This is a genomic window from Streptomyces sp. NPDC054794, assembly GCF_053611585.1.
Window position 1 is genome coordinate 663 of the sequence record NZ_JBSHAQ010000016.1, and the last position, 98,609, is coordinate 99,271.

91 protein-coding genes are annotated in these 98,609 nt (G+C 71.8%); 69 read left to right on the top strand and 22 right to left on the bottom strand.

The features are described from left to right. Positions 1-994: 994 nt before the first annotated feature. The gene (locus ACWGKT_RS18485) at positions 995-1,852 is read left to right on the top strand and encodes a hypothetical protein (protein ID WP_453274612.1); all 858 of its coding nucleotides are present in this window, start codon (positions 995-997) and stop codon (positions 1,850-1,852) included. Between the two features lie 55 nt (positions 1,853-1,907). Here ACWGKT_RS18485 and ACWGKT_RS18490 read toward each other — a convergent pair whose 3' ends face one another. Then, complete coding sequence (locus tag ACWGKT_RS18490; protein WP_453274496.1) at positions 1,908-3,191, bottom strand: DUF1015 domain-containing protein; 1,284 nt, start codon at positions 3,189-3,191, stop codon at positions 1,908-1,910. 72 nt (positions 3,192-3,263) lie between these two features. Between ACWGKT_RS18490 and ACWGKT_RS18495 the strand changes: the two genes are divergently transcribed. The 4 genes from ACWGKT_RS18495 to ACWGKT_RS18510 are packed head-to-tail and all read left to right on the top strand — an operon-like array spanning position 3,264 to position 7,393. Continuing rightward, the gene (locus tag ACWGKT_RS18495; protein ID WP_356157076.1) at positions 3,264-4,328 is read left to right on the top strand and encodes an HAD hydrolase-like protein; all 1,065 of its coding nucleotides are present in this window, start codon (positions 3,264-3,266) and stop codon (positions 4,326-4,328) included. 58 nt (positions 4,329-4,386) lie between these two features. Next, positions 4,387-5,430, top strand: a complete 1,044-nt coding sequence (locus ACWGKT_RS18500; protein WP_453274497.1) for a FecCD family ABC transporter permease — start codon at positions 4,387-4,389, stop codon at positions 5,428-5,430. Further along, complete coding sequence (locus ACWGKT_RS18505) at positions 5,427-6,518, top strand: FecCD family ABC transporter permease (protein WP_453274498.1); 1,092 nt, start codon at positions 5,427-5,429, stop codon at positions 6,516-6,518. Before ACWGKT_RS18500 ends, ACWGKT_RS18505 begins: the two co-directional genes overlap by 4 nt. A gap of 59 nt (positions 6,519-6,577) precedes the next feature. Further along, positions 6,578-7,393, top strand: coding sequence for an ABC transporter ATP-binding protein (locus ACWGKT_RS18510; protein ID WP_235459837.1), 816 nt, complete (start codon positions 6,578-6,580; stop codon positions 7,391-7,393). On the opposite strand, the gene ACWGKT_RS18515 is transcribed toward ACWGKT_RS18510, so the two are convergent. Further along, the gene (locus ACWGKT_RS18515; RefSeq protein ID WP_235459836.1) at positions 7,377-7,724 is read right to left on the bottom strand and encodes a sterol-binding protein; all 348 of its coding nucleotides are present in this window, start codon (positions 7,722-7,724) and stop codon (positions 7,377-7,379) included. The genes ACWGKT_RS18510 and ACWGKT_RS18515 overlap by 17 nt on opposite strands. A 42-nt stretch (positions 7,725-7,766) precedes the next feature. Between ACWGKT_RS18515 and ACWGKT_RS18520 the strand changes: the two genes are divergently transcribed. The 4 genes from ACWGKT_RS18520 to recN all read left to right on the top strand — a co-directional run bounded on the left by ACWGKT_RS18520 (position 7,767) and on the right by recN (position 11,669). Continuing rightward, on the top strand, positions 7,767-8,090 hold the full coding sequence (locus tag ACWGKT_RS18520; RefSeq protein ID WP_356157069.1) for a hypothetical protein: 324 nt from the start codon (positions 7,767-7,769) through the stop codon (positions 8,088-8,090). A gap of 7 nt (positions 8,091-8,097) precedes the next feature. Next, positions 8,098-8,913 carry a TlyA family RNA methyltransferase gene (locus tag ACWGKT_RS18525; protein ID WP_235459834.1) on the top strand — a complete coding sequence of 272 codons (816 nt, stop codon included), beginning with the start codon at positions 8,098-8,100 and terminating at the stop codon, positions 8,911-8,913. Beyond that, positions 8,910-9,815, top strand: coding sequence for an NAD kinase (locus ACWGKT_RS18530; RefSeq protein ID WP_235459833.1), 906 nt, complete (start codon positions 8,910-8,912; stop codon positions 9,813-9,815). Before ACWGKT_RS18525 ends, ACWGKT_RS18530 begins: the two co-directional genes overlap by 4 nt. Before the next feature lie 111 nt (positions 9,816-9,926). Next, positions 9,927-11,669, top strand: a complete 1,743-nt coding sequence (recN, locus tag ACWGKT_RS18535; RefSeq protein WP_453274499.1) for a DNA repair protein RecN — start codon at positions 9,927-9,929, stop codon at positions 11,667-11,669. A gap of 26 nt (positions 11,670-11,695) precedes the next feature. Here recN and ACWGKT_RS18540 read toward each other — a convergent pair whose 3' ends face one another. Next, the gene (locus ACWGKT_RS18540) at positions 11,696-13,285 is read right to left on the bottom strand and encodes an FUSC family protein (protein ID WP_453274500.1); all 1,590 of its coding nucleotides are present in this window, start codon (positions 13,283-13,285) and stop codon (positions 11,696-11,698) included. Positions 13,286-13,387: 102 nt separating this feature from the next. Between ACWGKT_RS18540 and ACWGKT_RS18545 the strand changes: the two genes are divergently transcribed. Together ACWGKT_RS18545 and ACWGKT_RS18550 are read left to right on the top strand one after the other, a co-directional pair. Next, complete coding sequence (locus ACWGKT_RS18545) at positions 13,388-13,906, top strand: MarR family winged helix-turn-helix transcriptional regulator (RefSeq protein WP_453274501.1); 519 nt, start codon at positions 13,388-13,390, stop codon at positions 13,904-13,906. An 11-nt stretch (positions 13,907-13,917) separates the two neighbouring features. Continuing rightward, on the top strand, positions 13,918-15,231 hold the full coding sequence (locus ACWGKT_RS18550; protein ID WP_453274502.1) for an alpha-amylase family protein: 1,314 nt from the start codon (positions 13,918-13,920) through the stop codon (positions 15,229-15,231). Between the two features lie 132 nt (positions 15,232-15,363). On the opposite strand, the gene ACWGKT_RS18555 is transcribed toward ACWGKT_RS18550, so the two are convergent. Next, complete coding sequence (locus ACWGKT_RS18555) at positions 15,364-15,978, bottom strand: helix-turn-helix domain-containing protein (protein ID WP_453274503.1); 615 nt, start codon at positions 15,976-15,978, stop codon at positions 15,364-15,366. Between the two features lie 379 nt (positions 15,979-16,357). Here ACWGKT_RS18555 and ACWGKT_RS18560 point away from each other — a divergent pair, with 379 nt between their 5' ends. The 11 genes from ACWGKT_RS18560 to ACWGKT_RS18610 all read left to right on the top strand — a co-directional run bounded on the left by ACWGKT_RS18560 (position 16,358) and on the right by ACWGKT_RS18610 (position 26,277). Then, positions 16,358-16,627 carry a phosphopantetheine-binding protein gene (locus tag ACWGKT_RS18560; RefSeq protein ID WP_235459827.1) on the top strand — a complete coding sequence of 90 codons (270 nt, stop codon included), beginning with the start codon at positions 16,358-16,360 and terminating at the stop codon, positions 16,625-16,627. Beyond that, entirely contained in the window at positions 16,620-17,441 is an 822-nt protein-coding gene (locus ACWGKT_RS18565; protein ID WP_453274504.1) for an SDR family NAD(P)-dependent oxidoreductase, read from the top strand. The genes ACWGKT_RS18560 and ACWGKT_RS18565 overlap by 8 nt, the downstream gene beginning before the upstream one ends. Before the next feature lie 37 nt (positions 17,442-17,478). Next, a complete protein-coding gene (locus ACWGKT_RS18570) occupies positions 17,479-17,949 on the top strand; it encodes a hypothetical protein (protein WP_356157046.1) in 471 nt (156 codons plus the stop codon). Next, positions 17,949-18,761 carry an SDR family NAD(P)-dependent oxidoreductase gene (locus ACWGKT_RS18575; protein WP_356157043.1) on the top strand — a complete coding sequence of 271 codons (813 nt, stop codon included), beginning with the start codon at positions 17,949-17,951 and terminating at the stop codon, positions 18,759-18,761. The genes ACWGKT_RS18570 and ACWGKT_RS18575 overlap by 1 nt, the downstream gene beginning before the upstream one ends. Continuing rightward, the gene (locus ACWGKT_RS18580; RefSeq protein WP_453274505.1) at positions 18,751-20,055 is read left to right on the top strand and encodes a beta-ketoacyl synthase N-terminal-like domain-containing protein; all 1,305 of its coding nucleotides are present in this window, start codon (positions 18,751-18,753) and stop codon (positions 20,053-20,055) included. The genes ACWGKT_RS18575 and ACWGKT_RS18580 overlap by 11 nt, the downstream gene beginning before the upstream one ends. Then, positions 20,052-21,365 carry a beta-ketoacyl-[acyl-carrier-protein] synthase family protein gene (locus tag ACWGKT_RS18585; protein WP_453274506.1) on the top strand — a complete coding sequence of 438 codons (1,314 nt, stop codon included), beginning with the start codon at positions 20,052-20,054 and terminating at the stop codon, positions 21,363-21,365. The genes ACWGKT_RS18580 and ACWGKT_RS18585 overlap by 4 nt, the downstream gene beginning before the upstream one ends. A 5-nt stretch (positions 21,366-21,370) precedes the next feature. After that, positions 21,371-22,084 carry an alpha/beta hydrolase gene (locus ACWGKT_RS18590; protein WP_453274507.1) on the top strand — a complete coding sequence of 238 codons (714 nt, stop codon included), beginning with the start codon at positions 21,371-21,373 and terminating at the stop codon, positions 22,082-22,084. A gap of 13 nt (positions 22,085-22,097) precedes the next feature. Further along, on the top strand, positions 22,098-23,045 hold the full coding sequence (locus tag ACWGKT_RS18595; RefSeq protein WP_453274508.1) for a 4'-phosphopantetheinyl transferase family protein: 948 nt from the start codon (positions 22,098-22,100) through the stop codon (positions 23,043-23,045). Between the two features lie 46 nt (positions 23,046-23,091). Beyond that, positions 23,092-24,048: an ACP S-malonyltransferase gene (locus tag ACWGKT_RS18600; RefSeq protein ID WP_453274613.1), complete on the top strand. Its 957-nt coding sequence runs from the start codon at positions 23,092-23,094 to the stop codon at positions 24,046-24,048. 65 nt (positions 24,049-24,113) lie between these two features. Next, a complete protein-coding gene (locus ACWGKT_RS18605; RefSeq protein WP_453274509.1) occupies positions 24,114-24,887 on the top strand; it encodes a hypothetical protein in 774 nt (257 codons plus the stop codon). Between the two features lie 253 nt (positions 24,888-25,140). Next, positions 25,141-26,277, top strand: coding sequence for a glycosyltransferase family 4 protein (locus ACWGKT_RS18610; protein WP_453274510.1), 1,137 nt, complete (start codon positions 25,141-25,143; stop codon positions 26,275-26,277). Positions 26,278-26,284: 7 nt separating this feature from the next. Here ACWGKT_RS18610 and ACWGKT_RS18615 read toward each other — a convergent pair whose 3' ends face one another. From ACWGKT_RS18615 to ACWGKT_RS18625, 3 genes are all read right to left on the bottom strand, one after another. Next, positions 26,285-27,931, bottom strand: a complete 1,647-nt coding sequence (locus tag ACWGKT_RS18615) for a PucR family transcriptional regulator (RefSeq protein ID WP_453274511.1) — start codon at positions 27,929-27,931, stop codon at positions 26,285-26,287. Positions 27,932-28,009: 78 nt separating this feature from the next. Then, on the bottom strand, positions 28,010-29,347 hold the full coding sequence (locus ACWGKT_RS18620) for an FAD-binding oxidoreductase (RefSeq protein ID WP_453274512.1): 1,338 nt from the start codon (positions 29,345-29,347) through the stop codon (positions 28,010-28,012). Positions 29,348-29,414: 67 nt separating this feature from the next. Beyond that, positions 29,415-31,217: a glycoside hydrolase family 15 protein gene (locus ACWGKT_RS18625; protein ID WP_453274614.1), complete on the bottom strand. Its 1,803-nt coding sequence runs from the start codon at positions 31,215-31,217 to the stop codon at positions 29,415-29,417. 523 nt (positions 31,218-31,740) lie between these two features. Between ACWGKT_RS18625 and ACWGKT_RS18630 the strand changes: the two genes are divergently transcribed. From ACWGKT_RS18630 to ACWGKT_RS18685, 12 genes are all read left to right on the top strand, one after another. Beyond that, a complete protein-coding gene (locus ACWGKT_RS18630) occupies positions 31,741-33,411 on the top strand; it encodes a CTP synthase (RefSeq protein ID WP_356157096.1) in 1,671 nt (556 codons plus the stop codon). 83 nt (positions 33,412-33,494) lie between these two features. Then, positions 33,495-34,121: an NUDIX domain-containing protein gene (locus ACWGKT_RS18635; RefSeq protein WP_453274513.1), complete on the top strand. Its 627-nt coding sequence runs from the start codon at positions 33,495-33,497 to the stop codon at positions 34,119-34,121. A gap of 212 nt (positions 34,122-34,333) precedes the next feature. After that, positions 34,334-36,400 (top strand): tetratricopeptide repeat protein, encoded by a 2,067-nt coding sequence (locus ACWGKT_RS18640; protein ID WP_453274514.1) that lies wholly within the window; start codon positions 34,334-34,336, stop codon positions 36,398-36,400. Positions 36,401-36,536: 136 nt separating this feature from the next. Then, entirely contained in the window at positions 36,537-37,661 is a 1,125-nt protein-coding gene (gene ald, locus ACWGKT_RS18645) for an alanine dehydrogenase (RefSeq protein ID WP_453274515.1), read from the top strand. A 400-nt stretch (positions 37,662-38,061) separates the two neighbouring features. Further along, a complete protein-coding gene (locus ACWGKT_RS18650) occupies positions 38,062-39,195 on the top strand; it encodes a ParA family protein (RefSeq protein WP_235458788.1) in 1,134 nt (377 codons plus the stop codon). Then, positions 39,180-39,761 carry a hypothetical protein gene (locus ACWGKT_RS18655; protein ID WP_453274516.1) on the top strand — a complete coding sequence of 194 codons (582 nt, stop codon included), beginning with the start codon at positions 39,180-39,182 and terminating at the stop codon, positions 39,759-39,761. The genes ACWGKT_RS18650 and ACWGKT_RS18655 overlap by 16 nt, the downstream gene beginning before the upstream one ends. A gap of 38 nt (positions 39,762-39,799) precedes the next feature. After that, entirely contained in the window at positions 39,800-41,068 is a 1,269-nt protein-coding gene (locus ACWGKT_RS18660; RefSeq protein WP_453274517.1) for a segregation/condensation protein A, read from the top strand. Next, a complete protein-coding gene (scpB, locus tag ACWGKT_RS18665) occupies positions 41,065-41,715 on the top strand; it encodes an SMC-Scp complex subunit ScpB (RefSeq protein WP_235458791.1) in 651 nt (216 codons plus the stop codon). Before ACWGKT_RS18660 ends, scpB begins: the two co-directional genes overlap by 4 nt. Positions 41,716-41,727: 12 nt before the next feature. Then, positions 41,728-42,801 carry a pseudouridine synthase gene (locus ACWGKT_RS18670; protein ID WP_356153982.1) on the top strand — a complete coding sequence of 358 codons (1,074 nt, stop codon included), beginning with the start codon at positions 41,728-41,730 and terminating at the stop codon, positions 42,799-42,801. Positions 42,802-42,891: 90 nt separating this feature from the next. After that, a complete protein-coding gene (locus tag ACWGKT_RS18675; protein ID WP_453274518.1) occupies positions 42,892-43,638 on the top strand; it encodes an NUDIX hydrolase in 747 nt (248 codons plus the stop codon). After that, positions 43,635-44,654 carry an ADP-ribosylglycohydrolase family protein gene (locus ACWGKT_RS18680; protein WP_453274519.1) on the top strand — a complete coding sequence of 340 codons (1,020 nt, stop codon included), beginning with the start codon at positions 43,635-43,637 and terminating at the stop codon, positions 44,652-44,654. The genes ACWGKT_RS18675 and ACWGKT_RS18680 overlap by 4 nt, the downstream gene beginning before the upstream one ends. A 3-nt stretch (positions 44,655-44,657) precedes the next feature. Further along, positions 44,658-45,407, top strand: a complete 750-nt coding sequence (locus tag ACWGKT_RS18685) for a nucleotidyltransferase domain-containing protein (RefSeq protein WP_453274520.1) — start codon at positions 44,658-44,660, stop codon at positions 45,405-45,407. On the opposite strand, the gene ACWGKT_RS18690 is transcribed toward ACWGKT_RS18685, so the two are convergent. From ACWGKT_RS18690 to ACWGKT_RS18705, 4 genes are read right to left on the bottom strand one after another with little or no spacing between them, the layout of a single operon-like run. Next, positions 45,333-46,076 carry a nucleotidyltransferase domain-containing protein gene (locus ACWGKT_RS18690; protein WP_453274521.1) on the bottom strand — a complete coding sequence of 248 codons (744 nt, stop codon included), beginning with the start codon at positions 46,074-46,076 and terminating at the stop codon, positions 45,333-45,335. The two genes, ACWGKT_RS18685 and ACWGKT_RS18690, sit on opposite strands and share 75 nt — an antisense overlap. Positions 46,077-46,098: 22 nt before the next feature. Continuing rightward, the gene (locus tag ACWGKT_RS18695; protein WP_453274522.1) at positions 46,099-46,566 is read right to left on the bottom strand and encodes a Rieske (2Fe-2S) protein; all 468 of its coding nucleotides are present in this window, start codon (positions 46,564-46,566) and stop codon (positions 46,099-46,101) included. A gap of 16 nt (positions 46,567-46,582) precedes the next feature. Continuing rightward, the gene (locus tag ACWGKT_RS18700; protein WP_356153966.1) at positions 46,583-47,158 is read right to left on the bottom strand and encodes a DUF6529 family protein; all 576 of its coding nucleotides are present in this window, start codon (positions 47,156-47,158) and stop codon (positions 46,583-46,585) included. Between the two features lie 22 nt (positions 47,159-47,180). After that, on the bottom strand, positions 47,181-47,840 hold the full coding sequence (locus tag ACWGKT_RS18705; protein WP_453274523.1) for a hypothetical protein: 660 nt from the start codon (positions 47,838-47,840) through the stop codon (positions 47,181-47,183). Positions 47,841-48,082: 242 nt separating this feature from the next. Here ACWGKT_RS18705 and aroH point away from each other — a divergent pair, with 242 nt between their 5' ends. The 5 genes from aroH (at position 48,083) to der (ending at position 52,576) form a co-directional block, all read left to right on the top strand. Then, positions 48,083-48,445 (top strand): chorismate mutase, encoded by a 363-nt coding sequence (aroH, locus tag ACWGKT_RS18710; RefSeq protein WP_356153960.1) that lies wholly within the window; start codon positions 48,083-48,085, stop codon positions 48,443-48,445. Further along, positions 48,442-49,527 (top strand): prephenate dehydrogenase, encoded by a 1,086-nt coding sequence (locus ACWGKT_RS18715; protein ID WP_453274524.1) that lies wholly within the window; start codon positions 48,442-48,444, stop codon positions 49,525-49,527. Before aroH ends, ACWGKT_RS18715 begins: the two co-directional genes overlap by 4 nt. Before the next feature lie 133 nt (positions 49,528-49,660). Beyond that, positions 49,661-50,356 (top strand): (d)CMP kinase, encoded by a 696-nt coding sequence (gene cmk / locus ACWGKT_RS18720; RefSeq protein WP_356153954.1) that lies wholly within the window; start codon positions 49,661-49,663, stop codon positions 50,354-50,356. A gap of 14 nt (positions 50,357-50,370) precedes the next feature. Beyond that, a complete protein-coding gene (locus tag ACWGKT_RS18725) occupies positions 50,371-51,024 on the top strand; it encodes a lysophospholipid acyltransferase family protein (protein ID WP_453274525.1) in 654 nt (217 codons plus the stop codon). Between the two features lie 73 nt (positions 51,025-51,097). Next, positions 51,098-52,576: a ribosome biogenesis GTPase Der gene (gene der / locus ACWGKT_RS18730; RefSeq protein WP_356153949.1), complete on the top strand. Its 1,479-nt coding sequence runs from the start codon at positions 51,098-51,100 to the stop codon at positions 52,574-52,576. A 90-nt stretch (positions 52,577-52,666) separates the two neighbouring features. Here the strand turns inward: der and ACWGKT_RS18735 are convergent, their stop codons facing one another. Continuing rightward, positions 52,667-53,059, bottom strand: a complete 393-nt coding sequence (locus ACWGKT_RS18735) for a hypothetical protein (protein WP_453274526.1) — start codon at positions 53,057-53,059, stop codon at positions 52,667-52,669. An 82-nt stretch (positions 53,060-53,141) separates the two neighbouring features. Next, entirely contained in the window at positions 53,142-53,927 is a 786-nt protein-coding gene (locus tag ACWGKT_RS18740; protein WP_453274527.1) for a hypothetical protein, read from the bottom strand. Positions 53,928-54,465: 538 nt separating this feature from the next. On the opposite strand from ACWGKT_RS18740, the gene ACWGKT_RS18745 reads away from it, so the two are divergent. After that, entirely contained in the window at positions 54,466-55,152 is a 687-nt protein-coding gene (locus ACWGKT_RS18745; RefSeq protein ID WP_453274528.1) for a transglycosylase family protein, read from the top strand. A gap of 61 nt (positions 55,153-55,213) precedes the next feature. Here the strand turns inward: ACWGKT_RS18745 and ACWGKT_RS18750 are convergent, their stop codons facing one another. The 3 genes from ACWGKT_RS18750 to ACWGKT_RS18760 are packed head-to-tail and all read right to left on the bottom strand — an operon-like array spanning position 55,214 to position 59,030. After that, complete coding sequence (locus ACWGKT_RS18750) at positions 55,214-55,891, bottom strand: ATP-binding cassette domain-containing protein (RefSeq protein ID WP_453274529.1); 678 nt, start codon at positions 55,889-55,891, stop codon at positions 55,214-55,216. Beyond that, positions 55,888-58,554, bottom strand: coding sequence for an ABC transporter permease subunit (locus ACWGKT_RS18755; RefSeq protein WP_453274530.1), 2,667 nt, complete (start codon positions 58,552-58,554; stop codon positions 55,888-55,890). The genes ACWGKT_RS18750 and ACWGKT_RS18755 overlap by 4 nt, the downstream gene beginning before the upstream one ends. Then, positions 58,554-59,030 carry a hypothetical protein gene (locus ACWGKT_RS18760; protein ID WP_453274531.1) on the bottom strand — a complete coding sequence of 159 codons (477 nt, stop codon included), beginning with the start codon at positions 59,028-59,030 and terminating at the stop codon, positions 58,554-58,556. The genes ACWGKT_RS18755 and ACWGKT_RS18760 overlap by 1 nt, the downstream gene beginning before the upstream one ends. 123 nt (positions 59,031-59,153) lie before the next feature. On the opposite strand from ACWGKT_RS18760, the gene ACWGKT_RS18765 reads away from it, so the two are divergent. The 4 genes from ACWGKT_RS18765 to ACWGKT_RS18780 all read left to right on the top strand — a co-directional run bounded on the left by ACWGKT_RS18765 (position 59,154) and on the right by ACWGKT_RS18780 (position 62,642). Continuing rightward, on the top strand, positions 59,154-59,762 hold the full coding sequence (locus ACWGKT_RS18765; protein WP_453274532.1) for a hypothetical protein: 609 nt from the start codon (positions 59,154-59,156) through the stop codon (positions 59,760-59,762). Continuing rightward, the gene (locus tag ACWGKT_RS18770; RefSeq protein ID WP_356153927.1) at positions 59,731-61,023 is read left to right on the top strand and encodes an ABC transporter substrate-binding protein; all 1,293 of its coding nucleotides are present in this window, start codon (positions 59,731-59,733) and stop codon (positions 61,021-61,023) included. Before ACWGKT_RS18765 ends, ACWGKT_RS18770 begins: the two co-directional genes overlap by 32 nt. A 46-nt stretch (positions 61,024-61,069) precedes the next feature. After that, on the top strand, positions 61,070-62,089 hold the full coding sequence (locus ACWGKT_RS18775) for a helix-turn-helix transcriptional regulator (RefSeq protein WP_453274533.1): 1,020 nt from the start codon (positions 61,070-61,072) through the stop codon (positions 62,087-62,089). A 337-nt stretch (positions 62,090-62,426) separates the two neighbouring features. After that, positions 62,427-62,642: an I78 family peptidase inhibitor gene (locus tag ACWGKT_RS18780; protein WP_453274534.1), complete on the top strand. Its 216-nt coding sequence runs from the start codon at positions 62,427-62,429 to the stop codon at positions 62,640-62,642. A 98-nt stretch (positions 62,643-62,740) separates the two neighbouring features. Here the strand turns inward: ACWGKT_RS18780 and ACWGKT_RS18785 are convergent, their stop codons facing one another. Together ACWGKT_RS18785 and ACWGKT_RS18790 are read right to left on the bottom strand one after the other, a co-directional pair. Then, complete coding sequence (locus tag ACWGKT_RS18785) at positions 62,741-63,778, bottom strand: phosphatase PAP2 family protein (RefSeq protein ID WP_453274535.1); 1,038 nt, start codon at positions 63,776-63,778, stop codon at positions 62,741-62,743. A 238-nt stretch (positions 63,779-64,016) separates the two neighbouring features. Next, entirely contained in the window at positions 64,017-65,294 is a 1,278-nt protein-coding gene (locus ACWGKT_RS18790) for a mannosyltransferase family protein (RefSeq protein WP_453274536.1), read from the bottom strand. Between the two features lie 261 nt (positions 65,295-65,555). On the opposite strand from ACWGKT_RS18790, the gene ACWGKT_RS18795 reads away from it, so the two are divergent. Together ACWGKT_RS18795 and ACWGKT_RS18800 are read left to right on the top strand one after the other, a co-directional pair. Next, positions 65,556-67,157 carry an MFS transporter gene (locus ACWGKT_RS18795; protein WP_356153916.1) on the top strand — a complete coding sequence of 534 codons (1,602 nt, stop codon included), beginning with the start codon at positions 65,556-65,558 and terminating at the stop codon, positions 67,155-67,157. 148 nt (positions 67,158-67,305) lie between these two features. Further along, positions 67,306-68,496, top strand: coding sequence for an acyl-CoA dehydrogenase family protein (locus tag ACWGKT_RS18800; RefSeq protein ID WP_356153913.1), 1,191 nt, complete (start codon positions 67,306-67,308; stop codon positions 68,494-68,496). Between the two features lie 43 nt (positions 68,497-68,539). Here the strand turns inward: ACWGKT_RS18800 and ACWGKT_RS18805 are convergent, their stop codons facing one another. Beyond that, entirely contained in the window at positions 68,540-68,977 is a 438-nt protein-coding gene (locus ACWGKT_RS18805) for a cell division protein SepF (protein ID WP_235452987.1), read from the bottom strand. A gap of 311 nt (positions 68,978-69,288) precedes the next feature. Here ACWGKT_RS18805 and ACWGKT_RS18810 point away from each other — a divergent pair, with 311 nt between their 5' ends. The 6 genes from ACWGKT_RS18810 (at position 69,289) to ACWGKT_RS18835 (ending at position 78,750) form a co-directional block, all read left to right on the top strand. Further along, the gene (locus ACWGKT_RS18810) at positions 69,289-70,467 is read left to right on the top strand and encodes a DUF5685 family protein (protein ID WP_356153910.1); all 1,179 of its coding nucleotides are present in this window, start codon (positions 69,289-69,291) and stop codon (positions 70,465-70,467) included. A gap of 432 nt (positions 70,468-70,899) precedes the next feature. Then, positions 70,900-71,799, top strand: a complete 900-nt coding sequence (locus ACWGKT_RS18815) for a S1 family peptidase (RefSeq protein WP_235452985.1) — start codon at positions 70,900-70,902, stop codon at positions 71,797-71,799. 142 nt (positions 71,800-71,941) lie between these two features. Beyond that, positions 71,942-72,745 (top strand): slipin family protein, encoded by an 804-nt coding sequence (locus tag ACWGKT_RS18820; RefSeq protein WP_356153907.1) that lies wholly within the window; start codon positions 71,942-71,944, stop codon positions 72,743-72,745. A 231-nt stretch (positions 72,746-72,976) separates the two neighbouring features. Next, the gene (locus tag ACWGKT_RS18825) at positions 72,977-74,056 is read left to right on the top strand and encodes a S1 family peptidase (protein ID WP_356153904.1); all 1,080 of its coding nucleotides are present in this window, start codon (positions 72,977-72,979) and stop codon (positions 74,054-74,056) included. Between the two features lie 234 nt (positions 74,057-74,290). Then, positions 74,291-77,779 (top strand): DNA polymerase III subunit alpha, encoded by a 3,489-nt coding sequence (locus ACWGKT_RS18830; RefSeq protein WP_453274537.1) that lies wholly within the window; start codon positions 74,291-74,293, stop codon positions 77,777-77,779. Then, a complete protein-coding gene (locus ACWGKT_RS18835) occupies positions 77,776-78,750 on the top strand; it encodes a DNA polymerase Y family protein (protein WP_453274538.1) in 975 nt (324 codons plus the stop codon). Before ACWGKT_RS18830 ends, ACWGKT_RS18835 begins: the two co-directional genes overlap by 4 nt. A gap of 25 nt (positions 78,751-78,775) precedes the next feature. On the opposite strand, the gene ACWGKT_RS18840 is transcribed toward ACWGKT_RS18835, so the two are convergent. Then, complete coding sequence (locus tag ACWGKT_RS18840) at positions 78,776-79,150, bottom strand: cupin domain-containing protein (protein ID WP_235452980.1); 375 nt, start codon at positions 79,148-79,150, stop codon at positions 78,776-78,778. A gap of 85 nt (positions 79,151-79,235) precedes the next feature. On the opposite strand from ACWGKT_RS18840, the gene ACWGKT_RS18845 reads away from it, so the two are divergent. Together ACWGKT_RS18845 and ACWGKT_RS18850 are read left to right on the top strand one after the other, a co-directional pair. Next, complete coding sequence (locus tag ACWGKT_RS18845; RefSeq protein ID WP_356153895.1) at positions 79,236-79,682, top strand: MarR family winged helix-turn-helix transcriptional regulator; 447 nt, start codon at positions 79,236-79,238, stop codon at positions 79,680-79,682. A gap of 172 nt (positions 79,683-79,854) precedes the next feature. Beyond that, positions 79,855-80,715 (top strand): esterase/lipase family protein, encoded by an 861-nt coding sequence (locus ACWGKT_RS18850; protein WP_453274539.1) that lies wholly within the window; start codon positions 79,855-79,857, stop codon positions 80,713-80,715. 54 nt (positions 80,716-80,769) lie between these two features. Here ACWGKT_RS18850 and ACWGKT_RS18855 read toward each other — a convergent pair whose 3' ends face one another. Next, positions 80,770-81,774: a lytic polysaccharide monooxygenase auxiliary activity family 9 protein gene (locus tag ACWGKT_RS18855; RefSeq protein WP_453274540.1), complete on the bottom strand. Its 1,005-nt coding sequence runs from the start codon at positions 81,772-81,774 to the stop codon at positions 80,770-80,772. 720 nt (positions 81,775-82,494) lie between these two features. Between ACWGKT_RS18855 and ACWGKT_RS18860 the strand changes: the two genes are divergently transcribed. From ACWGKT_RS18860 to ACWGKT_RS18870, 3 genes are all read left to right on the top strand, one after another. Next, entirely contained in the window at positions 82,495-84,918 is a 2,424-nt protein-coding gene (locus ACWGKT_RS18860) for a hypothetical protein (protein ID WP_453274541.1), read from the top strand. Positions 84,919-85,170: 252 nt separating this feature from the next. Further along, positions 85,171-86,406: a helix-turn-helix domain-containing protein gene (locus tag ACWGKT_RS18865; protein ID WP_453274542.1), complete on the top strand. Its 1,236-nt coding sequence runs from the start codon at positions 85,171-85,173 to the stop codon at positions 86,404-86,406. A gap of 56 nt (positions 86,407-86,462) precedes the next feature. After that, positions 86,463-86,966, top strand: coding sequence for a flavoprotein (locus ACWGKT_RS18870; protein ID WP_453274543.1), 504 nt, complete (start codon positions 86,463-86,465; stop codon positions 86,964-86,966). 216 nt (positions 86,967-87,182) lie between these two features. On the opposite strand, the gene ACWGKT_RS18875 is transcribed toward ACWGKT_RS18870, so the two are convergent. After that, the gene (locus ACWGKT_RS18875) at positions 87,183-87,578 is read right to left on the bottom strand and encodes a GntR family transcriptional regulator (protein ID WP_453274544.1); all 396 of its coding nucleotides are present in this window, start codon (positions 87,576-87,578) and stop codon (positions 87,183-87,185) included. Between the two features lie 863 nt (positions 87,579-88,441). On the opposite strand from ACWGKT_RS18875, the gene ACWGKT_RS18880 reads away from it, so the two are divergent. From ACWGKT_RS18880 to ACWGKT_RS18935, 12 genes are all read left to right on the top strand, one after another. Next, positions 88,442-88,747, top strand: coding sequence for a hypothetical protein (locus tag ACWGKT_RS18880; RefSeq protein ID WP_453274545.1), 306 nt, complete (start codon positions 88,442-88,444; stop codon positions 88,745-88,747). Beyond that, on the top strand, positions 88,744-89,073 hold the full coding sequence (locus tag ACWGKT_RS18885) for a hypothetical protein (RefSeq protein ID WP_453274546.1): 330 nt from the start codon (positions 88,744-88,746) through the stop codon (positions 89,071-89,073). Before ACWGKT_RS18880 ends, ACWGKT_RS18885 begins: the two co-directional genes overlap by 4 nt. Then, positions 89,073-89,456 (top strand): RRQRL motif-containing zinc-binding protein, encoded by a 384-nt coding sequence (locus ACWGKT_RS18890; RefSeq protein WP_453274547.1) that lies wholly within the window; start codon positions 89,073-89,075, stop codon positions 89,454-89,456. Before ACWGKT_RS18885 ends, ACWGKT_RS18890 begins: the two co-directional genes overlap by 1 nt. 4 nt (positions 89,457-89,460) lie before the next feature. Beyond that, positions 89,461-90,456, top strand: a complete 996-nt coding sequence (locus ACWGKT_RS18895) for a hypothetical protein (RefSeq protein WP_453274548.1) — start codon at positions 89,461-89,463, stop codon at positions 90,454-90,456. Between the two features lie 235 nt (positions 90,457-90,691). Beyond that, a complete protein-coding gene (locus tag ACWGKT_RS18900) occupies positions 90,692-90,919 on the top strand; it encodes a hypothetical protein (RefSeq protein ID WP_453274549.1) in 228 nt (75 codons plus the stop codon). 95 nt (positions 90,920-91,014) lie between these two features. Beyond that, positions 91,015-92,529 carry a hypothetical protein gene (locus tag ACWGKT_RS18905; RefSeq protein WP_453274550.1) on the top strand — a complete coding sequence of 505 codons (1,515 nt, stop codon included), beginning with the start codon at positions 91,015-91,017 and terminating at the stop codon, positions 92,527-92,529. Position 92,530: 1 nt separating this feature from the next. Then, the gene (locus ACWGKT_RS18910) at positions 92,531-94,633 is read left to right on the top strand and encodes a hypothetical protein (protein ID WP_453274551.1); all 2,103 of its coding nucleotides are present in this window, start codon (positions 92,531-92,533) and stop codon (positions 94,631-94,633) included. A 233-nt stretch (positions 94,634-94,866) separates the two neighbouring features. Continuing rightward, the gene (locus tag ACWGKT_RS18915; protein WP_453274552.1) at positions 94,867-95,169 is read left to right on the top strand and encodes a hypothetical protein; all 303 of its coding nucleotides are present in this window, start codon (positions 94,867-94,869) and stop codon (positions 95,167-95,169) included. 20 nt (positions 95,170-95,189) lie between these two features. Beyond that, entirely contained in the window at positions 95,190-95,645 is a 456-nt protein-coding gene (gene ssb / locus ACWGKT_RS18920) for a single-stranded DNA-binding protein (protein ID WP_453274553.1), read from the top strand. A gap of 143 nt (positions 95,646-95,788) precedes the next feature. After that, complete coding sequence (locus tag ACWGKT_RS18925; protein WP_453274554.1) at positions 95,789-96,706, top strand: bifunctional DNA primase/polymerase; 918 nt, start codon at positions 95,789-95,791, stop codon at positions 96,704-96,706. Positions 96,707-96,899: 193 nt separating this feature from the next. Beyond that, positions 96,900-98,138, top strand: a complete 1,239-nt coding sequence (locus tag ACWGKT_RS18930; RefSeq protein ID WP_453274555.1) for a DUF3631 domain-containing protein — start codon at positions 96,900-96,902, stop codon at positions 98,136-98,138. A 168-nt stretch (positions 98,139-98,306) separates the two neighbouring features. Next, positions 98,307-98,522, top strand: a complete 216-nt coding sequence (locus tag ACWGKT_RS18935; RefSeq protein ID WP_453274556.1) for an excisionase family DNA-binding protein — start codon at positions 98,307-98,309, stop codon at positions 98,520-98,522. Positions 98,523-98,609: the final 87 nt, after the last annotated feature.

The following is a 98,609-nucleotide window of genomic DNA, read 5'->3' on the forward strand; positions in this document are numbered from 1 at the left end:
TGGCTGTGTCCGTGGTGTCTGCCGCCGGGATGACCGTCGTGACGACAGCCGTGGTGGCGACCGCGGTGGCTACGGCCGTCGCGACGACCGCGGTGGTTACGAGCGTCGCGATGACCGCCGCGATGACCGCCGTGACGACCGCCGTGAAGGCGACCGCGGCTCCCGCCCCTCCTTCCAGCGCGACGACCGCGACCGTGGCTTCCGGCGCGACGACCGCGGAGACCGCGGAGACCGTCCGTCCTTCCGCCGCGACGACCGCGGCGACCGTCCCTCCTTCCGGCGCGACGACGACCGTGCCGGCTACGGCCGTCGGGACGACCGTGGCGGCGATCGCGGTGGCGACCGCGGTGGTTACGGCCGTCGCGACGACCGCGGTGACCGTGGCGGAGACCGTGGTGGCTTCCGCCGGGATGACCGTCGTGACGACAGCCGTGGTGGCGACCGCGGTGGCCACGGCCGTCGCGACGACCGCGGCGGTTACGAGCGTCGCGATGACCGCCGTGACGACCGCCGTGACGACCGCCGTGAAGGCGACCGCGGCTCCCGCCCCTCCTTCCAGCGCGACGACCGCGATCGTGGTCCGCGTCGCGACGACCGCGACCGTGGCTTCCGGCGCGACGACCGCGGAGACCGCGGAGACCGTCCGTCCTTCCGCCGCGACGACCGCGGCGACCGTGGCGATCGTGGCGATCGCGGAGACCGTGGCGGCTTCCGCCGGGATGACCGCCGCGACGACAGCCGTGGTGGCGACCGCGGTGGCTACGGCCGTCGCGACGACCGCGGCGGTTACGAGCGCCGCGACGACCGTGGTGGCTTCCGCCGCGACGACCGCGGTGACCGTGGTGACCGTGGTGGCCCCCGCCGCGACGACCGTGGAGGCCGTCCCGGCGGTGGCTACCGTGGGCGCGACGACCGTGGACGGGACGACCGGCGTGGTGGTGGCCGCTTCCGTGAGGAGCGGGAGCGGGAGCGCGACCGGGAGCCGATCAAGCGGCTGCCGATCCCCCCGGACGTCACGGGCGACGAGGTCGACAAGGACGTACGGCAGGAGCTCCAGAGCCTGCCGAAGACGCTCGCGGAGGACGTCGCCAAGAACCTGGTGATGGTCGCCCGGCTCATCGACGAGGACCCCGAGGGCGCGTACGGCTACTCCAGGGTGGCCCTGCGTCTGGCGTCGCGCGTCGCCGCCGTACGCGAGGCGGCCGGGTTCGCGGCGTACGCGAACCAGAAGTACAGCGAGGCGCTCGCCGAGTTCCGGGCCGCGCGGCGGATGACCGGCAACGTCGACCTGTGGCCCGTGATGGCCGACTGCGAGCGTGGGCTCGGGCGCCCCGAGAAGGCGCTCGACATGGCCGGCGCCCCGGACGTGCACAAGCTGGACAAGGCCGGTCAGGTCGAGATGCGGCTCGTCGCGGCCGGTGCCCGGCGTGACATGGGGCAGTTGGACGCGGCGATCGTGACGCTCCAGAGCCCCGAGCTGGCCTCCAACTCCGTGCAGCCGTGGACCGCGCGCCTGCGGTACGCGTACGCCGACGCGCTGCTCGCCGCGGGCCGCGAGGGCGAGGCGCGGGACTGGTTCGCGAAGGCCGTGGAGGCCGACCGGGACGGCAGCACGGACGCCTCCGACCGGCTGGCCGAGCTGGACGGTGTGGAGTTCGTCGACGCCCTGGACGAGGACGAGGACGCCGGCGAGGGCGAGTCCCAGGACGCTCAGGACGCCGAGGACGTCTCCACCGAGGACGACGACAACGGCGACGACAGCGACAACGGCAACGGCGACGACAAGGACGACGACAAGGACGACGACAAGGACGACGACAAGGACGACGACAAGGACGATGACAAGGACTGACGTCCGTCGATGAGCGAGGGCGGGATCCTGTTTCCGGGATCCCGCCCTCGTCGTATCAGAGGTCCAGCGCCCGCAGCACCAGCCCCGACGCCGGCTTCGGGCCGAACGACGTCGACTTGCGGGGCATCGTGACGCCCTGGCGGGCCAGGTCGCGTACGACCTCCTCGCGGACCGGATGCATCAGGACCGCCGTGCTGCCCGTGCGTTCCGCCTTGGCGACCGTGGCCGCCGTGTCGTGGATGTAGGCGATGTGCGCGGGAGAGTCCTCGGGGATGTGCCAGACGTGCTCCAGGAGCGCGGCGTGCAGGACCGTCGCGTCCAGGGTGCGCCAGGCGGCGGGGCGGTCGGCGGGGACCGTACGGGCCAAGAGGTCCGGGTCCGGGCGGTCGATCAGGTGGAAGGCGCCGTCGCCGGCCAGCAGGAAGGCGTTGCCCGCGCAGGCGGCGTTCGCCAGGGCCTCCAGGGCTTCGGAGAGCGGCGCTTCGAGGCGCTGTACGCGGAACAGCCCGTCCAGGGGGGACAGCGCGTCGGCGACCGGCAGGCCGTGCAGGAGGCGGTGGATGGCGCGCACGCGCAGCGGGTAGCGGATCGTGTCCACCAGCAGGACCAGGCCGTAGTCCCAGGGGCTGGGGGAGGGATGCTCCGCGCGTAGACGCAGATACGTGGCCCAGCGGTGGTGTCCGTCGGCGATCAGGGCCTGGCGGTGGGCCATGTCCGACTGGACCAGGTCGACGTCGGTGGGGTCGGTGAGCGACCACAGGCGGTGCCGGTAGCCGTCCTCCGTGGTGGTGGCGAGGAGCGGGGGCCGCTCGGCGGTGCGCTCGATCACCTCGGCCGTGACGCCGTTGCCGCGGTAGGTCAGGAGCAGGGGCTCCAGGTTCGCGGAGGTGGCCCGCATCAGGGCCGCGCGGTCCGCGACGACCGGCGGCATGACGTCCTCGTGGGGCAGGACCACGCCCTCGGCGGGTTCCGAGACGCGCAGGGCGCCGATGATGCCGCGTTGCAGCATGCCGTCGCCGTCGCTCTGCTCGTAGATGTACAGGCCCGGTTCGGGGTCGGTGGCCAGGACGCCCTCGGCCAGCCAGCGGCGCAGGGTGTCGGCCGCCTGTTCGTTTCCGGCGCTGGGCGTGCCGGCCTGCGGAAGGATCAGCCGAACGATGTTGTGGGGGTCGGCCGACTGGAGGTGGTGCAGGCCGTCGGGGCGCACGACGACGTCGTACGGAGGTGAGGTGACGGCGGCCAGGCTGCCGACCCGTTCGGGGTCGTAGCGAAGGCCTCGGAACGGGGTGAGTTCCAGGCCTCGGCGCGCCGTTGCTTCCGAGTGACCTGCAGTGTTCATCCCGGCATCGTACGTGTGTCAGTGGCGTGCGGGATGATCGGGGAAAGCGATTCGGACGAGGAGCGATGTGGAATGAGCCAGGGCGTCAGGACGAGTCCCGAGGGCAGTGGGCGGCCCCTGAGCGAGGCGTACGACACGGCGCTGCTCGATCTGGACGGGGTGGTGTACGCGGGCGGGAACGCGATCGCGCACGCGGTCGAGTCGCTGGAGGTGGCCCGTGAGGACGGGATGCATCTGGCGTACGTCACGAACAACGCGCTGCGCACCCCGGACGCGGTGGCCGCGCACCTGAGCGAGCTGGGGATACCGACAGGGGCCGGTGACGTCATCACCTCGGCGCAGGCGGTCGCGCGGCTGATCAGCGAGCAGGTGCCGGCCGGGTCGCGGGTGCTGGTGATCGGCGGCGAGGGGCTGCGGGTGGCGCTGCGCGAGCGCGGCCTGGAGCCGGTGGAGTCGGCGGACGACGATCCGGCGGCGGTGGTGCAGGGGTACGGCGGGCCGGAGCTGCAGTGGGGCCGTTTCGCGGAGGCGTCCTACGCCATCGCGCGCGGGGTGCCGTGGTTCGCCTCCAACACCGACCTGACGATTCCGAGCGGCCGTGGGATCGCGCCGGGCAACGGCGCGGCGGTGGAGGTCGTCCGCATCGCCACGGGCGCGGAGCCGCAGGTGGCGGGCAAGCCGCTGCCGCCGATGCACCGGGAGACGATCCTGCGCACGGGCGCGGAGCGGCCGCTGGTGGTCGGGGACCGGCTGGACACGGACATCGAGGGGGCGTTCAACGGGGACGTCGACTCGCTGCTGGTGCTGACCGGTGTCACCGACGGCGCCCAGTTGCTGGCCGCGCCGCCGCACCACCGGCCGACGTATGTCGACGCCGACCTGCGCGGCCTGCTCACCGGCCAGCCGGAGATCACCCGGAAGGGCGACGGCTACCAGTGCGGCGGCTGGACGGCGACGGCGGGCGCGATGGGGGTCCCCCCGCGCGAGCGAAGCCGAGCGTGGGGGAGGTTGTCGCTGGACGGCGACGGCGAGGCGCTGGACGGACTGCGGGCGCTGTGCGCGGCGGCCTGGACGGCGGCCGGGGACGGCTCCTGCACGCTGGACGGTGAGAAGGCGCTGGCCCGGCTCGGCCTCTGACTCCGCGTCGGCCCACGGCTCCTGGTTGGCCATTGCGAGGGTAGGCTAACCTAACCTCGTGTTGGTCGACAGTCCTCCCGAACAGCGCGCGGAGACCGCACCCGCGCCCCCAAGTCGCCGGGCGATACGGGCCGTTGGGCTCGTCGTCGCCGTAGCGATCCTGGTGCTCGTCGCTCTGGCGAGCATCGCGATCGGGGCGAAAGAGCTGTCGTTGGAGCAGGTCTGGCACGGCCTGTTCCACGACACCGGGACCTATGGCGACGTCGTTGTCGACGAGCGGCTGTCACGCACCGTCCTCGGCCTGCTCGCCGGCGCCGCGCTCGGCCTCTCCGGGGCGGTGCTCCAGGCGCTCACCCGCAATCCGCTGGCCGACCCCGGCCTGCTCGGCATCAACGCGGGCGCGTCAGCCGCCGTCGTCACGGCCATCACCTACTTCGGCGTCACCAGCCTGAGCGGCTATGTGTGGTTCGCGTTCGTCGGCGCGGCGGCCGTCGGGGCGCTGGTCTGGTTCCTCGGCGGCAGCCGGGGCGCCACACCCGTACGGCTCGCCCTCGCCGGTACGGCGATCAGCGCCGCCCTGTACGGATACCTCCAGGCCGTGATGATCATGGACGACGCGGCACTGGGCAAGATGCGCTTCTGGACGGTCGGATCGCTGTCCTCGGCGACCGACTCGACCATCACGCAGGTGCTGCCGTTCCTCGTGGCGGGCACGGCCCTCGCGCTGCTGCTGGCCCGGCCGCTGAACGCCGTGGCGATGGGCGACGACACCGCCCGCGCCCTCGGCGCCCACCTGGGCCGCGCCCGGGCGCTGGCCATGCTCGCCGCCACGGTGCTGTGCGGCGCCGCGACCGCCGCCTGCGGCCCCATCGTGTTCGTGGGCCTGATGGTCCCGCACGCGGTGCGCTCCTTCACCGGCCCCGACCTGCGCTGGATCCTGCCCTACGCGACGGTGCTGTCCCCCGTGCTGCTGCTCGGCGCCGACGTCATCGGCCGGGTCGTCGCCCGGCCCGCCGAACTCCAGGTCGGCATCGTCACCGCGATCATCGGCGGCCCGGTCTTCATCTTTCTCGTACGACGGCGGAGGACGGCGCAGCTGTGAAGACCCACCGCACGAACCGGGCCACCACGCGCGCCCCGCGCTTCACGCCCGCCCCGCGCACCACCCGCCCCGTGCGCACCGGCGGCCTCTCCGTCCGGCTGGACGTGCGCGCGCTGACCGTCGTGGTCCTGCTTCTGGTCACCGCGCTCACCGCGAGCGTCCTGCTGATCGGCACCGGCGACGCCTCGATCCCGGCCACCGACGTCCTGAGGACCCTGGCCGGCGACGGCAGCCGGTACCAGGAGTTCGTCGTCAACGAGCTGCGACTGCCGCGCGTCCTGGTCGGCCTGCTGGTCGGCGCCTCGCTGGGCCTCGGCGGCGCGCTCTTCCAGTCCGTCTCCCGCAACCCGCTGGGCAGCCCGGACGTGCTCGGCCTCTCGCAGGGCTCGACGGCCGGCGCGCTCGTCGTGATCGTGCTGATGTCCGGGTCCGCCACCGAGGTCACCGTCGGCGCGCTCATCGGCGGCCTGGCGACCGGACTCGCCATCTACCTCCTCGCCTGGAAGCGGGGCGTGCACGGATACCGGCTGGTGCTCGTCGGCATCGGCGTGTCGGCGATCGTCACGGCGGTCAACGGCTATCTGCTCACCAAGGCCGACCTCGTCGACGCGGCCCGCGCGGTCGTGTGGATGACGGGCTCCCTCAACGGCCGCGACTGGGAGCAGGTCTGGCCGCTGCTCGCACTGTGCGCGGTCCTCGTACCGCTCGTCCTCGCCAACGCGCGCGCCCTGCGGACGATGGAGATGGGCGACGACGTCTCGTACGCCCTCGGGGTGCGGGTGGAGCGCGTCCGCATGCTGGTGATGGTCGCGGCCGTGCTGCTCACCGCCGCCGCGACCGCCGCCGCCGGCCCGGTCGGCTTCGTGGCGCTCACCGCCCCGCAGCTCGCCCGCCGCCTGACCCGCTCCCCGGGCCCGAACCTGGTGCCCTCCCTCTGCATGGGCGCCACCCTCCTGGTCACCGCCGACTGGGCCGCGCAGCGCGCCTTCGGCGCCGACCAGCTGCCCGTGGGCGTGGTCACCGGCGTCCTCGGCGGCGTCTACCTGATCTGGCTCCTCGTCACCGAGCGCAGGGCGGGCCGGATATGAACCCCTCAGTGCGGCCGGACGCGGGCGGCACAGCGACCCAGAACACCCCAAGGAGCACCGTGAACCGCCTGTCCGCCGAGAACGTCACCCTCGCCTACGACCAGCGCGTCATCGCCGAAGGGCTGTCGGTGGAGATACCGGACAACTCCTTCACGGTGATCGTCGGCCCGAACGCCTGCGGCAAGTCGACCCTCCTGCGGGCCCTGTCACGGATGCTCAGGCCCAGCCAGGGACGGGTGCTGCTGGACGGACAGGCCATCCAGTCGATGCCCGCGAAGAAGGTCGCGCGCACCCTGGGGCTGCTGCCGCAGTCGTCCATCGCGCCCGACGGGATCACCGTCGGTGACCTGGTGGGCCGTGGCCGCTACCCGCACCAGGGGATCCTGCGCCAGTGGTCCGCCGAGGACGAGCGCGTCGTCCAGGAGTCCATGGCACAGACCGGGGTCGCCGAACTCGCCGACCGCTATGTCGACGAACTCTCCGGCGGGCAGCGGCAGCGCGTGTGGATCGCGATGGCGCTCGCCCAGCAGACCCCGCTGCTGCTCCTCGACGAGCCGACCACCTACCTCGACATCCAGCACCAGATCGACGTCCTCGACCTGTGCGCCGAGCTGCACGAGCGGCAGGGCCGCACCCTGGTCGCGGTCCTGCACGACCTCAACCACGCCGCCCGGTACGCCACCCACCTCATCGCCCTGCGCGGCGGCCGGGTCATCGCCGAGGGCGCGCCCCACGACGTCGTCACGGCGGAGCTGGTCGAGGAGGTCTTCGGGCTGCGCTGCCAGGTGATCGAGGACCCGGAGACGGGGACCCCGCTGGTGGTGCCGGCCGCGCGCCGGGCACGCGCGCGCGTGACGGCTACAGAAGCTTCCTGAGCCGGAACAGGTCCAGGAGGTTCGCCTCCAGTCTCACCCGGCCCGAACCCCAGGCCTTGGCGAAGTGAAGATCGCCGCCGACCAGGGCCACCAGGTCGTCGCCGGCCATGGCGAGCCGGATCTGTGCCTTGTCGCGCGGCGGTCCCTGGAGGGTGTCGTCGACCTCGATACGGCCGTCGGTCATCCGGCCGACGAACGTGACGTCCAGGTCCGTGATGTGGCAGCTGACGGAGCGGTCCAGGGCGGCGGCCGCGCGGACGTCGCCCTCGGCACCCTGCATGTTGTCGGAGAGCTTTTCGAGTGCGGCGCGGCACTCCTCGATCGTGGCCATCGCGGTCGACGGTACCCCAGCGGTTCGGGGTAGCGTCTGGGCATGAGCGACTCTGTGTCCGAGGCCATGGTCGGGGAGGAAGCGGAGAACCCCGCCGAACCGGGGAATCCCGCCGACCCGGGGAGCCCGGCCGAGCCGGACCACGACCCCGCCGCCCCCGCGCCGCTCGGCGTGCCCCGCACCCCCACCGGCAACGCCGAGGTCGACGCGCAGCTGGAGCGGCTGACCGACGCCGACCACCTCGCCACCGACGGACATGTCGAGGTGTACGAGGATGTACATCGGGGGCTGCGCGACGCGCTCACCGCGCTCGACGCCCGCCCGGGACCTCCGGCGCCCCCCTCGACGTATGGCAGTAGGAGCTGAACCGAACGTGGCAGGAGTCGCACGCCGCCGTCTCGACGCGGAGCTGGTCCGCCGCAAGCTCGCGCGCTCGCGCGAGCACGCCGCCCAGCTGATCGCCGCCGGCCGGGTCACCGTCGGCAAGACCGTCGCGACCAAGTCGGCCACGCAGGTCGAGACCGCCGCCGCGATCGTGGTCCAGTCCGACGGCAGCGACCCGGACTACGTCTCCCGAGGCGGCCACAAGCTCGCCGGCGCGCTGGAGGCCTTCGTGCCCCGGGGGCTCGTCGTCGAGGGCCGGCGCGCGCTGGACGCCGGCGCCTCCACCGGCGGATTCACCGACGTCCTGCTGCGGGCGGGCGCCGCGCACGTGGTCGCCGTGGACGTCGGATACGGACAACTCGCCTGGTCCCTCCAGAACGATGAACGCGTCACCGTCAAGGACCGTACGAACGTACGCGAGTTGACGCTTGAAGCGATCGATGGGGAGCCTGTGGATCTTGTCGTGGGTGATCTGTCCTTCATCCCGCTCGGGCTGGTGCTGCCCGCCCTGAAGCGGTGCGTGAAGCCGGACGCCGACCTGGTGATGATGGTCAAGCCGCAGTTCGAGGTGGGGAAGGAACGGCTGGGGAGCGGGGGAGTCGTACGGAGTCCGCAGCTGCGGGCGGAGGCCGTGCGCGGCGTGGCCGAAAAGGCGTGGGAACTCGGACTCGGGGTGAGGGGAGTCACCGCCAGTCCTCTCCCCGGACCCTCGGGAAATGTCGAATACTTTCTGTGGCTGCGGGCCGGAGCACCGGAGCTGGACCCGGCCGATGTTGACCGTGCAGTGGCGGAGGGGCCGCGTTGACACAGAACCGAGCTCGTACTGTTTTCCTGCTCGCCCACACCGGGCGACCCGCGGCGATCCGCAGCGCCGAGCTCGTGGTCAAGGGGCTGTTGCGGTCCGGCATCGGGGTACGCGTGCTGGAGCACGAGGCGCAGGATCTTCCGCTGCCGGACGAGGTGGAGCTCGTCAAGGAGGCGACTCCGCAGTGCCTCGACGGCTGCGAACTGCTGATCGTACTGGGCGGCGACGGCACGCTGCTGCGCGGTGCCGAGTTCGCCCGCGCGTCCGGAGTGCCGATGCTCGGCGTCAACCTGGGGCGGGTCGGGTTCCTCGCGGAGGCCGAGCGGGACGACCTCGACAAGGTCGTCGACCGGGTGGTGAGCAAGGCGTACGAGGTCGAGGAGCGGATGACCGTCGACGTCGTGGTGCACCGCAACGGCGACATCGTGCACACCGACTGGGCGCTGAACGAGGCGGCCGTGCAGAAGGCGGGCGCCGAGAAGCTCCTCGAGGTCGTGCTGGAGATCGACGGACGGCCGGTGACGGGGTTCGGCTGCGACGGCATCGTGCTGTCCACGCCGACCGGCTCCACGGCGTACGCCTTCTCCGCGGGCGGACCGGTGGTGTGGCCCGAGGTCGAGGCCCTGCTGATGGTGCCGATCTCCGCGCACGCGCTGTTCGCGAAGCCGCTGGTCACCTCGCCGGAGTCCGTGCTCGCCGTCGAGGTGCTGCCGCACATTCCGCCGGGTGTGCTGTGGTGCGACGGGCGGCGGACCGTCGAGCTGCCGCCGGGGGCGCGCGTCGAGGTGCGGCGGGGAGCCGTGCCGGTGCGGCTGGCCCGGCTGCATCACGCGTCGTTCACCGACCGGCTGGTGGCCAAGTTCGCGCTGCCGGTCTCCGGCTGGCGGGGAGCGCCGCACTGACCGGCGGCGGTGCACTCCCCTGGGTGACATGTGTAGGGCGATACGGATTCGTCACCTGCACCTTCACACTATGGGGGCGGGGGCCGTCGCACTTCCCGCCCCCGACCTCGTATGGTCTTGTCCGTGTTGGAGGAGATGCGGATACGGTCGCTCGGAGTCATCGACGATGCCGTCGTCGAGCTGTCACCGGGATTCACCGCCGTCACCGGTGAGACGGGTGCGGGCAAGACCATGGTGGTCACCAGCCTGGGGCTGTTGATGGGCGGGCGCGCGGATCCGGCGCTCGTGCGGATCGGGTCCGGGAAAGCGGTCGTGGAGGGGCGGATCACCATGCCCTCGGACGCGACCGTCGTCGTACGGGCCGAGGAGGCCGGGGCCGAGCTGGACGACGGGGCCCTGCTGATCAGCCGGACCGTTTCCGCCGAGGGGCGCTCGCGAGCGCATCTCGGCGGGCGCAGCGTGCCCGTGGGCATGCTGGCGGAGCTGGCCGACGAACTGGTGGCCGTGCACGGGCAGACCGACCAGCAGGGGCTGCTGAAGCTGACCCGGCAGCGGCAGGCGCTCGACCGGTACGCCGGCGCGGCCGTGGCCGGGCCGCTCGCCAAGTACGCGGAGGCGTACCGGCGGCTGCGGGCCGTCTCGGTCGAGCTCGACGAGATCGTCACGCGCGCGCGTGAGCGGGCCCAGGAGGCCGACATGCTGCGCTACGGCCTCGACGAGATCGCGGGTGTCGAGCCGCGCGCCGGTGAGGACGTGGAGCTGACCGAGGAGGCCGAGCGGCTCGGGCACGCCGAGGCGCTGTCGTCCGCCGCCACGGCCGCGCACACGGCGCTCGCGGGCAATCCCGAGGACCCCGAGGGCATCGACGCCGCGACGCTCGTGGCGGGCGCCCACCGGGCGCTGGAGGCCGTGCGGTCGCACGATCCGGCGCTGGCCGCGCTGGCCGACCGCATCGGCGAGATCGGGATCCTGCTGGGCGACGTCGCCGGAGAGCTGGCGGGGTACGCCGACGACCTGGACGCCGATCCGCTGCGGCTGGCGGCGGTGGAGGAGCGGCGGGCCGCGCTGACCGCGCTCACCCGCAAGTACGGCGACGACATCAACGCCGTACTGGCCTGGGCCGAGCAGGGGGCCGCCCGGCTGACCGACCTGGACGGCGACGACGAGCGGATCGGCGAGCTGACCGCCGAGCGGGACGCGCTGCGCACCGAACTGGGCAGCCTCGCGCAGGCGTTGAGCGACGCGCGGACGGAGGCCGCCGAGCGGTTCGCCGCGGCGGTGACCGCCGAGCTGGCCTCGCTCGCGATGCCGCACGCGCGCGTGTCCTTCGACCTCCGGCAGACCGAGGACCCGGAGGGCGTCGAGGTCGGCGGGCGGACGGTCGCGTACGGCCCCTCGGGCGTCGACGAGGTGGAGCTGCTGCTCGCCCCGCACCCGGGAGCGCCGCCGCGGCCCATCGCCAAGGGCGCGTCCGGCGGTGAGCTCTCGCGCGTGATGCTGGCCGTGGAGGTCGTGTTCGCGGGTACGGACCCGGTGCCGACGTACCTCTTCGACGAGGTCGACGCCGGTGTCGGCGGCAAGGCCGCGGTGGAGATCGGGCGGCGCCTGGCGCGGCTCGCGAAGACCGCGCAGGTCGTCGTGGTCACCCACCTTCCCCAGGTCGCCGCCTTCGCCGACCGGCAGCTGCTCGTCGAGAAGACCAACGACGGGTCGGTCACCCGCTCCGGCGTGAAGGTCCTCGAAGGCGAGGAGCGGGTCCGCGAGTTGTCGCGGATGCTGGCCGGCCAGGAGGACTCGGAGACGGCGCGGGCCCACGCGGAGGAACTGCTGGCAACGGCCCGGGCCGACGGATAGCCGACGGCGCGCGGTCCTTCACCGGTTCAGCGCGTGGCGGCGGTCGTCGAGTCCGGCGCCGACGCGGTGGACGGCGGGGCGAACAGCCGCGTCAGCGTGTCGAGTCGGCTGTCGAGCGCGGCCAGGGCGTCGAGGGCGGCCTGTGCGGCCGCTCCCGGGACGGCTGAGGGCGTCCCGGCGGTCGTAGCCCGCCCCGGCGTCTCCGGAGGCTGCGGGCGGCGGCCGATGGCGCGGCGTACGGCCAGCGCGTGGGCCGCGACGTGCGCGCGGCGGCGGGTCACGGCCGGGTCGTCGGCCGGTTCGGCCGGTGCCGCCGCGAGGACGCCGGTCAGCTCGTCGAGCGGTCCGGCGCAGCCCTGCAGCGCCGCCATGGCGCGCAGCGCGTCGTCCTCCGGGCGGCGGGGCGCGGGCAGGGCGGCCAGGACGCGCAGGGGCGCGGTGGCGAGAGCCAGCTGGTCGACACGGTGGCCGAAGCGGGCCCGCGCCCGCCGTACGGCGCTTACGTCGTGCCAGTCGGCCTCCAGCAGTTCGCCGAGTGCGGCCAGCGCGGCGGCGGTACGGGCGCGTGCCACGGCGGCCGTACGGATCGGCAGGACGAGCCAGGACGCGGCGAGACCGATGACGGCGCCGACGGCGATGCCCGCCAGCCGGGTGTCGAGGAGGTTGCCCGGGCTCTGCCCGAACCAGTCGTAGAGCAGCGACAGTACGGCGGTGACGCAGGCGGCCCAGTACGCGTAGCTCAGCTCCCGCAGCCAGGTCGCCACGGCGAGCACCGCGAAGATCACGACCACGGCGGTGTCCGAGCGCGGCCCGAAGGATCCCGAGACGGCACTCGCCACCAGCGTGCCGGCCGCGGCGCCGGCCGTCCGCCAGGCCCCCTTCACCAGGACGTCCCCGCGGCTGCGCGCACCGCTGCAGACCAGGTACGCCGTGAGGACCACCCAGGCCCAGTGGTCGGGCCAGACGTTGCGGCCGACCACGAACGCCGTCGTCAGCGCGGCGGCCATCTGCAACGCCATCCGGGTGCTGGCGGGCAGTCCGCCGCGCGTCGGGGGCGTCGCCTTCACCACCCAGGCGGCCGGGGGCGCGGGCACGAACCTCGTCCGCTGTGCCGCCCAGGTCAGGGCGGTGCCCCAGACGACCGCGAACAGGGCGATCACCGCCGCCCACGCGGTGCGCTCGTGGCCGGTCGTGGGCGCGATCCCGGACGGCACCACCAGCACGGCGATCAGGGGCAGCACGACGAGCGTCCCCGCCCGCGTGGAGCGCGTCCCGAACCGGCGGATCCAGATCGCTCCGGCCACGCCCAGCACGAACACCGCGTCGCCCGCGTTCGGGTGCTGCTGGACGAGCGTGCTCAGCTCCGTACCGCCGGCCGCGGCGCACGGCAGCACCGCGCAGGCCAGCAGCCGGTCGGTGCGGTCGAAGGCGCGCTGCACCCGGCCGAACGCCGAGGCGACCACGACGGCCTGCACGACGCTGTCGACCCGCAGCCCGGCCGCGTGCTCGACGAAGAGCGCCCAGCCGTACGTGCCGAGCACGGTTCCCATGGACACCGCCGTCGCCCGCAGGTGAAGCAGGCCCGGGTCGAAGCGCAGGGCTCGGCGCAGCGCCAACGAAAAAGTAAGCATTACGTAGGATCACCGCCGGTGTGAATCTGGCGTTAAGGACTTTCCGGGGACAGCACGTCGGGATTTAGTCAGTGTTACCTTAACAAGGTGGTGGTACAGCGACCAGGGCACCGAACAGCTCACGAGGACGGCGTCGACAAGGGCCGGGAGGCCCGGGACGCCCGGGTGTCCGCCGAGATCCGGCAGGGCGTCGTCCGGCTCGCCCGCCGGCTGCGGGCGGAGCGTCCCGCCGACGGGCTCAGCCTCACCAAGAGCAGTGTGCTCGGGCACCTGCGGCGAGGCGGACCCATGGCGGCGGGTGCCCTGGCCGCCGCCGACCACCAGCAGCCGCAGTCCCTGACCAGGGTCTTCGCCGAACTGGAGAGCGACGGCCTGATCAGCCGTACCCGCGACAGCCAGGACGGACGGCAGCGGGTGCTGGAGCTGACCGAGGAAGGCCGCAAGGCCCTCGCACACGACATGGCACAGCGCGACGCCTGGCTCGACCAGGCCCTCGACGACCTGACCGAGACCGAACAGCAGGTGCTCCTGCTGGCCGCCCGCCTGATGAACCAGCTCGCCGACTCGACGGCCGGTCCCCCCGGCCATCCGCCCCGAACCCGTTGACGGAGGCTTCCGTGCCCTGGTCCGACCACGCCATCTGGTGGCACGTCTATCCGCTGGGCTTCCTCGGCGCCGAGCGCACCGCGCTCCCGCCGGGCGAACCGCCGCGCCACCGGCTGCCGGCCCTGGCCGAGTGGCTGGACCACCTGGTCCGCCTCGGCTGCAACGGCCTCGCCCTCGGCCCGGTGTTCGCCGCCGAGACACACGGCTACGACACCGTCGACCACTTCCGGATCGACCCCCGCCTGGGCACCGAGGACGACCTGACCGACCTGATCGAGCGGGCCGCCGCCCGCGGGGTGCGGGTCCTGCTGGACGGTGTCTTCAACCATGTGGGCCGGTCCTTCGGCCCGTTCGCCGACGTGGCGCGGTCCGGCGCCGCCTCGCCGTACGCGGACTGGTTCGTCCCCGAGGGCGACGACTTCCGCACCTTCGAGGGCCACCGTCACCTGGTCGCCCTCAACCACGCCCATCCCGCCGTTGCCGACCACGTGGTCGATGTCCTCGGTCACTGGCTCGACCGGGGCGTGGCCGGCTGGCGGCTGGATGCCGCGTACACCGTGCCGCGGCCGTTCTGGCGCACCGTCACCGACCGGGTCCGGGCCCGCCATCCGCAGGCGTGGTTCAGCGGGGAGGTCATCCACGGCGACTACGCGGCGTACGTCACGGAGGGCGGCCTGGACTCCGTCACGCAGTACGAACTGTGGAAGGCGATCTGGAGCTCGCTCAACGACACCAACCCGCACGAGCTGGCCTGGGCGCTCAAGCGCCACAACGCGCTGCTGGAGACCTTCGTACCGCAGACGTTCGTCGGCAACCACGACGTCACGCGGATCGCCAGTCGGCTGCGCGACCCCCGGCACCTGCCGCACGCCCTCGCCGTGCTGTTCACCGTCGGGGGGATCCCGTCCGTGTACGCGGGGGACGAACGCGCCTGGCAGGGCGTCAAGGAGGAGCGCGAGGGCGGGGACGACGCCATCCGGCCCGCGTTCCCCGCCGACCCCACGGGCCTGGGCCCGGACCAGCTGCCCGTGGAACGGCTCCATCAGACGCTGGTGGGCCTGCGTCGGCGCAACCCCTGGCTGGTGCGGGCCCACACACACGTCCACACCCTCGGCAACGCCGTGTTCACCTACACCCTCGCCGACCCCGAGAGCGGCGCGGCCGTCGCCGTCGGGCTCAACTACGGTGCGGCGTCCGGGGCGGGGTCGGTCCCCGCCGCGCCCTGGACGCGGGGCGCGGGGGACGGCGAGGTCGACGCCGTGTCCGGAACCGTGTCCCTGCCCCCCTTCGGCTGGTGCGTGGCCACGGCCCCGGAAATCCCGTAACGTGCGACGCTGCCATTTCCGAAATTCTCCGGGTGGTCAACCGGGTTTTTCGGAGTGGCTGAATTACCGCTCCCTCGGCGGGGTCCTTGTCATTTCCGGGAAATAAATGACCGGGTGCCCCGCAGGGGTGGCTCACGTCATATCGGAGTCCTGGGCGCGGGCCCATGCGTGCCGCCAGAGGGTGAGCAGGTGTCCTTGCTCTCCGCAGGCGCGAACGTAGGCGATCAGGAGATCCTCCGAGGGCATGCGAAGACCCGCCAGGACGTCGGCCAACGTGCTACGGGGGAGCGGGCCCGTGCCCAGATCGCGGGCCCGCTTCTGTAATTCCCGCAAGGACGGCTGGCCGGCCGCGCGGCGCACCCGGTGCATGGCCTCCAGGAGATGAGCCGGGTGATAGACGAATTCCAGCCTGCGGCCGGAAGGGGACACCGCCGGCGCCTGGCAGGCGCCGGCCGCTGAGGGCTCGGCCTGCTGCGCCGCGCGCTCCCACTGCACACGTGCCTCGCGCCGGGTCGCCCCGCAGACCTGCGCGTACGCCTCCACGACCTGCCGGCGCGGCAGGAAGGTGCCCCGGTCGGCGCGGAGCAGGGTGACGGCCGAACACCCCGGTTCGGAGATCCGGTCCTCCTGTATCAGTTGCGACATGCGCCGGTAGGTCAGTCCGGACCGTCGGCGTAGGGAGCGGAGCCACTCGGCCAATTCGTAGTACTGCGCTGACTGCGGGACCTGTGCTGTGCTGCGTCCCACGACTTCCCCCTGTACATCGAGACGCTCGGTCGTTTTTCTGACGGTCAATCAACGAATACGTATCCGAAGGGGTTCGCGACGCGGATCAACTTTATGAAGCGCGCTGACGGATGGTCAAGGATTCTTTACCCAGCTTTACCTTCTTGCGGTCTTTTCGCTGCTCGGACCGGTTTGCTGATTCATCCTGTCCGAGAAGTGGAGAAACACGTTCCGTGGTTCAACAAGGAGTTTTGCCGCCGCCGCACGCCGACTTCGCGTCGGCTGTCCGGTGTTTCGCGTGGGCACTGCGTTGCGATCCCATTCAACGCTCTGTTGGCATGGATTGCGGCGGCCGGCAATCCGGTCCGCCCACCACCGCCGACCTCCCTGGAGGAACACGATGACCACGGCATCCAACGCCACTCTCGACGAGATCATCGACCTGCTGAAGGAAGTCAAGCCGGGCATAGCCGACCTGAGCGTCGAGCCGGGCCAGTCCGTCGTCGAGGACCTGGGCCTCGACTCCCTCGACCTACTGCAGCTCGCCCGCCGGATCAACCGGCACTTCGGCGCCGAGTTCGACCTGGACGCCTGGAACGCCGAGGCCGACGAGCATCACCGCAGCGTCGCCTCGATCGCGGACGCCGTGACCGGCGCCGGCCGTGCCTGAGCCGGCGACGACCACGGGCAACGCCGTGTCCGGGCCGGTCGAGGGCGCGAGCGGGCGGGTGGCCGTGGTGACCGGCGGGTCGCGCGGCATCGGCGCCGCCATCGCCCGCCGGCTCGCCGCGGACGGCCTGACCGTGCACGTCGTGTGCCACAGCGCGCTGGACGCCGGGCGCGGTGTGGTCAAGGAGATCGAGGCCGCCGGTGGCCGCGCCGCCCTGCACCAGGCCGACATCGGCGACGAGGCCGCCGTCGAGGACCTGGTGGAGCGGGTGACCCGACAGGAGGGCGCCCTGCACGTCCTGGTCAACAACGCCGCCGTCATCGACGACCAGCTCCTGGCCGTGACCCGCACCGCCCGCTGGGAGAAGGTCCTGCGGACCAATCTCACCGGCCCCTTCCTGACCAGCCGGGCCGTGCTGCCGGTGATGCTGGACCAGGGGTGGGGCCGCATCATCAACATCTCCTCCAACTCGGCGCGCACCCCCGGCCCCGGGCAGAGCGCCTACGCGGCGTCCAAGGGCGGCATCGAGTCGCTCACCCGGGCCCTGGCCGTGGAGGTGGGCCGCAAGGGCATCCGGGTCAACTGCGTCGCGCCCGGCAAGGTCCGCACCGAGATGACCGCCGCCGTCGCCGACCGGCTCGGCTCCGACGGGGACGGCACCCGCTGGGGACTGCCGGAGGACATCAGCGGTCTGGTCGCCTTCCTCGCCGGCGACGAGGCCGACTACATCCAGGGCCAGACCTTCACCGTGGACGGCGGCCGCATGGTCATGCGTAGCGGAGCGGGGAGCGGATCCGGACGGCGGTCCCGGTGAGCCGGGCCGCGCGGACCGAGGACGAAGGGGGACGGCCGTGGGGGCCGTGAAGTACTGGGAGGACCTGGCGAACGCGCCGGTACGCAGGTTCGGGCCGGTCGTCTTCAGCGGCGCGCTGCTCGACCAGCTCCTCGACCTGATGGGCGAGAAGCACCCGGTGCACGACAGTGACGACTTCGCCCTCGGCACGGACCGCAGACAGCGGATCGTCCCCGGCGGATTCATCCACTCGATCACCTCCGGCTGGGTCGTCCAGCACGGCTCGCCGGCGGCCATCGTCGGAATGCGCAGGCTCGGCTGGGACTTCGTGCGCCCGCTCTACCCCGACACGCCGTTCTGGTTCACCACGAGCACCGACCGGGCCACGGAGATCGACGACCGTCTCGGCCTGATCGAGACGACCCGCCGGGTCTTCGACGAGAACGACCGGACGTATGCCATCGGACGCATGAGCGTCGTGCTGCTGCGGCAGGCCGAGCGGCCCGCCACGACGGGAAGGGTTCAGTGATGGGGACACCCACGGAAAGCCAGTACCAGCCGCTCAAGGGCCGGGTGGCCCTGGTGACCGGCGGCTCGCGCGGCATCGGCGCCGGCATCACCCGCAAACTCGCCGAATGGGGCGCCACCCTGGCCATCAACTACGTCGACCGGGAACGCCCCGCCAAGGAACTCGCCGCCGAACTGGGCGAGCGGGGCACGGAAGTGACCCTGCACCGCGCGGATCTGAGCGACCCCGCGGAGATCGAGAACCTGATCACGGAGATCGGCGAGATCCACCAGGACCTGCACATCCTCGTCCAGAACGCCGCCGCGACGAAGTTCACCCGGCTCGCGGACGCCTCCCTCGGCGACTGGCAGTTCGTGCAGGACACCAACTCCCGGGCCACTTGGCTGCTCGCCAAGCACGCGCTGCCGCTGATGCGTGAGCGCGAAGGGGCCCGCTTCATCACCATCACCAACTCCACCACCACGCGCATCATCCCGCGCGCCGGCCTCTTCGCGGCCGCCAAGGCGGGCCTGGAGGCGCTGACCGACTACCTCTCCTACGAGCTGGCGCCGTACGGCATCGTCGCCAACTGCGTACGCCCCGGCCTCGTCCAGACCGGCGTGTTCAAGGTCCGCCCCGACTTCGCCCACGGCGTCGCCAAGGAACTCGCCGTCTCGCCGTGGCCCGGCGAGCGCATGACCACCCCGGAGAACAGCGCCGACGTGGTCGCCCTCCTCTGCCTGGACGAGGCGTCCTGGATCGCCGGCCAGACCATCACCGTCGACGGCGGCTACCGCCTGTGGGGCGGCATCGGAGGCGGCCGTGCCGAGTGACCGCGCGGACACCCGGCCGGACATCGTCGTCACCGGCACCGGCGTGATCTCCCCGGCGGGGCTGGGCGCGGCCCGGCTCTGGGAGGCCATGGCCGCGGTCAAGACCTTCTTCGACCACCCCGGCGACGACGGCGCGTCCGCCTCCGGCCTGCCCTGGCCGACCGCCGTCGTGGACACCTCGGAGATCGGCTGGCCCGCCGGCCGTTCCTGGGCGAACGCGAGCAAGTACGCCAACCAGTCCGCCCGTTGGGCGGTCGCCGTCGCCCTCCAGGCGTTGGAACGGGCCGGGATCACCGGCGAGACCGAGGACGTGCGCGGCGGCACGATCATGGCCGTCGCCAGCAGCGGCGACGAGCTGAGCGACGTCATCCCGCAGCTCGCGTCCAAGTTCCGGCACGACTCCAGGCCGCTGGCGAAGTTCCTCCACGACGAGGTGCCCGACTACTCCTACATCCGCGGCATTCCCTCCCAGCTCGGCCAGTTCGTGTCCATGGCGAGCGGATTCCGCGGTTCCAACGTCGCGGCCTACGGCGAGGCCGCGGCCGGCGGCACCGGCGCGCTCGCCCTCGCCGTACGGCTGCTGGAGACCGGCGAACTCGACCGGGTCCTGGTGGTCGGCGTGGGCGCGCCGCTCACCGTCACCGGCATGGCCGCCTTCGACCAGGACGAGCCCTTCGGCACCCGCGCCACCACCGGCGCCGGACCCTTCGACGCCGACCGGGCCGGCACCCTGGCCGGTCAGGGCGCGGCCGCGATCCTGCTGGAGCGGGCCGACGTCGCGGTCGGCCCCGCCCTCGCCCGGTTCCTCGGCTGCGAGGTGCTGGCCGCCGCGGACCTCCCGACGGCGGCCGGGCTCGCCGTAGACGCCGTACTCGCCGGTGCGGCCGCCCCGCCCGCGGCGTGGTGGGCGCACGGCGCGGGCTCGGTCCGCCTGGACCGCGTCGAGGCCGAGACCGTGTTGCCGCGCGTGGGCAACCTGCCCGTCACGGGTTCCAAGGGCACCATCGGCAACGCCTTCGAGTGCTCGGCGCTCATCGACACCGCGCTGGCCGTGGAGAGCCTCGACCGCGGCGAGCTGCCCCCGGTCGGCCTGCTGGGCCGGCCCGACCCCGGGCTCACCGGCCTCGACCCGGTCATCGGCGAGGCCCGCCCCGTGCCGCCGGCGGCGACGGTGCTGCTGACGGCGCTCAACCAGGGGGCGGAGGCGACGGCCGCGGGTGCGCTGCTCCTCGCGGCGCCCGGGGAGCCGGCGGCCCGGGGACGTACGACAGACCACGGGGAGGCACACGCATGACCGACGACATACTCATCACCGGCATGGGGGTGGTCACGCCCATCGGGGGTGACGTGGAGACCTTCTGGTCGGCCAACCTCGAAGGCCGCTCCGGGATCGTCCGCGAGGAGCGGATGGACACCACCGGACTGCCCTGCGGCTGGACGGCCGGGCTGATCCCCGAGGACGTCAAGGAGAAGGTCGCCGCCGACCACGGCAAGCCCGGCCGCTCCTGGGGCGACACCCTCATGCACGCGGCCGTCGAGCAGGCCCTCACCGACGCCCGCCTGGACGCCCAGCCCCCCGCCGAGGGTCCCGCCGGGCTGGTGTACGCCAGGGTGTGGCCGGGACCCACCGGATCGGACCCGCAGGACTACATCACGCACATGGAGGAGCTCGCCGAGCGCTACGACACCATCGGCAACGACCCCGAGGCCGTCCTGCGGAACCTGCGCCGCAGAAACCTGCCGCTGGAGACACGCGACCTGTCCGCGTACCCGAGAGAGATCGCCGAACGTCTCGGCACGGCCGTGCTGCCGGTCCGTCTGGAGGCCACCTGCTCCGGGGGGCTGCGTGCCATCGCCGAGGCCGCCCGGCTGCTGCGGTCCGGACGCGCGCGGTACGCCGTGGTCTCCGCGGCCGTCTCCCGCAACACCCCCTACGTCCTGTCCCAGTACGGCCAGCTCATGGCGCTGTCCCGCTGGAAGGGCGACCCGGCGCAGGCGTCCATGCCCTTCGACGTGCGCCGCACCGGCATGGTCATCAACGAGTCCGCGGGCGCGCTTGTCCTGGAGACCGCCGAGCACGCCGCCCGGCGCGGCATGACCCAGCCGCACGCCCTGGTCGGCGGCTGGGGCCTGGCCGTGGACACCACCCACATGACCGCTCCCCGCGTGGAGATGATCGAACGCGTCATGCGCACCGCCCTCGCCGAGGCCGGCGCCGACCTCGACGAGGTCGACACGGTCAATGCCCACGGCACCTCCACCCGCCTCAACGACGTCACCGAGGCCCGCGCGCTGCACAAGGTCTTCGGCGAGCGGATGGCCGACCTGCCGGTCAGCGCGGTGAAGTCGCTGACCGGGCACGGCTCGGCGGCGTCCGGCGTCGTGGAGACCGTCGCCTCGGCACTCACCATGTGCCGCGGCGTCGTACCCCCGGTGCCGACCTGCACCGAACCCGACCCGGCGTGCGCCGTCCGCACCTCCCTCACCCCGGAGGAACGGCCGGTCGCGGCCGTACTGAAGAACTCCTTCGGCTTCGGCGGCCAGTACGCGTCGATGCTGCTGCGCCGCCCCGCCGCGCCGCGCCCGGCCCCTCGGCACGGGTGAGAGCGGTGGACCGTCTGGAATACGAGGAGATCGAACCGGCCGGAGCGCACCGGGCCACCGTCGTGTGGCTGCACGGCGTCGGCCAGGTACCCGGCGACCTGGTCGCCGTGGCCGACCGGTTCGGGCTCGCCGCGGCGGGCGTGCGCGGGGTGTTCCCGCGCGCGCCCGTCGAGGCGCCGAGCCTGCTGACCGGGCTGCCGGTGCCGTGCTGGTTCCCGCAGAGCCTGGTCGCGCTGGACCGGTTCGACGTCCGGGACGTGCTGGCCGCGCACCGTGCGCTCACCGAGCTGCTGCGGGCGGAGACCGGGCGGATCGGTGCCGGGCGGACCGTCGTCGCCGGGTTCTCCCAAGGTGCGACGGTCGCCCTGACCCTGGCGCTGCGGTACGCCGAACCCCTGGCCGGTACGGCGCTGTACGCGCCGTATCTGCCGCCGGACCTGTCCGCGCTGCTCCCGGAGGGCGGGCCGTCGCCCGCGAACCGCCGGCTGCCGGTGTGGATCGGCCACGGGGCACGCGACTGGATCGTGCCGGAGCGCAGCGGGGCCGACCTGCGGGACGTGCTCGTCTCCTGGGGCCATCCGGTGACCTGGCAGCGCTACCCGGGCGGTCACGAGCCCTTCGCCGGGGTCCGGGCCTCGCTCCCGGACTTCCTGAGCGAGACGCTCGGCATCCCGGTCCCGCGCCCGGCCGGGGCCGGCCCGACGGCACGGGCGAGCTGAGGAGGCACCGAGCGTGACAGCCCTGCCGACGGGTCGGCCCGCCGCCGCGGCACCGACCCTGTCGTCCGTCCCGTCCCGGGGTCGTTTTGTCGACTCGACGTCACCCCTGACCGTGCCGTCGCACGGTCGGTTTGCCGACTCGGCGCCACGCCCGCTGCCGGGCGTGGTGGAGGTCTGGCGCATCCCGCTGAGCGGCCGGGCGGCGGATGCCGCGCTCGCGTCGGCCGGGCAGCTGCTCGGCGCCGACGAACTGGCCCGCGCCCGGCGGCTGGTGCTGCGGGAGGACCGGCGCCGGTGGGTGACGGCCCGGGTCGCGCTGCGTACCCTGCTCGCCCGCCGCACCGGCGTCGCTCCCGACCGGATCACCCTGGAGTACGGCCGTCACGGCAAGCCCCGGCTGTTCGGCCAGGGCGCCGACGGGCTGCGGTTCAGCCTGAGCCACAGCCGGGACCGGGCGCTGCTCGCCGTGTGCCGCGGTGCCCCGGTCGGCGCGGACCTGGAGCACCTGTCGGCCGGTCCTGCCGACGCGGCGGACCTGGACGACCTGGCCGTCGCCGTGCTCGCCCCCGAGGAGTTGCGTGCCTACCTGCGGTTGCCGCCCGCGCTCCGGCGCGCCGCGCTGCTGCGCCGCTGGACCGGGAAGGAGGCCGCCCTCAAGGCCACCGGGCGCGGGGTGACACTGCCGGGCGCCCGGCGCCTGGTCGTGCCGGACGGCTCCGGCACGCCCCGCGGCCTGCCCGGCGACTGGACCCAGCTGCGGCCATGGCCGGGCGACGGGTTCACCGCGGCCGTCACCGTCCGAGGAAGGAACTGGAAGCTTGTCTGCACCGACTTCACCTCCACCGCCGCCGAGGACGACCCCGCCTCCGAGGAGCACGCCGCCGCCGAGGACGACACCGCCTCCCCGAGCCGTTCCGCCCTCGCGGCCCACCCCACCCCCGAGGGCCGCCTCGCCCCCTGAGCCGTCCCGGCCTCCCGCCCCCGCGCCTGCCGACACCGGGATCGGGCTGCTCTTCCCCGGGCAGGGCGCGCAGCGGCCGGGGATGGGTGAGCCCTGGCGCGACACCCCGCACTGGCAGGTCGTCGAGCGGCTCTCCGAGGTCTGCGCACGGGACCTCGGATGGCTCCTGCTGCACGCCGACGCTGAGCGTCTCACCCGTACCGACAACGCCCAACTCGCCACCTTCACCCTGGAGCTGGTGCTGCTCGACGCGCTGCGGACCGCCGTCGCCCGGACGGCGGTCGGCGCGCTGCGCCCCGTCGTGTGCGCGGGCCACAGCCTCGGCGAGTACGCCGCCCTGACCGCCGCCGGGGTGCTCACCCCCGAGGACGCCGTGCGGCTCGTTGCCGAGCGGGGCGCGGCGATGGCCGAGGCGGCCCGGCAGGTGCCCGGCACCATGACCGTGCTGGTCGGACCGGGCGTCGCGCGGACCGCGGAGCTGCTCGCCGCGGGGATGCGGGTCGCCGAGCGGGCCGAGGTCTGGGTGGCCAATGTCAACGGCCCCGACCAGATCGTGGTCTCCGGCGGCCCGGACGCCGTCGCCGCGCTGACCGAGCGGGTCACGAGCGCCGGCGCGCGGGCCGTCCGGATCCCGGTCGGCGGGGCCTTCCACAGCCCGCTGATGGCGGCGGCCCGGCCCCGCCTCGCCGCCGCCGTCCGCGACACCCCCCTGCACCCCGGGCACTGCCCGGTGATCGCCAACGTGGACGGACTCGCCCACGAGGGCGACGTCCCCGCCTCGTGGCGCGAGCTGATGTGCCGTCAACTCCTCATGCCGGTGCGCTGGTCGGACTCCATGGCGACCCTGCGATCCATGACGGCGGGCCGCGTCCGCCTCGTCGAGCTGGGCCCCGGCACGACCCTGACCGGCATCGCCCGCCGCCTGCTGCCCCCGGACATCCCCGTGCGTTCGGCGGCCACCCCGGCCCGGCTGTCGGCCCTCGTCGCGGAATGGTGGCCCTGACGAGCGGACGTACAGACGAACCGACGAACCGGCGAACACGTCACCGTTCCTTCTAGGGTGGCGGGATGAGTACACGAGCGGGCCGGAGCACGGCCTTCCTCACGGCGGCCGCGCTGGCCCGCGCGACGACGGCGGCCCTGCGCGGCCGGGCACCCGGCGGCCGTGACCGCTGGGAGCGGAAGAACTACGCCGGCCGGACCGTCGAGCTGTACGCCGCACCCGCCGCTGCGCTGGGCGCGGCGCTCGCCGCCGGGCGGGTGCGCGGGGCGGCCGGGCTCGCCGTGGCCGCCGCCGGGGCCTGCGGGGCGTACGACGACGTCGTCGGTGCCGGGGACGGACGGCGCGGCTTCGGTGACCATCTCCGCGCCCTGCGCGAGGGCGAAGTCACCAGCGGGGCCGTGAAGTTGTTCGGGATCTCGGCCGTCGCCCTGGCCGCCGGTGCGCTGCTCAAGGAACGGCCGCTGGACCGGCTCCTCGCGGGTGTGGTGATCGCCGGGGCCGCGCACTTCGTCAACCTCGTGGACGTCCGGCCGGGCCGGGCGGCCGCCGTGGTGCTCGCGCTCGGCGCACCCGGGCTGCTGCGCCGGGGCCCGGCTGCGGACCTGGCCGCCGCCGCGACGGGTGCCGCCGCGGCCGTGCTCCCCGACGACCTGGGCGAGCGCGCGATGATCGGCGACACGGGGGCGCACGCGCTGGGCGCGGCCCTGGGCACCGCCGTGGTGGCGGGCAACGGGCGCGCCGGACTGCTCGCGCACGCCGTGGCGGTCGTGGCCGCCGCCGTGTACGGAGACCGGGTGAGCGAGTGGGCGCGCACGCCGGGACCGGCGCTGCGGGCCTGACCTCGGCACACGCGCCGCGCGCGGCTTCCTCGCCGTGGGCGTTCGTTCACTCCTGTGGGTGACGCGCTGCCGCGGGTGCGCGGGGCCGGAACACCGTGCGCCCACGCACCGTTCCCGGAACACCCGTACGTCCTGGCATCCTTGACCGGGAACGCGGTCCGCGCGGGAGGCGAGCGCGGTACGTCCCCTCCGCCCGATACCTTCTGTACGTTTCTTCGTGACCGCCCGACGCCGACCCAGGAGCCCCGGCCGCGTGAGCCCCGTGACCAGCAACTCGCCGCACGGTCAGTCGCCGCTGCGCACCGTGCAGGTGCTGGGCGGGGGCAACGCCGGCAGCAGTGCGCACGTCCGCTCCCTGGCCGCCGGCCTCGTCGCGCGCGGTGTGCGGGTCACGGTCTGCGTCCCCGCCGAGGCCGAACGCGCCTACGACTTCACCGGGACCGGCGCCGAGCACGTCCACGTGCCGCGCAGCAGCGACCCCGCGTCCGTGGCCGCGCTGCGGGCGGCCTGCGCCCAGGCCGACCTGGTCCACGCGCACGGGCTGCACGCCTCCTTCCGGGCCGCGCTCGCGCTGAGCGGCCGCGGCACCCCGCTCGTCGTCACCTGGCACAACCGCGCCCACGCCGAGGGGGCACGCGCGCATCTGCTGCGGCTGCTGGAGCGGCGGGTGGTGAAGGTGGCCGCCGTGGTGCTCGGCAGCACCTCGGACCTGGTGGACCAGGCGCGCCGCACCGGCGCCCGGGACGCCCGGCTCGCCGCAGTGGCGCTGCCCGGACCGGGCCGGGCCGCCGAACGCGACGACCCGGACCGGTTGCCGCCCAAGATCCGGGCCGAACTCGGCGCCACGGGGCGGCCGTTGCTCATCGCGATCGGTGCCCTCGACCGGTACCGCGGCCACGACGTCCTGCTCGACGCGGCCCGCGTCTGGCGCCGCCTCGATCCCCAGCCGCTGCTCGTCATCGCGGGGGAGGGGCCGCTGCGGGCACCGTTGCAGCGGCGGATCGAGGAGGAGGGGCTGCCGGTGCGGCTGATCGGGCGGCGGGACGACGCGGGCGAACTGCTCGCCGCCGCCGATCTGGCGCTGCTGCCCGGCAGTTGGGAGTCCCGCTCGGTCCTCGCCCAGGAGGCCCTGCACGCGCGCGTGCCGCTCGTCGCGACCGCTGTCGGCGGCATCCCGGACCTCGTGGGCGACGCCGCCGAACTCGTCCCGGACGGCGATCCGGAGGCACTCGCCACCGCCGTCATGGATCTGCTGGCCGACCCCGACCGGTGCGAGCGGCTCCGGCTGAGCGGCGCGCAACAGGCGGCAGGCTGGCCGACCGAGGACGAGACCGTCACCCAGATCCTCAGCGTCTACGACGAGTTGACCCAGCCGCAGCCCCTGCCCTGAGCGTCGCTCAGGGCACGTGCCGACGCGCCCGCAGGGCCAGGCTCAACGCCAGGACCGTCTGCGGGTCGTCGAGGTCGGTGCCGAGCAACTCCCCGATGCGGGCCAGGCGGTTGTAGAGGGTCTGGCGGTTGAGGTGCAGTTCGCGGGCCGTCTCGGCCTTGCGGCCCGCGTGCGCCAGATACGTCTGCAGGGTGGGCAGCAGCGGCGGCTTGGAGCGGCGGTCGTGGTCCCGCAGCGGGCCGATGGCACGGTCCACGAAGGCCGCGAGGTCGGGATGGTCGCGCAGCCGCCACAGCAGCAGGTCGATGTCGAGGCGGCGGGCGTCGTACCAGGGCCGGTCCGTGAGGCCCTGGGCCGCCGTCGCCGTCTCGGCCGCGTGCCGCAGCCCCGCCGACGCGGCCGCCCAGCCGCCGGCCACCCCGACGACCACGACCGGCGGCTGCGCGCCCGGTCGCTGCATCCCGGCCCGCTCCACCCCGGCCCGCAGCGCCGCCGCGACCCGGTCCGCGACCGCCGACCGCTCCGACTCCGAACGTAGGCCCAGCAGCACGGGCACCCGCCCCTCCACGGGCCGTACGCCCAGCAGGACCGGCACCCCCACCGCGGCCAGCTCCTCCGCGACCGCGCGCGCCAGGACCGCCCAGCCGCCGCCGGGGGAGAGGGCGTCGCCCAGCCGCATCACCACCGGCAGCAGTGGGCCGCCGCCCGGCTTGAAGCCCAGCACCCGGGCCTGCGCGGGCGCGTCATCCGCCGTGATGCGCCCCTCGGCGAGATCGGTCAGGAAGTCACCGCGCCCGCGCGCCGCCAGCTCCTCCTCCTGACGGGCCTGCATCAGGACGACGGCCAGGATGCCCGCGGCCCGCTCGGCGGCGATGCGGTGCACGGGCGCGAGCGGCGACCGTACGGGCAGCAGAACCAGCCGGGCCCGTACCGAGCCGGTACCCGGACCGCCGCCCGGCACGTCCACCAGCACCGAACCGGCCGGCGGCGGCGCGTCCTTGTGCGCCCCGCGCAGCCCCTCCCACACCTGCAACGGATCCGTGCCCTCGGGCCCGGCCCCGGCGGCGTACAGGAGCTGGCCGTCCGTCGTCTCCAGGAACACCGGATTGCCGCTGAACCCGGCCAGGATCTCCAGGACCTGCGGCACCCCGCCGCCGCCCAGCAGGGCCTCGGTACAGCGGCGGTGCACCTCCTCCGCCCGCTGGAGCAGCGCGTAGTGGCCGTTGACGATCTCCGTGTGGATCTCCTCGGTGACCGTCACGAACGGCACCTCGCGGTGCAGCTGGACCAGCGGCAGACCGGCTGAGCGCGCCGTGTCCACGAGGGCGGCGGGCAGCCGGGCGAAGCGCGGGCCGAGCTCCACGACCAGGGCGGCGATGCCGCGCTCGGCGAGGGTGCGCACGAACGCGCGCTGCTCGGCGGGGCGCGTGCCCAGCCCGTAGCCGGTGGTCAGCAGCAGCTCGCCGCCCTTCAGCAGCGAGGCGATGTTCGGCACCTCGCCCGCGTGCACCCAGCGGACGGTGCGCCCCAGCCGGTCGGCGCCCGCCAGGATCTCCGGGAGCCCGCTGCGCAGGCCGGGCAGCTCCAGCGCCCGCTGAACGGTGATCCCGGCGCCCTGGGTGTCGAACCGGCCGCTGTCCGTACTGCTGTCCATGCAGCGGACGCTACCTGCGAAGACCACGGGAGGACAGCTCGGCCTGCGAGCGGGCCGTCCCGGCCGGCTGCCGCCGCGCTACACCGGCCGGATGTTGTGGTTGCAGCGGAAGACGTTGTCGGGGTCGTACGTCCGTTTCACCTTCTCCAGCCGCAGCAGGTTCCCGGCGCCCAGACCCGCGGTGACCCGCTCGGGGCCCTCGTCGCCGACGAGCCCGAGGCAGACGGCGCCGGTGCCCCAGGGCCTCACGTCGGCGCGGGCGTCCCGCACCCAGGCGAGGGCCCGCTCGTCGTCGGCCGGGTCGGCCCAGCGGGCGAAGGGATGCACCAGCCAGGGCGCGTTCCGGTACGCAACCGGGTACTGGGTGGGACCGGTGGCGACGGCGCCGCCGAGCGGGAGGAGCGTGTGCCGGGAGCCGCCGGGCACCGGGGCGGCCTGCGTGCGGGCGCAGAAGGCTTCCACCAGTGCGTCGGGCAGACCGGTCGGGCACTCCGCCGACCAGTGGGCGCGCAGCCCGGGGGGACAGTCCAGCGGGCGCAGCGCCTCGGCGCCCGTCAGCTCCGCCTCGTGCGGCAGCGCGAGCAGCGGCTCGGCGAGCTTGCGCAGCTCCGCCCGGCCGCCCGCGTACGTCAGCAGCGCGCCGTACTGCGGCCGATCCTCGGTCGGGCAGATGACGGCGCCGCCCACCCGGTCGGGTCCGGACTCGATGATCTCGCGGAAGGCGCGGACCACCTCCCGGCCGAACTCGGGCAGGTGCAGCAGCAGCGTGGCGGAGAACTCCGGCAGCTCGTGCAGTTCCAGGGTGAGCGCGGTGGCGATGCCGAAGTTGCCGCCGCCGCCGTGCAGCGCCCAGAACAGCTCCGGGTTCTCGTCGGGGTTCGCGTGGACCCGTTCGGCGTCGGCGGTGACCAGCTCGACGCCGATCAGGTTGTCGACGGCGAGACCGAACGCCCGGTCCAGCAGGCCGGTGCCGCCGCCCAGGACGAACCCGGCGACGCCGACGGCCGAGGCGGGCAGCCCCGTGACGGCCAGGCCGTGGGGCCGCGTGGCCCGCTCCAGACGGCCCATCGTGGCGCCGCCGCCGACCCGGGCCGCCTCCGCCGCCGGATCGACGGTCACCTCGTGCATCCGGCGCAGGTCCACCACGAGCGCCCCCGCGGTGGGGGCCGCGCCTGCCAGGCCGTGCCCGCCGCCGCGCACCGCGATCCGCAGGTCGAGCTCCCGGGCGAAGCGCACGGCCCGGACCACATCGGCCTCGTCCGCGCACTGGGCGATCACGGCCGGGCGCGGGTCGACCAGGGCGCTGAACACGGCGCGGGCCTCGTCGTAACCGGGATCCCCCGGCGCGAACACGGCGCCGACCAGCTCCTCGCGCAACGCGCCAAGAGCCGCACCCGCCTTCGAGAGGGAAGCCACGACCGCCCCCTTCCACTCAGGGGCAACTCCGCTTCCAGCCTAGGCGGGCACGCTCACCCGGTCGTGCTCAGCCGCCGTACGCGCCCGAGGCCGTCAGGCGCAGGGCCGTGTCGATCAGGGGCACGTGGCTGAAGGCCTGCGGGAAGTTGCCGACCTGGCGCTTGAGCCGCGGGTCCCACTCCTCGGCGAGCAGGCCGAGGTCGTTGCGCAGCGCCAGCAGCTTCTCGAACAGCTTGCGGGCCTCGTCGACGCGGCCGATCATCGCCAGGTCGTCCGCCATCCAGAACGAGCAGGCCAGGAACGCGCCCTCGTCGCCGGGCAGGCCGTCGACGCCCTCGTGCTCGCCCTCCGTGGGGTACCGCAGGATGAACCCGTCCGGCGTGGACAGCTCCCGCTGGATCGCCTCGATCGTGCCGATGACGCGTTTGTCGTCCGGCGGCAGGAAGCCCATCTGCGGGATGAGCAGCAGCGAGGCGTCCAGCTCCTTCGAGCCGTACGACTGCGTGAAGGTGTTGCGCTCCTTGTCGTAGCCCTTCTCGCACACGTCCCGGTGGATGTCGTCGCGCAGCTCGCGCCAGCGCTCCAGCGGGCCGTCCGCGTCACCGGACTCGATCAGCTTGATGGTGCGGTCCACCGCGACCCAGGCCATGACCTTGGAGTGCACGAAGTGGCGGCGCGGACCGCGCACCTCCCAGATGCCCTCGTCCGGCTGGTCCCAGTGGTCCTCCAGGTAGCGGATCAGCTTCAGCTGCAGCAGCGAGGCGTAGTCGCTGCGCGCCAGACCCGTCATGTGGGCCAGATGCAGGGCCTCGGTGACCTCGCCGTACACGTCCAGCTGGAGCTGGTGGGCCGCGCCGTTGCCGACCCGGACCGGGGCGGAGTTCTCGTAGCCCGGCAGCCAGTCCAGCTCCGCCTCGCCGAGCTCGCGCTCGCCTGCGATGCCGTACATGATCTGCAGGTTCTCCGGGTCGCCGGCGACCGCCCTGAGCAGCCACTCGCGCCAGGCGCGGGCCTCATCGCGGTAGCCGGTGCGCAGCAGCGAGGACAGGGTGATCGCCGCGTCGCGCAGCCAGGTGTAGCGGTAGTCCCAGTTGCGGACACCGCCGACGTCCTCGGGCAGCGAGGTGGTGGGCGCGGCGACGATGCCGCCGGTCGGGGCGTACGTCAGGGCCTTCAGCGTGATCAGCGAGCGGATCACCGCCTCCCGGTACGGGCCGTGGTACGTGCAGTGCTCGACCCACTCCCGCCAGAAGTCCTCCGTCGCCACCAGCGACTGCTCCGGCTCCGGCAGCGCCGGGGGCTCCTTGTGCGAGGGCTCCCACGAGATCGTGAACGCGATGCGGTCACCCGGGGCGACCGTGAAGTCCGCGTACGTGGTCAGCGACTTTCCGTAGGTCTCCGCCGCGGTGTCGAACCACACCGAGTCGGGGCCCGCGACCGCGACCGTACGCCCGTCGTGCTTGTGCACCCACGGCACGACCCGGCCGTACGAGAAGCGCATCCTGAGTGCCGAGCGCATCGGCACCCGGCCGCTGACGCCCTCGACGATCCGGATCAGCTGCGGGGCGCCGTCACGCGGCGGCATGAAATCGGTCACGCGCACCGTGCCGCGCGGGGTGTCCCACTCCGATTCCAGGATCAGCGAGTCACCCCGGTAGGTGCGGCGGGCCGCCGTCGGCGGCTCCACATCGGCCGCGTGGGCCGGTCCGAGCCGCCAGAACCCGTGGTCCTCGGTGCCCAGCAGACCGGCGAAGATGGCGTGCGAGTCGAAGCGGGGCAGGCACAGCCAGTCGACTGTGCCGTCCCGGCAGACCAGCGCCGCGGTCTGCATGTCTCCGATGAGTGCGTAGTCTTCGATGCGCCCGGCCACGTGCAACTCCAGTCGAACGGCCACGTCGCCCCCCAGGTACAAAGGGGGCTGTCGCTAGTGCGGTCAAGGGGTCGTTGTTGTGCGTCGTTGAGCGGTGAAGCAAAGCAGCCGCCGGGCCCCGAGGCAAACGCCCTGAGGCGACACGACAGTCATAGCTCAACGAACTGACGAGCTCGCGTTCTTCCGGTACTTACGGGCTGGGGTGTGCCGTGAATCCGGCCGTGCTCGGCAGCGAGTGTCCGAGCAGGATACGACGCACGTAGATGATCTGCGTGCCGCTCCGGGCAACCCGTGTGGGCCGAACGAGTGGCCAGGGGGTGAGAACCCCGTGAACGGCTCGGGCCCGTGTCGGCCCATGCGCGGAGCGTGGCCGGAAGCCATCGGGCCGGACCGCTGATACCCTGGTAGCCCGTGGACCGGTGGGCACGAAACCCCCGAACCGCAGCGACGGTACCCCCGGACAAGTCCGGGCCGGCAGCCGCTCCGCACCCCAGACCGCGACCACGGGAGCACCCTCTTGGCCATGCCGCCCAAATCCACGACGACCAAGCACATCTTCGTCACCGGGGGTGTCGCCTCCTCTCTCGGCAAGGGCCTCACCGCCTCCAGCCTCGGCATGCTGCTCAAGGCCCGCGGCCTGCGCGTCGTGATGCAGAAGCTCGACCCGTACCTGAACGTCGACCCGGGCACGATGAACCCCTTCCAGCACGGTGAGGTGTTCGTCACCAACGACGGCGCCGAAACCGACCTGGACATCGGACACTACGAGCGCTTCCTTGACCGCGACTTGGACGGCTCTGCAAACGTCACTACAGGCCAGGTCTACTCGACCGTCATCGCCAAGGAGCGGCGCGGCGAGTACCTGGGCGACACGGTGCAGGTCATCCCGCACATCACGAACGAGATCAAGCACCGGATCCGGCGCATGGCCACCGACGAGGTGGACGTCGTGATCACCGAGGTCGGCGGCACGGTCGGCGACATCGAGTCGCTGCCCTTCCTTGAGACGGTACGCCAGGTCCGCCACGAGGTCGGCCGGGACAACGTCTTCGTCGTGCACATCTCGCTCCTGCCCTACATCGGCCCGTCCGGCGAGCTGAAGACCAAGCCGACCCAGCACTCGGTCGCCGCCCTGCGCAACATCGGTATCCAGCCGGACGCGATCGTCCTGCGCTGCGACCGCGAGGTGCCCACCGCGATCAAGCGGAAGATCTCGCTGATGTGCGACGTGGACGAGGCCGCCGTGGTGGCCTGCCCCGACGCCCGCTCGATCTACGACATCCCGAAGACGGTGCACGGAGAGGGCCTGGACGCCTACGTCGTCCGCAAGCTGGACCTGCCCTTCCGCGACGTGGACTGGACGACCTGGGACGACCTGCTCGACCGCGTCCACAACCCCGACCACGAGATCACCCTCGCCCTGGTCGGCAAGTACATCGACCTGCCCGACGCCTACCTCTCGGTCACCGAGGCGCTGCGCGCGGGCGGCTTCGCCAACAAGGCCCGCGTCAAGATCAAGTGGGTCACCTCGGACGACTGCAAGACCCCGGCCGGCGCCGCCGCGCAGCTCGGTGACGTCGACGGCATCTGCATCCCCGGCGGCTTCGGCGACCGCGGGGTGCTCGGCAAGGTCGGCGCCATCCGCTACGCCCGCGAGAACAGGATCCCGCTGCTCGGTCTCTGCCTGGGCCTGCAGTGCATCGTGATCGAGGCGGCGCGCAACCTCGCCGACATCCAGGACGCGAACTCCACCGAGTTCGACTCCGCGACCGGCCACCCCGTCATCTCCACCATGGCCGAGCAGCTCGACATCGTGGCGGGCGAGGGCGACATGGGCGGAACGATGCGTCTGGGCATGTACCCGGCCAAGCTGGCCGAGGGCTCCATCGTGCGCGAGGTGTACGACGGCAAGGAGTACGTCGAGGAGCGGCACCGTCACCGGTACGAGGTGAACAACGCCTACCGCGCGGAGCTGGAGAAGAAGGCCGGCATCCTCTTCTCGGGCACCTCGCCGGACGGCAAGCTCGTCGAGTACGTCGAGTACCCGCGTGACGTGCACCCCTACCTGGTCGCCACGCAGGCGCACCCGGAGCTGCGTTCGCGTCCGACCCGTCCGCACCCGCTGTTCGCCGGGCTCGTGAAGGCGTCGGTCGAGCGTCAGCAGGCCGAGGGCGCGCGGAAGAATTCCAAGTAACACACCAGTTGTACGGTGGCCGGGGTGCATACCTTCAAAAGGTGAGCACCCCGGTTTCATCTGCGCACGTGGGAGGACAGGGCATGACGATCAAGGACACCCCCGAGGAGTGGGAGATCCGGGCGACGGAGACCCCCTTCGTGGGCAACAAGACCTCCGTCCGCACGGACGAGGTGGTCATGCCCGACAGGTCCGTGGTCCGCCGTGACTACCAGGTCCACCCCGGCTCGGTCGCCGTCGTCGCCCTCGACGACGAGGACCGCGTCCATCTCATCCGCCAGTACCGGCACCCGGTGCGGCACAAGCTGTGGGAGATCCCGGCCGGCCTGCTCGACGTGCCCGGCGAGAACCCGCTGCACGCGGCGCAGCGCGAGCTGTACGAGGAGGCGCACGTCAAGGCGGAGGACTGGCGCGTCCTGACCGACGTGTACACCACCCCCGGCGGCTGCGACGAGTCCGTACGGATCTTCCTCGCCCGGCATCTGTCCGCGGCCGAGGGGGAGCGCTTCGAGGTCGAGGACGAGGAGGCCGACATGGAGCACGCGCGCGTGCCGGTCGACGAGCTCGTCCGGGGTGTGCTCGCGGGCGAACTGCACAACAACTGCCTCGTCGTCGGCATCCTCTCGCTGGTCGCCGCCCGCACCGGGGACGGTCTCGACGCGCTGCGCCCGGCCGAGGCGCCGTGGCCCGCCCGTCCCTTCGAGTCCTGAACGCCACCACCGCTCGTCCGCCGGTCCCGGGGGCCGGCGAGGTCCTTCGAGGTACCGGTGTGACCATCGCCTGATCCGATCGAGGGACGTGCCCGCCGCGCTCCACCCGGAACGTCGCTGAGCGTGAACTAGGCTCGGCCATCGAGGCAGGTGCACGGCTCGGACCGGGGTTCCGGCGGGCCTGCGCGTTCGGTGGGACGGGAGTGTGGCCCGTGACGGATCAGGCGCTGGACACGGACGGCGCGCGGCTGTCGGACGGCGTGGCCGCGGAGAGCCATTTCCTGGGCCGTACAAGAGAGTTGAAGGAGCTCCGCGCCGACATCGAGCGCGCGGGACTGGACACCCTGTCCGGAAAGAAACCGCCCCGCGCGCGCGTGCTCCTCATCGCGGGCAGGCCCGGCTCCGGCCGCACGGCGCTCGCCGAGGAACTCGTCCGGCAGGTCGCCGGCGACTACGCCGACGGGGTCCTGCGCGCCCGGCTCGGCGAGCCCGACGGCACCCCCGTGCCGGTCGAGCGCGCCGCCCGCCAGTTGCTCACCGCCCTCGGCCTGACCGCCCCGCCCGGAGCCGGCGAGGACGACCTCACCGAGGCGCTGCGCACCGCGCTGGCCGGGCGGCGGACGTTGCTCCTGCTGGACGACGCGGCCGGCGCCGAACAGGTCGACGCGCTGCTCCCGGACGCCCCGGACAGTCTGGTCGTCGCCGTGTCCGCGGGCCCGCTCACCGGGATCGCGGACGTCCGCCCCTGCACCCTCGGCGGCCTCGACACCAAGTCGGCCCTCGAACTGCTGACCCGCCACACCGGCTCGGTCCGCATCACCGTCGACCCGCGGGCCGCCGAGAGCCTCGTCGAGGTGTGCCAGGGCCAGCCCACCGCGCTGAACCTGGCCGGCGGCTGGCTCGCCGCCCGTCCCAAGGCGGCCGTCTCCGACCTGGCCAAGCGCCTGCACGCCGAGGCCGACGAGGGCACGCCCCTCGGCCGGGTCTTCCTGTTCGTCTACGACCAGCTGCCCGGCACGGCCGCGCGGATACTGCGACTGCTGTCCCTGGCCCCGGCGGGCCTGGCCGACCCGCACACCGCCTCCGCCCTGGCCGGCTGCACGGTCGGCGCCGCCCACACCACCCTGGACGACCTCGTCGCCCTCGGCCTGCTGCGGGCCGTGGACTCCCCGCTGCCGCAGTACGAGGTCCCCGGCTGCCTGCACCCGCTGCTGTGCGCCCTCGCCGAGACCCACGACCGCCCCGCCGAGCTGCAGCTGGCCCGTGCCCGCATGCTGGAGCGGACCGTACGGCTGCTCCAGTCCTGCCGCGCGATCACCGAGACGGACAACCCCGACGCGCGCGAGAAGCTCCAGGGCCTGCCCCGCGCCCTGCGCTTCCCGAGCCCCAGGGCCGCCGCCGAGTGGCTGAGCATCCGCCGGCCCGCCCTGCTGGCGTCCGCCCGCCTCGCGGTTGCCGACGGGGAGCTGGACACACTGGCCCGCCGGCTGATGTCCCAGCTGGTCAGGGCGATGGTGGCGCACGTCGGCACCCAGGCGGCGGCCCCCGACCTGTACGGCATCCACGGCCTCGTCCTCGACGTCGCCGTGCGCCGGAACCTGCCGCGCGAGCGGGCCGCCGCCCTGCTGAACCTCGGCGACCTGGACGCCCGGACCGGCCGTACCCGGGAGGCGCTGGTCCGCTACCGGGCCGCGCTGGACGCCGGACGCGAGGCGAACGACCCGTACGCGACCGGGCGCGCGATGGAATCCGTAGGCGGCACGCACCAGGAGCTGGGGGACCACGACCGGGCCGCCGACTGGTTCGGCCGGGCCCTCGCCCAGCGGCTGGCCCGCGGCGAGCGCGCGGAGGCCGCCCGGTTGTACGGCCGTATCGCCACCGCGCACACCTACGCGGGCCGCTACGGCGAGGCGCTCAGGAACTGGCGGGCGGCGGCCTCCGGGCATCGCAAGAACGGCGATGTCGCCGCCCACGCGCGGGCGTTGAGCGAGCTGGCCCGGGTGCAGGAGTACGCCGGGCGGCCTCAGGAGTCGCTGCACACCTGTCAGGAGGCGGTGGAGTGGGCGCGCCGTGCCGAGGACGTCCGGCTGCAGGCCGCGCTCCAGCTGCGGCTGGCGGACACCCTGGAGCGGCTCGGCGACCCCGCCGCCGCTCGACTGCACCGCGGTGCCGCGGAGCGCATGCTGGGTGAGGAAGGCCAGGAGAGCTGCGAGAACGAGCCAGAACGGGAGCACGGCGCTGATGCCTGCGAAATCCGTAGTGCATCCGTCGAAGATTGATGCAATGAAAGGCTAGACAGTCGGAACGCCTTCATTAAACTGGCTCTGCCGCTCGTTCTCCTGCGGTGCATCCAGGTGTGCCCCCGCATGCCCGGGTATGTCTTGCAATGCCCCCACACCCTCTGAGCCAAGGACCGTGATCGACGTGAAGGTCGGCATCCCCCGCGAGGTCAAGAACAACGAGTTCCGGGTGGCCATCACCCCCGCCGGTGTGCACGAGCTGGTGCGCAACGGGCACCAGGTCGTCGTCGAGCGGGACGCCGGCCTCGGCTCCTCGATCCCGAACGAGGAGTACCTCGCCGCCGGTGCCCAGATCCTGGAGACCGCCGACGAGGTCTGGGCCTCCGCGGACCTGCTGCTGAAGGTCAAGGAGCCCATCGCCGAGGAGTACCACCGCCTCCGCAAGGACCAGATCCTCTTCACCTACCTGCACCTGGCGGCCTCCAAGGAGTGCACGGACGCGCTCCTGGAGTCCGGCACCACGGCGATCGCGTACGAGACGGTCGAGCTCCCCAACCGCGCCCTGCCGCTGCTCGCCCCGATGTCCGAGGTCGCGGGCCGCCTGGCCCCGCAGGTCGGCGCCTACCACCTGATGCGTGCGGCCGGCGGCCGTGGCGTGCTGCCGGGCGGTGTCCCGGGCGTGCCGGCCGGCAAGGCCGTCATCATCGGCGGCGGCGTCTCCGGCTGGAACGCCGCGCAGATCGCGATCGGCCTGGGCTTCCACGTCACGCTGCTCGACCGTGACATCAACAAGCTCAAGGAGGCGGACAGGATCTTCGGAACGAAGATCCAGACCGTCGTCTCCAACGCCTTCGAGCTGGAGAAGGCCTGCCTGGAGGCCGACCTCGTCGTCGGTGCCGTCCTGATCCCGGGCGCCAAGGCCCCGAAGCTGGTCACCAACGAGCTCGTGTCCCGGATGAAGGCGGGAAGTGTCCTTGTCGACATCGCGATCGACCAGGGCGGTTGCTTCGAGGACTCCCGTCCCACCACCCACGCCGAGCCGACCTTCCGGGTCCACGAGTCGGTCTTCTACTGCGTCGCCAACATGCCCGGCGCGGTGCCCAACACCTCCACCTACGCGCTGACGAACGCCACGCTGCCGTACATCGTCTCGCTCGCCAACAACGGCTGGGTCGAGGCGCTGCGCCGTGACGCCGCGCTGGCCAAGGGTCTCAACACCCATGACGGCAAGGTCGTTTACCGGGAGGTCGCGGAGGCGCACGGCCTGGAGCACGTGGACCTGGAGACCCTCCTCGGCTGAGCCGATCGGCTAAGTCACCATACGGCAAAGGCGATACGTCAACACGGGTCGTCAACCGCGCACAACCGGCCGGACCTTGCCCGACAAGGTCCGGCCGGATGTGTGTATGGTCACTTTGCGACTCTCGGTCAACTCGCCTCGAACGTAACCCTTCGACCGATTCGCACACCGGTGAAGCCTGCTGTGCGACGGCCGTACGCCCTTGACAGCGGGATGTTTCATTGCCGACACATCGTGCCGGGTCCGGCGGATTGTGTTGCTGCGGACCGCCGACACGCCATAGAGTCGCCAACCGTCGGCATGATGCCACGCTGACCTGTCTAGAAGTTTCCTGGTCACCAAGGAGGTAAGACGACTTGTGAATGAGTCGACATTTTCTCCCGGGGGTGGTCAACCAGGAATGCCTGCACGGGGCCAGGGCCCCGCGGGGTTCGAGGCTGTCGGCTCCGTCGCGGTGCGTACCTTCGCCCAACAGAGTCACCGAACTGCAGGGGTGACTCTCTCAGCACACCAGAGCATGGATGGCCATCACGTGAACGCCATGGCCGGCGACGGAAGGGGCGCGCCCCACAACCAGTTCGCCGACTACGACGAACTGCCCGACGGGCACTTCTACGACCCCGATGCCGAATACGAGCCCGACCCCGAGTACGCGGCCACGCTCGCGCCCGACGCTGCCCGCCAGCGCCGCGAGCGCGTCGGCCCGACCGGGCGCCCGCTGCCGTACTTCCCGATCCCGGGCCCGCTGACCGACCACGGTCCCGCGAAGATCATCGCGATGTGCAACCAGAAGGGCGGCGTCGGCAAGACGACGTCGACCATCAACCTGGGTGCCGCGCTCGCGGAGTACGGCCGACGCGTGCTGCTCGTGGACTTCGACCCGCAGGGCGCGCTGTCGGTCGGACTCGGCGTCAACCCGATGGAGCTCGACCTCACCGTCTACAACCTGCTCATGGAGCGGGGCATGTCCGCGGACGAGGTCCTCCTGAAGACGGCGGTCCCCAACATGGACCTGCTGCCCAGCAACATCGACCTGTCGGCCGCCGAGGTCCAGCTGGTCTCCGAGGTCGCGCGCGAGTCCACGCTCCAGCGCGCCCTGAAGCCGCTGATGCCCGACTACGACTACATCGTGATCGACTGTCAGCCCTCGCTCGGCCTGCTCACCGTCAACGCGCTGACGGCCGCGCACAAGGTGATCGTGCCGCTGGAGTGCGAGTTCTTCGCACTGCGCGGTGTGGCGCTGCTGACCGAGACCATCGAGAAGGTCCAGGAGCGGCTCAACCCGGAGCTGGAGCTCGACGGGATCCTCGCCACGATGTACGACTCGCGCACGGTCCACAGCCGTGAGGTGCTGGCCCGTGTGGTCGAGGCATTCGACGACCACGTCTACCACACGGTCATCGGCCGCACGGTCCGCTTCCCGGAGACCACGGTCGCCGGTGAGCCGATCACCACGTACGCCTCCAACTCCGTCGGTGCCGCCGCCTACCGCCAGCTCGCCAGGGAGGTGCTCGCCCGGTGTCACGCCGAGTGAGTCTGCCGGGGGCCGACGAACTGTTCCGTACGACAGGGGGAATGGCGCTCCAGCCGTCCACTCCCCGGCGCCCGGTCAACGGCGAGGCCCGGGTGCCGGCTCCCGCGGGGGAGAGCGACGCGGCCGCGGCGGCACAGGACGCGCCGGAGTCCGTTCCCGCGCAGGGCGGGGACGGCGACGGGGCGGAGCACGTGGCCGCGGAGGCGGAGCCGGTCGAATCCGGTGAGTCCCGCAGCCGGTCCGCCGCGGCGGACCGCCCCGCGCGGCGTCAGGGGGCGCAGGAAGGTTCTGCCGCCTCCTCCGGCTCCGCGCAGCCTCGCAAGCGCGGGGGGCGGGCGGCGGCACGGCGTCCCAGCGGGCGCGAGCGACACGACGAGAAGATCACCGTGTACGTGTCCGCCGAGGAACTGATGGACCTGGAGCACGCCCGGCTGGTGCTGCGCGGCGAGCACGGCCTGGCGGTCGACCGCGGGCGGATCGTCCGCGAGGCGGTGGCCGTCGTCCTGGCCGACCTGGAGTCCCGGGGAGACGCGAGCATCCTGGTACGGCGGCTGCGCGGCCGGTAGTCGGTCGTGCGGTCGGGAGGCGATAGCCTGCCACGGCTATGACCTCGAACGACGTTCCCGCTCCCGGCGCACCCGCCGGCCGCAGGCGTGCGCTGGGCCGGGGGCCGGGCGCAGGCGCTCCGCGCGTGGAGCCGGTCGAGCCGATGACCCCGCCCGAGCCGGAACCCCTGCCCGAGCCGACGCCGCACCCCGATCCCGAGCCGGCGCCAGTCGAGCCGCTGCCCCTGCCCGAGCCGGTTCCGGTGCCCGAGGCGAGCCCCTCAGTGCCCGACGTGAGCGTTCCGGTGGCCGACGCCGCCACACCCGTACCGGAGGTGCTGCCCCGACCGGAGCCGCAGTCCGCGCCTGGGCCGGAACCCCTGACCGAGCCGGTGCCCGAGGCGAGCCCCCCGGTGCCCGACGCCGACACGCCTGTACCGGAGACACTGCACCGACCGGAGTCGCGGTCCTTGCCCGCGCCGGTGTCGTCGCCCGTCGCTGAGCCCGAAGCCAGTACCGACGGTGTCTTCAAGGTGCGGCTGGCCAACTTCGAGGGGCCCTTCGATCTGCTGCTGCAGCTGATCTCGAAGCACAAGCTCGACGTCACCGAGGTGGCCCTCTCCAAGGTCACCGACGAGTTCATGGCGCACATCCGGGCGATGGGCCCGGACTGGGACCTCGACCAGACGACGGAGTTCCTGGTCGTCGCCGCCACCCTGCTCGATCTCAAGGCGGCCCGGCTGCTGCCCACCGCCGAGGTGGAGGACGAGGCCGACCTGGCCCTCCTGGAGGCCCGCGACCTGCTGTTCGCCCGGCTGCTCCAGTACCGCGCGTACAAGCAGATCGCCGACATCTTCAACCACCGCCTGGACCAGGAGGCCCGCCGCTACCCCCGTACCGTCGGCCTCGAACCGCACCACGCCGAGCTGCTGCCCGAGGTCGTCATCAGCATCGGCCCCGAGGGTTTCGCGAAGCTCGCCGTCAAGGCGATGCAACCCAAGGCCAAGCCGCAGGTGTACGTCGACCACATCCACGCCCCGCTGGTCAGCGTGCAGGAGCAGGCCGGGATCGTCGTCGCGCGGCTGAGGGAACTGGGCGAGGCGAGCTTCCGGGTGCTGGTCGAGGACACCGACGACACCCTGACCGTCGTGGCCCGCTTCCTGGCCCTGCTGGAGCTGTACCGGGAGAAGGCCGTCGCGCTGGACCAGGAGACGGCCCTGGGGGACCTGATCGTCCGCTGGACCGGCGGGGACGGGGACGAGACACCGACGGTCACGGACGAGTTCGACCGGCCGCCCGAGGAGCCCAAGGAGGAGAAGAAGGCGTGAGCGAGGAGATCACCGACGTCCCGGCCGGTCTGCGCACCGTCGCCGACCTCGACCTCAAGCCCGCCCTGGAGGCGGTGCTCATGGTCGTGGACGAACCCGCGACCGAGGAACACCTCTCCAAGATCCTCCAGCGGCCCAAGCGGCAGATCGGGGACGCGCTGCGGGAGCTGGCCGACGAGTACACCGTCCAGCGACGGGGATTCGAGCTGCGGCTGATCGCCGGCGGCTGGCGTTTCTACACCCGCCCCGAGTACGCGGCCGCCGTCGAGGGCTTCGTCCTGGACGGCCAGCAGGCCCGGCTCACCCAGGCCGCGCTGGAGACCCTGGCCGTCGTCGCCTACCGCCAGCCGGTGAGCCGCAGCCGTGTCTCGGCCGTCCGTGGAGTGAACTGCGACGGTGTGATGCGCACCCTGTTGCAGCGCGGTCTGGTCGAGGAGGCGGGCACGGAACCCGAAACAGGTGCGATCCTGTACAGGACGACGAACTACTTCCTGGAGCGGATGGGCCTGCGCGGCCTGGACGAGCTCCCGGAACTCGCGCCCTTCCTCCCGGAGGCGGAGGCGATCGAGGCCGAGACCCAGGAGGGCGTACCGTCGTTCGACCCGGACGCGCCCGACGCGCCCGGCGCAGAGGACGCAGACGACTAAGACGGAAACTTGATGCGAAGCAGCGGCAGCGGCAAGAGCGGTGGCGGACGCGGTAACTACCGCGGTGCCGGCAACAACAGGGACGACAAGCAGGGGCAGGGCCGTCCCCGCAAGCCCCGCCCCGAGGAGCGCCGCTACGACGTGGGCCCCGGCGCCACCCAGGACGGCCCCAAGTCCGGGCGCGGCGGCGCCGCCCGCGGCGGTGCCAAGGGCGGGCCCAAGCAGTCCCAGCAGGGCGACGGGCGCGGCCGTACGGCCCCCGGGCGCTCGCGCGAGTACGAGACCCGGGCGGAGGAGCGCAACCGCGAGCGCTACGCGGGCAAGAAGGACGTCAAGCTGCCCAAGACCTTCCCGGGCGCCGAGCAGGAGGGCGAGCGGCTGCAGAAGGTCCTCGCGCGCGCGGGCTACGGCTCCCGGCGTGCCTGCGAGGAGCTCATCGAGCAGGCGCGGGTCGAGGTCAACGGCGAGATCGTCCTGGAGCAGGGCAAGCGCGTCGACCCGGAGAAGGACGAGGTCAAGGTCGACGGCCTGACGGTCGCGACGCAGTCGTACCAGTTCTTCTCGCTGAACAAGCCCGCCGGTGTCGTCTCCACCATGGAGGACCCCGAGGGCCGTCAGTGCCTCGGCGACTACGTCACCAACCGCGAGACCCGGCTCTTCCACGTCGGCCGGCTCGACACCGAGACCGAGGGCGTCATCCTGCTCACCAACCACGGCGAGCTGGCGCACCGTCTGACGCACCCCAAGTACGGCGTGAAGAAGACCTACCTCGCCGCCATCGTGGGCCCGATCCCGCGCGACCTGGGCAAGCGCCTCAAGGACGGCATCCAGCTGGAGGACGGGTACGCGCGCGCGGACCACTTCCGGGTCGTCGAGCAGACCGGCAAGAACTACCTCGTCGAGGTCACCCTCCACGAGGGCCGCAAGCACATCGTGCGCCGCATGCTCGCCGAGGCCGGCTTCCCGGTCGAGAAGCTGGTGCGCACCTCCTTCGGCCCGATCACCCTGGGCGACCAGAAGTCCGGCTGGCTGCGACGCCTGTCGAACACGGAGGTCGGGATGCTGATGAAGGAAGTCGACCTCTGATCCGCCGAGGGCGGCCACGACCGCCCTCGCCCTTGCGGTGACCACCACCCCCTTTTATAGTCGTGATGACTATAAAAGGGGGTGGTGGTCGTGTCGGCTCCGGAGGAACCCCGCGGACCCGCGGGCTACGACAAGTACGCCTACGAACCCTTCGCCGTCACCGTCGACCTCGCCGTGCTCACCCTTCGCGCGGGCGCTCTGCACGTCCTGCTCGTGGAGCGCGGACAGGAGCCGTACGCCGGCCGCTGGGCGCTGCCCGGCGGCTTCGTGCTGCCCGACGAGTCCGCGGAGACGGCGGCCCGCCGGGAACTCGCCGAGGAGACCGGCCTGGCGGACGTCACCGGGCTGCACCTGGAGCAGTCGCGGACCTACAGCGAGCCCGGCCGCGACCCCCGCATGCGGGTCGTGTCGGTCGCCTTCACCGCCCTACTGCCCGACGCTCCCGAACCGCACGGCGGGGGCGACGCCGTCCAGGCCCGCTGGCTGCCGTACGACTCCTCCCGGCCGCTCGCCTTCGACCACGACCGGATCCTGGCCGACGCCCACGAACGGGTCGGCGCCCAGCTGGAGTCCACCTGCCTCGCGACCGCCTTCTGCCCGCCCGAGTTCACGCTGGGTGAGCTGCAGCAGGTCTACGAGACGGTGTGGGGCCTCGCCCTGGACCGGCCCAACTTCCGGCGCAAGGTGCTCGCCACCCCCGGCTTCGTCGAACCCGTCCCGGGCGGCGCCCGGCTGACCGGCGGCCGCGGCAAACCGGCCGCCCTCTACCGCGTGGGCCCCGCCACCGCCCTGCACCCGCCCCTGCTCCGCCCGACCCGGGAAGGACGCCCCACATGACCACGACCGTCCGCAAGCGCGCCGCCACCGGTGCGCTCATCGGCCTCGCCCTCGGGGACGCGCTCGGCTTCCCGACCGAGTTCAACGACGTGCCCTCGATCCTCGCCAAGTGCGGGCCCTGGCGGGAGATGGAGCTGCCGAAGCGCCCCTTCGTCTCCGACGACACCCAGATGACGCTGGCGCTGGGACGCGGGCTGCGCACGGCCATGGACCGCGGGGTGCTCGCGCCCGAGCGGCTGGCGCGGCCGGTGCGCGAGGAGTTCGTGGACTGGTACCAGTCGCCGGAGAACAACCGGGCACCGGGACGCACCTGCCTGACGGCGTGCGACCTGCTGAAGGACGAGACCCGGCCCTGGCAGGACGCCAGCCAGATCGGCTCCAAGGGCTGCGGCGCCAACATGCGCGTGGCCCCCGTCGGACTCGCCCCCGGCCTCAGCGACGAACAGCGCTCGGGCGCCGCCCAGTTGCAGTCCGCGCTCACCCACGGACATCCGACCGCGCTCGCCGCCTCCGACCTCACCGCCCGCGCGGTACGGCTGCTCGCCCAGGGCACCGAACCCGCCGCACTGGTCGACCGGCTCCGCTCGTACGCCGTCGAGAACCGCACCCACTACCGCGAGACCTGGCTCGGCGACCTGTGGACCCGCTCGCACGACCCCTCGGCCGAGGACTTCATCGCGCGCGGCTGGGACGAGTGCCTCCAGGTCCTGGACCGGCTCGACGAGGCCGTGCGCACGGTGTCGCCGGAGACCGACCCGTGCCTGGCCACCGGCGAGGGCTGGATCGCCGAGGAGGCCCTGGCCACCGGCCTGCTGTGCTTCCTCCTCTTCGCCGACGAACCGGTCACGGCCCTGCGCCGGGCCGCCTGCACCTCCGGCGACTCCGACTCCATCGCCTGCCTCACCGGGGCCTTCGCGGGCGCCTACCTGGGCGAGGACGCCTGGCCGGCCGACTGGGCGGACCGGATCGAATACCGGGGCGACCTGCTGACCCTGGGAGCGCTCTGGGACGCTTAGTCCATGATCGACGATCTCGACATGGACCTGGCGCCCGTGGTCGCCGAACAGCCGGACCCCCTGCTGTTCGCGACCGTCTCCGGGGCGCACCTCTACGGCTTCCCCTCGCAGGACTCCGACCTGGACCTGCGGGGCGTCCATCTGCTGCCCGCCGCCGACCTGGTGGGGCTGCGCGAACCCGAGGAGACGCGTACGCGGACCTGGGTGCGCGACGGCGTCGAGATGGACCTCGTCACCCACGACGTGCGCAAGTTCGCCCGGCTGCTGCTGCGCCGCAACGGCTACGTCCTGGAGCAGCTGCTCTCCCCGCTGGTTGTGCACTCCACCGACACGCACCGGGAGCTGGCCGCGCTGGCGCCCGGCGTCCTCACCAGCCACCACGCGCACCACTACCGGGGCTTCGCGGTGACGCAGTGGCGGCTGTTCGAGAAGACCGGCGAGCTCAAGCCGCTGCTGTACACCTTCCGTGTGCTGCTCACCGGCGTCCACCTGATGCGCAGCGGCCAGGTGCAGGCCCATCTGCCCACGCTCGTGGGCGAACTGGACGCCCCCGCCTATCTGCCCGACCTGATCGCCGCGAAGGCGGAGCGGGAGCACGGGGCCGCCGAGGTCGCGCACGCGCGCGTGGAGGCCGACGTGGAGCGGCTGCACGCCCTGCTCGACGACGCCCAGGCCGCCTCAGTGCTGCCTGACGCCCCCACCGCCCACGACGCCCTGCACGACCTCGTGGTGCGCGTCCGGCCGGCCGGCTGAGGCGCGGCGGACGCGGATCAGGAAGTCCTCGACCCGCCGGTGGTCCGGTTCCGGCGGGAGGGGAGTGCGGTGACCGGCCTCCTCGGTCTCGGCCGCCAGGCGGGTCATCCAGGCCTCGACCTCGGGCCAGGACACCTCGCCCCGCTTCACCGCGAGCAGCGGCTCCCGCCGGTCACCGACGTCGATCCGCAGCTCGCCCGTGCGCAGCAGGTCACGGGCGCTCATCAGCAGCCGCAGCAGGTGCATCGCGTGCTTCCAGCGCGGGGCTCCGTGGGTACGGACGTCGGCGTCGAGCTTCTTGCGCTGGCCGAGGGCGTAGCGCGTGAAGCTGTCGTACACCTTCCGGGAGAGGAACGCCCCGCGCAGGGAGAGCAGTTCGCGGCCGGTGTCGTCCAGGTGCTCCACCAGGGGCGAGTGCAGGCACTCCAGGATGTTCGGGTTCGCGCGCAGGGCCAGCTCGCAGAACCGTTCCAGCTCCCAGCTGAACTGCTCCTGTGCCGGGCCCTCCACATGCGTGGGGGGCTTCTCGAAGCCCCAGAACAGGGGGGTGGGGGCCAGGAACACGCCCCGCCGGTCGGTGTCGCTGCCGTCCGTGGCCAGGCCGAAGGCGCGCGAACCCATCACGCAGGCGTAGATCGTGTGGTCGCGTACCAGGTCCTCGGGGTGCATGCCCGCGAGCGTACGCGGGGGCTCACGCCAGGCGGATCGAATTTCCCTGCACGGTGATCTGCTCCGCGGGCAGTGGCCTCGTCGCGGGACCGTGGGCCACCGAGCCGTCGGCGATGTGGAACTTGCTGCCGTGGCAGGGGCAGTCGATGGTGCCGTCGGCGATCTTGCTCACGGTGCAGCCCATGTGGGTGCAGATGGCCGAGAAGGCCTTGAAGTCGTCCTTCGTCGGCTGGGTCACCACGACCTTCTGAGCCTTGAAGATCTTGCCGCTGCCGACCGGGATCTCGCTGGTCGTCGCCAGTGCCTGCCCGGCGGCGGCACCCGGGGACGAGGCGGCCGGCGGGGACGCCGCGGGGGAGGTGGGCGACTTGGGCGAGGCCGAGGACGAGGAGGAGTTGTTGTCGTTGTACTCGCTGCAGCCGACGCATCCCGCGGCGATCGCCGCGGCGCCCGTCACGAGGGCCGTGCGCCGTGTGGGGGCGTGGGTCATGTCGTCACTCCGAACGTCACGTTGTCACTCCGAAGGTGCGGAAGAACCAGAAGGCCGACGTCAGCCAGATCACCACGAGCACGGCGAACACCAGTCCGCCGACGAACGGCAGCAGCCAGCCGGGCAGCCGCTCCGAGCGGAGCAGCAGCATCTTGGCACTGAACGCACCGAAGAAGAAGCAACCCAGGATGGAGTGCCACAAAACGCGCGTTTCGTACGTCTGATAGCCGAACGCGTACAGGCAGTGCACCGCCACCGGGACCGTCACCAGGAACGCCACGCGGCCCGACCAGCGGTGCAGCGCCGAAGCCCAGGACGGGCCGGGCAGCTTGCCGTACATCATCAGCGCCGAGACGACCTGGACCAGCGCGAAGAAGAGCGCCGTGGTGGCCAGCCACGACTTCACGGCCGCCGCGCTACTGAATCCGGCGAGGTTGAAGGCGATCCCCGTCGGCTGGTGGACCTTGCCGTACACGCCGAGGGCGACCGACACCGCGGCGGCGACCAGGGCCGGGACGAGGTAGCGGGCCGCGCTCGGGCGGGGTTCGGGCGGGGGGAAGCCCTGGGTGGCTGCGTTCGGGTCGACGGTCATGGTCGGCTCCCTCGGGCTCGGGTCACGGAGTAGCGGGGCGGGCCGTCAGGCGGGTGCCGTCGACCGTGACCGCGCCGGTCCCGGGGTCGACGGGGGGAGCGGCCGCGGGCTTGCCGTCGCGGCTGACGATGCCGACCTGGCGGCCGTCGGCCAGCACGATCCAGCCGCCGACGAGCTTCGCGCCGCGCACGGTGGCCGTCGCCCGGTACAGCCCCGACGGCTTGACCGCCTTCTCGGCCGTGAAGGCGTAGTGGCCGCCGTCGACGTCGACCGTGCCGCGGATGCTCGTGCCCTCGCCGAGCGTGCCGTTCAGCTCGGCGCCTCGGCCGCCGGTCAGCTTCATGCTGCCGTCGTCCGCGACGTCGCCCTTCAGCCACGACTCCTTGCTGTGCCCGTCGCAGAAGTAGGCGATGGCCTTCCGGTCCCGGACCGACACGGCCACCGACGCGGAGTCGTCGTCGGTGCGCCCCGCGTAGGAGGCGTTCGGCACGGCTGCCCGCGGCGGAGCGGACGTGGCGGACGGCGTCGGTGACGCGACGCCCGCCGTCGGCGAGGGGCTCGGCGACTCCGTCCGGTACGGGGACGTGCTGCTCCTCGTCCCCGTCGTCGCGTCGAGCGCCAGCAGGATCAGGCCGAACAGCAGACCCGCGAGCAGGGTCAGCAAGGGTCCGGGACGTTTCATGGGACGGCCTCCCCCGAGGCGGGCTTGCCTGTCATCAGAGCGGACGGCGGCCCCGGCGTAAAGAGGCGCACGGGGGTGTTCTCACACCAAGTAGCAGAATAGGTCGATGTGGGTGAGATTGAGAGGGTTCGCGGCTCGCGTCGGCCCTGTCTCAGCGGGCGGGCGCCGCGCACCGGCCGGGCGCGGCCTGACTAGGCTGGACCGACCAAGAGCCGATACGCATCTGAGCAAGGAGCAGCGCCGTGGCGGTACGAGCGGTCCGGGGGGCCGTCCAACTGGAGCGGGACGAGGCCGGTCACATGGACGAGCAGGTCGGGGCCCTGCTCACCGCCATCCTGGAGCGGAACTCGCTGACCACCGACGACCTGATCAGCATCTGGTTCACGGCCACGCCCGACCTGCACAGCGACTTCCCGGCGGCCGCCGCCCGCAAGCTCGGCATCGTCGACGTACCGCTGATCTGTGCCCAGGAGCTGGACATCGAGGGCGCCATGCCCCGGGTCGTGCGTGTCCTCGCGCACATCGAGTCGGACCGGCCCCGCGCCGACATCGCCCACGTCTACCTCGGCGCCGCGGCCGCCCTGCGCAAGGACATCGCCCAGTGAGGACCGCGCTCGTCATCGGCACCGGCCTCATCGGTACGTCCGCCGCGCTCGCCCTGTCCCAGCGGGGCGTCACCGTCTACCTCGCCGACTACGACTCCGAGCAGGCCCGCACGGCGGCCGCGCTGGGCGCCGGCACGGACGAGACCCCTCAGGGCCCCGTCGACCTGGCGATCGTCGCCGCTCCGCCCGCGCACGTGGCCGGGGTCCTCGCCGACGTCATGCGCCGCGGCGTGGCCCGCGGCTACCTCGACGTGGCCAGCGTCAAGGGCGGCCCGCGCCGCGAGCTGGAGGCCCAGGGCCTCGACCTGTCGGCGTACATCGGCACCCACCCCATGTCGGGCCGCGAGAAGTCCGGCCCGCTGGCCGCGACCGGCGACCTGTTCGAGGGCCGCCCCTGGGTGCTGACGCCCACCCGGGACACGGACACCGAGGTGCTGAACCTCGCCCTGGAGCTGGTCTCGCACTGCCGGGCGGTGCCGGTCGTCATGGACGCCGACGCCCACGACCGCGCCGTCGCCCTGGTCTCCCACATGCCCCACCTGGTCTCCAGCATGGTCGCCGCCCGCCTGGAGAAGGCCGAGGAGACGGCCGTACGGCTGTGCGGCCAGGGCATCCGGGACGTGACCCGGATCGCCGCCTCCGACCCCGGGATGTGGATCGACATCCTGTCGGCGAACCCGGGGCCGGTCGCCGACCTCCTCGCCGACGTCTCCGCCGACCTCGACGAGACCGTCCGCGCCCTGCGCGCCCTGCAGTCCGCCGACGAGACCAAGCGCCGCGAGGGCAGCGCCGGGATCGAGGACGTGCTGCGGCGCGGGAACGCCGGGCAGGTCCGGGTGCCGGGCAAGCACGGCACCGCTCCGCGCGCCTACGAGACGGTCGCGGTCCTCATCGACGACCAGCCCGGCCAGCTGGCCCGCATCTTCGCCGACGCGGGACGGGCCGGGATCAACGTCGAGGACGTACGCATCGAGCACGCGACCGGTCAGCAGGCCGGTCTGGTGCAGCTGATGGTGGAGCCGAAGACGGCGCCGGTGCTGACCGCGGCGCTGCGCGAGCGGGGCTGGGCCATCCGCCAGTGAGCGCGCCGGGCCGCCGCCCGGCGCGGGGTCGGGCCGTCCGCCCGTAATCGGGTCTCCGGGGAGCCAGTAACCTTGTGCGGGGCGCATTCGTGTCCCGCACACCACCCATCCAGCACCAGGAAGGTGTCCCCCCGTGGAAAACGGCGCCGCCCGGACCGCCCAGCCCGTCATTGTCGCGATCGACGGCCCCTCGGGCACGGGCAAGTCGAGCACGTCGAAGGCCGTGGCCGCGCAGCTCGGCCTGAGCTACCTGGACACCGGGGCCCAGTACCGGGCGATCACCTGGTGGATGGTGACCAACGGCATCGACCTGGCGGACCCCTCCGCGGTCGCGGCGATGGCGGGCAAGCCCGAGATCGTCTCCGGTACCGACCCGAACGACCCGACGATCACGGTCGACGGCGTCGACGTGGCCGCCCCGATCCGCACCCAGGAGGTCACCTCCAAGGTCAGCGCGGTCAGCGCGGTGCCCGAGGTGCGCGCCCGGATCACCGAGCTGCAGCGCTCGCTGGCCGCCGGCGCCGAGAGCGGCATCGTCGTCGAGGGTCGTGACATCGGTACGACCGTGCTGCCGGACGCCGACCTGAAGGTCTTCCTGACCGCCTCCCCGGAGGCCCGCGCGGCCCGCCGCAGCGGCGAGCTCAAGGGCGTGGACATCCACGCCACCCGTGAGGCGCTGATCAAGCGCGACGCGGCCGACTCCAGCCGCAAGACCTCGCCGCTCGCCAAGGCGGACGACGCGGTCGAGGTGGACACCACCGACCTCACGCTCCCGCAGGTCATCGAGTGCGTGGTCACCCTTGTCGAGGAGAGGCGAGCCGGGAAGTGAACGAAGCCGCGTCCATGACCCCGTCCGAGACCCCGTCCGAGCGGGGAGCCGAGGTCGGACGGCGTATCGGGGTCGGCCTGATGTACGGGCTGTGGAAGCCGCGTGTGCTCGGCGCCTGGAAGGTGCCCGCGAGCGGCCCGGTGATCTTCGCCGTCAACCACTCCCACAACATCGACGGCCCGATGGTCATGGGTGTGGCGCCTCGGCCGGTGCACTTCCTGATCAAGAAGGAGGCGTTCATCGGTCCGCTGGGCTCCTTCCTGACCGGCATCGGGCAGCTGCAGGTGGACCGCACGAGCGCCGACCGAGGCGCGATCACCCGGGCGCTCGGCGTCCTGCAGAACGGGGGAGCGCTCGGCATCTTCCCGGAGGGCACCCGGGGCGAGGGCGACTTCGCCTCCCTGCGTGCCGGGCTCGCGTACTTCGCGGTCCGCGGCGGTGCTCAGGTCGTGCCGGTCGCCGTCCTGGGAAGCGCCGAGCGACGGGGCCGGTTGATCAAGGCGCTGCCCCCGCTGCGCTCCCGCGTCGACGTCGTCTTCGGCGACCCCTTCGAGGCGGGCGACGGCAGCGGCCGCCGTACGCGCAAGGCGCTGGACGAGGCGACCGAGCGCATCCAGAAGCAGCTCACCGCGCACCTGGAAAACGCCAGGCGTCTCACCGGGCGCTAGGCGACACTGAGTAGTGGATCAGGCCGTATCGGGCGGATCCACCGATCACCACGATGAACGAGGTACGGACTTCATGAACGACCAGATCCAGCCCGACGGCTCGGAGCACGAGTACGAGCACGGGGCGCTCGGCGACGCCGAGTACGCGGAGTTCATGGAGCTCGCCGCCGAAGAGGGCTTCGACCTGGAGGACGTCGAGGGCGCCATCGAGGCGGCGGGCCACGGTCCGCTGCCCGTGCTCGCCGTCGTCGGCCGCCCGAATGTCGGCAAGTCGACACTCGTGAACCGGATCATCGGCCGCCGCGAGGCGGTCGTCGAGGACAAGCCGGGCGTCACCCGCGACCGCGTGACCTACGAGGCCGAGTGGGCGGGCCGCCGCTTCAAGGTCGTCGACACCGGCGGCTGGGAGCAGGACGTCCTCGGCATCGACGCCTCCGTCGCCGCCCAGGCCGAGTACGCGATCGAGGCCGCCGACGCGGTCGTCTTCGTCGTCGACGCCAAGGTCGGCGCCACCGACACCGACGAGGCGGTCGTACGGCTGCTGCGCAAGGCCGGCAAGCCCGTCGTGCTCTGCGCCAACAAGGTCGACGGCCCGAGCGGCGAGGCCGACGCCTCCTACCTGTGGTCCCTCGGCCTCGGCGAGCCGCACCCGGTCTCGGCCCTGCACGGCCGTGGCACCGGCGACATGCTGGACGCCGTCCTGGAGGCGCTGCCCCAGGCGCCCGCGCAGTCCTTCGGCACCGCGATCGGCGGTCCGCGCCGCATCGCGCTGATCGGCCGCCCGAACGTCGGCAAGTCCTCGCTGCTGAACAAGGTGGCGGGCGAGGAGCGCGTCGTCGTCAACGAACTGGCGGGCACGACCCGTGACCCGGTCGACGAGCTGATCGAACTGGGCGGCGTGACGTGGAAGTTCGTCGACACCGCCGGCATCCGTAAGCGCGTCCACCTCCAGCAGGGCGCCGACTACTACGCCTCGCTGCGCACCGCGGCCGCCGTCGAGAAGGCCGAGCTGGCCGTCATTCTGATCGACGCCTCCGAGAACATCTCGGTCCAGGACCAGCGCATCGTCACCATGGCCGTGGAGGCGGGGCGCGCGGTCGTCCTGGCCTTCAACAAGTGGGACACCCTCGACGAGGAGCGCCGCTACTACCTGGAGCGGGAGATCGAGACCGAGCTCGGCCAGGTCGCCTGGGCGCCGCGGGTCAACGTCTCGGCGCGCACCGGCCGTCACATGGAGAAGCTGGTCCCGGCGATCGAGACGGCTCTGGCGGGCTGGGAGACGCGCGTGCCGACCGGCCGCCTCAACGCCTTCCTCGGCGAGCTGGTCTCGGCCCACCCGCACCCGGTCCGGGGCGGCAAGCAGCCGCGCATCCTCTTCGGCACGCAGGCCGGCACCAAGCCGCCGCGGTTCGTGCTGTTCGCCTCCGGCTTCATCGAGGCGGGCTACCGGCGCTTCATCGAGCGCCGGCTGCGTGAGGAGTTCGGCTTCGAGGGCACACCGATCCACATCTCGGTGCGGGTGCGCGAGAAGCGCGGCGCGAAGAAGAAGTGACGCGACAGCGGTACGACGAAGAGGGCGGCTCCTTCCCGGAGCCGCCCTCTCGTGCTTCGTACCCCCGGCGGGTCGGCCGCCCCCTGTGGCTCAGCCGCCCTGGCGCGGGCCTGGCGGCAGGGCCGGGACGGGGTGCAGTCCCGTGGTGTGCGGGGTCAGCGGTCCGACCCGCTGCCACTGCCCGTGGTGCTGCCCGCCGTTGCTCCGGGCGCTGAACGCGCCCGCCCGGTAGGCGCTGTACGAGCTGCTGAACGTGCCCGGCCGGTGTCCGCCGTACGAGCCCGTACTGTGCAGGATGCTCCCGAAGGCGGTGAAGCCCAGATCCTCCTCGCCGCTGCGGTCGCCCGGCAGCGTGCGGAAGGACTTGACCCACTCGGAGTAGAGCCGGTCGTAGATCGGCGTGGCCGATGGGCCGGCCTGGGGGTCCCGGGCGGACGGGATCGACGGGAGGGGGGAGCGGCCGGGAACGTCGTATGCGTGCACGTATGTCCAAACGACCGGGCACGGGAAGGGATGCGGGCGCGCGCCGCCCCGTCAGGGGCGCGCGGGGGTTGCTCGGGTTCCCTCAGGTGCCCGCGAGCGGCATCGCCGCCGCGACCAGCTTCCCGTTCGCCGCGGCCTTGTCCAGCGCGTCGCGCAGCAGGTCCTCCCGGGGCTGGCGTCCGATGGACCCCACGGGGGCCGCGAACATGAGCACCTGCTGGTGCTTGTTGGCGGCGGCCCGCCAGCTGTCCGTCACCTGCAGCGGCTGGTGCGCCTGCCACCAGGCGACCGGCTGGCCCCCGTTGGCGCTCGGCTGGAGCACCGCGTGCAGCTGCCCGACGGCCAGCAGCACCGACCAGCCGTGCAGCACGGGGGGCACCGAGGACAGCTCCGTCACCGGCATGAACCCCTGCTCGATGAGCAGCGGCAGGAAGTCGTCCCCGATGCCCGTCGTGCCCGGGCGCACGATCGGTGAGGTGGGCTCCACGACGAGCGCCGGGTGCAACTCCCCGGCGATCAGGACGAGCCCGCTGGTCACGCCGAGGACGGCCTGCTCGGGCACGGCCCTGTTCGGCATCCCGCCGGAGGCGATGTCGCCGCTGATGGAGCGCACCGCGCCCTGCAACTGCTCCTCGGTGACCTGGACGACCTGCGAGGGCAGGCAGCTGGCGTGGGCGAAGGCGAGGACAGCGGTCTCGTCCCCGATGAACAGGACGGTGCTGGTGCGCTCCTGCTTGGAGTCGCCCGGGGTGCGGCAGGAGGTGCAGTCGTAACTGCCCGGGGCGTTCTCTCCGGCGAGCAGCCGGTCGGCTTCTTCGTCGCCGATCTCGGCGCGTACGGCGTCGCTGACGTCGAGCATGCGCGGCACGGGTGGCTCCCTCGGGATGCGTGCGTGAAGGGCCGGGTGGCTCCCGGTCCATGAGCCCCGGGGGTTCCGGGCTCATGAAGATGACAACGGGCGATCTGTGGCGGGAGTCACGCCCCGAGGGGAACGGAATCGAACCACCCAACGCACAGGGTCACCCGTCGTACGGAATTGCCCACTCCCCGTCAACTTCGTGCAGAGTCAAGGTACTTGGATCGGTGAAGTGCGTCACACGCCGCTTGAGCCGCTGGTCGACATATTAGGAAATCGGCGAATGAAATGGGTGTCCGAAAATAGCCGCTACCCGGGGTAACTGTTAACTGGCCTGGAATGACAAGGAGTTGGTTGATCCCGGCTCGCCCGGCTTCTTACATTCATCGGCCGTGTGCAACTTGCACCGCTCGGGAACGTCCACCGACCGCGCACCAGGCAAGCACGACAGCAGCGGCTCGGACGGACGGGGCGAGCGCGACGAACCGCGGTCCTGCGCGGCGAGTGCGCTCCGCCTTGGGGGAGCCCGGGTCAGTGGAGAGGGATTTACATGTCCGAGTGTGCCGATACCACCCGCAAGGCGCGTAAGACGGCGATCCTCGCCGGGGCCGCGCTGCTCGCCCCGCTGGGTCTACTGGCGACGAGCGGCAACGCCAACGCCGCCGACAACGGAGTGTGGGACCGCATCGCCCAGTGCGAGAGCGGCGGCAACTGGCACATCAACACCGGCAACGGCTACTACGGCGGGCTCCAGTTCTCCGCCGGCACCTGGCGCGCGTACGGCGGCTCGGCCTACGCGTCGACCGCCGACCAGGCCTCCAGGTCGCAGCAGATCGCCGTCGCCACCAAGGTTCAGCACGCCCAGGGATGGGGCGCCTGGCCGGTCTGTTCGGCCCGCGCCGGAGCGTACGGCTCCGCACCCGAGGCGGCCTCCTCCGGCACACGCGGCACGGCGACCACGAAGAGCGCGAAGCCGGCGACGAGCGCGAAGACCGTGACGACCAGGAAGGCGACGCCCGCGAAGCCGTCGAAGACGGCGGAGCGCCCAGCGGGCCACACCAACCGCGACGCGTCCCGGGCCTCTTCCGGCCACCACTACACCGTCCGCCAGGGCGACACGCTGAGCGGCATCGCCGACCGGCACGGAACCACCTGGGAGCGGATCTACGCCGCCAACAAGTCCGTCATCGGCTCGGATCCCGACCTGATCGTGCCCGGGCAGCGCCTCGCACTCTGAGCCGCACCCTGCTGACCCGGACACCACGCCCCACCCGGTCCGCCGACCGGGTGGGGCGCTGTCATTCCCCGCACCGCTCCGGTGAGCCCGGTGAGCCCGTCCACTCGCCCGCCTCCCCGGCGAAGACGACCGTCCCGCGGCGCAGCGCGTACACGAACGCCGCCCGGCGGCGCAGCACCGGTGGCAGCCGCTGCTCGGCGATCACGACACACGCGTCGAGGGCGGCCAGCAGTTCGTACGTGTGCGCCGCCACCGACGGCGCCATGCCCTGCGTGGGCTCGTCCACGAGCAGCACGCGCGCGTGGGCCGACAGGGCGCGGGCGAGGGCCAGCATGCGCTGCTCGCCCCCGGACAGCGTGCCGGCCCGGCGGGCGAGCAGCGGGCGCAGCTGCGGATAGGCGGGCAGGGCGAAGTCGGTGACGGACCCCGCGAGTTCCAGGTTCTCCCGCACCGTCAGCGATCCGAACACGGCCCGCCGCTCGGGCACCAGGCGCAGACCGCGCCGGGCCCGTTCATGCGCGGGCGCACGGGTCACGTCGGCGCCGTCCCAGGCCACCGCGCCTCCGCACAACGGCAAGGTTCCGGCCAGTGCGCGCAGAGCGGTCGTCCGGCCGGAGCCGTTGCGGCCGAGCAGGACCGTCAGTCCCGGGCCGGGCGCGACGAGTGTGACTCCGTGCAGGGCTTCAAGCGGGCCGTAGCGCACGCGCGCGTGCCGCAACGCGATGCTCGTTCCGGTCATGGGGCGGCCGCCGTTCCGAGGCCCTCCAGGACGCGGTCGGGCGGGCCGGAGGCGACGACACGGCCCGCCGTCAGCACATGCACGACATCGGCGAGGCCGGCGACCAGGTCGAGGTCGTGCTCGACGACGAGCAGGGCGGTGCCGTCGGCGGCGAGCGCCCGCAGCACCCGGGCCAGCGCGTCGATCTCCGCGCTGTCGAGTCCCGCGGCGGGCTCGTCGAGCAGCAGCACGCGCGGGCCGCCCGCGAGGGCCCGGGCCAGCTCGACCCGGCGCAGCGTGCCGGTGGGCAGCCCGGCGGCGGGCAGTGCTTGTACCGGCCCGTCCAGGCCCAGCAGGCGCAACGCCCGCTCGACCGCGCCGCCCGGCTCGGCGACCCGGGCCTGCTCGGCGCCCACCCGTACGTTCTCCTCCACCGTCAACGACGGGAACACGGCGACCTGCTGGAAGGTCCGCGCGATCCCGAGCCGGGTGCGGGCGTGCGCCGGGAGCCGCGTGATGTCCCGGCCGCCCAGCACCACTCGCCCGCGCGCGGGACTCAGGGTCCCCGCCAGGCAGTGGAACAGGGTGCTCTTCCCGGCCCCGTTGGGGCCGACGACGGCACTGACCTGCCCCGCCCACAGATCGAGATCGACACCGTCGAGCACGGTGAATCCACCGTAGCGAGCACGAAGGCGCCGGGCGGCGAGGAGGGGGAGGTGGCCGCCGGGAAGAGGGGGTGCGGGGCGGGTCGGCTGTGAGGCGGCGGGTGTGCGGGCCGGCCGTGGGACGGCGGAGGCGCGGGCAGCCGTGCGGGGCGGCCGTCCCGGCACAGCCCGGCGCAGTCTCGTCCGCATCCGCGCGCCTCTCTCCGTGAGCCGCGGTCGTCGTCGCGGCCGCAGGCGGGACGCCGCCGCACGCAGCGCGTCGTACGGGCCGCCGGGAAATCTGCCGATGAGGACCGCCAGCAGGCCGATCAGCGCCGCCGCAACGCCGCCCCGGGCCCCCGCGTCGAGTCCCACCAGGAGGGCCGCGGCGGCCAGGGCGCCCAGGGTGCTGTCGGCGCCCAGGACCACGACCGCGGCGAACCACAGCAGTCCGCGTACCGGGTCGTACGCGCCGGGGTCGAAGGCGCGCACTCCCATGCCCAGCATGCCCCCGCCGAGGGCGGCGAGGGCGGCGCCCGCGACGAAGGCGAGGAGCTTCAGGGACGGGACGGGCACGCCCGCCGCGGACGCGCCCGACTCGTGGTCCCGCAGGGCGGCGAGCGCCCGCCCCGTACGGCCGTGGCGCAGGGCGCGCGTCGCCATCAGCGCGAGGGCCAGCAGGGCCAGTTCCAGGACGTAGTACGCGCGGTCCCCGTCGAAGCCCGCCGGGCGGTCCAGCGACAGCCCGGAGGTGGCGTACGGCTGCGCGAACACGAAGCGGCTCACCCCGACGCCCACCGCGAAGGTCGCGACCGCCAGGGCCAGGCCGCGACGGCTGATCGCCGGCCAGCCGGTGAGCAGGCCCAGCGGGGCCACCAGGGCCACCGCGGCCGCCAGCGCCGCCAGTTCGGGCAGCCGCGGCAGGCCCGGGAAGCGGCCCGCCGCGAGCAGCGCCGTGAACAGGGCGCCCAGACCGGCGTACGCCGCCTGCCCCAGGGAGATCTGACCGCCGCGCCCGGTGACCACGACCAGGGACAGCAGCACCACGCCCAGCGCGGGCACCTGGACCGAGGTGTGCAGGTCCGAGCCCGCGAAGCCGAGCGGCAGCAGGAACAGCACCGCCGCCACCGTCCGGGCGCCGGGCGGGGCCGGCACGCGCGCGGTGGCCGGGCGCGGCAGGGCGTCGCGCGTGCCGACGCCGGGCAGCACCAGGGCGGCGACGAGCAGCGCCACGACGAAGAGGTTCGCCCCGACCGCCTGCAGCAACGACGCGCCCCAGCCCGGTGGATGCCACCGCGTCAGCTGGCTCTGCGCGACACCGATACCGAGGGCCGCCACCACGGCGACCGGCAGGCTGCGCATCCGCGCGGCCACCGCGACCGCGACCACCTCCATGACGAGCAGCGGCAGGCCGTACGGGTCGAGGCGGACGTACGGCGCCAGCAGCACGCCCGTCAGCCCGGCCGTGAACAAGCCGAACGCCCAGCCCGCCGCGGCCACCCGGTCCGCGTCGACGCCGCCCAGCACGGCCAGCTGCCGGTCGTCCACCACCGCCCGCAGCTCCCGCCCGAACCGCGTCCAGCGGCTCACCGCCCCGACCCCCGCCGCGAGCAGCAGCGCCACCGCCAACTGCCCCCAGGGATCCGCCGACACCAGCTCCGGCGCGTCGTCCCGCGCCCCCTGCCCCCACACCAGCGCGGCCCCGCCCACCAGCAGCACGAACACGCCGATGGACGCCACCAGCGTCTGCGCCGGATCGCCGCCCAGCACGGACAGCGGACGGAAGACGAACCGTTCCAGCAGCACACCGATCCCGGGCGCCAGGACCAGCAGCGTCACCACGGCACCCAGCCACAGCGGGCAGCCCCAGACGACCACGCACTGCCGCAGCGCGTACGCGCACACCATCGCGACCGCCCCGTGCGCGAAGTTGAGCACGCCGGTCGCGCGGTACGTCACGATCAGGCCGATCCCGGTGAGCGCGGCGGCGCTGCCGACGGAGAGACCGGCGAGCGTGAGGTCGTACGTGAGGGAGGACATCAGTCCCTCGCGGCGGCCGGCTCGCATATCGGGCACAGGCCCAGAGCGCCGCTCGTCAGCAGCTTCCCGTCCACCGGGACCGCCTCCGCCTTGCCCGCCACCAACGGGCAGTCCGCACGGTGGTAGAGCGTCCCGCCCGGCACCATCAGCGTCTCCCCGCTGACCGCGAGGGGCGCGGCCGCCGCCCGCGCCGACTCGTCGGCGTCGGCGGGTTCGGCAGCCACCAGCAGCCCGTACAACTCCTCCACCCGCGCGGCGGCGAGCGCGCCCCTGCCGTGCGTGAGCAGAACCGATCCGGCGACGATCAGCGCGGCGCCCGGGACCGTGCAGGAGGCCAGGTAGGGCAGTTGCCGCTCGGAGTACCGCTCGCCGGAGACGCCGTACCACCCGACGACGCACAGCACCGCGCCCGTGGCGAGCGCGGCCCAGCCGGCCCACAGGACGGGGTTCGTGGTCCGCAGTCGGCCTGTCCGCATCGCTGGCTCCCAGGCGTCGTGTGTCTGTCCTTGTCGGCCAATGGCTTGCACTATGCCTTGTGCAAGCCGACCCTGAAAGCTCCGGGCGCGCACTGCCCGGACCGACATCCGGTGGTGAACGGGATGGTTCTCGGGAGCGACCTCAGGCGGGGGAGCGGGACGACGACACGCGGCCGGGCGGCGGTGGGACGGGGTACGGCGCTGACGGCCGCCCTGGTGTTCCTCCTCGGGCCCGCCGTGACGGCGTGCGGAGACGACAGCGGCGGCAGCGACGCCGCGCCCCCCACGCCGTCCGTCGAGCCGACCGGCGGGACCGGGCAGAGCGGGCAGACCGCGCAGACATCGAGTGCCTCCGCGACCGCGCCCGCCCGACCGGCGGCCGCCGTCTCGCTGATCAGACGGAACTGGCAGAAGTTCTTCGACCCGGACACGTCGGCCAAGGACAAGCAGGCGGTCCTGGAGAACGGCGCCGCGATGGCCCCGGTCCTGCGGGCGTTCAACGGTGACCGGCGCGGCGGTCAGGTGGCGGCGAAGGTGACCGAGGTCGCGTTCACCTCGCCGACCGAGGCGACCGTGACGTACACCCTGACCCTGAACGGAGCCACCGCCCTGCCCGACGCCTCCGGGACCGCCGTCCTGGAGCACGGCACCTGGAAGGTCTCCGACAAGACGCTGTGCGCGCTGGTCCAGTTGAGCGGCAATGCCTCGGCGTCGGCCCTGCCGGGCTGCTGAGGCCGCCGTCGCGGTGCTGCTGCTCCTGACGGGCACGGCCTGCGGCAGCCGCCTGCCCGAGCGCGACTTCGAGCACGGCGCCCGCACACCCGCGCCGAGCGCCGCCACGCCGCTGCGGGTCGGCATCGTCACCAGCGCCACCAGTCCGGTCGGCGGCAACGCCTTCACCGGCCCGCGCGACGGCGCCCGCGCGTACTTCGACCGCCTCAACGCGCGCGGGGGCATCGACGGCCGCCGTGTCGAGGTGCGCCTGTGCGACGACGGCGGCAGCGGGGTGGGCAACAACACCTGCGTGCACCGGCTGATCGACGAGGACGGGGTGGTCGCCCTGGTCGCCACCGCGTCCCTGGACTACGCGGGCGCCTCCCGCGTCTCCCACGCGCGCGTGCCCGACATCGGCGGCCAGCCCATCGGCGCCGCCTACGACACCTGGCCGCACCTGTACGGCATCTACGGCAGTTCGGCAGCGCGCGACGGCACACCGGGCTGGGGCGGGAAGCTGTACGGCGGCACGGAGGTGTACCGCTACTTCAAGCGCGTGAAGGGCGCCCGGACCGCCGCGGTCGTCTCCTACAACCAGGCCGCGTCCGCCGCCTACGCCCGGCTCGTCGAGCGGGGCCTGAGGGCCGAGGGCTACCGGGTGGTCACCGAGCAGGTGGACTTCGCGCTGCCCAACTTCCGCGCCGTCGCCGCCGACCTGAAGGAGCAGGGCGCGGACCTGGTCCTCGACGCCATCGACACGCACGGCAACGCCCGGCTGTGCGAGGCGATGGACGACGCCGGCGTGCGGGTCACCGCCAAGGTGACGAACGTCCAGAACTGGACGTCCACCGTCCCGGAGGACTACAAGAACGCCCCGCACTGCCGCAACGCCCTGTGGGCGACCGGATCCAGCCGCAACTTCGAGGACGTAGCGCAGCCGGCCGTACGCGCGTTCCGGGAGGCGACGAAGGGGCTGAGCACCCACTCCCAGTGGCAGCTGGAGGGCTGGGCCGCGGCGATGTGGTTCACGGACGCGGCCAGGTCCTGCGCGAGGAGCGGCATCACGCGCGCGTGCGTCGACGGCTTCGTGAACCGCGCCCGGGACTACACCGCCGACGGCCTGCTGCTCCCCGTACGGTTCGAGCGCCTGAGCCGGCCGCCGACGTCACACCGCGCGTGCCTGTCGGTGGCCCGCTGGGAGGACGGCAGGGGCTGGGTGTCGCAGGGCGACATGAACCGCACCTGCTTCGACGTGCCGCAACTGCCGTACACGCCCTGATCCTTCAGGACACGGGTTGTCCGCATCGGCTGGCAGACTCGACCACATGTTGGAGACCTCGGCACGACTGCTGCGCCTGCTCTCGCTGCTCCAGGCCCACCGCGAATGGTCCGGCGCCGAGCTGGCCGATCGGCTCGGCGTCACCGCGCGCACGGTGCGCCGGGACGTGGACCGGCTGCGCGAACTGGGCTACCCGGTCAACGCCAGCCCCGGCACCGGCGGCGGCTATCAGCTCGGGGCCGGGGCCGAGCTGCCGCCGCTGCTGCTGGACGACGACGAGGCGGTCGCCGTCGCCGTGGGCCTGCGCACGGCCGCCGGTCAGGGCATCGAGGGCATCGGCGAGAGCTCCGTACGGGCCCTGGCGAAGCTGGAGCAGGTGCTGCCGGACCGGCTGCGCCGCCGCGTGGGCGCCCTGAACGCGTTCACCGTGCCGATGCTGCGCGGGTCGCGGTCCTCCGCCGTCGACCCGGCCCTGCTGACCGAGCTCGCCCACCTGTGCCGCGACGCCGAACGCCTGCGCTTCGAGTACCGCGGCCACGACGGCACCACCACCCGGCGTGCCGTCGAACCGCACCGCCTGGTGTGCACCGAGCGTCGCTGGTACCTGGTCGCCTGGGACCTCGACCGGGCCGGCTGGCGGACGTTCCGCGCCGACCGCATCACGCCGAAGCCGCCGCACGGCCCGCGCTTCACCCCGCGCGAGGCGCCCGCCGAGGACCTCGCCGCGTACGTCTCGCGGGGCGTGTCCACGCGCGCGTACGCCGCGCACGCCGTCGTCCGGCTGCTGGTGCCCCTGCACGAGGCCGCCGAACACATCTCCCCGTCCGCCGGGACGCTGGAGCCGGACGGCGAGGACGCGTGCGTCCTGCGCACCGGGGCCGCGAATCTCGACGTGATGGTGATTCACGTGATGATGATGGGGTTCGAGTTCGAAGTGCTGGAGCCGGCCGAGCTCACCGAGACGATCCGGACGGCCCGGGACCGGCTGTCGCGCGCCCTGGAGCGCGGTGCCTCACCTCCGCATACGCCCCCGCGCCGGCCCGGCGGTTCTGTGTGGAAGCGGTGAAATTCTTATGCGCTGTCAGCTCTTTGGTTCCTCTGGATTCCCCCTGGAATCACGGTGGAGAGCCGCCTCTCTCGGCACTTCCGGCGCTTTCCGCCGGGCTATTCGAAGAGCTGTCCCGGCGTCTGGGAATTTCGTTCGAATGCGCCGGTAAGGCGTACGGAACCGTTCGTCCGAGTGACGGAGTTGGGCCGGAACGCGTGTCGTGATCCTGTGACAGAAGCGTGACCGGAGGGGGATCCGGGCCATACGCGGTTCTTACCTTCCGACCCGCCGCCTGCGTCTTCCGTCCCACCGGATACGGCTTCCGTGAGTGACGGAGAGGGCCTAGCGTGGCGGCATGGCACCGATTCCCACTCCGCCCGCGGAGCCCCAGGACAGTCCGGACGGGTACGTCGGCCTCGACTCCGAGCATGCCGAGCGGCTGGCGCGGCAGCGGGGGTGGTCGGCGGTGCGGTCGCTGCCGCCGGGCGCGATCATCACGATGGAATACCGCGTGGGACGGCTGAACTTCGAGGTGCGGGACGGCCGCGTCGCGCGTGCCTGGAAGGGCTGACCGGACGACGGCGAAGGCCCCGGCTCCTGAGCAGGGAGCCGGGGCCTTCGCCGGTGCGGGGTCGGATGTGCGTACCGGACCCCGCCAAGTGACGTCCGTCAGCCGCCCGTCACGGGGCGGGCCGTCGGGGCGGCACCGCGCGGCACCCGGTCCGAGTGCGGCGGGCGGCGGCTGCCCGCCGGGGTGACCGGGCTGCGCTCCGAGCGGGCCGTGTGCGGGCCGGGGGCCAGGTGGATCGGCGCTCGCGGCGAGCGGGCCGACGCGACCGGCTCCCGCTCCGGGGCCGCCGTGACCGGTTCGGCCGCGCTCTCGGCCATGGAGGTGCGCGGCTTGAGGGCCACGGGCGTGACCGGCGCCGGCAAGGACAGCGGACGGCCGCGGCGGGCGCGCCAGATGTCGCGCAGGTCGAAGAGCCCGACCTCCGCCCGGGCGATCAGCGGCTCGAACCACGGCAGCGCCAGCAGGATCAGCAGTCCCGCGGCCCAGCCCAGCAGCACGTCGCTCAACCAGTGCGTACCGAGGTAGACGGTGGCCATCCCGACGCCGAGCGAGGTCACCGCCGACAGCGCCGACAGCCAGCGGCGCGCTCTCGGGGTGGAGGCCAGATACGCCAGGATGCCCCAGGTCACCACGGCGTTGGCGGTGTGGCCGCTGGGAAATATATCGCCGCCCAGACCCATCTCGTTCGAGCCGATCACGGTGGCGTAGTGCGGTCCGAGGCGGCCCATGCCGAGCTTCGCGGCGCCGACCGTGATGTTGAGCAGCAGCAGTGAGGCGCCGAGGGTCAGCAGCGGGCGGAGCGTGTGCTGCCGCCAGGAGCGCCAGCCCAGCCAGGCCGCGACCATCACGGCGGTGGGGCCGCGCTGGCCGAGCACCACGTAGTAATCGACGAACCAGTGGATCCCGGACCACTGCTGGTACGGCCGGAAGAACATGACCTGCCAGTCGAGCCGCACCAGCCATGAACTGGTCACCACGGCCCACACGATCGCCATGTAGAAAGCCAGGGTCGAGGAGAACAGCACGACCCGGTGCCGGCTCATCTTCGGCACATCGATGTGGGCCGGTCGTTCCGGCTCACGGTCCAGCCTCGCGAACACCCGGTCCAGACGGGTGAGGTTTCGTTCGGTACGCACCCAATCGACGTTACAGCGAGTGAGCTCAGGACCCGGTCGAATCACCGGCTTTGTGATGACGATGTGATGTGGGAAACCTCTCAGGAGGCGTCCCAATTCCGGGGATTCGGCAATCTCGGTGAACGGATCGCGTCAATTCCTTTGATCATGCCGGGCGGTCGTTATATGGCGCTTTTGAATTCGTTCACCGGAGCATGGGCTGGATTTACCCGGCTGCTCATCGAGCGCCCAGAGACGATCATGGGGGACCGGAGCCGTTCAGCCAGAACGCGCCGTAGACCGCCGACGCCACCGCGACACCGGCCGTGACCAGCGCCGATCGGGAGGTGCGCAGCCGGGCCAGGGCCAACGCGAGGGGCAGCAGCAGGGGGAAGGCGGGCAGCAGCAGCCGTGGCTTCGAACCGAAGTAGCTCGACGCGCACAGGGCGAGCGCGGTGACGACACCTGTGTACACCAGCAGCGGAAGCGGCTGGCGCTGTCGGACGCCGGTGACGTACAGCCAGATCACCAGGCCGACCCCGATGATGAGTCCCAGCCCGGCGAGGGCCGTCGGAAATGACGTGAACTTGTCGATTACGAAGCGTGCGAAGGCATATCCGCCGTCGAAGCCGTTGCGCCAGCCGGCCTGCACGTCCAGATAGCCGAGCGGGCCCTTGCCGGTGCGGTGGCCGACCCACAGGACATAGGCGGCGGCGCCGAGGGGGGCGAGCAGCATGCCGAGGGCGCGATGCCAAATGGGTGCGCCGGTTGTTACGGAAGAGGCGCGTGTTTCGTACTGTGCGCCGTCCGCTTCTGGAACACGCCGAGCGTGGACGGCGCTTGCCGCGGCGGGAGCGCATTCCTCGTTCCGCGCGCCGTGTGTGGCGGCCATGCGTCGGTCTCGCACGAACGGGACAAGGCCCGCCGCCCACACCGCGGCGACCACGGCCAGCCCCACCGGCCGGGTCAGCCCCGCCAGCGCGGCCAGGGTGCCCGCGGTCACCCACCGGCCGGTCAGCACGGCGTACAGCGACCAGGCGGCGAGGGCCGTGAACAGCGACTCGCTGTACGCCATCGACTGCACGATCCCGACCGGCAGCACCGCCCACAGCAGTACCGCGCAGACCCCGGCCCGGCGGCCGTACACGTGGTCCGCCACCGCGAAGATCCCCCAGGCGGCGGCGAGCGAGGCGCACAGGGCGACGACGAAGCCGGCGTCGGCGTACGACAGCGGCGTGAGCGCGTGCAGCAGCCGCTCCAGCCAGGGCAGCAGCGGGAAGAAGGCGAGGTTGGAGTGGACGTCGCCGTTCGGCAGGCGCACCTCGTAGCCGTAGCCGAGCTCGGCGACCCGCGTGTACCACAACGCGTCCCACCGTGCGGTCAGCAAGGTGTACGCGCTCTTGCCGCGCGCCGCGCTCCACAGCGTCAGCACGACCAGGCCCAGGGCGCGCACCGCCGCGTACCCGAGCAGAGCCGGGGCCGCGCGGCGCAGGGAGGGGGCACGAGGTGGTGCCACGTGCGTCGCAAGATCGGTCACGGGCTCGATTATCGACGCCCGCGGGAACCGGACCGATCCCCGGGGCGTGGTCAAGACCAGGAGGCAGTGGCGTACGCCACACGAGTTGAGTGGAATGTGTGAGAGGTCCGCCACGCTCGGGCGGAACGAACTCGCGTACGCTGACGAGTCACTCGCGTTCGTTGGCGCGGGCCGGAGACACCGCTCCTCTCCGGCCGTACGACGGGGAGTCCCCGCCCTGCCGATCCGCCGCACGCGAGGGTTCATCTGGGAGGTACGTACATGTCCGGGACGACCACGGCTGCCGTTCGGCCGCGCCGTCGGGCGGCCGGGGCCGGTGCCAACCGCTGGGTCGTTCTCGTCGTCCTCTGCGTCAGCCTGCTCCTGGTCGCCGTCGACGCGACCGTACTGCACGTGGCGGTGCCCGCCGTCACCGAGGACCTCAAGCCCGGCGCGATAGAACTGCTCTGGATCGTCGACGTCTATCCGCTGGTCTGCGCCTCTTTGCTGATCCTCTTCGGCACGCTCGGCGACCGGGTGGGCCGCAGAAGGATCCTGCTGCTCGGGTACGCCCTGTTCGGTGTCGCCTCCGCGGCGGCGGCCCTCGCGCCGAGCGCCGAGGTGCTGATCCTCGCGCGGGCGCTGCTCGGCGTCGGCGGCGCGATGATCATGCCGGCCACGCTGTCCATCCTGCGCCAGGTCTTCCCCGACCGCCGGGAACGGGCGCTCGCGATCGGCATCTGGAGCGCGGTGGCCGCGGTGGGCGCGGCCGTCGGCCCGCTGCTCGGCGGCTTCCTCCTCGAACACTTCTGGTGGGGCTCGGTCTTCCTCGTCAACATCCCGCTGATGCTGATCAGCCTGCCGGTCGGGCGGCTGCTGCTGCCCGAGTCGACCGGCGAGCGCGACGGTCCCTGGGACGTGGTCGGCGCCCTGATGGCGGCGGCCGGGCTGTTCGGGCTGGTGCTCGGCGTGAAGCGGCTCGGCGGCGGCGAGTCGGCGGTGAGCGTGTTCACGCTGGTGCCGCTGGTGCTGGGCACGCTGCTGCTGGTGCTGTTCGTCCGGCGTCAGCGGCGGCGTCCGTATCCGCTGGTTGATCTGCGGATGTTCAGGCGGCCCGCGTTCATCACCTCGGTGGGCTGCATCGTGCTGGCGATGCTCGCGCTGGTGGGCCTGGAGCTGATCGCGGCGCAGTACCTGCAACTGGTGCTGGGCCTCTCCCCCCTGCAGACCGGCCTGAGGCTGCTCCCGCTGACGATCGCGGCGATGGCCTCGGGGCTGGCGGGAGCCCGGATGCTGCGGCGCTTCGGGCCGCGGCGGATGGTGTGCTTCGGTTTCTGTCTGACCGCCGCGGCGGTGCTGACGCTGACCGCGATGGGCGGCGACGACAACGCGCCGTTGCTGCTCTTCGGATTCCTCCTGCTCGGCTTCGGCCTGGAGACGACGCTCTTCGGCGCCTACGAGTCGATGCTGAGCGAGGCGCCGTCGGAGCAGGCCGGCGGGGCCGCGGCGATCGGCGAGACCTCGTACCAGCTGGGGGCCGGTATCGGCATCGCGCTCCTCGGCAGTGTCATGAACGCGGCTTACACGCCCCGGCTCGCGGACGTGCCCGGGGTCCCGGCGTCGGCGTCGGTGTCGGCGGGGCACTCGCTGGGGGAGGCCTACCAGGTCGCCGACCGGCTCGGCGGGTCGGCCGGGGACGCCCTGCGCCGGGCGGCGCGCGACTCCTTCGTGCACGGCCTGCACCTCACCCTGCTGGTGAGCGCGGGCCTGCTGCTGCTCGGCGCGGTGATGGCACTGCGGCTGCCGCGGGTGATGCAGTGCGAGGGGGCGCCGGTGGAGGTTCCCGCGCCCCGCGAGCCGGCGAGGACCCGCGTCTCGGCGTGACCGGTCGTCGCCCACCGGCTTCCGCGCCGCCCGCACGGGCGGGGCGCGGGGTGCGAGAGTGGGGGCTGGACGTGCGGGGCGGTGCGCCGTAGCGTCTGGGCCGAGTCCTGACTAGCGGTGCTAGTTTTTCCCTGTCGGAGGGTGGTTCATGTCCTCGTCCTCTAAGTTGCCCCCGTTCGATCCCGCCGATCCCCTCGGGATCGACGACCTGCTGGATCCGGAGGACCTGGCCGTCCGCGACACGATGCGGAGCTGGGCCGCGGACCGCGTCCTGCCGTACGTCGCCGAGTGGTACGAGAAGGGCGAGCTGCCCGAGATCCGGGAACTGGCCCGCGAGCTCGGCTCCATCGGCGCCCTCGGGATGTCGCTCAGCGGGTACGGCTGCGCCGGCGCCTCCGCCGTGCAGTACGGGCTCGCCTGCCTGGAGCTGGAGGCGGCCGACTCGGGCATCCGGTCGCTGGTCTCCGTACAGGGGTCCCTCGCGATGTACGCCATCCACCGGTTCGGCAGCGAGGAGCAGAAGCGGCAGTGGCTGCCGAGCATGGCCGGCGGTGAGGTGATCGGGTGCTTCGGGCTCACCGAGCCCGACCACGGCTCCGACCCCGCCTCCATGCGGACCTACGCCAAGCGCGACGGCGGCGACTGGGTCCTGAACGGGCGGAAGATGTGGATCACCAACGGGTCGGTCGCCGGCGTCGCCGTCGTATGGGCGCAGACCGACGAGGGGATCCGCGGGTTCGTGGTGCCCACCGACGCCCCCGGGTTCTCCGCCCCGGAGATCAAGCACAAGTGGTCCCTGCGGGCCAGCGTCACCAGTGAGCTCGTCCTCGACGACGTACGGCTGCCCGCCGGCGCCGTGCTGCCGGACGGCGCCGGCCTGCGCGGCCCGCTCAGCTGTCTGTCCCACGCCCGGTACGGGATCGTGTGGGGCGCCATGGGTGCGGCCCGCTCCTGCTTCGAGACGGCCGTCGACTACGCCCGGACGCGGGAGCAGTTCGGTCGGCCCATCGGGGGCTTCCAGCTCACCCAGGCCAAACTCGCCGACATGGCGGTCGAACTGCACAAGGGGATTCTGCTCGCCCATCACCTGGGGCGGCGCATGGACGCCGGCCGACTGCGTCCCGAACAGGTCAGCTTCGGCAAGCTCAACAACGTGCGCGAGGCGATCGAGATCTGCCGTACGGCACGGACCATCCTCGGTGCCAACGGGATCTCACTGGAGTATCCCGTGATGCGGCACGCCACCAACCTCGAATCGGTGCTCACCTACGAGGGCACCGTCGAGATGCACCAGCTCGTGCTGGGCAAGGCGCTCACCGGACTCGACGCCTTCCGCTGACCCGACCCCCGGGGCTGAGGCAGGGCCGGTGAGCGGCCCTGCCTCAGCTCTGGTTGAAGAAGCCGTCGGAGCGGTGGGCGGCGGGCTCGCCGCTGATGATCTCCGTGTTCGCGGGCGTCAGCAGGAAGACGCGGTTCGCCACCCGCTCGATCGTGCCGTGCAGCCCGAAGGTCAGTCCGGCCGCGAAGTCGACCACGCGCTTGGCGTCGGCCGGCTCCATCGCGGTCAGGTTCATGATGACCGGCACCCCGTCCCGGAAGAGCTCGCCGATGGCGCGCGCGTCCCGGAAGCTGTCCGGGGTGACCGTACCGATGCGGCGGCCCTTCTCCTCGGCGTCGTCCGTGGCCACCTTGACCCGCGGGTCGGTGACCCAGGCGTCGGGGGCCTCGGTTCCCTCGGAGTAGTCGTCGTCGTAGTAGCGCTCGTCATCGTTGTCGTCGACGAGGCCAAGCCAGGCACTCGCCTTGCGTACCGATCCCATGGACGCCTCCTCTCACAGCGGTCTCTCTTGCTTTCCGCATCCCTATGGTCGTCCATGATGCGGATGGCGCGCCAAGTGGATAGACGCCGCACGGGGGGTTTGTGACGGTACTGGTGCACAGCTCTTACGTCGAGAGCCCAGACGCCCCAAGGGTCGTTGCCCACACGGCTGCTGACTGTGAGTGAAATATGATTGTCGGCGGCGTACGGGTGACGGATGGTGCGTCCGGGTGAGTGCCGGGGCTGCTGCGACATGACTGTCGGTCGATACGATGCCGCAGCTCAACGTCGCACACAGCACGGGGGTTCGTCGTGTTCGGAATCGTCAGGCCTTGCAGTCATCGGCTCGGTGAGAGCCTCAAGGCCCAGTGGATGGCTCATTTGTGCGGGCTGTGCCTCGCGCTGCGGGGGGACCACGGGCAGTTCGCACGCATCGTGACGAACTATGACGGGCTTCTCATATCGGTTTTGACGGAGGCTCAGACCGAGACGGCCGGCGGACTGCGCCGCACGGCCGGGCCCTGTCCGCTGCGCGGCATGCGGACCGCCTCCGTCGCCCGGGGCGAGGGCGCCCGGCTCGCTGCGGCCGTCTCCCTGGTGCTCGCCTCGGCCAAGGTGCGCGACCATGTCGCCGACCGGGACGGGCTGCTGGCCCGAAAGCCGGTGGCGCTCGCCGCGCGCCGGGTCGCCGCGAGCTGGGGCCGGGCGGGCGCGCGCAGCGGGTCGGCGGTCGGCTTCGACACCGCCCTGCTCGTCGACGCCGTCGACCGGCAGATCGGCCTGGAGGCACTCGCCGGACCGGGGACGCCGATCCTCACCGTCACCGAGCCGACCGAGACCGCGACCGCCGCCGCCTTCGCCCACACCGCGGTGCTGGCCGGACGGCCGCACAACGCCGAACCGCTGGCCGAGGCCGGGCGGCTCTTCGGGCGGCTGGCGCACCTGCTGGACGCCGTGGAGGACCAGGAGGCGGACGCCGCGTCAGGCGCCTGGAACCCGCTCACGGCCACCGGGACCTCGCTCGGCGAGGCCCGCCGGCTCGCCGACGACGCGCTGCACGGGATACGGCTCGCGCTGCGCGAGGCCGAGTTCACCGACCGCAAGCTGGCCCACCTGCTGCTCGTGCACGAACTGCGCCGCTCGGTGGACCGGGCGTTCGGGACCGCGTCCTGCGGGCACGCGCCGGAGGCCTCCTTCGGGCCGCCGCAGGGCCCTTACGCGCCCCAGGCCCCTGGGAACCCGTACGGCGGCAACCCCTTCGGCGGCGAGCCGCCGCGTCCGGACAAGCGGGGCTTCTGGGCCGGGTGCGCGGCGGCGATCGGGCTGTGCTGCACCTGCAAGGTGTGCTGCGCCGACGAGTACGAGGGGCCGTGGTCGCGCCGGAAGCGTGAGGGCTGGTGCGGCAACTGCGACTGTGACTGCTCGTGTTGCGAGGCGTGCCAGTGCTGCGAGTGCTGTGAGTGCTGCTCCTGCTGCGACTGCGGGTTGTGACGGGCCGGTCGTCCCAGCGGCCTCGCGCGCCTCGGGGGATCATCCGGAGGGGCGACTTCCGGACATCCCCGGGGCTGGTCGGCCGACGGGGAGCCCTCCGCGGGGAGCTTCGGCGCGCGGCGGACTCCGGGCCGGCGTCCGGGGCACCTCATGGCATCGATGTCATGCCGTGCGACGGCACCCGTACCCCGCGCCGGGCCGGCCGCGCCGGCGCGGGAGAGCGGGGAAGATCAACGCGCGTAGCCCCCAGGGCAGTTGAACGCTGCACGGCCGAAAGACGCCCTTGCGGACGTTGGTCGTACGGCCGAATACTCCCCCTCAGCGCTTGTCAGGGGCACGGCTTGTCCGGAACCCGGACGACCGGCCTCCGGCTGCGCCTCACGGGCCCCGACCCCACGCGGGCCCCCGACTTCCCCTGGGAGGGAACGAAAAGTGAGGATCAAGCGCACCACTCCCCACAGCGGCATCGCGAGACGGACCCGGCTCATCGCCCTGGTCTCCGGATTCGTGGCCGCGGCCGCGTTCGCCGCCCCCACCGCGAGCGCGAGCGACTCCCCGACGTTCAGCGCCACCCAGCTCACCAAGGCGAGCGCCTCCGTCCTCAAGGCCGACATACCCGGCACGGCCTGGGCGGTGGACAGCAGGACCAACCGCGTCGTCGTCACCGTCGACAGCACGGTCTCCAAGGCCGAGATCGCCCGGATCAAGCGCCAGGCCGGCGCCGACTTCGGGGCTCTCACCATCAAGCACACCCCCGGCACGTTCAAGAAGCTGATCACCGGCGGCGACGCCATCTACGGCGGTGCCTACCGCTGCTCGCTCGGCTTCAACGTGCACAGCGGGAACACGTACTACTTCCTGACGGCCGGTCACTGCGGTGAGGTCGCCTCCACCTGGTACAGCAACTCCTCCCACAGCACGGTGCTGGGCACGAACGTCAGCTACAGCTTCCCGACGAACGACTTCGCGCTGGTGCGCTACACCAACTCCTCGATCGCCCACCCGAGCGCGGTCGGCAGCCAGACCATCACCCGCGCGGCCACACCGAGCGTGGGCACGACGGTCTACCGTCGCGGCTCCACCACCGGCACCCACAGCGGCCGGGTCACCGCGCTGAACGCCACCGTCAACTACGGCGGCGGTGACGTCGTCTACGGCATGATCCAGACCACGGTCTGCGCCGAGGGCGGCGACAGCGGCGGTCCGCTCTACGGCGGTTCCACGGCCTACGGTCTGACCTCGGGCGGCAGCGGCAACTGCAGCTCCGGCGGTACGACCTTCTTCCAGCCGGTCACCGAGGCGCTGAGCTACTACGGCGTGAGCGTCGGCTGACGCTTCCACCGGTCCGGTCCCGTACGAACCCCCGCACGCAACCGGCGTGCGGGGGCTCCCTCTTGTCCGGGTGACGGAGTTACCTTCGAAGTACAGGAAGTGCTCTCCTGAACACTCCCACTTCGGACCCCTGGGGGCCGGCATGGTCGAGGAGCTGGTGGCGGCGGGAGCGGTCCTCGTGTCCGCCGGAGCGGTGTACGTGATGGCGGCGGCGCGGGTCGTCAAACAGTACGAGCGGGGCGTGGTGTTCCGGCTCGGCAGGCTCCGCCCGCAGGTCCGCGGGCCGGGGTTCACCATGATCGTCCCGTTCGTGGACCGGCTCCAGAAGGTCAACATGCAGGTCGTGACGATGCCGGTGCCCGCCCAGGAGGGCATCACCCGCGACAATGTGACCGTACGCGTGGACGCGGTCGTCTACTTCAAGGTGACCGGTCCGGCCGAGGCGGTCGTCCGGGTCGAGGACTACCGGTTCGCGGTCTCGCAGATGGCGCAGACCTCGCTCAGGTCCATCATCGGCAAGAGCGAGCTGGACGACCTGCTGTCCAGCCGCGAAAAGCTCAACCAGGGCCTTGAGTTGATGATCGACAGCCCGGCCGTGGAGTGGGGCGTCACCATCGACCGCGTCGAGATCAAGGACGTGTCCCTGCCCGAGACCATGAAGCGGTCCATGGCCCGGCAGGCCGAGGCCGACCGCGAGCGCCGGGCCCGCGTCATCAACGCGGACGCCGAGCTGCAGGCCTCGAAGAAGCTGGCGGAGGCGGCCCAGCAGATGGCGGACACCCCCGCCGCGCTGCAACTGCGGCTGCTGCAGACGGTGGTGGCGGTGGCGGCCGAGAAGAACTCCACGCTGGTGCTGCCCTTCCCGGTGGAACTGCTGAGGTTCCTGGAAAGGGCGCAGCAGCCCTTGCCGCCGGCATCCGGAGGATCGGATTCAGGACAGGCCTAGACGTCACTGTCCGCCGAGAGTTACTCGCACGTAGTGTTTGCAGTGCGAATTTCCTGGGATGACCGTCCGCGGTCAAGGGGGAAGGGGGCGCGCGGCAACCCCGTACGCGCGTCCTGAAGTCGACCTTGTGTGCTCCCTGTGGGCCTCGGAATAGTAGGCGCACGTCAACTGCCTTCCGGTTCGTGGGATCCCCACAATCTCCCGGACCGACCCCCCACAGGAGGACGTGAGTTGAACCACCGACGCATACCCAGGCGGCGGGCCGCCCTGGCGGGTGCGGGAGTCGCCGCACTGGTCGCAGCGGGAGTCACCTTGCAGAGTGCGAACGCCAGTGAGACCCCGAAGAGCCCCACGCCGGACATCCTCTCGGCCCCGGCGGCCGGAAAGCTCGCCTCCACCCTGGTCCCGGACCTCGGCACGGACGCGGCGGGCACCTACTACGACGCGAAGACGAAGAACCTCGTCGTCAACGTGGTCGACGAGGCCGCCGCCAAGACGGTCGAGGCGGCCGGCGCCAAGGCCCGGATGGTCGCGAACACCCTCGCCGAACTCGACGGCGCCCGGACGGAGCTGACGCGGGACGCGACCATCCCCGGCACCTCGTGGGCGACCGACCCGGTCACCAACAAGGTCGTCGTCACCGCCGACAGAACCGTCTCCGCGGCCGAGTGGACCAAGCTCGGCAAGGTGGTCGACGGGCTCGGCGGCACCGCCGAACTCCAGCGCTCGAAGGGCGAGTTCAAGCCCTTCGTGGCGGGCGGCGACGCGATCACCGGTTCGGGCGGGCGCTGCTCGCTCGGCTTCAACGTGGTCAAGGACGGGCAGCCGTACTTCCTGACCGCGGGGCACTGCACCGCGTCCATCTCCACCTGGTCGGACTCGTCCGGCAAGGAGATCGGGAAGAACGAGAAGTCCAGCTTCCCGGGTGACGACTTCGGTCTGGTCAAGTACACCTCGGACACCGAGCACCCGAGCGAGGTCGACCTCTACAACGGCTCCACCCAGAAGATCACGGGCGCGGCCGAGGCCACCGTCGGCATGCAGGTCACCCGGAGCGGCTCGACGACCCATGTGCACGACGGCAAGGTCACCGGTCTGAACGCCACCGTGAACTACTCCGAGGGCACGGTCAGCGGTCTCATCCAGACCGACGTCTGCGCCGAGCCCGGTGACAGCGGCGGCTCGCTCTTCTCGGGCAGCAACGCGATCGGACTGACGTCCGGCGGCAGCGGCGACTGCACCTCCGGCGGGGAGACCTTCTTCCAGCCGGTGACGGAGGCGCTGTCGGCGACGGGCAGCCAGATCGGCTGACCCGCCCGTAAGTACCACCTGGCTCCAGAAGGTCCCGCCTCGCGCGCGAGGGGCGGGACCTTCGCATGTGCCCGGGTGGCGGCCGTTTCGTCGTGTCGCGCTGGAGCGTTTGCGCAGGTGGGACACGCCCTCGCGGATGTCGCACGCTTGTTCGAGAATGAGGGTATGGTGGGTGGTCGAGTAGGGAACAGATGTTCGAGAGTCGGTCGGGACTCATGAGTGCGGGAGGTGCGTGTGCCGGGCTTCACGCATCTGCACACCGTCTCCGGGTTCTCCCTGCGGTACGGCGCCTCGCACCCGGAGCGGCTGGCCGAGCGCGCCTTTGAGCGGGGCATGGACGCCCTCGCCCTCACCGACCGTGACACCCTCGCCGGCGCGGTCCGCTTCACCAAGGCCTGCGCGAAGGCGGGCGTCCGCCCGCTGTTCGGCGTCGAGCTGGCGGTGGCGGGGCCCGCGCGGGTCCGGGACGAGGAGTCCGTACGACGGGAAAGGCGCCGCACCCCCGTGCGCGGCGGTGCCTTCATCGACGAGTCGACACCCCGGGTGACCTTCCTCGCCCGGGACGGCGCCCGCGGCTGGGCCGACCTGTGCCGCCTGGTCACCGCCGCCCACGCCCCCAACCTCTCGGCCTCGCCCGAACAGGGGGGACCCCCGTCCGCGGACACCCCGCTGCTGAACTGGTCCGACAACCACGCCGACGGCCTGACCGTGCTGCTCGGCCCCGGCTCCGACGTCGGCCGCGCGCTGGCCGCCGGTCGACCGGACCGCGCGGCGAAGCTCCTCGCCCCCTGGCGCGAGACCTACGGCGACGCCCTGCGCCTGGAGGTCGTCTGGCACGGCCGCGAGGGCACCGGCCCCGGCTCCCTGCGGCTGGCCGCCCGCACCGTCGGCTTCGCCGCCGAACAGCGCGTCCGGCCGGTGCTCAGCAATGCCGTCCGCTATGCCGACCCCGGTCAGGGCCCGGTCGCCGACGTCCTGGACGCCGCCCGCCGCCTGGTTCCGATCGACCCCGCCAAGGAACTGGACTCCGGTGAGGCCTGGCTCAAGGACGCGGACACCATGCTCCGGGCGGCCGAGCGGATCGTGGAGGCCGCGGGCTACCGGCGCGACACCGCCCACCGCCTGCTGGAGCAGACCCGGGCGACGGCCGCGGAGTGCCTGGTCGACCCCGAGGACGACCTCGGCATCGGCACCGTCCACTTCCCCGAACCGCACCTCGTCGGCGCCGGCCGCCGCACCGCCCAGCGGGCGCTGGCCTCACGGGCGGCGGCGGGCATGGTGCTCCGCGGCTACGCCGACCGCCGCGCGTACTGGGAGCGCGCGCACCGGGAACTGGACATCATCGCCCACCACGGCTTCGCCTCCTACTTCCTGACCGTCGCCCAAGTGGTCGACGACGTACGGAGGATGGGCATCCGGGTCGCCGCGCGTGGCTCCGGCGCCGGCTCCCTCGTCAACCACCTCCTCGGCATCGCGCACGCCGACCCGGTCGAGCACGGGCTGCTGATGGAGCGCTTCCTGTCCAAGGAGCGGGTCGTGCTGCCCGACATCGACATCGACGTGGAGTCCGCGCGACGCCTGGAGGTCTACCGCGCGATCATCGACCGGTTCGGCACCGAGCGGGTCGCGACGGTCGCGATGCCGGAGACGTACCGGGTCCGCCACGCGATCCGCGACGTCGGCGCGGCCCTGTCCATGGACCCCGCCGACATCGACCGCATCGCCAAGTCCTTCCCGCACATCCGCGCCCGTGACGCCCGCGCGGCGCTGGAGGAACTGCCCGAACTCAGGCGACTGGCAGGGGAGTTGAAGCGGGAGGGGGAACGGCATGGGCGACTCTGGGAACTGGTCGAGTCGCTCGACGCCCTCCCGCGCGGCATCGCCATGCACCCGTGCGGGGTGCTCCTCTCCGACGCCTCCCTCCTGTCCCGTACGCCGGTCGTGCCGACCAGCGGCGAGGGGTTCCCCATGTCGCAGTTCGACAAGGAGGACGTGGAGGACCTCGGGCTGCTCAAGCTCGACGTGCTGGGCGTGCGGATGCAGTCGGCGATGGCCCACGCGGTCGCCGAGCTGGCACGGGCCACGGGGGAGCGGATCGACCTGGACGCGGTGGCGCCGGGCGACCCGGCGACGTACCGGCTCATCCGCTCCGCCGAGACGCTGGGCTGCTTCCAGATCGAGTCGCCGGGCCAGCGCGACCTGGTGGGCCGCCTGCAGCCGGCCACCTTCCACGACCTGGTCGTCGACATCTCCCTCTTCCGGCCCGGTCCGGTCGCCGCCGACATGGTGCGGCCGTTCATCGAGGCACGGCACGGGCGGGCGCCGGTGCGCTATCCGCACCCGGACCTGGAGGAACCGCTGCGGGACACCTACGGGGTCGTCGTCTTCCACGAGCAGATCATCGACATCGTCGCCATCATGACCGGCTGCGGTCGGGGCGAGGCCGACCGGGTGCGGCGCGGGCTGTCCGACCCGGAGTCGCAGGGGCGGATCAAGGTCTGGTTCGCCCAGCACGCGGCGGCGAACGGATACGACGCGGAAACGATTCAGCGGACCTGGGAGATCATCGAGGCCTTCGGCTCGTACGGCTTCTGCAAGGCGCACGCGGTCGCCTTCGCCGTGCCGACGTACCAGTCGGCCTGGCTGAAGGCGCACCACCCGGCCGCCTTCTACGCCGGGCTGCTCACCCACGACCCCGGGATGTACCCGAAGCGGCTGCTGCTGGCGGACGCGCGGCGGCGCGGGGTGCCGATCCTGCCGTTGGACGTGAACCGGTCGGCGGTCGTCCACCGTATCGAACTGGTGTCTGAGTCGCCGGGTGTCTGGGGGCTTCGCCTGGCCCTCTCCGACGTGTACGGCATCAGCGGGGCCGAGGCGCGGCGGATCGCGGACGGACAGCCGTACGCCTCCCTGCTGGACTTCTGGGAGCGGGCCCGCCCGAGCCGCCCGCTGGCGCAGCGCCTGGCGCAGGTCGGCGCGCTGGACGCCTTCGGCGCCAACCGCCGTGACCTGCAACTGCACCTCACCGAGCTGCACCGGGGCGCCCGGGGCGCGGGCGGCGGCCAACTCCCGCTGGCGGGCGGGCGGAAGACGGCACCGGCCGGGCTGCCGGACCTGTCCGCCGCCGAGAAGCTCAGCGCCGAGCTGGGCGTGCTGTCCATGGACGCCTCGCGCAACCTGATGGACGACCACCGTGGATTCCTCGACGAGCTGGGCGTGGTGTCGGCACGCCGGCTGCGCGAGGCCCGGCACGGCGAGCAGGTGCTGGTCGCGGGCGCCAAGGCGGCCACCCAGACCCCGCCGATCCGCTCCGGCAAGCGGGTCATCTTCACCACCCTCGACGACGGCACGGGCCTGGTCGACCTCGCCTTCTTCGACGACTCCCACGACGCCTGCGCGCACACCGTCTTCCACTCCTGGCTGCTGCTGGTGCGCGGAGTCGTGCAGCGGCGCGGCCCGCGCAGCCTGAGCGTGGTGGGCGCCGCCGCCTGGAACCTCGCCGAACTCGTCGAACTGCGCGCCGAGGGAGGCCTGGACGAGGTCGCGGCCCGGCTCGCGGAACCCGTGCCCGCGCCGGAGGCGGGCGAGGACCCGACGCACGGCCGGCGCATCCACCTGTCCACCGGATACGAACTGCACCCCTGGGCCGATCTGCGGCCCGCGGGTCAAGAGCCTTCACAGGTACGGAAGTTGTGGCATCAGAGTCCGGGGAGTGCGGGATGACCATCCTCTGCGTACGTTTCCAGCTGCCGCCGATGTACGAGGCCGCCCTGCCGGGGCTGCTCGGGCTCCTGGAGGAGTTCACCCCGGTCGTCGAGGCGCTGCCCCCGGACGGAGCGCTGGCCGATCTGCGCGGCGCCGAGCGCTACTTCGGTCGCAGCGCCGTCGAGCTGGCGGCGGTGCTCCGGGTCCGCGCCCTCGCGCTGTACGGCGTCGACTGCGTGATCGGCGCCGGTCCGGGCCCGATGCTGGCCCGCATGGCGCTGCGCGACGCGCGGCCCGGGGTGACGTGTGCGGTGCCCGAGGCCCCGGACGCCATCGCCGCGTTCCTCGCGGACCGGCCCGTGGCCACGCTGCCCGGCGTCGGCACGGCCACCGCCCGCACCCTGTGCGAGTACGGCCTTGACACCGTGGGCCGGGTCGCGGCCGCGCCGCCGTCCACGCTCCAGCGCCTGGTCGGCGCGAAGGCGGGCCGCGAACTGCACGAGCGGGCGAACGGCATCGACCGCGGCCGGGTGGTCCCGAACGCGGTCTCACGCTCGTTGGCCGCCGAACGCCCCTTCCCCCTCGACGAGCTGGACCCGGACCGGCACCGCCGCGCCCTGCTCTCGGCCGCCGAGGAACTGGGCGCCCGACTGCGCGCGGTGGAGAAGGTCTGCCGCACCCTGACCCTCACCGTGCGCTACGCCGACCGCTCCTCGACGACCCGCAGCCGCACCCTCAAGGAACCGACCGCGCACTCGGCGGCGCTGACGGGGACCGCGTACGACATGTACGAGGCGCTCGGCCTCCAGCGCGCCCGGGTGCGCGCCCTGACCCTGCGCGCCGAGGGGCTCGCCCCCGCCGAACAGGCCTCCTACCAGCTCACCTTCGACCCCGTGGACGAGAAGGTCCGCCGCATCGAGGAGGTCGCGGACCGCGCGCGAGCGAGGTTCGGACCGCGGGCGGTGATGCCGGGGAGTCTGGCGGCGTAACGGCACCGCAGGGCGCGGCCGCCGGTCAGTTGGCCCACGGCGGCGCGATCCGGGTGCCGTCGGCCAGCTCCGCCTCCAGGCCGACGGAGGTGGTGACCCAGGAGATCGCGGTGTGGTCGGTGGGGTTCTCGAAGGCGACGGTCGCGCCGGCGTTGATGATCACCGTGTCGCCGGCGGTGATCCGCTCGGTGCGGCCGTCGAGGCCGACCAGGAGTTCGCCGATCAGCAGATGGAAGACCTCCTCGCGGGTGACGGTGTGGGCGGGGGCCTTCGTCCCCGCGGGGATCTCGCCGCGCCAGGCGCACAGTTCCTTGCTGCCGGTGAGGGGGGTGGCGTACGAGACGAAGCGGGCGCCGTGGATCTCGTGGGTCGTGGCCTCGGACGCGCGGACTACGGGCATGGGGTTCTCCGATTCATTTGGTCAAGCAGCTTGACTATATGGTCAAGCAACTTGACCACTACGTCAAGGGTGTTTCAATGCATCCGTGCAGAACTCCGAAGCCATGGCCCTGTCCGCCGCGCTGCTCGCCGTCGCGGGTGACCTCACCCAGCGCATCAATGACGGTGTCGTCGCCCGCGGTTTCGAGGACGTGCGGCCGGCGCACGGCTTCGCCTTCGCGCGACTGGCCCCGGGCGGCGCCACGGTGACCGAGTTGGCCGCGCACCTCGGGGTCACCAAGCAGGCCGCCAGCCAGCTCGTCGACGAGATCGTGCGCAAGGGGTACGCCGAGCGGCGGCCGCATCCGCAGGACGCGCGGGCCCGGCTCGTCGTGCTCACCGAACGCGGGTGGGCCTGCACCCGTGCGGCGGAGGAGGCGGCCGCGGTGGTCGTGGGGGAGTGGGTCGCACTGCTGGGCGAGGGTGAAGTGCGGGCGTTGCGCGGCAGCTTGGCCCGCATCGCCCCCTATGGTCCCATCAGGCCTGCCTGGTGATGGTCCATCAGCAGTCGAGCGCGTCGCTGGTTATCACTGGAAGTTTTTACTGACGCGTAACTTCACAGTCCTGCTACTCGCCCGTAACTTGACGAGTGAACAGCATCCTCGTGATCCGGATCACAGGGCGTAAGGCCGTCGCACCTCCCCTGAGCCGCAAGGAGATCACACGATGCTGCCCTGGAAGCGAGTGCTCAGACCCCTCGCCGCGCTGCTGCTGACCGCCACCGTCGCCACCGTCCCCGCCGCCACCGCCACCGCCGCCTCCGCCCCCAGCAGCGGGTGGAACGACTACTCCTGCAAGCCGTCCGCGAGCCACCCCCGCCCCGTCGTGCTGGTCCACGGCACGCTGGGCAACTCCATCGACAACTGGCTGTCCCTCGCGCCGTACCTGAAGGACCGCGGGTACTGCGTCTTCTCCCTCGACTACGGACAGCTGCCCGGTGTCCCGCTCTTCTACGGCCTCGGCCCCATCGACAAGTCGGCACAGCAACTCGCCGACTACGTCGACCGAGTGCTCTCCGCCACCGGCGCCGCCAAGGCCGACCTCGTCGGCCACTCCCAGGGCGGCATGATGCCCCGCTACTACCTGAGGTTCCTGGGCGGAGCCGCCAAGGTGAACGCCCTCGTCGGCCTCGCGCCCGACAACCACGGCACCGACCTGAACGGCCTCACCAACCTGCTGCCGTACTTCCCCGGCGCCGAGGACCTGATCAAGGCCACCACCCCCGGCCTCGCCGACCAGATCACCGGCTCCGACTTCCTCACCAAGCTCAACGCGGGCGACGACACCGTCCCCGGAGTGCACTACACGGTCATCGCCACCAAGTACGACGAGGTGGCCACGCCGTGGCGCAGCCAGTACCTGAGCGGCTCCGACGTGCACAACGTCCTGCTCCAGGACCTGTGCCCGCTCGACCTCTCCGAGCACGTGGCGATCGGTCTCTTCGACCGCATCGCCTTCCACGAGGTGGCCAACGCCCTCGACCCGGGCCGCGCCACCTCCACCACCTGCGCGTCGGCGTTCAGCTGATGTTCGCCGGGGCCTGTCCGGCCTGAGCCGCCGGTCAGGCCCCGGAGTTCTGTGTCAGCGGCCGTGTCGGCCACCGCTCGCCGCCCGCCGACGCACCGACAGGAACAGCGCCGCCGAACCCAGCGCCAGCGCGGCGGCGCCGCCGACCGCGATGAACGGGGTGCGGTCGTCGCCACCGGTCTCGGCGAGGCTCTCGGTGGCACCCGCCGCCTTCGGCTCGTTCGCGGGGGTCCCCTCGTCCGCGCCCCCGGTTCCGGTCCCGGCCCCGGCCGCCGTCGGTTCGGCCGACGTACTCGCGTCGTTGTCCCCGTGCCCGTGGTGCTCGATCGTCGACTTGTCGGCACCGTCCTCGATCTGCCGGTCGGAGGGCGCGGAGGCGGTGGGCGCGGGCGAGCCCCCGCCGCTTCCGCTCGTGCCCCCACTCCCACGCCCGCCGAAGGAGACGTCGGAGCAGGAGTAGAACGCCTCCGGGCTGTCCGAACGCTGCCAGATCGCATACAGCAGCTGCTTGCCGGAGCGTTGCGGCAGGGTGCCGGAGAAGGTGTAGAAGCCGCCCGAGGCGACCGGGTCGGTGGCCGTCGCGACCGGGTGCGCCAGGTCCAGGTCGGCCCAGGCGAGCGGCCGCGACGGTTTGTAGCCCGGCTTGGTGATGTAGACCTTGAAGGTGCCCTTGTGCGGGGCGGTCACGCGGTACTTGAAGCTGTACGAGCCCTTGCGCACGCCGGTCGCGGGCCAGTCGGCGCGGGCCAGGTCGAGGCCCTTGAACTCCGCGTTGTTCGCGCTGCACAGCTTGCCGTCCGGGATCAGCTTCTGGTGCTGCCCGGCGGCGTCGCCGATACGGATGCCGTTCCAGTCGTAGAGCGCCTGCGTGCCACCGGCCGCGACCGCCGCCGCGCAGGCGGCCGACTTCGGGCTCTCCGGTCCCTCCGCGTAACACTGGGCCACCCGGCTGACCGGATCCCCCATCGAGCCGTGCGCCGAGGCGGGTACTGCGGCGAGCGCGACCAGGGCGAGCGGCGCCAGACCGAGTACGGCGGCGGCCTTGCGGCGTGCGGACATGGGGGAACTCCTCGAAACGATCCGCTGGAACGGGCCGGGCCCGTGGGGCTGAATCCCGTGGGGGGCGATCAGAAACTAGCCCCTGAAAACCGCGAAATCGCCTGCTGAGGGCGGGCGATGGAGATCCTTATGGTGCCGTTAAGGCGGGGCTAACTGATGGCTGAGGAAGCGACGGTGGGAAGCCCTGACTCACCTGCGCCAGGGTGCTGCCACCGTGCGTGGCAGTCCGCGTTCGTCCGCAGTCGGACGCCTCGGTTGGCTCCCGGAATGGCTCCCGGTGCTGTCGCCTACACGCCTTGTCTCTGTCTCTCTGGCCGCCAGGCCCGCACAGAGGAGACTCGGGGTACAGGCACACGCGTGCGACTTGTTGCGCAGGAAGTGGTGCGGCGTGGGGCAACGCCCGAGCGACGCTCGCGGAGGTGCCGATGACCAGCGATCAAGCGGCCGTTCGTGGTCGTTGCTGGTCACTGTGGGCCGCCCCTTGACGGCCCACAGACGGCCCGGCTCGGCTCTGCACGCACCAGTCCCGTACGGCCTGCGTGTGCGCCCCAGGAGGACTCTGACAAGGCCGAAGGCTGCGTGCAAGGAAGCCTTGCGCTGGTCGGAGCTTGTTGCGGCATGCAGCGACAGTCTTGATCAATCTCCCCAAGTTGCATGCAACGCGGCGACACCAGGCCTAACGTGATGGTTGGTACGGGTTCAATGCGTGGGGAGGCGGACTTGAAGCCGTTGACGAAGGATGAACTCTTGGCCGCATATTCAGATACGGAAGAGCGGCAGGCAATTTTCCGGCTAGCAATCCTGAGTGAACTCCTTGGCTATTGCCTTATTGCGCGAGACTACAAGCCGCCAACGTACCTAAATAATCAGATCAAGCTGACCGCCTACGGCAACGAAAAGGTGCAGGGATTTGCACGCAAAAGGATCCCGATTCCAGAGGCCCGTGCGATCTGCTTTCTCGAGTTCTCCTGGATTGACCTACTCATCGACCCGAAAGAAACTGATGTAATTGAAGTCCAAAATGCCATCAGTCGGCAGATTAGAGACCGGTCGATCTACTTCCCGTTTATTTTCGGACGCGAACTGTACGACCGCGCATACGAGAAACTCGATCCCGACAAAAGATCACTAGACCTTTCCGATACCCTGGAATTTCTAGGTGGCACGCCCCAGGGTGTCTTCCAAATGCATGAGTACGTCACAGGCCCATTTGGCCTACTATCCAGCAAGCAACTGCGGTTCTATCAGCCGCAACGGCACGCAGCTCTTCTGCACTGCGGCGACGTCAGTTGCCACAGTATCCATAGGGTTGACTTCTCAACCGCCACCGAGGCGCCAATCAATAAGCATCGCGGTGAGGCCATGAGAGTTCTCCAAAGGGATAGCGAGATCCCAAGCGCTTGGGCGTCCTTCATTGCAGACATCTTCTCTGAAACGGTGCATCCAGCTCGGGATAATGTCAGCGAAACCCTGATTCCCATACTTGGCGACTGCCTCACCGATATGGAGATTCGCGCACTCACGGCCTGGCTGCTTGATAATACACAGGGCACCTTGCGGGAAGTGTGCGCTGACCTTAAATTGCGAGGGAGCGCCGAAGGCATCGTCGCCAGTATGGGGCGTGCCGAGCTCATGCAGCTCTGCCTAGTGATGAGCGACAGGGAAATCATTCAAGGCATAGACACCCTTATTTACAAAAAGATCATTAATGTTCCAGTGACCGAGATCCGTCGTCCACCAATCAATGGTGATTCGGCTTTCGGCACTTTTCACATGAGCGCCGAGCTAGGAAACCACGGTGTTCGAATCCGCTCCGAAAACATGCACCTAGCTCCGCTAAGACTGCGCAACCTTATCGAGCGCATGTACAGACTGTCGGACGTCGCCGATAGGGACGAGCTGGAGTGGCAGCTTAGGACTGCTAGCGGCGACACTCTGGAAGCTCGCCTTGAGAATTACCTGCTCGACCGTTCTCCGAGTGCGGTCGTTAAGAGTCTCGTGCTGGCCCGAAAAAGCAATGCAGTGGCAGCATGTGAACTACTGACATTGCGAGACGGTGCTCCCGAAGGTGACGACTTCATCCCGCTGGTTCTCTGGAAACTAGGTTTTGCCTCTGCGTCCACCGGAGACCCGCATGCCGACTTCTGGCGGCATCACGAAGAGATGGAGAGAATGGCACGGATGGGGCCAGGTGGCCCCATATCGCCGTCAGTCGAAGAAATTCGAAGCGCTGCCGTAAATTACTTCGTGGCGCTGGAAAATGTACTCGATGACGCTATAGCTTTTTCGGTTTGGGCACTATCTCATGATCATGTAACTGATCGGAAACCATTCATTTTCGAACCCAGTCGCCAACGAACCGCGTCCTATAGCTGGCTTCAGGCGGCAGCCTCGCGGGCCGATAACGAACTCACATATGGCGATAAGAACGCACTATATGCACTCTGTCGAGGATTTCAATGCCTGGCATCAGAACTGCAGAGACTCGCAGCCGAGCGGGATGAACACAGGCGCCCGTCGTCTGACCTTCCAGATTGGGTGGAACAGCAGTCGCTTCAGCGTTTTCCATTTAGTCACGTCATCCCGTTTCTCGACCTGACAGATGACTCCCGCGAGGCGGTACTAAGAAATCTCAATGAAATCAGCCGCATCCTGGTATCGGAGAAGGTCTACGACACAAGAAATGACCTGCTCCATGGCGGTCGGCAAGATGTCAGCTTCGGGAAGGTGAGAACAAGCCTAAGCGCGATCCGCAACGCAGTGCAACTCCTGGAGGACTGTGGATTCGCGCGCGTCACTTTTGCCACGTCCGCCCGGCGCTCCGACGGCTATGGCCGATCGATCACGACGCTCAAAAACACGCGTGGAGTATCGCTGGACGTGCATAACCCCACCCCCTTCGCCTGGCTAGGGCTCCCCAGCGTAGGCAGCGAAGTGCATGTGATGACCGCGGCTTGTTTCTCCGCTCCAAGCGACTTCCTCCGTTTCCAATCCGAAAGCACGTCACCTTACACGGAGATGTGGGGGGATTTCCCAAAGAGGAAACCTCGCTCGCAGAGGGTGGGCCACGCTTTGGATGGGGTGGCTGGGGTTGCCAGGGGCCAAGGAATCTCCAACGATCCGGGACTGCCCACGATCCCGTAATATCTAGACGTCGTCTCGTTTGGGCTGTTGGATCTGACAGCGGTCGCTGTCACGCAGTTCGACACGCGACACGCATTTGGTGCCGATCTTCAACACGCAAGGCCAGAGACCCGGACACTCCGTCCGGGTCTCTTCGCGCTGGGGCGCTCACTCTCGTACAGACCAAGGTGCGGAAGTCAGGCCGTCTACCCGCCCCGTAACCGGTTCTGTACCGTGAAACGGGCCCCTACAACCAGCAGGAGGCAGCACGCAATGCGTGGTCTCGGAGATCACCTGAGTATCGGCGAGCGAATCGCGTTCTACCGAAAGCGTCGTGGCTGCACGCAACAGGTGCTGGCGGGTCTAGTCGGGCGTAGCACCGACTGGCTAGCAAAGATCGAGACAGGGCGCCGGAAGCCTCCCCGCATTGACATGCTCACCGACCTGGCGCGCATCCTGCGCGTGCCCCTCGGGGACTTGCTCGGTCAGACGGTGCTCATGGAGGACGAGAAGCAGCAGGACGATGTTCCGGCCGTGCGCGACGCGCTCATGAGCCCGCGCCGACTGTCTCGTCTGCTCTTCGGTCCCGAGGCTGAGGTGCAACTCCCCACGCCGGCGCCCGTGGCCGTGCGTGTGGAGCAGGCATGGAACGACTACCAGGGCGGACGGCTCGGCAGCGTCATCGCAGCACTTCCCGCGCTCCTCCAGACCGCGCAAGAACTGGAGGAGCGAGCCGCACGGCGTGGCGAGGACCGTAGCGACTGCTGGGCAGTGTCGGCTCGCACCCACCACCTTGCAGCGACGACGCTCGCGAAGATCGGTGAATCGGACATCTCATGGCTCGCTGCCGAGCGCGCGATGCGCGCCGCGGACGAGTCTGATGACCCGCTCGTGTTGGCGTCCGCCGCGCGGTCTGGCACACACGCCCTACTGGCCAACGGCCGGTACGACGACGCGTTGGAGTTGGGCAACACGGCCGCCGCTTGGCTCTCATCTCGGGTGACAGACAACGACCCCGCGGCACTGAGTTTGCTGGGGATGATCCACCTGCGGGCCGCTGTCGCAGCGGCCCGCCACCAGGACCGGCCCACTGCCTCCAACCTGTTGGATCGAGCCGAGGAACTCGCGGATGACCTCGGCTCGGATGAGAACTACTGGCAGACCGGCTTCGGGCCCACGAACGTCCTACTTCACCGTCTGTCGGTTGAGCTGGACCTCGACAACGTGTCGTACGTGGTGGAACACGGCCGGATCAACGTCGACCACATGCCGCAGGAACGCAGCGTTTCGCACCGCATCGACTTCGCGCGCGCTCTCTCGCTCAGCGGACAGGGCGATGAGGCGTTCACGGAACTCCGCACGGCTGAACGCACATCGCCGCAGCTCGTGCGCAACAATCCCAGAGTGCGCGAGACGCTGCGGGATCTGATCAAGCAATCACCGGTCACCGGCGGCTCGCGATCGTCCGAGGTGTTCGTGATGGCTCAACGGTGCAGGGCGGTGCAGTGAGTTCAGGCAAGCGTGGGGTGCTCGGAGTCGTTGGGTCGGCAGCCGGAGGCGTAGAGGTGCTGCGCACCGGTCTGGTTGAGCCCGCGATGGAGCGCGGGTGGCAGGTGGCCGTCACTCTGACACCGACCGCGGGTCAGTGGCTACGGATGAGTGGCGAGGTCGAGCAGCTGGAGAAGCTGACCCGCCTACGCGTGCGCGATGAACCGCGCTTGCCCGGCGACACGCGACCGCACCCGCCGGTTGACTGCTACGTGGTAGCCCCCGCATCGGCCAACATGGTGGCCAAGCTCGCCACGGGCGTGATGGACAACCAGGCGCTGACGCAGGTGGGCGAGGCAATCGGCACCCTCGGGTTGCCCGTAGTCGTCTTCCCTCGGGTGAACGCGGCGCACGCTCGCCACCCGGCATGGCAGCACCACATCGACACTCTCCGGGCAGGGGGCGTGCGCATCATTTACGGCCCGCAGGTGTGGCCGCTGTACGAGCCGCGCGAGGCGCCGGCGGGGCGTGAACTCCCCTGGGGGGCAGTGCTTGACGCCGTGGACGAAGTCACCAGATGACGAGTCGTCAACCATTCTGACCTGCAAGGAAAGAGGACCCGGACACTCTGTCCGGGTCCTCTGCCGTTCACGGCTACATGCTCATTGGCATGGCAGGGATCAACGAGCGAAGCGGCGACCTGGAAGGCATGACTCCTGTTGAACTCGCTTTGATCAAAGCGAGCTTGAGCAATGCACGCGTCAAGGTCGAACGACTGCTGAGGCGCGCGGACGAACTCATGGCGAAGGTGGAGTCTCGCTACCCACAAGCCGCTCAAGCCGTTCAAGCCGCTCCCCGAGCGAACGGAGAGCGTCATGAATCGTGCTGAGCTCTGCGGCCAGAGCCGCGAAAGCGGGGCTGCTGCCCGGCTCGGTGCCGAGGGGTACCGCAGGATCACGGACGAACGTCCCGCGCCCCTGCTGGGTGAGGATCAGCCCCTCGTCACGGAGTTGGCCGTATGCACTCTGAACGGTCATGAGCTGCACGCCAAGTTCCTTGGCGAGCGAGCGAGCAGCAGGGAGCCGGTCCCCCGGGGCGAACTCACGATCGGGGCCCGTGATCTTCTCGCGGAACTGCGCCGCAATCGCCTTGGCCGTCGGCGTGGGCTTGGGCACTTCGGGGCTCTGATCCATACCCCCGAGAGTAACTGGACCTAGGTCAATCTCACGCCGTTCTGCCGCACCGCCTTGACAGGCAGATTGACCTAGGTCAATCTGCTTAACGACCCCGCCGGACCCGCTTACACGCGGTCTGGGCGGCAGGGGAGACGTAAAAGCCCGTCGTCTTCACGGATCGATCGGTGTCATCGGCTAAGCCGCTGGTCTGACCCTCGGGCGTAGACCCAGGGACCGGATCTGCGGGGATCCCGATGGTTGGGCTGCACCCGGTCCATGACACCCGGAAGGGATGGGCGCTTCCACTCAGCGAGTGACGACTGAGTGGCGCGGTCACCGACGCGTCGGCCAAGAGGAAGGAGTAAGGCGCGTACGGAGCTGCGAGACGACAGTGACGGGCTTTCCCGTCACTCGTCATGCGGGCAGGGCGCCGGCGTCACGTCGGTGGCCTGCCCGTTTGATGAGCAAACAGAGCGGTCCCCCGGGTGGCACCCCGGAGGACCGCGGACAGGCACCTGAAGAGGAGGCACCTGTGGTCACCAGTCTGACAGAGGCGGAGCGGGCGGAACTGGCCCGGAAGGCTGCCGAGGCGAACAAGCGCAGCGAGGACAACGTGCGTGCCCGGGGCGGCCGTTGATGGCCAACTCGGAGCACGAGAAGACGAAGCCTCCGCTGCCCGTGCGGCCACCGCGCCGGCATCCGCACGCGGTCTGACCGGCCGCTTCCAACCGCCCCGATGGTCGCAGGCAGGGTTCGACTCCGGCCGGGGCGCTCCGGCCCGCCGCCTCGTGCGGCGCTGGCCGCACTTCCGGGACTGGCCGCCGCCCTGTCGGCGCTCTCTCGCGGCCTCTTCTCCTAATCCCTTCGACATGGGAGCTCCCATGCTCAATTACGTCTGCGGCCACCGGGCCGACACCCCGCAGGACTTCGCCGAACTCGCCCTGGGCACCCCCGCCGAACTCTGGCTCGGGGTCGACGGCGAGAGCGACGAGGAGCGCGCGGCGCGGTTGGACGCGGCCCGTGACATCCTCGCCGACCCCGAGTACCGCACCCTTCCCGACGACCTGATCCGCCTGGCCGCGCGGGTCGTCGAGGAGCACCCGGACCTGTTCAACGTGGTCCCGCTGGCCCACCCCGCCCGCCGCCGCACCCGCCGCCGCACCCCGCGTCGGGGGGTTGCCGCATGAGCAAGGGACTGACGCTGGACGACCTGGCCGTGCCGCTGCGGGCGCTGCGCTTGCTGGCCGTGGACTTCGGGCACCTGCCGGCGCCGTGGGTGGACGTGGGCACCGTCTACCCCAACCGGTTGGAGCTGTCGTTCCACGACGACTTGGCCGGCTTCGAGGCATGGCGCGAGGCTCTCGGCATCGCCCCGGACACGGTGGCGCACGGCACGCAGAGCGACGGCGGTACACGCGTGCTGAAGGCGACCGCGGACTTTGCCGGCGCGGTGCTCGTACTGACCGGCTTCGCCGAGATCACCGACCCGGCGCCGCCCGGGGCAACGGCCTGATGTCCGCAGCGCGGGGCAACTGCTTCGACCCGAGCGGCACCCGCTACGGGGTGCCCACCTACCCCTGGCGCCTGGCCCCGGACGGCTTGGCCACCCGACGTCAGCTCCGTACCCGGGGCTTACAACCGGGCGGGCAGCCGATCGCGGCGCAGGTGATGCGGGTCAACCGGCGAGCCGGGGGCATGCGGGTCAGCTACCTGTACCGGATCGACCGCGCCAAGCCCGCGCGCCCGACGACGTCGCATTGGTGGGGCGCGCTCGCTTTGGCGATGCTCGCCCGGCGCACCTGCCCGAAGTGCCGTGTCACCTACAGCTACTGCCTGCCGACCTCGCTCGGCACGTGCGTGCTGTGCGCCTATCCCGACGAACACGTAAGGAAGTGATCACATGGATATGGAGTGGAAGGAAGCCGCCCGCAGGGCGGTGCACTGGAGTCTGCCGGTCGGTCTGACCGGCTTGTCGCTGGGCTGGACCGTGTACGCGGTGGGGGAGATCCTCGCCCACCAGGCCCCGGCGCCACTCGCGTACACCGTGGCCGGGATCTACGACGCGGTGTGGCTGTACGCGCTGGCCATGGAGACCGCGCACCGCCGGCAGGGATCGTCCGGCAAACTGCCCGCCTCCCTCGGCTGGCTGTTCCTGGTCACCTCGGTCGGTGTGCTGTTCACCCACGGCCTGATGAACGCCACCCCGGTCGTCGCGGTCATCGGCGCGGTCGTTCCCGCCGCCGCCAAGGCCACGCTGATCATGGCCGTGGAGCGGGACGCCACCCGCATCTCCCCCGCCGCGCAGCGGCAGATCGACGCCGTGCGCAGCGCGACGCGGGACCAGGTGGCCATCGGCCGCGCGGTCACCCGGGCCAAGGCCGACCGGCACGCCACGGCGGCCGTGCTGGAGCGCGAGGAGCGCAAGGCCCGCGGCAAGGCGCACAAGGTGCGCCACGAAGCGGCCGAAGAGCTGACGAAGCTCGCCGCAAAGCACCCGGTGGCCGACGTCCCACAGGAGGTTCCCGCGCTGTTCTCGGACGAGGATCTCGCCCGGGTGCTGGGCCAGTGGACACAGGACGGTGTGTCCCCCGTGTCCCCGCAGGTCGGCCCCGTGTCCCCGATCAGCGAACTGCCCGCGCCGCAGGATGAGGGACACACCCCCATCGACCTGTCGGGGCTGGCCGAAGCGGCGGCCGTGGCGGGCATCGAGACTCCCGAGCCGGGCGAACCGCTGACCGACGACCAACTGACGGTCGTGCTGCGGTGGCTGCGCCACTCCGAGAACCCCCCGCTGTCCTACCGCAAGGCGCTGGCCGCGTACCGCGCGGCGGGCTTCTCCGCGAAGGAGGAGCGGGTGCGCAAGGCGTACGCCGCTCTGATCGACGCGGAGGCGTAACAGCGTCCGGCACACACCAATGACGGCCAGCCCACGGGAATTGGGCTGGCCGTCGTTGCGACTGCCGGAAGCAGTCGGCCGCACCAGTAGAGCAGACCCGGTGAGCCCCGGCGAGCGGCACCCTCGCAGACCCGGAGAGCAGACCTGGCGAGCCTGGTGCGACAACCCGGCGGACGCTGTCCCGCCGACACCAGCGCACCGTCCGAACCCCGTTGACCAGCAAGGGAGTACCGCTGTGACGACTTCGGCCAGCACGGATGCCGCCGAGTACGTCGAGTTCTTCTTCATCCTCACCGCTCAGCTTCCGGGCGGTGACCAGGCCACGATCTCCGACACCGTCACCGTGACGCGCGGTGCCTCTCGCATCCAGGTGTACCGGGACATCCGGGACTTCGTCGCGCGCGAGCTGGGCGACGCCCGCTTCGCCGTCTTGTTCTTCTCGCTGGAACTCAACCGGCTCTGACCAGCACCGTTTTCGCGTGCAGGAGCCCGGACGCCAAGCCGTCCAAAGCACCGCGTCCGGGCCCTGCCCTCCTCCACAAAGGAGTGGCTATCAGCATGACTGAGATCAGCACCGAACCGGTAGCCGTTCCGGCTGCCACCGCACCCTCTCCGGAGCCGCCCCCGCTCACCACAACGGAGACAGCCCCGGCCGCAGTTGAGGTGGACCACACGCCCGGCGGCTGGCCGGTCGTACCGCTCGCCCTGTCCGGGGCGAACACCACGGTGGGCACGATCGCCACCGCATCCCTGACCGGCGGGCCCATCGCCGCCATGGTGGCCGCCACCGGCGCCGTCATCCTCGGCACGGTTACCGCCACCCGCTCCCGCAAGCCCAACTCCCGCCGCGACGCCCGGCGGGCAGCCGCCCGCGCCGCCGGCCGCTCAGCTGCCCGCAGCGCGGGCGTGCGCCGCGGCAGGCCGGGAGCAGAGAGCGGCCGATCCGGTGGCCGTTCACTCGGCTCCCGCCACGCAAGTGGCGCCGTGGGCGGGAAAACCCGCGGCAAGGCTGGTGGGGGCGCGTCCCAGCGCACGACCGGCGCCGGCAAGGCCGCGGGCCGGGTCGGACAGATAAGGGCTCTGCGAGCCTCGCAGCAGGCTGCGGCTGGGTCGCGTGCCGGGCAGCGGGCGCAGACCACGGCCGCTCGCCGCGCCATCGCCGATGCCCGCCGCAACGCCAAGGCCGGCAGCGCCCGGTTCGGCAAGCGCGGGACTCTCGGGGGCCGCCTGTTGGGTGGCGCCGCCCGCAAGGCCCGCGCCGCGCGGGATGCGGCGATCGCCAAGCACCGTGCCAAGCGCGACGCCAAGACTGACGGCAAGGTCGCCGCGCAGCGTGCCGCAGTCCGTAAGGCCCCCGCCCGCAAGGCAGCCAGGAAAGCGCTGCGCAGGTCCGCTGCCCGTTTCCACGGCCGCCGCCTGCTCGCCGCTCTGCTCGCCGCGCCCGTCGGGCTGCTGGGGATGATCACCACTCCGATCGGCCGGAAGCTCAACATCCCGTGGCTGATCCACCCCGGCCGGCGCCTGTACCGGCGCCTCGTCCGTGTCGCGGGCGAGCAGCGCGCCCAGCGGGACGAAGCCATCCGCGAGGAGCTGAGCGAGCAGGAAGCCGCCGCGGACGCGGAGGCCGCCCAGGACGGCACCCAGGGCATCGGCGACAGCGTCAAGCGGCCGACCGCTCAGGTTCCCACCCGTACCCCCGTCGCAACGCAGGTCAGTGAAGGAGAGCACGTGTCCGGATTCCGGTTCGAAGAGGCCGCGGCCGAGATGGAGCAGGCCGCCAACTCCTACGACCCCGAAGACTGCATGGAGATCCTCGCCATGGTCGAGGGCCTGCCGGCCGCCCTCACGTCGGTGGCCAACGTCATGAAGATCCTGGCCGAGCGGTCCGACAGCGAGTTCCCGCTGGAGAAGGAAGTCGCGGACGGCTTCAACGACATCTTCGGCGCCCTGATGAGCGCCGTCGCGGTCGCCGATGACATGGGCCCGCTGTTCAGGCAGGTCCACGCGCAGGACATCGCCCGCCACGAGGACCCCCGCAACGGCACCGAGGCCGAGAAGGGCTGGAACGTCTGAGATGAGTAGCACCACCACCGCCAACAAACAGCAGGACGGCAGTGGCCCGGTGCTGGACTGGACGGCCGGTCACGGACCCGTGACCGGCGCCCTGTCCGCCACCACCGGAGCCTTCGCCGTCGCCACCACCGGCGCCGCCACCCACATGCCACCCGGCTGGGCACTCGCCGTCGGCGCCGCCGGCGCGCTCGGTCACACCATCGCCGGGATCCGTGTCCGCAACGCGGGCCGTACCCTCTCCACCAAGGCCGCGTCCTGGCTGGTCGGGGCGGGCTGGACCACGTGGGCCATGACCCACGGCCCGCTGACCTGGGCCGCCCTCGGCTCCCTGGCCACCATCGGCGTCGGTATCGGCGCCGCCGCACGGTCCAGCGCGCTGTATGAGGAGGCGCGGGAGGAGGAGGCCATCGCTGCGGAGCAGCGGCAGATCGCCGCGGAGCTGTCTGCAGAGCGCCGCGCGATCGCCGCGGAGTGGGTCGACCGCATCGAGCGGGTGTGCTCGATCACCGTGCGCGTGCTGGGGGTGGAGATGTGGGAGACCGGTGCCGGGTTCTCCATCGACGCCGAACTCCCACCCGGGGGTGCGACCTGGAACAAGATTGCTGCCGAGTCGCCGCGGCTGTCCGCGGACGCCCGGCTGCCGCACGGCTGCACCGCCACCGCCTCCCCCGGCATCCACCAGGGCCGCGTCATCCTCGACGTGACCACGGTCAACGTCCTGGAGGAGGAGCGCACTTACCCCGCCGACTACGGGCCGCTGTCCGTGCATACCGGCATTCCGTGGGGCTACCGGACGAACGCAGAGCAGATCCTGGCCTACCTGCGCGAACAGTGCGCGCTGATCGTCGGGCCGACCGGATCGGGCAAGACGAACATGGTGCACGCGATCCTCGCCGGATTCGCCCGCGCCGAAGACTTGCTCACGTGGGTGATCGACCTGAATGCCGGTTCGGCCGGTCTGCCGTGGGTGCTGCCCGCGCTGAACGGTGAACTTGTGCGGGAGGACGGCAAGCCCGTGCGGCCCGGTATCGACTGGCTGGCCGGCACCTTCGACGAAGCCATGACCATGCTCGATGCGGCCGTGCGCGTGGCCAAGCAGCGCAAGATGGGCTACCAGGACCTTCTCTCCAAGGCCAACACGGACCTGCTGCCCATCAGCCCGAAGATTCCTCAGATCATGCTCGTCATCGACGAGGGCGCGGAGATCCTGGCCAGCCCCGACCGGCAGGTGCGCAAGCTCGGGGAAAAGATCCTGGAAGTCATCCGGATCGCCCGCGCCATGGGCGTGCGCACCGTGCTCACCGCCCTCGGGGCGACCGGCGCCGTGCTGAGCAACCTGATGATCCGGCGGGAAGCCAAGGTCCGCGTCGCCCTCACCGGTGGCGAGACCGAGGGCATGGACCTGTCGAAGATGTTCCCCGGCAGCCGTGGCCTGCGCGTGGACCAGGCCCCGCACAAGGGAGCCGGGTTCATGGGCACCCCCGAGTCACCGGCGGCGCTGTTCAAGGCGTGGCGGATCCTCCCGAACCAGATCCGGGAGATCACCGCCGCCACCTCCGACCGGCACCCGCGGCTGGACGACGTGTCCGCCAAGGCCGCCGGATCCGCCTACGCGCGCCGCTGGGATGCCGACCGCACCGCATGGATGCACGATCAGATCGCGACCGTCGACAGTGGCGGCTCGGCACGGGACGTGCTGGGGGCGCTGCGTCTGTCCGCGCTGAGCGAGCAGCCGGAGTCTCCGGAGGATGCGTTGGCGCGCAGGTTCCGCGAGGAGATCGACGCGCAGTTCAGCACCACGCCCGACCCCCACACCGCCGAGCAAGGCGAGGGGGCGGAGCGGCCGGCCGGGCTGAATCTGTCGGCGCTGCGGGGTGAGCAGGACAGTCCCGCGCAACAGGCGGCGCTCGCCGCACTGATCGCCGCCGGACCCGAGGGCACCGGGGCGTCCGCGATCGCCCGCGCACTCGCCGACGCGTACGGGACGACGCGTCAGACGGTCGTCGGCTGGCTGAAAACGTGGATGCAGGACGGCACCGCTGTCCGCATCGGGGAGGGCACCAAAGCCCGCTACGTCCACCGCTCCCACACATCCGACGGCTGATCGCTTGTCGCTTGTTGTCCCCGCCTCACCACATGCCGTCTGCCGGGGCCGTGAGCCTTGAAAACGGCTTGTGAGCTGGGAGGCGGCAAGCGACAAGACAAGACAAGCGACAAGCCGGACGACAAGTCGCACGACAAGAGAGACGACAAGTCACGCGACAAGCACGCCATCCACCGCACGGGCCCGCGCCATCTGGTGGCGCGGGCCCGCGGCTCATCCCGAGGGAGCCTGAAATGAGCCAGCACACCCCGCCCGGCCAGATAGCCCCGCACATCCCCGCCGACGTCTTCCAGCGCGCACAGGCGACCGGACAGCCCATCGTGTTCGTCGTCAACGACACCCCGCCCGCCTTCCCCTGGCAGCGGCTCCTCATCCCGTTCGCGATCGCCGGGGCTGCCGCCCTCGGCACGTGGGGTGTGGTCGCCGCCCTGTGCTGGCTCATGGACGTCGCCGCGCACACCGCCACCGTCATCGGCGGCGCTGCCGGACCCATCGGCGCCGGCGGCATCACCCTCAAACTCGCCCGCTCCAAGTAGCCCTCCATGGAGAGTTCAGCATGTCGTTCGGAGAGACCCCCGTGACCCTCGTCGGCAACCTGACCGACGACCCGGAGCTGAAGTTCACCGAGGGCGGCGCCGCTCTCGCGAAGTTCACCATCGCTGTCACCCCGCGCACCTTCGACCGCACCTCGAACCAGTGGAAGGACGGCACGACCGCCTTCTACCGGTGCGCTGCCTGGCGCACGCTCGCGGAGCACATCGCCGACAGCCTCAAGAAGGGCTCCCGCGTGGTGGCGGCTGGCCGGATGCGCCAGCACGACTGGCAGACCCCGGAGGGCGAGAACCGCTCGATGCTCGCCGTGGAAGTCGACGACATCGGCGCCTCCGTCCGCTTCACCACCGTCCAGATCAACGCCAAGCGGTCCGCCCAGAACGGTCCGGCTGGCGACAGCCCGTGGGACAAGTCCAGTGCCGCGGCCGGAGCGGAGTTCAGCGCTGAGCCCCCGTTCTAGCTGCGCCAAGGGCGGCCCCCACCTCTCGCCAAAGAACGCGGGGCCGCCCTTGCCAGCCAGTCACCATCAAGGAACTGGAGATATCCAGCATGACCCAACCCGCCCGCATCCGGCGACTGTCGGCCGTGCCACAGCCCTTAGACGTGAGCGAGCCTGCGACCGTCGCTCTGGAGACCCTGCACTTGCTCGCCGCCGCCCTGTGCTCGGCAGAACGCGGCTGGCCCGTCATCTGCCTGCACCCGAACACCAAACGGCCCGCCGGACACGCCGAGCGAACCTGCCCCCACACCGGACGCTGCGCGAACGGACACCGCACCCCCGAGGAGCGGGCCACCATCGACCCGGATCTCATCCAGATGGCCTGGGCAAACCGGCCCTACAACGTCGGGATCGCCACCGGCCCGGCCGGTCTGCTCGTTGTCGACCTCGACGTGCCGAAGCCAGAAGAGCAAGAAGGAGCGCCTGACGGCGCCACTTCCTTCAAGGCGCTCTGCGAGCGCGCCGGACAGCCCTTCCCGCTCACCTACCAGGTGCGGACTCCCAGCGGGGGCCTCCACCTGTACTTCGCGGCCCCGCCCGGCACGCAGTTGAAGTGCACCGTGAAGCGGCTGGCCCCGCACATCGACACCCGCGCCTGGGGCGGATACGTGGTCGCCGCCGGCAGCACCACCGAGCAGGGCGCCTACGAGGTCACCGAGGCGGCCCCCGTCGCCCCGCTACCCGCCTGGCTCGCCGCCCTGCTCACCGAGCCAGCCACAGCCGCAGCCCTGCCCACGCCGACCCGGGTGTGGGACGCCACCAAGGCCGCCCGGACCGCACTGGAGCGGGAGTGTGCGGTCATCCGGGCCGCTGGCGAGGGTGGACGCAACAGCACGCTGTATCGCAGCACGTGCAAGGTGGCCCGGTTCGTCGCTTGGGGACACATCGCCCGCCACACGGTGGAAGAGGCAATCCAGGCGGCGGGGGAGTCGACCGGACTGCCGGCTGCCGAATGCCGCACGACCATCCGCAGCGCCATGGAATGGCTGATCGCCAACGCCACGCCGCGGGAGGCCGTATGACCCCCGCCTCCCGCTCCCCCCGCCTGGATTGCCTCTTCTACGCGCCGTACGGGCCGCAGGACGCCCCGATGGCTTGCGCCAGGCAAGGCGTGGGCGGCCGAGAGAAGGTCGCCCGTCAGGGCGTCCTTTCAGCTCTTCGCCCGTCTCACCGCACCTCGTTTTCGACACGTAACTCCGAAGGAAGGAACGGCGCATGACTTCCACCATCGACGGGGCCGCGCTGCTCGACGAGGTGGAAACCTTCCACCGCCGCTTCAACGTCTTCCCCACCGAAGCCGCCTACGTCGCCGTCACCCTCTGGGACGCCCACGCCCACCTCATCGACGCGTTCGACGGCACCGCCCGCCTTGCATTTCTCTCCCCCGAACCTGGATCGGGCAAGTCCCGCGCGCTGGAGATCGTGGAGACCCTCACTCCGCGGGCGGCCACCACGGTGAATGCCTCCGCCAACGCCCTGTTTCGGCTGGTGGAGGCCGACGCAGGAACCCCCACCCTCCTCTTCGACGAGATCGACACCGTCTTCGGCCCCAAGGCCGGAGGCAACGAAGAGGTCCGAGGCTTCCTCAACTCCGGATACCGGCGCGGCGCCAAGTCCCTGCGCTGCGTCGGCGACGGCTCCAGCCAGAACGCGGAATGGTTCTCCTCGTTCTGCGCGGTCGCGATGGCCGGTCTCGGCTCACTGCCGGACACGATCCTGACCCGCTCAGTCATCATCCGCATGCGCAAAAAGGCCCCCAACGAGAAGGCCGAACCGTATCGCCGGCGCGTCCACGAGAAGCAGGGCCACGCCCTGCGCGACCGCCTCGCCGACTGGGCCGCCACCATCCACGACCAGATCGCCGAAGCGTGGCCGGAGATGCCCGAGGGTGTCTCCGACCGACCCGCCGACGTGTGGGAACCCCTGCTCGCTGTCGCCGACGCGGCAGGTGGGCACTGGCCCGAACGGGCCCGGGCCGCCTGCGTCACCCTCATCAAGGCCGCCCAGGAAGGCGACGAAGCCTCCCTCGGAGTACGCCTACTGACCGACCTGCGCGACCGCGTGTTCTGCGGCGCCGACCGCATGCCCACCGCCGCCATCCTCGAAGTCCTCCTCGGACTCGATGACGCCCCATGGGCCGATCTGACCGACGACGGCAAGGCCCTGACCGCCCGAGGTCTGTCCAAACTCCTGAGCCAGTACGTCCGCCCCGACAACAGCCCCATCCGGCCCCGCGGCATCCGTGTCGGCAGCGGTACCCCGAAGGGCTACTACGCGGAAGACCTCAGCGACGCGTGGGCCCGCTACTGCCCCCCTCCCCCCGAAAAGTCCGCAACATCCGCAACGTCCGCAACATCGCAGGTCAGCGGGGGTGAATCCGTGGCGGAATGCCCGACTGAGAGCCGCCACATGTCCGCGGAAACCGACACACGCCAACTCCGCATCGCCGGCTGACCAACCGCACCCAAAGGTGCCGCCGCGCATCACGCGTGGCGGCACCTATCCGCAACACAACCGGCGTCCGCCACAGATTCAAACCGCTGACCAGCAATGTTGCGGCGTGGCGGATGTTGCGGATCCCCAGAAGGGTCTACCCGCGAGCGAACCATGAGGGAGGAACCCATGGACGCGGCCGCAACCGCCGTTTCGGCGCAGCCCCGTCTTCACAGCGTGGAAGCCGCGGCCGAGCTTCTCGGCATTGGGCGCACCGCGACGTACGACGAGATACGCCTCGGGCGGCTTCGTACCGTCCGACGTGGTCGTCGGCGTCTCGTGCCCTCGGAGTGGATCGACGAATACGTTGAACTCCTGAAAAACGAGGCTGAAGCCGCCGCCTAGCTTCGCAACAGAGCAGGGCACCGCGCCACCTAGATTAACTGGGAAAATTGAAATAAACGTTACGAAGGATCGGAATAGAGCCGCAAC

What these genes read in the sequence shown, in the direction of transcription:
- ACWGKT_RS18490 (WP_453274496.1), bottom strand. Translation starts at nt 3,191, where the DNA reads ATGAACACTGCAGGTCACTCGGAAGCAACGGCGCGCCGAGGCCTGGAA.
- ACWGKT_RS18495 (WP_356157076.1), top strand. Translation starts at nt 3,264, where the DNA reads ATGAGCCAGGGCGTCAGGACGAGTCCCGAGGGCAGTGGGCGGCCCCTG.
- ACWGKT_RS18515 (WP_235459836.1), bottom strand. Translation starts at nt 7,724, where the DNA reads ATGGCCACGATCGAGGAGTGCCGCGCCGCACTCGAAAAGCTCTCCGAC.
- ACWGKT_RS18520 (WP_356157069.1), top strand. Translation starts at nt 7,767, where the DNA reads ATGAGCGACTCTGTGTCCGAGGCCATGGTCGGGGAGGAAGCGGAGAAC.
- recN (WP_453274499.1), top strand. Translation starts at nt 9,927, where the DNA reads ATGGTCTTGTCCGTGTTGGAGGAGATGCGGATACGGTCGCTCGGAGTC.
- ACWGKT_RS18560 (WP_235459827.1), top strand. Translation starts at nt 16,358, where the DNA reads ATGACCACGGCATCCAACGCCACTCTCGACGAGATCATCGACCTGCTG.
- ACWGKT_RS18575 (WP_356157043.1), top strand. Translation starts at nt 17,949, where the DNA reads ATGGGGACACCCACGGAAAGCCAGTACCAGCCGCTCAAGGGCCGGGTG.
- ACWGKT_RS18585 (WP_453274506.1), top strand. Translation starts at nt 20,052, where the DNA reads ATGACCGACGACATACTCATCACCGGCATGGGGGTGGTCACGCCCATC.
- ACWGKT_RS18605 (WP_453274509.1), top strand. Translation starts at nt 24,114, where the DNA reads ATGAGTACACGAGCGGGCCGGAGCACGGCCTTCCTCACGGCGGCCGCG.
- ACWGKT_RS18615 (WP_453274511.1), bottom strand. Translation starts at nt 27,931, where the DNA reads ATGGACAGCAGTACGGACAGCGGCCGGTTCGACACCCAGGGCGCCGGG.
- ACWGKT_RS18630 (WP_356157096.1), top strand. Translation starts at nt 31,741, where the DNA reads ATGCCGCCCAAATCCACGACGACCAAGCACATCTTCGTCACCGGGGGT.
- ACWGKT_RS18635 (WP_453274513.1), top strand. Translation starts at nt 33,495, where the DNA reads ATGACGATCAAGGACACCCCCGAGGAGTGGGAGATCCGGGCGACGGAG.
- ACWGKT_RS18650 (WP_235458788.1), top strand. Translation starts at nt 38,062, where the DNA reads ATGCCTGCACGGGGCCAGGGCCCCGCGGGGTTCGAGGCTGTCGGCTCC.
- ACWGKT_RS18660 (WP_453274517.1), top strand. Translation starts at nt 39,800, where the DNA reads ATGACCTCGAACGACGTTCCCGCTCCCGGCGCACCCGCCGGCCGCAGG.
- ACWGKT_RS18670 (WP_356153982.1), top strand. Translation starts at nt 41,728, where the DNA reads ATGCGAAGCAGCGGCAGCGGCAAGAGCGGTGGCGGACGCGGTAACTAC.
- ACWGKT_RS18680 (WP_453274519.1), top strand. Translation starts at nt 43,635, where the DNA reads ATGACCACGACCGTCCGCAAGCGCGCCGCCACCGGTGCGCTCATCGGC.
- ACWGKT_RS18685 (WP_453274520.1), top strand. Translation starts at nt 44,658, where the DNA reads ATGATCGACGATCTCGACATGGACCTGGCGCCCGTGGTCGCCGAACAG.
- ACWGKT_RS18690 (WP_453274521.1), bottom strand. Translation starts at nt 46,076, where the DNA reads ATGCACCCCGAGGACCTGGTACGCGACCACACGATCTACGCCTGCGTG.
- ACWGKT_RS18695 (WP_453274522.1), bottom strand. Translation starts at nt 46,566, where the DNA reads ATGACCCACGCCCCCACACGGCGCACGGCCCTCGTGACGGGCGCCGCG.
- ACWGKT_RS18700 (WP_356153966.1), bottom strand. Translation starts at nt 47,158, where the DNA reads ATGACCGTCGACCCGAACGCAGCCACCCAGGGCTTCCCCCCGCCCGAA.
- ACWGKT_RS18705 (WP_453274523.1), bottom strand. Translation starts at nt 47,840, where the DNA reads ATGAAACGTCCCGGACCCTTGCTGACCCTGCTCGCGGGTCTGCTGTTC.
- ACWGKT_RS18725 (WP_453274525.1), top strand. Translation starts at nt 50,371, where the DNA reads ATGACCCCGTCCGAGACCCCGTCCGAGCGGGGAGCCGAGGTCGGACGG.
- der (WP_356153949.1), top strand. Translation starts at nt 51,098, where the DNA reads ATGAACGACCAGATCCAGCCCGACGGCTCGGAGCACGAGTACGAGCAC.
- ACWGKT_RS18745 (WP_453274528.1), top strand. Translation starts at nt 54,466, where the DNA reads ATGTCCGAGTGTGCCGATACCACCCGCAAGGCGCGTAAGACGGCGATC.
- ACWGKT_RS18750 (WP_453274529.1), bottom strand. Translation starts at nt 55,891, where the DNA reads ATGACCGGAACGAGCATCGCGTTGCGGCACGCGCGCGTGCGCTACGGC.
- ACWGKT_RS18755 (WP_453274530.1), bottom strand. Translation starts at nt 58,554, where the DNA reads ATGTCCTCCCTCACGTACGACCTCACGCTCGCCGGTCTCTCCGTCGGC.
- ACWGKT_RS18760 (WP_453274531.1), bottom strand. Translation starts at nt 59,030, where the DNA reads ATGCGGACAGGCCGACTGCGGACCACGAACCCCGTCCTGTGGGCCGGC.
- ACWGKT_RS18765 (WP_453274532.1), top strand. Translation starts at nt 59,154, where the DNA reads ATGGTTCTCGGGAGCGACCTCAGGCGGGGGAGCGGGACGACGACACGC.
- ACWGKT_RS18770 (WP_356153927.1), top strand. Translation starts at nt 59,731, where the DNA reads ATGCCTCGGCGTCGGCCCTGCCGGGCTGCTGAGGCCGCCGTCGCGGTG.
- ACWGKT_RS18775 (WP_453274533.1), top strand. Translation starts at nt 61,070, where the DNA reads ATGTTGGAGACCTCGGCACGACTGCTGCGCCTGCTCTCGCTGCTCCAG.
- ACWGKT_RS18780 (WP_453274534.1), top strand. Translation starts at nt 62,427, where the DNA reads ATGGCACCGATTCCCACTCCGCCCGCGGAGCCCCAGGACAGTCCGGAC.
- ACWGKT_RS18795 (WP_356153916.1), top strand. Translation starts at nt 65,556, where the DNA reads ATGTCCGGGACGACCACGGCTGCCGTTCGGCCGCGCCGTCGGGCGGCC.
- ACWGKT_RS18800 (WP_356153913.1), top strand. Translation starts at nt 67,306, where the DNA reads ATGTCCTCGTCCTCTAAGTTGCCCCCGTTCGATCCCGCCGATCCCCTC.
- ACWGKT_RS18805 (WP_235452987.1), bottom strand. Translation starts at nt 68,977, where the DNA reads ATGGGATCGGTACGCAAGGCGAGTGCCTGGCTTGGCCTCGTCGACGAC.
- ACWGKT_RS18820 (WP_356153907.1), top strand. Translation starts at nt 71,942, where the DNA reads ATGGTCGAGGAGCTGGTGGCGGCGGGAGCGGTCCTCGTGTCCGCCGGA.
- ACWGKT_RS18835 (WP_453274538.1), top strand. Translation starts at nt 77,776, where the DNA reads ATGACCATCCTCTGCGTACGTTTCCAGCTGCCGCCGATGTACGAGGCC.
- ACWGKT_RS18840 (WP_235452980.1), bottom strand. Translation starts at nt 79,150, where the DNA reads ATGCCCGTAGTCCGCGCGTCCGAGGCCACGACCCACGAGATCCACGGC.
- ACWGKT_RS18850 (WP_453274539.1), top strand. Translation starts at nt 79,855, where the DNA reads ATGCTGCCCTGGAAGCGAGTGCTCAGACCCCTCGCCGCGCTGCTGCTG.
- ACWGKT_RS18855 (WP_453274540.1), bottom strand. Translation starts at nt 81,774, where the DNA reads ATGTCCGCACGCCGCAAGGCCGCCGCCGTACTCGGTCTGGCGCCGCTC.
- ACWGKT_RS18865 (WP_453274542.1), top strand. Translation starts at nt 85,171, where the DNA reads ATGCGTGGTCTCGGAGATCACCTGAGTATCGGCGAGCGAATCGCGTTC.
- ACWGKT_RS18875 (WP_453274544.1), bottom strand. Translation starts at nt 87,578, where the DNA reads ATGGATCAGAGCCCCGAAGTGCCCAAGCCCACGCCGACGGCCAAGGCG.
- ACWGKT_RS18880 (WP_453274545.1), top strand. Translation starts at nt 88,442, where the DNA reads ATGCTCAATTACGTCTGCGGCCACCGGGCCGACACCCCGCAGGACTTC.
- ACWGKT_RS18885 (WP_453274546.1), top strand. Translation starts at nt 88,744, where the DNA reads ATGAGCAAGGGACTGACGCTGGACGACCTGGCCGTGCCGCTGCGGGCG.
- ACWGKT_RS18890 (WP_453274547.1), top strand. Translation starts at nt 89,073, where the DNA reads ATGTCCGCAGCGCGGGGCAACTGCTTCGACCCGAGCGGCACCCGCTAC.
- ACWGKT_RS18895 (WP_453274548.1), top strand. Translation starts at nt 89,461, where the DNA reads ATGGATATGGAGTGGAAGGAAGCCGCCCGCAGGGCGGTGCACTGGAGT.
- ACWGKT_RS18905 (WP_453274550.1), top strand. Translation starts at nt 91,015, where the DNA reads ATGACTGAGATCAGCACCGAACCGGTAGCCGTTCCGGCTGCCACCGCA.
- ACWGKT_RS18910 (WP_453274551.1), top strand. Translation starts at nt 92,531, where the DNA reads ATGAGTAGCACCACCACCGCCAACAAACAGCAGGACGGCAGTGGCCCG.
- ACWGKT_RS18915 (WP_453274552.1), top strand. Translation starts at nt 94,867, where the DNA reads ATGAGCCAGCACACCCCGCCCGGCCAGATAGCCCCGCACATCCCCGCC.
- ssb (WP_453274553.1), top strand. Translation starts at nt 95,190, where the DNA reads ATGTCGTTCGGAGAGACCCCCGTGACCCTCGTCGGCAACCTGACCGAC.
- ACWGKT_RS18930 (WP_453274555.1), top strand. Translation starts at nt 96,900, where the DNA reads ATGACTTCCACCATCGACGGGGCCGCGCTGCTCGACGAGGTGGAAACC.
- ACWGKT_RS18935 (WP_453274556.1), top strand. Translation starts at nt 98,307, where the DNA reads ATGGACGCGGCCGCAACCGCCGTTTCGGCGCAGCCCCGTCTTCACAGC.